Raw genomic sequence first — 115,015 nt, forward strand, 5'->3', positions numbered from 1 at the left:
GGGAAGGGCGGAGAAGCGGCTATCTGAACCCCACGTGTGCGACAATCATCTGTTCGTGGCGATCGACAGAATACCTTTCATTTTCTGTATAAATGGCTACGCTGTCCTTAAGAGGATGGCGTAGCCGTTTTCATTTCTGCAATGGGCTCTAACCTATGTACAATTCATTGGGTTCGTTAGCGATAGAAGTCCACCATATCTCCAAACAGCCGTTTAATAAATTCGAGCTCGCTTTCGTTATATCTTTCCAAAAATTCGTACATTCTTTGCTTTTCCTTCGCATGAAGCCCCTCATGAGCAGCAAATAGCTTTTTGCCGATAGGCGTTAGCCGAAAATACACTTCCTTTTTGTTGTCGTTGAACTGGGCTTTTCGCACCCAACCTGCCTTTAGTAATTTATTTGCGATCTTAGAGGTATTTCCTTTACTTAAATTGATTCTCTCCGAGATGGAAGTGAGATTGATCGGCTCCTGCTCTCCGATGCACGCAATGGTGTGCAGCTCCGTCATATTCAAGCTAAATTCTGATTCAATATGCTTCCGGATATCCTTCAGGTATGTGGCAGTTATTCGGGTTTCATATTGCTCTTTTTGCTCAAGAAACTGAACGAAAAATTCATGAATGGCAGTTTTGTTTTTACTGGCAGTATCCATCATTATGCTGGCTCCTCGACTTATTTGTTTTATTATATCATAGATTGTTCTCTGAGAAACATACGGGCATACCCAGATTGGGATTGGGGTTGACATGGTAAACAGTAACCAAGTAAAATTATATTGTTTCGTATGAAACTAAAATTTTATATAATTTTCAGCACACTTGTTTTAACAGGCGATAAAAAAGGTTCTAACGAAACAATAATTGATGAAGGAGGTTTGCCGGAAATACTTGTCCACTTTTCAAGAGGGAATTTATAAATATGGAAATGGAGCATACCTGCCTATGGAAGCCGTAAATCCGAAGACCTTGACAGATAAGGTTACATCTGTAATTTCTCATGTCGTGGTAACTACTGCCTCCAAATTGGCCTTCATCTCAGGTCAGGTTTCTGTAGATGAAACAGGATCATTGGTCGGTTCAGGGGACTATTACGCGCAAGCGATTCAAGTGTTCACCAACCTTAAGTATGCATTGGAAGCCGTGCAAGCGGATCCCTTGTACATTGTAAAAATGAATATTTTTGTTGTAAACCACAACCCGGAATTGATTTCGAATATTTTTGAGGCAGGATTTCATGTGTTTGGCCCTAACTGGCCGAAGACAGCAAGTACCTATATAGGCGTTCAAGCACTAGCCGATCCTGAATGGCTTATCGAAATAGACGCTATCGTGATCTTCCCATAATGTTTAAGAAAAGAGGGGTTTGATATGAAATATGAAGTCATCCTGATCGGCGGCGGACCTGTCGGCATGATGCTGGCCGGGGAATTGGCATTAGCCGGTGTAAAGGTCTGCGTCATTGAGCGATTAAAAGAGACAACCCCTTATTCACGTGCGCTTACGGTACATCCTCGAACTCTTGAAATATTAGATATGCGTGGAGTGAAATCACAATTAATCAGTCAAGGCCGCTTACTTTCGAGAGGACATTTCGCCGGATTAGAAACTCCTTTGGATTTCACGGTGTTGGATTCTTCTTCCAATCACACTCTCTTTTTACCGCAGAGTGAGACGGAGAAGGTGTTGGAGGAATGGGCGCTTAGCCTTGGCGCAGAGGTCTGGAGAGAGGTTGAGGCTCTATCTGTACACCAGGATGAGGATGGGGTTGACGTTAAGATCGCAGGACCTCATGGAGAAAGAACGTTAAGATCAGCTTATGTGGTAGGTACGGATGGAGCCAGAAGTTTGGTTCGCAAGCATGCAAATATATCATATGAAGGTACAGATGCGACCTTCACGGCGATTCTGGGGGATGCCGTTCTATCTGATTTGGCTCCTATGAGTGTCATATCCCGGATTACAGAAAAAGGATTGGTCAGTATCATGCCGATCAATGATCATATGTATCGGGTCTTGATGATCGATATGGAGAGACGTAACATCTCTAAGGATGAGCCCGTTACATTGGAAGAATTTCGTTCATCGCTCATCCGTACGACCGGAAGCGATCTGGGATTGAACGATGTGAAATGGATGTCCCGTTTCGGAAATGCGACGCGGCAAGCTGGACGCTATCGGAAGGGTCGATTGTTCTTGGCGGGAGATTCGGCGCACATTCATTTTCCCGCTGGTGGACAGGGAATGAACGTCGGCTTACAAGAAGCGATGAACTTAGGCTGGAAGCTTGCAGGAGCAATCAAAGGCTGGGCTCCGGACTGGCTATTGGACAGTTATCATGCCGAACGCTTTCCATGGAATACGGCCTTGCTCCGGAATACCGAGGTCCAAACCCTGCTTCTGGACGTGACTCCCCCTATCACGGAACTTCGAAGCATGTTAGCTGAACTGATTCAAATACCGGAGGCTAATTATCAAATCGCCGCACAAGTTTCTGCAATGGATGTACATTATGATCCAGACGCCGAAGCGCCTCCCCATCCTTTAAATGGGAAACGTTTCAAGGATCTAAGCTTAAAGCTGAAAGACGGGCCATTGATTAACGCCTATCCGTTACTACACAAAGGTACTTTTCTGCTGCTGCATTTCCATTCTAATGAACAGAATAGCAGTCAATGGGAAACATATAGCAACCTTCAAGTTGTACATGCCTCTTTGGCTGAGGCTGACGCGGATTGGAACGACGTCCACACGGCGCTTATTCGCCCGGATGGACATATTGCCTGGGCGATTCCTCTATCCGTTCCAAATCCAATGCAAACCATAAATGAAGGAATCACTCGCTGGTGCGGAGACAGTACCGTGTAGTAATTCGTTCGAGGTGAGTAACTGATTCGCTGCCACGTTCAAGGATCTAATGAATTAGGGCTTGCAATTAAAAACAAGCGACCCTCCAGAGGCCGACAGCCCCGGTGGATCGCTTGTTTGTGTTAACGGTATTATTTGGCCCGTAATACTTAGCCTTTGACCCCGCCGACAACCATCCCTTTGACGAAATACTTCTGCAGGAACGGATAGACGATGATAATCGGTACACTGGCCACAATGGTCATCGTGGCACGGATAGAGGTCGGTGTAACGGTCGCTTTGTTGCCCTGCGCGTTCGCAAAGGCATCGGCTGCCGAAGAACTGGACATCGCGGTGTTGGACGTAGACAGCATCTTCATTAGCTCATACTGGAGCGTACTCAGGTTCGGCATGGATGAGTTATACAGGAAGACGTCGAACCAGGAGTTCCACTGATAGACCGCTACGAACAAGGAGACAGTAGCCAGAGCCGGAACCGTCAGCGGGAGTACAATACGCGAGAACGTAATGAAGTCTCCGGCGCCGTCGATTTTGGCCGATTCCATCAGCCCCTCAGGCAGTGCCTCGATGAAGGAACGAATGACAATCATATTAAATACGCCGATGATACCCGGGATAATATAGACCCAGAAGGTATTAAGCATATTCAGCTCTTTGATCAGCAGGTAGCCCGGGATCAGACCGCCGCTGAAGTACATGGTGAAGATGAACGTGACAGACACAAACTTCTTAAGCTTATATTCCGGACGGCTGACCGTATAGGCAAGCATCGCTGTACAGAATACGGAGACCACAGTTCCGACAATCGTCCGTGCTGCGGAGATGAAAGTCGAATAGAAAATGTTGGATTCACTGAACACATACTCAAAGTTCCGCAGTGTCCATTCCCGCGGCCAGATATAGATATCCCCACGGACGGAGTCATTCGCTTCATTGAATGATAGAGCAAACATATTCAGGAACGGGTAGAGGGTGACAGTCACCAAGAGAATCATGAAGACCGTATTACAGATATCAAAGATCCGGTCACCTAATGAAGAATTCCGGTATGAATTAGCTTTGGATTTAGCCATAACTTGTGTCCTCCTTTCTAGTACAATCTGCTTTCGCCCATACGTTTGGCGATATTATTGGCTGCGATCAAGAAGATGAAGCTGACCAGCGTTTTGAACATACCCGCTGCGGTGGCAAGCCCGAAGTTATTCATCTGCATCCCGTACTTCAGTACGAAAATATCCAGATTCTCCGAGTAGTCGAGGTTCATCCCGTTACCTAACAAGTACTGCGCCTCGAAGCCGGACTCCAGAATATGGCCCAGGTTCATGATCAGAATCAGCACGATAACCGGCTTGATACCCGGCAGGGTAATATAGAACATTCTTTGCAGACGGGAAGCCCCGTCAATCTCAGCCGCTTCATATTGAGAAGGGTCGATGGAGGTGATGGCTGCCAGATAGATGATGGTGTTCCAGCCGACATTCTTCCAGACCTCCGTAACCCCGAGTATTCCCCAGAAGTACTTGCCTTCGCCCAGCCACAGAATTGGATGATCAATAAGCTGCATTTTGACCAGCAGCACATTGATGATCCCTTCCGGTGCCAGTGCCATCTGCACGATATTAGCCGCTACGACCCAGGAAATAAAGTAAGGCAGGTAACTGATCGTCTGCACGGTGCGCTTGAAGAATATATTACGCAGCTCATTCAGCAGAAGGGCCAGCACAATGGCCGTTACAAAACCCAGTACCAGGTTAATGGAGCTCATAACCAGAGTGTTACGAAGTACGCGGTAGAACTGCGGTTCCTGGAATAGGAACTTGAAATTATCCCAGCCGACCCACTTCTGGTCGAACAGATCCTTGGCTGGCTTGAATTTCTGAAAAGCAATCGTCCATCCCCATAGCGGGAGGTATTTGAATACAATCACCCATAACAGAAAGGGCAGTGACATCAGCATCAGCATTTTTTGTTTAGATAGCTCTTTAAAAAAAGATTTGAAGCGCGAAGTGCCGGTGTTATTCGATTTTGCCAACTGCACAGCGGTTTTCCCCACCTGTACCGTCCCCTTTCCTAGCTCCATATTCTCTATTTGCTAACCAGTGTAAGTGTAGAAGGGAAAAGTGAAGGCGAGCTTCACTTTTCCCGGTTCATCATGCTTGCGGTTAGCGGTCAGCTTACCACTTGCCCTCAACGCGGGCTTTTACCTTGTTAGTCATGAATTCTTCGTAGCCCTTGGCGTCCAGCTTGTTATACTCTGCCAGGTATTCATTCCAGACCTTTTCAAATTGGCCAGGGGCTGCCAGCACCATGCGAGGATAGTACTTCTGCTGCAGATCGCCGGCTCTCTGGCTGAATAGCTGTTCAGGGGAGCCCGGTTCTTTCTCGATACTCCAGGCAGGGTACCATGGGCGTTCTACCGGCTCAGCATAGAAGTCGGAGAAGGTCTTCAGGTTGTAGGCCTTCAGCAGTGTTTTGTCGCCTTCGGTGTAGTTGATGGCTGCAACTTCCGGCTGGTTGAACGGAACATGGGCATTTCCGTCATCATACACGGAGTTGTCGCCATAACGCGGCCATTCATAATCGAAATAAGCGAAGCCAAATTTACGTTTGAAATCATTGTCGTTGCGGTTTGTCAGCTGTTCTTCGTTCATCACCATACGGCCTTCAGCGTTCTTAGTGTAAGTTTCGCCTTCAATGCCCCACTCTACAAGCTTCTGGTTCTCATCGGTCAGCAGGTTGTCAAAATACTTGATGATGCGGACCGGGTCCTTCGCGCTGACAGAGATGCCCAGCCCGCGGTTGTTCACGAAGGAAGGAGGATCAACATAAGCGTCTTTAATGCCTTCGTCAAATACGATAGGAAGGGCAACGTAACGCAGGTCGTCATTACCGGCGGATCTCAGGTTGTTAGTGGCGTCGTTGATCTGCCAGGAATAGTTGACATATCCAAGTACACGGCCGGAGGTCAGCTTCGCCAGATACTGGTCTTTGTTCGCTGTGAACGTCTCAGGGTCAACCAGACCCTTGCCGTTCATTTCGTTCAATTTGGCCAGCCAGCGCTTCTCATCTTCGGTTCCTTGATACAGCTTGGCTTCATGAGACTCCATGTCCACCAGGACGCCGCCTTCATTCGGATAACCGGCCAGATGCATTGGCTGGTTGGTGATGGTGAAGAATTCACCGGCTGTACCGGCGAAGGTGGCGAAGCCGATGGTGTCTTTGCCATCCACCTTAGGGTACTTAGCTTGGTATTTCTCAATCAGGTCAAAGTACTGGTCAAGCGTTTTCACTTCCGGGTAACCGAATTCCTTAAGGACGCGTCTCTGCATCCAGAAGGTGCTGCTAGGGTCCGGAGGCGACAAGTATCCGTTTACATTTGCAGTGAAGGGAAGGATATAGATATTGCCGTCTTCATTGGTGATCTTGTTCATGTAGTCGCCGTAGACGCGCTTGATGTTAGGGCCATACTTCTCAATCAGATCATTAAGCGGAATGTATGCACCGGCATCGAGCAGCTTGGCCAGCTCGCCGACTGGAGAGATGACATCAGGATAGTCGCCTCCGGCAATCATAACACCGGACTTGGTGCTTCCATCGCCAACTACGTATTCCATTTTCCAGTCTACACCTGTCTGTTCCTGAAGCTTCTTACCGATGGTGGTATCACTGGCCATGGTATCCTTGTTGGCCCCGAAGCCGAAGTAAGTGAATGTTACCGGTTCTGTGCTGACTTCGCTGTTTTCTCCGCCGGACTCACTGTTCTTTCCTCCTGCATTGTTGCCGTTCGAACAGCCGACAATGAGGAGTGCCGAAGCCATAACAACAGCCAGTCCGGTTTGCAACCATTTCTTTGTACGCATTTCATATCCCCTTTCTTTACCTTGTGCTATTGAACATCCTCATTATAAAAGAAAGCGTTTAACTTTGTTACAGGGCAAACCTTAGATCAGTCTTTGAATAATTAAGAAACAGGCTTTATTTATTATGGAGCGGCAGCCTGAGCATGATGCGTGTTCCCGCTCCAGGCTCGCTGGTGATAGTGAAGGTGAAGGATTCGCCGTAGTATATTCTCAGCCGTGTAATCACATTTTTCATACCGATGGAGTCCCCCATAGCCGAAGTGTCCTCGAAGTAATGCTGAAGCTCCCGGATCTTCTCCTGATCCATTCCCACGCCATTATCCGCAATAACGAACACGATCTGACCGTTCTCCTGGGCGATCTGAATGTTGATATAGCCGATCCCGGCTATATTCTCAATGCCATGAATACTGGCGTTCTCCACATAAGGCAGGAAGGCCATCTTCGGAATCTCGATGCCCAGCAAGGACTGGTCCACCTCGATGTGATATTCAAGCTTGTTGTCGAACCGGTATTTCTGAATCTCCAGGAAGCTCTCGATTAATTCAAGCTCCTCGCGGATCGTCACGAAGCTGCTCTTCCACATGATTGATTTGCGGAAGATCTTCGCCATGTTCTGGATCGTCCGGGCCGTCTGGGTCTCGCCCTTCATCATGCTCCGCATCCGGATGGTCTCCAGTGCATTGAACAGGAAGTGGGGATTAATCTGGCTGTGCAGCGCATGAAGCTGTGCCTGCCGCTGCCGCAGCTCCAGCTCCTTCTTCTGTATCTCAGCCACATATACATCATTGATCAGATTCTCGATCCGTTTGCTCATCCGGTTGAATTCTACCGTAAGCTCACCGATCTCATCCCGCTCCAGGTGATAGGGAATCAGACCGAAATTTTTGTCCTTCACGGACTTCATGTGCTTCAGGATGTTTTTGATACGTGTGTGGATCGAACGGGACATGATCACGATCACTAGGGTAGGCACAAGGAAGTTAATCCCGGCAAACCACAGGATAAATTGGCCCGATTGTCTCACATCCGACAGAATGAGCGCTTCATCCAGCACGCCATAGATGGACCATCCGCTTAAGTAACGGTTATTCTGATAGGTTTTGTCGATCACGATGGCCTGCTTCGGCTTGGGAATCTCATTCGGAGTAAGGACCTGTCCTGACGTAACCAGCTTGCTGGGTGTACCGCTGGAGAGACGGCCGAAGCGCGCTTGACCGGAAGGGTCGAGAATGTAGAAATCCCCGCTGAAGCTGGATAAGTCCAGAATTTGCCGGATATAGTTCATATTCAGATCAATTTTGAACACATGCTCATAGGTCTCAAGCCGGCGGTCGGTGAGTCTTTGGATGACACTGATACTGTCAGGCGTAACATAGAGATGGGGATGTGTATTGCTGAATTGACTGATCTGTTTATACCAGTCCTGATTCCGCATTTCATCCTCGAATTTTATGATATGGCCCGAGGCGAGAACGGTTGGATTGTCCGTCATGATGACAGAGGAGCTCATGATTTTATTCTCCTTGTCGGTGCGGTTGAACAGATTCGAGATGGCATTCAGCGATTCCACATAACGGTCTGTGGACGCATAGGTGGTGTTCAGATGTTGAATGAGCTGCCGGTCAATGGAGTAGAGGTAGGAGATGCCTGCGGCATCCTCAATAACCGTCCTCAGCTCGGCTTGTAACAGGGTCATTGCCTGCTCGGCATCCGCGGTCTTCTGATTCTTGATATTGGCAGTGGTTACCCGGTAGAACATCACATTGGTCAGGATGATTGGAATGAACACGCATACAATGTAGATGACGATCAGCTTGCTTCTAAGCTTCATATGATTCAGACGAAAGTTGAACACGGAAGGGAGCCTCCTTATTTATTGCCCGATCATCATATTGCGGTAATCGGTAGGGGTCATATTCTCAAGCTTTTCGAACTGGGTGGCGAAATAATCAGCATTCTGGAAGCCGACCAGCTCAGCAATTTCGTACATCCGTTTCTTGGTCTGGCGCAGCAGGCGTTTCGCTTCCTCAATCCGCAGCGTCAGCAGGTATTCATTGAAATACACTCCGTAGGTTTTGCGGAATAACTGCCCGAGGTAGACCGGATTCATGTCGAAATCGGAAGCAATCCCCTTCAGGTAGATGTTTTCCCGGTAATGACCGTCGATGTATTTCTTTATTTTTTCAATATTGCCTTCGCTTTTGCCGCCGCGTTTCTCTGCGATATATTCAGCGGCCTCACGGATAAAATGCTGAAAAACCTGCTTCAGCTGATGCAGATTACGGTACTTAAGCGGCCAGTGGAGCAGCTCCGTCATCCATTGCAGCGTGTTCTCATCGCCTTCAAGCTGGCGGATAATGTTGATGATGGCAATCATACTGCGCCGGATTGTGTTCGTGACAGCCCCCGGTGCGAAGTGGCGTTCCTGAAACAGGGTGAATATCGCGTCAACCACCGTGCTGTAGCCTACGGCGTTATTGGCTTCCACCTCATAGATGAGCTTGCTGTGCAGCCCTTCATCAATATCAAAATAATATAAAGGCAGCTCAAGCAGCTCGTCCGCCATATAAATGCCTTGGAAACCGGCGGCAAACCGGTAATTCAGGCATTTCTCGGCACTGGCGCCGGACACAACAATCTGCTTCAGATGACTTACATTATGGCCTATAAAGAAAGCCAGGGTGGTTCCAAGCTCCCGCTCCAGTGTATCCAGCAGGTTGCTATAGCTGCTCCGTTCCCCGCGATTCCGCTCATCCATCCACAGCTCAGGCACGATAATGCCGTATTGGTTATTCGTGCGCACATGAAGGAGCAGCGTCTGTACCTCCTGCCGGAAATAATGCTGCAGCGAGGTCTTCAGAGCAGGCATATAATCCATTTCGCCGGGTGGAAGCTGGTCCTGGACTTCAGCAATGACATAAGTATAGGAAGAGGAGAGCGGTAGCTCCAGCGCATAGGCAATCCGTTCCATGACCTGATCATCGGGCTGCGTCTGCAGCAGGCTTTCGATGACCGTCTCGACCAGGGGCTTTTCCTTAGTGATGGAGAGGAGCTGCTTCTGATTAAGCGTACGGGTGATCTTGTTCAGGGCGGCGGTAAGCTCCTGTTCGTCAACCGGCTTGAGGATGTAGTCGGAGACATTGTAACGGAAGGCTTGCTGGGCATACGAGAAATCAGCGTATCCGCTTAGAATAATAAATATCGGCTGCTGCTTAAGCTCCGTCTTCACCTTCTGGATCAGACCCAGACCATCCAGCACAGGCATGCGGATATCGGCGATGACCAGCTCCGGGTTCAATTGTTCAATCAGGGTAAGCGCTTGCTCCCCGTTCTCGGCTTCCCCGCAAATTTCGAATTGCAGCGAGCTCTCATTCAATATCTTGATTAAGCCCTTCCGCACAAAGATTTCATCATCTACAATCAGCACTTTATACAATATATTTCCTCCTTCGGGTTATTCTGGCTGAAAGTGAGCTATACCAAGGTTAAGCTGTAGTGAAATCATTATAAGCAATGTTTAGTCAGAAGTTAACTGCTGATGTTAAAATCTCCAACGAAAGACAAGATACTTCAGATTGTATAGGGCTGTAAATGGGAGCATATGACCGTACTTTTACGAACCGGCAGGCTGAGTCCGGGTCTTCTGCGCTCAGCACTGCTCACTCTGTCTGAGGCATGATGCTCCCCGTTGGGGTCTACGCAGCTTTGCCGTATAATAGTAAACATTACGCCGGAGGTAATCATCAGCGCTTCACCACCCGGCATCTGAAATCAAGCATCAGGAAGGGAATGAAGATTGTTGACTTATACGAAACTGTTGGAACGAAAAGGCGAAATTCTCAAGAAAACCATGGAAACCTGGATTATGAAAGAGAATCGTGACGGCTTGGACCGTCAAGAAGCCCATATCTACAGGAATATGGTCAAGGAGCTTCATCAGAATGAGCAGGAGCTGAATGTGGCACGTGTGGAGGAACTGGATCAAACAACGGATTCCGAAACGGATGGAGCAGGCTCCACTCCGCGCGAGCTCATATCGCAGAGTGTGTGAGCTAAGCAGCCTATGAGACTGCCCTGATAACTAATGAAATTGAAAAAGCCGCCCGGCTTCGCTTGATGCGAAGGAAGGGCGGCTTTTGGACGTCTTAGTAAGGACGTCTCATTAACTATTAGTTCTACAGCCTGATCACCCGCCGGTACACCAGGCAATCCATCAGCTCCGGCCAATCCAGCTCGCTCTCATAAGGATCGCGGAAAGCGGTCGCAGTTGGGAGATACCCGGCGGCAACGCCAAGTCCGCCGTGCAGATTGCAGCCACCATCGCCGCCTTTGCCAGTTATACCGTCCGGTGTCAGGACCAGCTCTTTCTTATAAGGGTCGCCGGGGAAGCAGAGGCCAAGCGCGTTCGGCAGCTCTAGCGAATACGGGTCCTCAGCATTAGCCTCCCCTGAACCGCACACATGCCTGAGGCGCATGGATTCGTCAATCTCCTCGCCCCACGGAAATAACGTCCGGGCACCCGTGCTGTACAGATATTCCCATTCGTCCTCGCTTGGCAGGCTGAACTCCTCTGGCAGCTCCGACTCCACCCATTCTTCGAACGTCTCACTATCGTCGAACAGATAGAGGATGATCTGTCCGCCGTCCCGTTCAAGACGGAAATACTGGGAGTATTCATAGCTGGTGTGCGGAGCCTGACGGAACTCCTCTATGGCTTCGAGAATATCCCCGTCTTCTTCAGGGTCCAGCCCTTCAACCGCATACTCATACCAGCCTGCCGGGATGGGGTGACGCTGCACCAGCATCGGAGGGATCACGGCTTCGCGAAGCGGGGACATCGGGGCATGGGGATGAGCCTCTGCCCGGCCCAGGGTCACCGAGTCGCCCGGCACGAACACATATTCACTGCCCTTATACAAGAAGACCCCAGTTTCCAAGGATTGTCCGTAACGTTCGAACTTTTCTAACCGCAGCCACTCGAAGCAAGCGGGTAGCTGGTTAAGCACTTCCTGCATCGCATGCCTTTTCTCTTCAACCGTTAATTGTCCCCATGCGGCACGGTCCCATGCTACCATGTCATCCTCTCCTCCCGGGAATCGGCATTGTCAGCCTGTTTACTGTCATTGTAATGGACAGCCCGGGAGATTGGCAAACCGGCCGGGTATGCTGCTATTTCGTTCCCAGCAAGCTGTCTACAACAAATTGGAGCTGGGCTTCCAGTGAGATCGGGTCACTGAACACGAAGCCGCGGCTATTCTCGCGGTAGACATGATTATTCTTAACAGCGGGGAGGCTGTCCCAGATGTTGCCCTCGAAGATCCACGAGGCATTCTCCTCGCCTGTCCATCCGCTGATAAAAATATAATCCCCGGCATATTGCGGCAACAGCTCAAGGGATAGCTTGGCCCAGCCCTGGCCGCTGTCTATAGCTTCCTTCTGAATAATTGGCGGTGCCTTCAGTCCGAACTCGCCATAGATAATGTCGCCGCCCCGGCCAAAGCTGCCGTAAGCATAGAACTCCTTGGCACTTCCTGCATCAAAAATCGATACCGTGCGCTCACCTACAGCCTGCTTCACAAGCGGCTTGTATTCGGCAATTTGGGCGTCCCACGCTTCAATCCAGGCTTTGGCCTGCTCTTCCCGGCCAGTCATTGTCCCGAATTCCATTAATTGCTCCCGGAAAGGAACTCCGTAATCTACAGCGACGGTCGGTGCAATCTGGGACAGCTTCTCAATTGCAGCCGGGTCATTCCACACCACAATTAAATCCGGTTGCAGCTCAATAATCTGCTCGTAAGGGATGTCATTGCCGAGATTGACAACGTTGTCCAGTTTACCTTCTGTGTAGTTGTTAAAAGACTCATCCCCGGCTGCAATCGGCCTTAGTCCCAGTGCCAGCAGATGCCCGGTGAAGGCTCCTGCGACCATAACGATTTTTTGCGGATTCTTGGGGATTTGTATTTCACCGTTCACAGCTTTGAAGGTGACGGTCTCGGTACTGACATTTGTCTTCCCGTACTCTGCATTGCCGGTATTGCTGCCCGTGGTTACAGTTGTGCCTGCTCCAGCATAATTGCTTGCTCCGCCATTTGTATTCGCTGGTCTTGCGCAGGCGCTTAGCAGGAGTGTCAGGCACAGCAATAAAGTCACTCCTACAGGTAATTTGCTCATGTACATCGGTAAATCTCCTTTTCCACTGTATTGATAATGATTATCATCTCTGTTACCAATATAGTGACGAAGTCTGCGCGGAGCAATGGACGATTGAAGCCTAATGATAGGACGATAGGAATTGTTCGCTTGGCGCAACGAAGCGTTTCTGAACTCTCCGGGGGTGACGCCGGCCGTCTTTTTGAACAATCGGATGAAATAGGATACATCGGTGTACCCGATGCTGCGTGCAATTTCCTGCATAGACAGGTCGGTCTTCTGCAGCAAGTCTCCCGCCTGATTCATTCGGATGCGGATCAAATAATCAATGATGCTTGTTCCGGTCTCGCGCCGGAAATACTTGGACAGGTAAGGTACACTATAGTTGAAAATACGTGCCAGCGAATCCCGCGTGATCGGTTCGGCATAATGCTGCTCTATGTAACGGATGATCTGGGAGTTCAGATCCGGCCTTACGGGGCTGACCTGCTGCTCATCCATTTGCTGAAGCAACTCGTAGATAAACTGGTAGAATAAAGTTTTGGCATGCAGCCGTTCCAGCCGTTCCTGCACAAGCCATTCGTCCAGCATCTGCTCAGCCAGCTGATAGAGAATTGCCGGATGGAGCGGAATGAATCCGTACTGCAAGGAAAAGGGGAGATCTGCGTCCGTCCGCGCCGGTGAATATCGCCTCCCGGACAGCGGTAAGCTGGCCTTATATAGAATAAGATAGTACTGGAAGGAATGGTCAGTAAGACGGATATCGAGAGAAGCGCCCTTGCCCCCATGAAGCAGATAGTAAGGCTTGGCAGCATGCCCAGCTCCGTCCAAAATTACAGATGCTTGACCTTGTGTAACGTAAAGATAGGCGCTGGAAGGAAGCAGATACGGCCTGACGTCATCACCGTTCTGTATGTGTATATGCCTGACATCCATAATTTGAAATACTGCGTGATTCCAGATCCGGATGTGCTCATGTATATTTATAATCTCGTCCAATGAAGATTCCCTCCTTTCCACGGGCGATGAATTTAGCTTTACAGGTAGTACAGCTCCGCCTGTTTAGATAGCTATCCATTTATTACCCTGTCCTTATGGTCTGCGTGATCATATAATAATTCAGATTGGAACATTAATACATAGCAAAAGAGGGATAGGAGTATGTTACCAAAACGATTCAAGTTTCTCACCACGGCATTTGCGCTGCTATTGGCTGCACAGGTGCTGCTGCCCGGGCATTCATCGGCTGCCGGGAAGGTCATTGAACAGTTGCCTACGCCGGAATGGAGCTATATGCTGCCGGATGGTCTTAGCTTCTGGGGCACTATAGACACCCTACAGAGCAATAAGCGGATGTTCATTCCGCTGCTTAAGACCGTAACCGTCTCTCCTTCCAAGAAGAAGACTTCCGGCATGTTGTACGCATCCATTGACCGCGTACAAGGTTCTGCCAACTGGGTATATGACTATTCGGACATGGCCAACGACCAGCCGTTTACTGCTCATGGTTTGTATTCTGTCAGTAACGGCTACACCTATGTCTACAAAAAGAAAGGCGGTATTCCCTACGATCTCACCGCTGTCGATCCGAACGGCAAACGGAAATGGACCAAAACGATAACGGATTCCTACTCGCCGCTGTTGCTGGATAACGGAAATATTAGTATTCGGTCCGGACTAAGTGTCAACACAAAAACTATTGCTTTTACCGAATACAATCAGGACGGGAAGCAGGTAAGCAAGCTTAAGCTGACCGGCAAATGGGCCACAGGGATACTGGAGCTGCTTCCGAACGGGTACGTCGTGCATACACTGCTGGATAAACAAAACAAGGTCCTTGGGATCAACGTATACCGCAGTCTAACTGCGTTGACAACACCGCTGGCTACCTACATTGCTCCCAAAACGGTGAAAGACCCCTATTTCCAGGTGCATCCGCTTCGCGGCGGGTCGTTCCTGATTCAGATGAGCAGTACGGATACCCGGCTGTTACTCGGCTATGACGCAAACGGCGCCAAGAAGTGGGTGCGTACCTTGAACAAAGCGGATCAAATCAATACGACAGGCAACAACTACCTGATTAAGAGCGACAACGTCTACAGACTGTACAGCAAAGACAACCAATTGCTTGGTAAGCAGCAGATCGGTGAAGCCGGGGACCGCGAATGGTACTACAGGATAACGCCATCGGGCGAGATTACGGTCGAGAAGCAGTACCAATGGCAGGAGCGTCCGGCTGTGATTGATCCTGAGACCTTTGAGGGAGATATAGCGAAGGAAGATTTCTATGTGCTTGACCCGGCGAACCTGCAGATCAAATATCATCTCGCCACAAGCTGGCATGACTACGAAACCGGGCATAATTACATTTATGCAGGAGGCGGGGAGCTGTACATTACGAGGAGCTATGCGCCTAAGACCATAACCAAATATATGTTAAAGTAGCACCGAACCGGGCTTAAGCCTCCGAATGACAAAAACATCGCCAAGTGAGCATCTCTACTTGGCGATGTTTTTGCGTATCCTTTTATTCCAGCTTGAACTGTCGCAGCTCTTCCTCCAGCTTCTGTGAGATTTGGCTCAGCTCTCTGGACAGTTCAGCTACCTGCTCAATACTGCCGAGCTGCTCCTGTGTATTGGCACTGACCTCTTCAGTGGAGGCAGAATTCTCCTCAGTCGTCGAAGAGATGATCTCGATCGCCTGCAGAATCTCATCCTTATGCTTGTGGACAATAGAAGTGTTATTGCTGATTTGCAGCATCCGTACCTTCAGTTCCTCGAGGTCACTGTTCAGGCTAAAGAAGACCTGTTTGGCATTCTCTACGGATTTGGCATTCTCCTCAGCAATCGTAAGGCCAAGAGTAGTGTGTTCTACGGATAGGCTTGTTTTTTCCTCAATGGCGCTGACCTTCTTGTGAATTTCCTCGGTAGCCCGAGCTGTCTGCTCGGCAAGCTTACGCACCTCACCGGCCACCACGGCAAAACCTCTGCCATGTTCACCTGCCCGGGCAGCTTCAATGGAAGCATTGAGAGCGAGCAAATTGGTCTGGGTGGCAATTTGATTCACTGTGCCTACGATGCCCGAAATCTCATGACGGCTCAGATCAATATCCTCAATGAGCGATGACATCGCCTGTGTGGATGTGTGATTGTCTTCTGCGGCTTTGGAGAGCTGCTCCACCAAGTCCAGACCCGAACTGCTGAGCTGGGCTGAGGTCTGTACCATAGTTCCTACAGCTTGGGCATCACTGGTGATTTCGTCGATTTGATCCGATAATGCACTGGTTTTGTGAAGGATGCTCTCTGATTCAGCCGACTGGTAGTTGGTGGCATTCGCAATTTCATTGATGGCCGTGGCCGTTTCATTCATGGTTATGGCTGTTTTCGTAGAAATGGCTTGCAGGTTGTGGGAGGACTGGGTAAGCACCTGAGTAGTGGTATGAATGACCCGGATCATGCCCTGAATCTTCTGGACCATGTTAGCCATACCCTGTGCAATTTGCCCGATCTCGTTGCCCGAGCGTTCATCGAATTGAACCGTCAGATCCCCGTCTTCCATCCGCTTGATCTTGGCGAGCAGCTTGGGGATGGAGCGTAACAGGTAACGGAGGGTAATGTAAGAGATGATCACGAGCAGAAGGGCAGCAGCGGCGAAACCGCAGATAGTGATCCAGGTGAAGGATTGCAGCGGGCTAAGCGCCTCTTGCTGCGTAATGGTCAGACCTACGGACCACCCTGTATCCTTACTGGTGTCATAACCGATATACCGTTGTTCACCGTTATAATGAATTAACTCTACGCCGGCTTCCCCGTTAATCATTTTTTTGCCGATGGCTCCGAGATCTCCTGAGCTGTCCGTGATTTTTTCCTTCAGCACTTTGGCTTCATCCGGGTGGTACAGAATATCGCCTGACCGGGTGGCCAGAAGGGAGAAGCCGGTGCTTCCCAGAGAATAGCTCTGCATGATGGCCGGGATGTCATTGAAGGCAATATCTGCGGCAATGAAGCCAATCAGCTCATTACTCTCACTCCTAATCGGATAGAATATCCCCATAAGCATGGTGCCATTGTTGACATCGGCATAAGGTTCTGAATAATACAGACCCTCGGATTCAGAGAGCGGCTTGAAGTAAGGGCGGGAGCGGATATCGAAGTCAGACTTGGAGGCCGCCCCATCATTTTGGAGAAAATAACCCTTCCCGGAGAGACCGGCAACCCAGGCATCGGCGAAGGAGGGCTCCGACTTTACAATGGCTGCCAGAGTAGCTAGTGTTTCTGCTGCATGAGGCGAGGTGGTCAAGTTGTCTGGTGTGGTGCTTTCAATATATTTTTTGAAAATCGTGTTTGTGGACATTTGCCGGACCAGTGATCCTTTTTCTTTAAATAACGCATCAAATTGGTTGACAATGCCTTGCGTTTTGGTCCTAAGGATAGACTCCTGCTGATCGACCAGAATAGTTCTGGTGCTGGAATAGAAGAAGGTACCCAGAATAGAGAAGACGACAAGAATAATGACTAGCAGTACAATGGCCAATGTGTTGGCGATGCTGGAGGAGCGGAGTGGCCGCTTTTTAATTAAATGTGACATAGGTCATCTCCCAGATGCGTATTAGAGCAAATGCTCTTAGGTAATATGTCGGAATTTTGTCGATATTTCTGTAGAGGAACGACAAAAACTCTCCACCTTGTATTAAGATGGAGAGCTTAGGCTTTATCTTGGTTACTCTGCCGGCAGTATAGGACAACTGCTACAGTAGAATTGATCCGCTCTTAGCTGGTAGGCCAGACAGCAGGTCGCCTTAATGGATATCGTGTGGTGGGGAGGACTGGGGTCCGTTCTGAATCTGGGTATTATGCGGAACGGATTGCTGCGAAGTCCGAAGTCCTCCGGCTTCAGCGCCCAGGTCACAGTCTTGAATTGTTCGGCAATCTGAGCGCGGCGGCATTCACTTGCTGCATCTTGGGCTTCCTCTTCCATGAAGGTATACAACTGACTGTATAACTGCTTCCATAGCATCACTGCTTTGGTCTGAGAAGCCTCGGCAAGCGCAGCAATCACAGGACTGACTTCATTCTTATAGAACAGTCCAAGCTCGTCTATGAATTCATTTCCCTTACCAGTCCGTGCATAGATACCCTCCCGCTGATCATGGATGGGGAAGGCGAATTCGGGGTACCCCTCCGTACGGAGGAGCTGCACAGACATATTGCTCCGGCACAAGGCAGAAGCCATCGGGTGTCCAGCCGTGAGCAGTGCGGCTTTGGCTCCGCAGATTCCGGCAATCCAGGTGCACAAGATGGCCGCCGCGAGTCGTTTGTTCTCCGTTCCAAGCATAGAAGCATAAGTGCCGAGCAGGTGCTCTGCTGCGGCAGGCTGGCATAATTCAGTAAGTGATAAAGTAATTACTGCATTCTCTACAGCTTCGGGAAAGATGAAGAATCGTTCTGCCCACTGCATGTTTACAGTTTCGCACATCCTGATATCCCCTTTACTTCGAGCTGCCGCCGAAGGCCTCTAGAACCGCATCAATTGCATAGCGGTTCGCCAGCGGAGACATGCCCAGGTTAAACCAATCCTTGCCCGCCATCATGTACACCTGGTTATTCTTGACCGCCTTCATGTTCTTCCACAGAGGGCTGTTCAGCATATCCTCATAGGTTTGCTTCACCTCCGGGCTGTCCTCATTATTCAATTGGAGAATGAGATGGTCGGGATTGTACTCCGGCAACTTCTCCAGGGATATGGATAGTGACGGATCTTTAGCAGGGAAGTTTGGAATCATCTCCAGTCCCAGGGTGGTATGAATAAACTTGCCGCGGTCGATCTGATCCCCATAGAGAACGAAGCTGCCCGGCATAACCATCATATACATCACGGTTTCGTTGCCAACCAGGGCATCTAACTTCAGCTTGGCTTCCGCTTCCTGAGCCTCCAGCTCCTGGATAACCTTCTCTGCAGCTTCCTTCTTGTCCAGCACCTCGGCGATATCCTTCAGTTCATCACGCCAGTCCTGACGTTCGGGCAGCAGAACCGTCGGTGCGATCCCGGATAACTGGTCATAATCCTTGCCTGCCCACCATGCAGGAGCAAGAATAATATCTGGATTGGAGGACAGTATCATTTCAAAATTCGGGGTTTTGGCAATGCCCATTTTCAGCGTATCCTTGAAAGGCTCTTGCAGATAGGTAGGGAATTCTTCCTGGTAATTCTGCACAGCGACGGGCGTAATGCCTAAGGCTTGCAGAAACTCCGGGTAGACTACCGATAGGCCAACGACTCTGGCGGGATGGGCTGGGATCTTAATCTCGCCATTCTCACTATTGACCAGACGAAAGTCCGTTTCTGTTGAAGCTTCTACCTTGGCCTGTCCGGCGTTATTAGAGCAAGCTGCCATTACCAATACGAGCAGAGCGGCCGTGCAGAATGATATTCCTGTTCTTAGCTGTCGCATGAATTCTATAACCTCCTGAGTGTCGATACCTTACCTCTCACATGAGAGTGAGAATCAATATCACTGTTAGGAGTATAAAACAATCCCTTGGATTCGACTATAGATAATCACGCCAATATTTCATGTCCGATTACGCCACAGTAAGGGCGCCAGGTCCAGAATCATCTCCTGGGTGAACGAGGTATACTCTGTCCAGGGGTAGGGAGGGAGAAGCTCAACACGCGAATATCCGGCGGGATCAGGCCGCTTCAACGACTCCAGATGCTGGATCTCTGACCAAATAGCCTGAGACTCAGTATCCTCGTCTACGATCAACAACAGCTTGTCCGTATCCGCAGACTTCAGCTCCGCAAGCGTCAAGGTCTGACGGCTTAGCTTGCGGTTAACGAGCGGAGCGGGGATGAACTGCAGATCATCGTAGAACACTTCGCCCAAGCTCCGGTTAGACAACACCGTGAGGGTCTGAGCGGATAGGCGGGCGATAAGAAGCCTGCCCTTGGCAAGTGGATGATCGAGGCTCGCCCGGACGGTCTCGGCTTTGCGCTCATAGGCGGCTAACCAGGCCGCAGCTTCCTGTGACTTGCCGAGGCTGTGCCCGATGAATTCTAATTGCGCGCGCCAATCCATTTGGAGCCGGGGGAGAAGCGGAGCGGGGGCAAGCTCTTGAAGCTGCTGCTGCATGGCGGGACTTAGTGCTTGCTCCAGCCCCAGAATATAATCGGGACGAAGGGAGACAAGCTGCTGTAACCTGTCATTGTCCTCTTGGAGGAGCGGAAGGACCGTACCGGTTCCATATTTACGGCGGTAATATTCTGTCCAGGGATGGTCAGCCGGAGCTGCGCAGGGAATGACATTCAGTGTGAGCAGCGTTCCGATCAGGCTGCCATGGTAAGCAACGATCTTCAGCTTGGTATTCCGCATGAAGGCGGCCGGAGCTACACCCGTAACTTGCTTGAACTTGCGCCGGAAATAAGCAAGATCCTTGTAACCGACATATGCGGCGATATCCTTCAACTCGTAATTCGTATGGGGCAGCATTAGATTTCTTGCTTGTCTGATCCGGCATTCGGTCAGGTATTCAATTGCGCTGAGCCCATATTTCTGCTTGAACAGCCGGATGAAATGCCTTACGCTAATGCCTGCTTCGCCCGCCAGCAGGGTGATTGATAGCTCTTCACGGTAGTGCTGCTCTATGTACAGCTTGACCCGTTCCATAATCGTATCGGTATCGTCAGGCTCAGACTGCCGGGTATCGCTGAGCAGACTGTACAGCAGCTCATAGAATCTGCTCTGTGCAAGCAGCTGCTGTAAGGGGTCCGTGCTGCCCATGGAAGCGGTGATGGCCTCGCAGTGTTTGCTGTATGTAACGGTTGAAGCCACCGCTGCTTCTCCTTCCAGGGGGAAGGGAAGACGGGACTGCGTTGAGCTTAGCTGGTCCGGTTGTTCAGGCAGGTGGCGCTGGGCGAATACATCAAACCGCAGAATGTACACACTCTGTTCGCCTGAACCTTCCAGGCTGGCTTCGATTAACTGCCCCGGCAGGCAGACAAAAGCAGCTCCCGCTCTGAGTTCGCCATACTTGCCGTCCACAGTGATCCAGCCCCGGCCCGAAACTGGAATCAGGAGCAGATGCGATTCAAGGAATTGCAGACGGAGCGAACACTCTCCCGTGAGACTGTTGTTCTGCTCGATGCTGCGAAGCCTGAACCACATCTGATTAAGCTGTCCGAAGGTTCCTCCGGGCAGGACGCCGTCCTGATCGTTCAATCCTTGCACCACCCTTTCTTACGCTAGTCGCAGACTCTTGATCCTTGTATGGCCCGGAAGCCGGACTCCGGTTAAGCGTTCATATCCGTGATAGCCGGAATATTGATTTCCTTCACGCAGGCTGCGCTGGACAGGCTGACGATACATTTTACGATAGAAACAATATCCTGAAGAGGAATACGCGTGCCGTTATATTCGGCAAGAGCGCGGTCCATGCCCTCTGCATACGGAATTTCGGCTGCAAGCTCGCCGGGGTTAATACATGTCACAGCAATCCTGTCTTGCCGCGTATGTTCTCTCAAGGCCTCTGTAATCCCCCGGATGGCAAACTTAGAGGCGACAAAAGAAACCTGTGTGCTATTCGCGTTGCTTAGACCCGCAGTCGAGCCAATCAGAATGATTTTGCCTGCTGCTGATTTCCGGAGAGGTTCGAGCAGGGCCTGAATGCCCACAATAGCGGATGTTATATTCACATGAATCAGACGGCTGATGTCGGCAGGATCGTCCTGATCGAAGGTGTAGTGGTCCTCGAACCCTTCTTTTTCCCAAATTCCCACGTTGTAAATGAGCACATCCAGGGTTTCGTTCTGAAGGGCATCGCCGACCCGCTGGGCGGCTTGGAGATCTGCCAGATCTGCCTGTATCCAAATACGTTCCACACCATCGTTCAACTGCAGGTTATCAGGTTTTGTGCGTGAGACTACCCAGACCTTATCCCCCTGCTCAGGCAATCCTCTGACAAAAGCATCTCCTAATCCTTTGCTGGCACCAAATACGAGATAGTTTTTCATTGTAAGTCTCCATTTCTATGATTCTCCTCATAACTAATCCAGTCACTCCAGCTCCCCGCATACAGCCGCACGTTCTTGAATCCCGCCTTCTCCAGCGCCAGCACATTCGGACAGGCGGTTACGCCGGAGCCGCAATAGACGATGATCTCACGATCCTTAGGAAGTCCGGCAAAATGCTCCACAAGCTCGTCGGCGCTCTTGAAGCTGCCGTCTGCGTTCTGCGTGTCTTTCCAGAAGAAGTTGACCGCACCAGGGATATGCCCCCCGACCGGGTCCAGGGTCTCATTCTGGCCGAGATAACGGTCATTGGACCGGGAATCAACCAGAACGGGAAGAGCAGAGGGAGAATCCGCTGCAGAAGGGTTAGCTTCATCCTCAAGCGTTCTCTGCGAAACACTCCGCACCTCTTCATACCCGGCCAGCATCTGCGGCTGCACATTTGGTACAAAGGTACTAGGCACCCGCACGGGCTGATGATCTGTCACCGGATATTTCTCAGCCTTCCACGCACTGAAGCCGCCCTCCAGAATGAATACCTGTTCATGCCCGAGGTAACGCAGCAGCCACCACAGCCGGGCCGCGTTCATGCCGTTCTCATCGTCATAAGCAACAATCCGTGAATCATTGCCGATTCCGAGCTTGCTGAGCCGTGCAGCCAGCACCTCAGGGTCAGGTAAGGGGTGACGTCCACCATGCTCGCGTTCCGGGGAGGACAGATCCAGCTTCAGATCCAGATAGACGGCGCCCGGAATATGCTCTTCTTCATAGCTGTCTCTACCGGCTTCAGGCTGGCCCAGTGTGAAGCGGCAGTCCACGATCGTCTGCTCCGGCTCATAGAGTCTGGCGAGCAGCCAGCGTTTGCTTACAGTAGCATCCATATTTATCCCATCCTTTGTAAGTATGATAAGGAGTATTATAGCTGATAATCCCCGTTCCGCATAACCGCTCTGCTAGTCTGCTAATTTGACACAGCTGCGTTCCGGATTCTACAATGGCTTGAAACCTATCTTACTTCGAGAGGGGCCAATGCCTATGGAAGCCATAATTAGCCGGTTCTGGCCGGAATGGAAGGGTACGCTGCGCAAACGGAGCGGGGGCTGGAATAATACCACCTATTTCGTGGAGAGCGGCGAACGCCGTGCTGTGCTGCGCGTCTATGATACGCATAGAGACCGCAATAAAATAGAGTTCGAGCATACTGTACTTCTGAAGCTGAACGGACAGGATTTGCCGTTTGCAGTCCCTGCTCCGATCCTTAGCATTACAGGGGAAACCATGGTTCAACTGGAAGAAGGCGAAGGGAAATTCGCCTGCCTGTTCGGTTATATTGAAGGAAAATCTCCCTCCGGGCAGGATTCCGGCTTCTATGAATCGTTCGGAGAGTCGGCAGGAGCTTTATCCGCTGTGCTGAGTGAGATGAAGCTGGAGATTCCGGCTGTATACCGGCCTTACTATGAGCTGGAGCGGTCTTATCCGCTGTGTACCCGGGAAGCGCTTCGCGATTGGTTGACCCAGTTACCGGAACCTCTTCAGAAGCTTACACCGGAGTTGAAAGTTCTGGTTGAAGCCTATGAGAGTGTGGCAGACTCACGGGAACAGCTGGAGAACCTGCCCCATCAGCTGGTCCATGGCGATCTGAATCCCTCTAACCTGCTGGTGGATGGAGAGAACGGGGAACAGGTGATTGCGCTGCTGGATTTTGAATTCTGCACACGGGATGTCCGGGTTATGGAAGCTGCGGTTATCCTGTCCGGTATGCTCTGTCATGAGGATGAGGAACGGATTATCCGTGATTTCTGGCGGGGTTACAGCCGCAAGATTATGCTTAGCGCGGAGGAATTCAAGGCGATTCCAACGCTGATGCTCTTGCGCAAGGTTGATGTGTTCCTGCATTTCGTCACGAGGTACTGGCAAGGAACCGACGAAGTACATGTATTACAGGAACAGATCGCAGTGCTTGCGGCAGAGATCCAGCAGATGTCCGGCGGGAAGCTGTAAGGGTAAGCACCAGGACCAGGACCAGGATTAGACCAGCAGCAAAGGCGCTGCGGATAAAGGGCTTGGCTGCTGGTTTGTACTTAATAGCTCGGAAACACTGCGAAGTAAGTCTTGGCAAAACGCGGCGGATGATCTAAGTGGAATTAGTACATCTAATTTATGGCCTCGGGTAGACTTCCTGAAAACAGTTGGATAAACAACACTTAATCAGTCCGATATCTGCTAAAATCCATAGGGTTCGGTGGATTAGTTGTACTTTTTCCAACTGCTGTCCCATAGAGCACTGTTTCGGCAGAATTAAGTGCCTTTTATCCAACTCCGTTAGCGCTCTCTCCCGCTACTCTTTAGAGGAGGGGGACTGTTACTATTTGTGGTGAAGTCAGTCGAGACAGAGGACCTTCGTTATGTAAGTGAAGCTGAAATCCGGTTCATCAGTTCTCCTGCGGAAAGCTTTCAGGCGGACGCTATCGCTCCTACAATTCCAAAATTCTCCTCCGCCACTTTTCCCTGTTTATGCACTATCAAGTTCAATCTATATAGATCTGTTTTCTCCATGATTCCCCCTATTTGGATGCATTTGAACATGCCAAACAGGGCACCTCCGGCTGGGTGGGACCGGAGTGTGCCCTGTTTAACTTGCAGCTGCTGCTAGATCAACCGGTAACCGGCAGGAAGATTCCCGCTGCTGCGGATATTGCGGATTTGTGCCAGCGTCAGTCTTTGGTTGGTAGAGATAATAGATTCTACATCATTGCCGGAAATAAAGTCGTCCAGATCACGAAGGCTATGGTTCCCGCGAAGTACGCGGAAGCTGCCTCTGAAGCGGGTTCTGCTGAACAGGACGAGTGTGGCATTGCTGCTGGTGGAGAAGAAGCGGAGGCTTTCGATTCCATCCAGGATATTGTCGGTATTACGGATACCCAGATTGCCCCGGTATATTCTGCTTCTTCCCCGGAAGTTCTCTTCGCTATACACAGTCAGCCGCGGATAAGTCTGCGAGATATGGACCTCTTTGTTCATGAATACTCCTCCTCAGTGCTGGATTGGCAAATGCAGTACGAAACTGTCAGCTGCAATATATTCTATGTATGCGGTGCAAGAATGGTATGGTCGAAACCCCTGATTCGGTAGCCCTGTTTGCAGGGTTCAGGAAAATTTTCACAAACCCTATTTACAGACTTCATATCCTAGTGTACTATTTAACTAACACACCGACACAAGGAGGGCGTCATGAATTCATTCACCCGCAGTAATCAAGGGCTGCCAGGTCCTGGGACAGAACCAGCCGTACTCGAAATGCAAGGCGTCAGTAAAGTAATTAAAGGGAAGGCGATTGTAGATAATCTGAGCTTCGAGATTCGAAGAGGGGAGATTATCGGCCTGCTGGGGCCGAACGGTGCCGGCAAAACGACCACCATCCGTATGATGACCGGCCTTATCCGCATGAGCAGTGGGGATGTCCTGGTCCATGGGCAGAGCATACAGAAGAATTTCAAGCAGGCTATCTCGCAGATTGGGGCGATTATTGAGAATCCCGAGTTCTATCCGCATATGACTGGCTATGACAATCTGCGGCAGTATTTACGGATGAGCGACGGAGCCGGAGCCTCGCGGATTGATGAGGTCGTGGAGCTGGTTGGACTGCAGGAGGCGATGAACAAGAAGGTTCGGGCGTATTCGCTGGGTATGCGCCAGCGTCTGGGTATCGCTCAGGCCTTGCTGCATTCGCCGAAGCTGCTGATTCTGGATGAGCCGACCAACGGGCTGGACCCCGCCGGAATCCGGGAGATGCGTGATTATATGCGCAAGATCGCCGAGGTCGAGGGCATTGCCATTCTGATCTCCAGTCATATGCTGGCCGAGATTGAACAGATCTGCCACCGCGCGGTGGTCATTCAGAACGGTAAGCTCGTAACGGTTACCCAGCTTGCTGAAGCGCCGGAAGCCCGCAGTGAAGTATCGCTTGCGATCAGGGTAGATAGGCTGGAAGCTGCTCAGACTGTAGCCGAAGCAGTGCAAGGCGTGAAGGTGACCGGAATGGATGAAGCCCGTTCGGAGCTGCATGTGCATCTGCCGGATGGAACCGTGCCGGAGCTTGTGGCGGCGCTCAGTGAGGCCAAGGTCGGGGTATACCGGATCACAGAGAATCGACATAGTCTGGAAGAAGATTTCCTGAAATGGACAGGGGGCAACCGCATTGCGTAATTTCAATCTGCTCGTTCTGAATGAATGGCTCAAAATATCTAAGAAACGCAGCCATGTGATTCCATATGTTATCCTGCTGGTGCTCTCGCTGGTAGTCGGCTATATCTCCCATACGTTTGGTACAGATATGTATGCTTCAGCAGCAGAATTCACTTCCGATATGCTGCGCCCCACAGGGATTGGCCAGGTTCTGACCATTCTGGTGATCATCGGGACGGCAGGGATCGTATCCAGGGAATACAGCCAGGGAACGATCAAATTTCTGCTAATTCGTGCACGCAGCCGTACAGCGATTCTGGCTTCCAAATATGTAACCGTGCTGCTCTATACATTGAGTATGCTGCTGGTTGCGGTAGCGGCACTGTTCCTCTCGGGAGCGGTCTTCTATGGCCTCAGTGGAGGCGAAGCGGGAATAAGTACCATTCTTACTTCACTTCTGTACTCTATGGTGTATTGCGCTGTGTACGCAACTATTGGCTTCATGCTGGGCATTCTGACAAAAACAACCGGCGTAACGATTGGTGCGACTATATTTGCCACTATGATAGACAAAGTGGTTATTCCCCGCGAATTCTACAAATATGTACTGTTTCCGAATCTTGATCTCTCAGCCTATCAGAATGGCGGTGCGCCAATGCAGGGAATGACCCTGAGCTTCTCGATCGTACTGCTATGCGGTTATACCGCGCTGTTCCTGCTTGCGGGCTTTGCGGTATTCAGACGCAGGGATGTTGCTTGATGGGGATCGAATTCGATAACAACCAGCCGATTTATCTCCAGATCATGAATTACATCAAAGGAGAGATTATCACCGGCAAGCTGAAGCCCGGAGACAAAATCCCCTCTGTCCGAGAATTGGCGGCTGAACTGCAGATCAACCCGAATACAGTGCAAAGAACCTTTCAGGAACTGGAGCGTGAGACAATCGTGGAAACCCGCCGCGGGATGGGCAGATATGTGACCGGAAATGAAGAGACGATTCTGACCATTAAGAAGGATATGGCGCAGGATGTGCTGGACCGCTTCATTCGCGGAATGCAGGAGCTGGGCTTCCAGGGTGAAGATATTATAGCTGCCGTAGCGGAGAACGTACATCAGCGGGATCAAGGACAGGGGGATTAAGAAGAGTGGATGAGTTACTCGAAATACAGAATGTGACCAAGCGGTTCGGCTCCCGGCAAGCGCTGAACGAGGTGTCCTTCAGGCTGGGCGCCGGTACCATTACCGGTCTGCTCGGAAGCAACGGCAGCGGAAAAAGCACGCTGATGAAGCTGATCGCCGGACTCTCTCGGCCAAGCTCAGGGCGGATCTCCGTTATCGGAGTACCGGTAGGCATGGACAGCAAGTCACTGGTATCCTTCATGCCGGATGTGCCGGTCACAGAGTCCTGGATGAAGGTGGGGGATGCGCTAAGATTCCAGCAGGATTTCTATCCGGACTTCGATCAGGCCAAGGCGCTGCGTATGCTGGAGTTCATGAAGCTGCGCACTGAAGACAAGGTGCGGACGTTATCCAAAGGAATGAACGAGCGATTACAGCTGACACTGGCGCTCTCACGCCGGGCCAGATTATACCTGCTGGATGAGCCGATTGGCGGCGTAGATCCCGTGGCAAGGACCAAGATTCTGAATGCCCTGATGGAGTTCTATGAAGAAGACAGCAGTATTCTGCTCTCCACACATCTGGTGACTGATATAGAGCGGATCTTTGATGAGGTGATTTTCCTGAAGGACGGGGAGATTGTACTGCATCATTCCGTAGAGGCACTGAGACAAGAACGCGGGAAGAGTATAGATGAGCTGTTCAGAGAGGTGTTTGCCGAATGCTGAAGCTGTTGGAATATGATCTTAGACGCAGAAGAGAACGCATTCTCGTCTTCATCGTGATCGCGTTATTGATTCAGGCCGGAATGTGGATATCTAGTGCAACGGTGGATATAGGGCTGTTGTCACTGAATCTGGCCGGTTACTACGTGCTGGCCATAGCCCTTGTATTTGTTGCCGTAGCCGGGTATTTCCGCAATCTCAAGTCGTATCAGCGGCAGCTGCTGCCGGTTACTGCGCTGCAGACGGTCTTGTCTCCCATGCTGTTAGCCCTGCTGCTAATTGGGGGAGTCATTATCCTAGGGCTGGTGCATCTGGGGATATACCGGCTGCTGTACCCGCTTGATTTTTTGCCCGGTAATCTGTTAACGGTTGGCTTCCAAGTGATACTGCGATCCATCTGGTCCACCGGATTTCTAATGGTTATGGTGATGTTCTCTATTACGGTAGCTTTGAGTCTGCGCATGAAGTGGAGAATCTGGATTGGGGTAGTTATTCTGTTCCTGCTGGAGAACGGGATTGGATATCTGGAGAGGGCGCTGTTCGGCACCTATTTTATTGCTCTGGATAAGGTTTTTAACTTTGAAATCTACCCGGGGAACCTGCAGTCCGGTAGCGGATTCACCATTGAGTATGCTGCGGCCAATCCAGGGGCGCTGCTGTTCGAGCTGGCGGCTGTCTGCCTGATGATCTATGGAATGGCGGTTCTGGTGAAGAAGAGAATCGAAGTGTAATAGAGGATATAGCATTCTTCATATGTCACGCAAGCAAGGCTCCGAATCAGCCTTGCTTGCGTTTGTGTGCACAATTATACGAATAATCCGTTACAAGCCTTGAGCGCTTCTGCCGCTTGTCCAGATCTCCAGCTCCCGCAGCAGCTGTTCTTCCTCGTCTTCCTGCAGATCAAGCCTTACCCCGTACTGGTATTGCCCAAGGCCATACATCCAGCCCCAGCGGACACTGCCTTCATACTGAAGTTTCTCTTCCGCCAACTGGAAATGTATAATCAGCTTCGTATCACCTGCAGTGAAGCGGAGGTTCAGAGAGGTACGCACCTTACAGCCGGAACGGCTAAGGTCAAGCAGGATACCTTCAGTCAATTTTCCCGCCCCCGGCCCGGAATTGCTGGCAGGGATTTCAAGCCAGCAATCAATTGGCTGGTTCATTACATAACGGAATGGTTCTTTTCTGCTGGAGTCATCCATCATTTACCTCCGCGATTTTATTTGCTATTATATCGGAACGGCCACATTTGGACAATCTCCTAAAGTAGTATTTTTAAAATAACATAAACTCCGGCAAGACGGAAGCTTTGCTCTAATACCCATATGAAGAGGTGTTCAAACCATGTATCAATACCAGAATGAAACTTTTCAAGACCATAATTTCGATTACGCAGCGCTGCAGGACGGAGAAATAAACGGCTGTACCTTTGAACACTGCTCCTTCAGAGGAGCTTCTATGGAAGAAATGACGTCCAGCGGCTGCCGGTTTGTGGATTGTGATTTCACTGGTGCCCTTCTGAATGCCTCGCAGCACATAGATGGTGCGTTCACCAACTGCAAATTTACCGGAGCGAATCTGTTTGTGGCGAAGTTCGAGAATTGTAAGATGGTCGGTTCGGACTTCGCTAATGCCTATATGGACGGGATTACACTGAGCGGAGGGGACTGGGCTTATACGAATCTGCGCCATTTGAATCTGAGCAGGCAGGATCTGCGGGGCATCCGGTTCGCTGAGGCGGACATGCAGGGCTGCAATTTGCAGAAAGCCGATCTGCGCGGAGCGGATTTAAGCCGGGTCCAGCTTGCCCAGTGCAAGCTTACAGGAGCGGACCTTCGGGGGGCCAAGCTGGAAGGCATTGATCTGAAGAGCCTTGATCTGAAGGGGGTACACCTGGATGTAGAGCAAGCGGTGCTGCTGGCCCGCTCTATGGGAGCTAAGGTAGGGTGAAGCGCAACATATCCATTCTGAATTTTAAGAAAAACCGGCAGTGTGCCGGAAGCTATATTATAATTCCGCCGGACTCTTCCGATAAATAAATATCGCCCTTATTCGACACGTGGCAGCAAGACATCTTAGGGGGAGAATTTTGAAGCAGGTCTTCTGAAGAGGAGAATGGAAATGTCATTGAGTCTTCGCACATTATTTTCCACAGCATTCGCGGTTATTATTATTCTGTTGACTGCTCTGCTTAGCTATGTAATCGGCAACCGGGCCACGGACTCCGCCCAAACCGCCATCGGAAGCTCCCTGGCTGCAGAGGCCAGCCGGATGTCCGAGAAGCTCGATCATTTCATGTGGTCGCGTTCCGGTGAAATAGAGGTGCTGAGTAAGCTGAATGCTTTTCAGGAACCGGTGGAGCCGGCAGAAGTGAACGGATTGCTTAATCAGCTGAAGACAAGTCTGCCTGTATTCACCTGGGTGGGGTTTCTTGATCGTACAGGGAATGTTCTGGCTTCCACCGATCACATCCTGCAGGGGACGAACATTAGCCAGAGGCCGGTCTTTCAGGAAGCGCTTAAGGGAACCTTCATCGGGGATGTCCATGATGCGGTGCTGCTCTCCAAGCTGCTGCAGAGTTCTACAGGCGAAGTCCTGCAGTTCGTTGATGTGAGTGTACCGGTCATGGACAAGCAGGGCCGGACAAGCGGCGTACTGGCGGCGCACCTTAGCTGGGAATGGTCGCGTGAAGTCGAGGCCTCCATCGTGAAGCCGCTCAAGGAACGGCTCAAAGGGGTGGAAGTGTTCGTAGTCAGCAAGAAGGATGATACGATCCTGCTCGGCCCTGAAGCACTTGTCGGCAAAAGAATGACGGATGCAGCCTTGCAGGAAGCCCGCAGCGGCAAGAGCTCATGGATGATTGAACAGGAGCACCGCCGGGACTCCTATTTGACCGGATATGCCTACGGTGACGGCTATCTGAATTATCCGGGCCTGGGCTGGACGGTCATCATCCGCCAGCCGGCTGAGATTGCTTTTGCCCCGGTCTATCAGCTTGAACGCTTTATTCTGATCAGCGGGCTGCTCATGGCAGCTGTCTTCGCGGGGATCGGCTGGCTGCTAGCCGGATGGATCAGCCGTCCGCTAAGGAATATTACCCGGACCGCCGATCTGCTCAGCTCCGGTGCCGATGTGGAGATCCCGTCCTCCACCCGGTTCAAGGATGTGGAGATTCTGTCGGCATCCCTGCGGAGCCTCGTGAGTAACCTGACCAAGACGGAGACCAAGCTGAGCTATATGTCGGATATGGCGCTGCATGATAAGCTGACAGGCCTGCCTAACCGCGCAGCGCTGGATGAATTTCTGGCACATGCGGTCAGTAAGGCCAAGCAGAAGCGGACGACGCTCAGTTTTCTATACATGGATCTCGACGGCTTCAAAAAAGTCAATGATTCCTTCGGCCATACGATTGGAGATGCGCTGCTCCAGGAGGTGGCCTTCCGGCTGATGGACTGTACACGGGACAATGAAATTGTTGCCCGGCTGGGCGGGGATGAATTTGTGATTGTTCTCCATACCTCGGCGGGCAAGCCGATGCAGGAAGCGGAGATCGTGGCTTCGCGTATAATCAGCAAGATCAATCAGCCAATTCTGATTATAGGGGAAGAGCTTCGCGTGGGCTGCAGTGTAGGTGCGGCTGTGTGGACTCCTGATGGCGACGATACGACCCAGACGATGCGGCTGGCCGATGAAGCGCTGTATATCTCCAAGCGGAGCGGGAAGAACCGGATCACGTTCGAGGCTGCTTCCTAGCCGTTAGCTTCTGCGTAATCGCTTGCGTGGCTTGGACCACCATTTAATCCACAGAAATCCGTCATCGTCCCGGAAAAATTTAATGCCGGCCCAGCTCAGTGGTGTCCAGAACTCCTTGAAATAATACGCTGGCATAGTAAAATAGTCCCTCCAATATAGTTAATTATTACTAGTTTACGTCAGGATGGAAGATTTAACAATACTCTGCGTGCTTATAATTACCAAATTTCTGTGTTAGCCCAGTTTTTTTGGGACTATAGGCATATGATGTAGAGGAAAGACAAAGCGGGCCAGGTGCTTATAAGGAGGGATTACCATGGGAGTGAATGTCGGCGGTTACGGCCGCTTCGGGACGTCTGCTGCTACAATACTGGTGCTGTTTATTTTGCTGATTATTATCCTCAGTGTATTTTAAAATATAAGAATTTATATGTTGCACACGATAACTTATTCTTATATTTCTCGCTGAAACGAATACCGTCCTTATAAAAGGACGGCAAAGCCGTTTCCACTTGGCCTGAGGAGACATAAAGGATATAGAAGAAGCGCCGGGGCAGATGCTCCGGCGCTTCTTCTATATAGCAAGGTAACCTGTAGCGAGTCAGCTGTATTTACGGACTTCGCGATAATACACCGTTTGCTGAATAAGGAGTATAAGCGCAAGGACAATGAGAGGCATCGGGACAAAGCCGAATAAGAGGGAATACAGGGCGAAGAAGAGCATCCCGATGACCAGACAAACCGTAGTTGCTTTATAGCTGGAATAGGAGGAGCGGTATACAATCCAGCGCTCGCCTTCATCCATTTTGGCAAACAGCTCCCGCTGTGCATTCTGTGAATTGCCCAGACTGAGATCCAATTGGCGGTCCGGATAATTCTTGTTGTACAGCGCAAACGTGCGGTTCAGCAAGTAAAAAGAAAACAGCATGAACACCAGAGCTGTGATCATATTGGCCAGCATGAAGGCGGCATCCTCAGACTCCTTGCCACCGGGACCGAGTGCATGTGCAAAGCTCATGAGCAGCCAGGATAGTGTAATAATCATTGTGTAATAGCTGAACTGCATCACTCTGCTAAGCGCCTTATCTTTAAAATTATCAATTTCTCCGTCAGTCTTCGGCTCATCCTTCATCCGGCGGGTCTGAGCCAGGCCCAGCACAGTAAAGGCGGCCAGCAGCAGGGAGAGCAGGGCTATACATCCGAACATGACATCATACTCATAATAAATAGAAGGATTCAAATTGAAATTCTCAGGTACAGTAACTGCTCCGGAAGAAAATACATACCCGATAAACCCTCCGACAGTCATACTTCCAATCAGTAAGATAAGCCCGCGCATATTCGTTCTCTTCCTTTTCTCATTCATCCTGTTCACTCTCCTTCTCTTTGTTAATCCAGAATACCGACTCCACAGCTACCGCAAACACCTCTGCGATCTTGAGGGCCAGTACTACGGAAGGCGAATAGTCTCCGCGTTCTATAAGGGCAATGGTCTGCCGGGAAGCCCCGATTCGCTGGGCAAGCTCACTCTGGGACAGCCTGTCCCGGGCTCTGTATTCCCTGACACGATTATTCAGTTCGTTCAAGTGCTACACCTCCTATTCTGAATTGTATATTAATATTGTCACAATGTAAACTATAATATACAAAAAGACAATGATCATAGTCAAAATATTAGAATATCGTACTAGATTCTTCAGGTTTCCATATACATCATAGCAGGGATAAGCACAGGCATCCGCGGGTGAAAACGCATTTAATATAGCAGGAAAGGAAGTGATGCAATGAGGGAATCTGAATTCATCTCCAAAATGGTCACCTTCGCGGTATCCGATATGCAGCGCAGCCGTATCCCGGCATCGCTGACGATTGCCCAGGCAGCGCAGGAATCGGGCTGGGGAACCAGCGGCCTGACCGTTAAGGCTAACAATTTGTTTGGAATCAAGGGCAGCGGACCTGCGGGCAGCCTGCCGTTCCGGACAACCGAATACAGGAACGGCCAAGCTGTTCAGGTGTCTGCCCTGTTCCGGGCCTATAACAACTGGGGAGAATCTGTGGCGGATCATTCGGCACTGATTACAGAAGGAGTCTCCTGGAACCGTAAGCTGTACAGTAAGGCAATCGGTGTAGACGGCCATACTGCCGCCCGTGAGATGGCTGCTGCAGGTTATGCAACCGATCCGGACTATGCTGCCAAGCTGATACAGATTATGAATTCATATAACTTAACTCAATATGATGAAGTGAAGGAGGATGAAGAGATGTCGGCTGAAGACAAACAAAGAATTGCAAAGCTGGAAACGGAGCTTCGCGAGCTGCGGGAGCTGCTGACGGGTCTGTCTGTCAGCAGAGATACGCTAAAGACTGGAGTTCAAGAGCAAGGCCAGTCTATTAAAGCGGTGGCGGAACGGCTGGCTGTCCTCGAGGGCCGTGCAGTAATGGAAGTGCCTGCCTGGGCATTGCCTGCGGTACAAGCAGCGGCAGCAGCCGGGCTGCTGGATACGCCTTCGGGCGGCAGCTATGACTTCTACCGGATACTGACTGTGTTGAACCGTGCAGGCCTGCTCGTCACCAGTAAGGGGGCGTAGCGGATATGTACTACGATGCGCTCAACGATGTACTCGGATTTGCATCGGTATTGGCAGTATTCGTGATGGCGCTGGTGCAGCTGGTGAAGAACAGCGTCAACCTTCCGCGCAACGTAGTTCCTGCGGTGGGGCTGGCCATAGGCCTGCTGGTCGGAGCTAGCGCTTACCCTTTTACAGATATGAATCTCATTCTTCGTCTCTGGGCCGGAGGTCTGGCGGGATTGTCGGCTACAGGGCTGTTTGAGCTGGCGTTCAACAAGCGGAGCGGAACTACCAAAGAAGGTTAGGCGGATACAACCTCCAGGGAAGGAATCTACTAATATGGGGGTTATGCATTGGTGATTGATCCAAGCGATTGAGAGAATCTGGAAATATACTAAATATGAAGAAAGGAGGTGCTTCAAATGGGAACTTATGTTGATGGAAGAACATCGCAGAATGCCAGTACTGCCAACTCAATTGCCATACCGATTCTGGTGATCAATACTCCCCAGCTGTTCGGGCAAATTGGTCTGATCACTGCAGGCGTAGGCGCAAACCCGAGAGTACTTCTAAAAGGAACGGTATCGGTGCAGCTTCCGCTTGCGCTGATAGGCATCACTGTCACTATCGTCAGAGGGACGGTGCCTTCGGACCCGGTGGTGTATTCTGCCACATCCACGTTCAGCCTTAGTGTACTGGCACCACAGGTTATTACCTTCTCGGCGGATGATTTCCTTCCGGCGATTACTCCTCAGTTAACGTATACTGCATTTATCAGCTCCAACCTGCTCGGTACGGTTCGGGTAGGCCCTGAGAGCTTTGACGGAATACTGGTTTCTGATTAATCTGCTGTAGTAGGCATCCTGTCCTGCTCTGAAGTACGGGCGGGCAGGATGCCCTTATACATACGTCTAAAATTTTGTGCGTTTCGCCCAATCTGTTGAGGTCTTCCGCTCATATTCTGTTCTGTAGTCATTATTATGAAGGAGGTAATCTCATGGGTGCAGATTGCGGATACGTTGGAAATGCAGGCTGTGGTAATGTGGGTTCGGTAAGTCCTTGGACTTCAACAGGGGCGATTCTGGTGCTTTATATCCTGCTCGTTATTATACTGAGTGCCTGCTTCTACTAGTCATTGGATCAGTCAGCGCAGTCCCGGCGGAAACCGGGACTGCGCTTGTTGTCTGTGGCACAATGGACAAGTCTCACTTGCCAGGCGGGAGAATATAAATTCGCTATGCCCGGAAAGGATGTGCGATAATAGAAGTCATTGTCTTATAGGGCAATCAGTGCTGGTAAGAAAGAGGTGTATCATGGAAGAGAAGGAACAGATATATGCGATACTTAAGCGGATTGAAGCGGGTCAGCCGGTTAATCAGGAGGTAATGGGGCTGGAAGCCGAAGCATTCGCTGATATTATGGAGGAGCTTGTAGACAGCCGGATGGTGGAGAACGTTTCGGTCTCCAGATCAGGCAGCGGCGTGGTGACGGTGAAGAACGCGGCCATAAAGCTGACCCGGCGGGGTCTTGATTTTATTTTATTGAAAGAGTCTGGCCGGATTTGAAGCTGGAAAGGCTATGGACAACAGGAAAGGAGGTAGCCGATGCCTACGATACTGGTTGCTGATGATGATGCGAACATTCGCGAGCTTGTCTGTTTATTTCTGCGGAACGACGGATTCGAAACGCTCGAAGCCGCGGACGGCAAGGAAGCTCTGGCCGTGTACGGATCAGCGCAGGTTGATCTTGTCGTACTTGATATTATGATGCCGGTTATGGACGGCTGGACGTTATGCAAAGAACTGCGTAAAGCGAATCCTGACCTCCCGCTGCTTATGCTGACTGCAAGAGGAGAGACATGGGAGAAGGTGAAAGGGTTCGAGCTCGGGACAGACGATTATTTGACGAAGCCGTTTGACCCGCTCGAACTAACGGTTCGTGTCAGGGCGTTACTGAAGCGGTACAAGATTGGCTCCACACAAACGGTCCAGTTCGGTAATGTTGTCCTGGATCGCCAGACGTATAAGGTGATGAGCGGCACCGAGTCGCTTACACTGCCGCTTAAGGAGTTTGAACTGTTGTACAAGCTGGCCGGAACGCCAGGACAAGTCTATACCCGGGAGCAGTTGATAGATCAGATCTGGGGGATTGATTACGCCGGAGATGACCGGACCGTGGACGTACATATCAAGCGCCTGCGTGAGCGGTTTGCGGCTACGCCTGATTTTCGGATTGAAACCGTGCGTGGACTGGGGTACCGGCTTGAGGTTTATCCATGATCAAATCTTTATATATTCGTGTGGTGCTTACCTTTCTGGTCTCCGTCATCGCGGGTACGATCATTTCTTTTTTCATGTCCACCTGGATATTCGAAGAACAATTGAACGAGAATGCCCGAATTAACATACGCAACTTCGGGCAGGATGTGGTGCAGATCTATAAGACACTGCCTGAGGAGGAAGCAGAATCCTTCGTTAGCAGAATGAAACAGCTTGATATATATCATATTCGAATGTATGATGCAACAGGTGATTTCCAGTCTTATGGGCACCTTAACGGGCACAAATCAGCCGCCGTATCGGCAGACCAGCTCAAGAAGGTTTTAAGCGGAGGGGTTGTCCAAGACACGGCGAATGGTATCGCTACTGTTCTCTTGGGGCTGCCGGTTAAGACGGAGACAGGGACCAGAGCGATGTTTCTTGAATCACTCGCCCCGCCTTCCGCCTCCTTTGTAGTCAAGTGGGGAATGATCTTTGCAATCTGTTCATTGATTGTGGGCAGTATTCTGATTCTGGTAGCTTCTATATTCCTCGTGAGCCCGATCAAAAAGTTAACCAAAGCAACAAAACGGATCGCAGCGGGAGACTTTAACGTCAAGCTGAATATTAAGCAGTCGGGGGAGCTGGGGACGCTGGCCCGCAGCTTCGAAGATATGACCCATGATCTTCAGCAGCTGGAGCAGTTGCGCAGAGAGTTCGTTACGAATGTCTCCCACGAGGTCCAATCCCCGCTCACCTCGATCTCCGGTTATGCTCAAGCGCTTAAGCAAGTGAATCTCGCTGAACAGGAACGAAGCCGGTATCTGGATATTATCATCGCTGAAGCGAAACGGATGTCCAAAATGAGTGATAGCCTGCTCAAACTGAGCCTGCTTGAATCCCAGTCACAGCAGCTAAAGCTGACCACCTTAAATCTTGATGAACAGATCAGGAGGGTCATCGTGGCACTCCAGCCGCAATGGTCAGCCCGCAACATTCATTTCGAGCTTGATTTGCAGACCCTTAGAGTTACCGCCGATCATGACCAGTTGAATCAGGTATGGACAAATATCCTTAGCAATGCCATCAAGTTTACCGGGGATGGCGGTGTCATTAACGTCAGTATCACAGAGGATATCAAAAATGTGATGGTCCGGATATCCGACACAGGCATTGGGATTCCCTTAGAAGATCAAAAACGTATATTCGAGCGCTTTTTCAAGGCAGATCGTTCCCATAGCCGTAAATATGACGGGAGCGGGATGGGACTTGCTATCGTTAAACAGATCGTTTCGCTTCATCAGGGTGACATTGAGGTGGAAAGCGAGCCTGGTCAAGGCACAACCTTTATAGTCACGTTGCCAATCCATACACCGACGGATAGTTAATGTTTATAAACAGGCTACGGTCACAATACAAGTACGCTTGTATGTGACCGTAGCCTGTTTTGTTCATGCTGGGTTCATATTGCCGTCATGAGGAAGACATCTTCATTGGTTAAACTTTCTTTAACGGCAATGAAGCAAGCCTAACTATAGTTCGGGACAGGAGAAGATGACAGTGACACAGCCAGTGGACAAGAAGTCGGGAAAGAAAATGAAATTCAAGAAAGTGCGTAACCTTCTAGTTAAAGTGTTAGGAGCAATTGTAAGCGTTATTGTTCTTTTGGTGGGGATTGTGTATATCACCAATGTTATCAGCAGTCATTCTGAAGCGAAGAAGATAATGCCTTACGGCCAGCACGTATCCGTAGACGGGAGGAATATGAATGTGTTCATTCAAGGTGACGGCCCAGAAACGATCGTGCTGATTCCAGGCTTCGGAGCAGCTGCACCCGCGCTTGACTTCAAGCTGCTGATCGACGAGCTATCTCAAGATTACAAGGTTGTGGCGGTTGAGCCTTTCGGCTACGGCTTAAGTGATCCCACAGAAAAAGAACGAACCACAGAGAATATCGTAAGTGAATTCCATGAAGCGTTGCAGGGTCTTAATATTAATCGTTATATCCTAATGGGCCATTCCATTTCAGGGATATATGCTCTGGATTATGTGAACAAATATGCAGATGAAGTAAGTGCATTTGTCGGACTGGATAGCAGTGTACCCTCGCTGAGTGAGCAAAAGATTGATTCGTCAGAGACACGGATGGTTAAATGGTTCCGCAACTTAGGGTTCGCCCGCTTACAATTGAAGCTGAGCGCTGACCCTTATGAAGGACTGCCTTATGATGAAGCAACCAAACAACAATTGAACCTTCTGATCCGCAAAAACATGTACAATACCACTCAATTAAATGAGGCGGAGAGCATGTATTCCAACTTCCAAAGAGCTGAGCAGCAAAAGCAGACGTTCCCCCGGAATCTCCCTGTCCTGTTCTTTGTCCAGGCGAATCATCCGGGGAGTGATCAATGGGTTCCCGAGCATGCGAAGCAGATCAAGGATTCAGTACGTGGAGAGATGGTGCTGCTTGAAGCGAATCATTATCTGTACCGCTCCCATTCCCAAGAAATCGCTGACAGGGTAAGAGCGTTTATTTCTTTTTGATCTCAGACAATACCTTGTCCATCTGGGCTTCATTCGATTGTACTGCGTCACTATCAACGGTCTCTGCACCGCGGAAGGTGTACTTGGTGTTCTGGTAAAAGTCAAAGGCGAACTCTTTAATGGCTTCACCTTCCGTGTGGTTCTGCTCCACGACTCTGGATTTGAACAGGTTCGTCAGCATGTATTCGGCATCCTCGATATGAGCCAGATAATTCCCGGCAGTGTATTCCTCTACGATCTGGGACTCAAAATCACTGAGTTCTTCAGAGGCTGGAGTATAGGATTTCGCCAAAACCTCCGCAGCAGTGGCCTTTTGAGAAGCAGGTGTATCGGTTTGGGAGATTTGTTTAATAGCCGATTCCCAGTTCATGGATGAATTACTGGCCGTTGGTTCAGCGGACGGTTGGGTAGTTGGCGCGGCTGCTGTCGGCTGCGCTATCTCTGTGGGAGCTGGCGCGGCCTCATTCGCCGAATCATTACACCCTGCGGTCAGTCCAATGACGCCGCCGGCTACCATAATGATGGCCAGGGACGACCATTTTTTATAAAAAGGCTTGTTCATAGCGGTTCCTCCTAAATCAATTGATGTCAGAGTCTCATTCTACCAGATGAAAAGATGGATTTCTAATTTGGTCATGTAGAATAATTTACTGAGACTATAGAACTAAGTCATTTGACCTGATATAATTGGTAAAAATAGTATAAAGGAGAGTCGTGCAATGACATGGAAACGGACAAGTCTCTTTTTGATTTTGGTGTTTGCTCTCATTATAAGTGCACAGCCAATATCGGCAGCAGGAAAGACTCAAAAAGTCAAAGTTACATTTGTGAGTGCCAGCTTAGCAGAAAACAACCATGTTGGGAATGAGTGGTGGTCAGGTGGGTTTGTAAATGGAGAGGAACTTGGAGAAGGGGATTCAGTAACGATAAGTGCCAGTTCAACAGGAACCATTAAGCTTCGTGCTGAAGCGCAGGAACAAGACAAGATCCCCGAGGAAGGATCGGCCAGCGCCTCAATTAAGGTGTCTTCCCTGAAAGAAACCCAGAACAAATCGTTGACAGTTAAGGTTGTGGAAAACCGGGGACGATATTCAGGCAATTCAGCCACATGGAAGTTTGTTTTTAAGCTCGAAAAAGTAAAATAATTGCCGCTATCTATAAATTTCTGGTACAATCTATACATCAAGTTCCAAAGGAGCGGAGCGCATGGATAATGATTTGGTGCAGTTATTGCGGACTGTTATAAAAGAAGAATTGAGCCCTATTCGAGAAGAATTAGCTTCTGTCAATGAGCGATTGGATCGGTTAGAAACAGAACAGACGCTTATTAAACAAGCAGTTCTGGATACTAACGAGAGAGTGAAGAGAATAGAAGAAATTCAAGAATCCCAGCATGAAATTATTGAGCTGCTCTCAGCGCGTTCGATTGAACAGGAAGCCAAGCTGAAGCGAATTAATTAGTTACCTTGATCCGGTGCTCCCAGGCATCGGATTTTTGTGTGCGCGAGTGTCGCGATATATGATGAATATACAAAAAATCGAGGCTCCCTTTCGGGAGCCTCTTTCATGGGAGAGGAGAAACCGGACGAAGAGCTTATGGGGAAACGTAAGCTTGCTCCGCGGTTGTCTACGACATTTTGCGATGTCGATAGTTACAGGATGACCCGGTTGCGGGACTTTTATACATCTGCACACTAAATATTCTCAAGCTCCGCATTGTGACAAACTCGGACAATCTTTTTATTTCAAGGAACAATTGTGGTACTATAGCCTTGGACTTATGCCCTGTAACGGCATGGTAAATAGAGATATAAAAAGCTAAAAAGCAGGTGGATGATCGGTGAGAGTCATATCGGGAAGTGCAAAGGGCAGGCCGCTAAAAAGTGTTCCGGGCAATGGGACAAGGCCTACCACCGATAAAGTGAAGGAAGCATTATTCAGTATGATCGGGCCTTATTTTGAAGGGGGTACGGTGCTTGATCTGTATGCCGGCACCGGAGGTCTGGGGATTGAAGCCCTGAGCAGAGGGATGGAAGCTGCGGTTTTTGTGGATATGGAGCAGAAGGCCATCGACACGGTGCGCGCGAATCTGAAGGCGGCCAGACTGGAACCGCAGGCTGAGGTCTACCGCAACGATGCCGGCCGGGCGCTTGGGGCCTTGGAGAAGCGGGGAAGATCGTTTGATCTTGTGTTTCTGGACCCGCCTTACCGTATGAAGCATGGGGATGAACTCATGGTAACGATGGCGGACAAACATCTGCTGAACCCTGAAGCGGTGGTCGTACTGGAGCATGTATCAGGGTATTCCTATCCCGAGGATATTCCGGGGTTCCGCAGGACGAGGTTGTCCGTATACGGAGAGGTTACGATCTCAATATATCAGTATGAAGCTGCCCTTCCAGAGAGTGCCGTTAGCAGCAAGGAGGTTAATGATGAGTCTGCAAATTAGAAAAGAGCGTGTCGCCATCTACCCGGGAACGTTCGATCCGGTAACGCTGGGACATATGGATATTATCCACCGGGCAGCCAAGCAGTTCGACAGGCTGATTGTGGCTGTCCTGAACAACTTAAGCAAGAATCCATTGTTTACAGTCGAAGAGCGCACGGAGCTTCTGCGCCAGGCTACTGCGGATATTCCGAATGTTGAGGTTGACAGCTTCCGTGATCTGCTCGTGAATTATGTCCGGCAAAAGGATGCCCAGGTCATTGTCCGGGGCATCCGTACTGTCACGGACTTCGAGTATGAATTACAGAATGCTTCCATTAATCATAATCTGGACCCCGAGGCGGAAACCATATTTATGATGACCAATCCGAGATACTCCTATCTTAGCTCCAGTGTGGTGAAGGAGATTGCCCACTTTGGCGGGAAAGTCTCGGATTTCGTGACCCCTGAAGTGGAGCAGGCCATGAAGCTTAAATTCAGCCGGATGGACGGCGGTTCCGAGTAAACAGCTTGACGGCGGCCGATAACAGCAGCAGGAATATAACGAGCAGAGCTTGGAGCTGCAAGGTTTGCGGGAAAAACCCCCAGATTCGATGAACAAAGCCCAGTTCGAGCGGCGCAGCTGCGGGAGTGGAGACGGCAATAACCGGCAGTACGGCAGCCTGGAGGTTCATCAGCGGCGTCCATAGCAGATAGGTCAGTGCAAAGGCTATTAGCCCATGCAGCAGTCTGACGGCGGCGAACGGAAGGAACCTTACATTCGCTGCTTTCAGCAAGGTCAGTGCCTGAAGCTGGGCACAGATTCCGCTCCAGGCCAATCCGGCGGACAGCAGTGCCGGGCCGAGAAGTCCGCCTGCGATGAAGCCTCCCTGGCCTGCTGCAGCGGAGGTCATCGCACGGGCTCCGAGATGAATCTCCAGCAGACCTGCTGCCATGAGCTGCGGGATCTGCGGGAGCAGTGTGGTGATAATGTTGATGACTACTGCGAACATAATCATATAGCCGCCTACGATCATCAGGTTCTGTACGGCTGCGGATACGGATTCACCGAGCACCTTGCCGAATCCCCGCCCGTCCCTTGAACGGGCATCTGCTGCTGCCCGGTGAATACGCCGGGGCAAGGATGCCTTATAGGCGGGCTGGCGGCTGCCGGGAAGTCTGGGCGCAGCGCCTGGAGGTATGGATAAGGATACCTTCCGGGAGCTGTTGAAGCAGGCCGAGGTCCCTCCTGCGGTTAAGCCTGACAGCCAGTGGATGGCAAGCAGGGTATAACCGGCTGCGGGACTATGCAGGAATGCCGTGCCAATCACAATCAGCAGCGTGACCGGGCTGGCGTAATGCACAATAGATGCCAGCCGCCCTGCCTCCTTGTCCGTAATGTCTCCTTGCCTGTGCAGCTGCATCACGCCTCCGGCGCCGGCCGGGAAGCCGGCGGTGATGCCGAGCACAAGGGTCCAGCCGGCTGCTCCGGGGAGCTTGAACAACCGCTTCATCAGCGGCCCGAGTAGTACGCCGATGCCATGCACGAAGCCCGATGCGCTCAACATCTCTGACAAGATCAGGAAGGGCAGGAGCGCCGGGAAGACAAGGGTCCACCAGAGCTTCAGGCCCGTGAGGGAAGCCTCGAAGGAGGATTCCGGTGCCAGGACAATGGCTATAGCGAGCAGAATGGCTGCGGCCCCGGGTACAAAAGGGGCTGAACCTGTGAGGAACCGCCGCAGCTTAAAGTTTATCATTAGAAGCAACACCTCTTCATAGCTTAGGACATGGGTAGATCTTATTATCAATTTATGCAGGGGAGACAACCATCATGCCACAGCCGGAGTGAAGCTCCAGGCTTCTGGTATCATATTCCAATGCCGGGGCTTCATGCGTCGGGAAAGAAGGGGAAGAGACTTGAGGCAGCATAAAAGCCGGGTAGGCCTCCGCGCTACAGCCTATTTATTTTCATTCGTGGTCATTCTCTATGTGGTCGTCTTTATGAACACTCCTTATATTGTGTATCAGCCGGGAAGCGCCTCCGAGGTAGCTCCGATGATCAAGGTAGAGAATGCCGATCCGCAGGAGCAGGGGACCTTCATGATGACCACGGTCTCTGCCAGTTATGCGAATGTGGCCCTTCTGATCGCTTCCGTGTTCAATTCCAATGCAGAGGTGGTATTGAAAGAGACCCGCCTCCAGGATAAGACAGAGCAGGAATACGCGGCGGAGCAGGTCTTCTATATGAACAGTTCACAGTCGTACGCCGTGCAGGCTGCTTATCATGCTGCAGGTGTACCCTATGAGGATATCGTGGATTATCTGTATGTATTCTCCGTACCGGAGGCGGCAAGTCAGGGCCAGTTCAAGCCGGGGGACAAAATCATCAGTGTCGGTGAGCAAAAAGCAGCCGATCCGGCCGCTCTGTCCAAGCTGCTGTCGGTTCACCAAATAGGTGATACCGTTGAGGTAGTGCTGCAGCGTGACGGCAAGGACATTAAAGAGCAGGTCAAGCTGGTCGGAGTCAAGGATAAAGAAACCTCGGCTGCACGGCCGGGCTTCGGGGTCGTTATCGGCGCCGTCCAAAAGGTGGAGCCTAAGCAAGAGGGCAGAGCCGTCAGTTTTGTTGATACAAACGTGGGGGGACCTTCGGCAGGACTGATGTTCACCATGGAAATCTATAACCGGCTTACGCCGGGAGATCTGACCAAGGGCCACCGGGTAGCAGGGACGGGCACGATTGATGCTGAGGGAAATGTGGGGGCGATCGGCGGGGTGAAGCATAAGATTGTGGCTGCCGACCGCAAAGGGGCGGAAGTCTTCTTCGTTCCGCTCAAGAACTATGATGAAGCCAAGGCGAAGGCGGATCAGATCGGCACCAAGATGAAGCTGGTTCCTGTATCTACGCTACCCGACGCCCTGAAATATATGGAGGAGCTGCCGGTACTCAGATCCTGACCGGCGGCTCCAGATAATCGCTGTACAGATCGCTGCGCAGCGGGTCGGAATAGGCTCCGGCGAATACAGCCGCTGCCTGGAGGTCCCGCTCCAGCATGGGATGGTCAAAGCGGGCGGGGCTGGTGACCACCGGAAGCGTTGCCCGCTGCTTCATTTGCTTCAGCAGCTCCCGGCCGTTCTCGCGGAAGCCGAGAACCCTGATATAACCCGGACCCCGGGAGAGAACCGACGGGGTCATTTCTGCTTGGCTGTGGTTCAGCAGAGTGTGAAGCAGCAGACGCTGGAGCCTTGTATGGGTGTAGCGTTTGGTCTTAAGCTCCTCAAGAAGTCCGCTGACGGTGAACTTGTCCAGCCGGGGCAGGATGCGGAGCAGCCGGTTCTCCAGGCCTTCGTTCATGTCCTGGATCATACGCAGCTCCGCAGCAGAGCGGGTGGAGAGCACATGGCGCAGCGCGATGCTGAAGTCTTCCAGCTTCACCGGACCCCGGCCGGCCGCCAGCTCCCGCTCCAGGATGGACAGGCTGTACTCCGGCATGTATGCCGCCGGTGAACCGCCCTCCAGCAGCAGCCTGCGGATCGCTGTTGCACTGGCAATGGACGACCCGCCCTGCAGCGGGTCGTGGAAGCCCGCGCCGGTACGCGGCACGGTCAAGGGCCTGATCGCGCTGCCGAGCCGCTGCAGCGCGATCAGGTAGTGCAAGCCGAGGCTGTTGTTCGGCTGCCGCAGCAGCGCCTCGGCATCAAGCGGACTCCCGCTTCCGCCGGGAGTCTCCCTCCAGGCCGCCGCCGCCGCTGCGCTGTACGCGGCGGGGAATCCCGCGCCCTGCGCCAGGCGCGCGCGGATCTCGTCCTTAAGCGCGCTGCTCTCCTCGGCCAGGAAGCCGGCCAGGGGCAGCAGCGCGCCCAAAGTGCCCGCTTCGGAGCCGAAGCACAGGCTGTCGACGACGCCGGTCGCCTCCAGCAGGAAAACCGCTCCGAAGGCGAACCATTCCGCCGGCTGGACGGCATAGGCCACCGGCAGCTCAATCACCAGATCGGCGCCCATATGCAGCGCCATCTCGGTACGGGCGCGCTTGCTGACCGCCCCCGGCTCACCGCGCTGGGTGAACGGCCCGCTCATAATGACGATGGAGCGGTCCGCGCCCGAGATTCTTTTGGCCTCCTGGAAATGGTGGACATGCCCGTTATGTAAAGGGTTATATTCGGCTATAATACCTACAGTTGTCACCGTTGCTTCACGCCCTATTCGTAGGATATCTGACGATTCAGATTCCGGATTCAGTGCTTAACTTAGGTATATCATAAATTGTCTCCGCCTTTGAAACAATATAAAGGGAAAATGGTTGACAAACTCAGGTAATAATAGGTATAATAAATTTTGTTTGTTTGGAGTGATAACTATGAACATTCACTTTCGCAAATTAGCGAATGCCGACGAGCCTCTGGTCCTCCACGATACCGTGGATGTCAGTGAGGTTGTCACAGGGCGCAAGGATATACTTGCTGTTGCACCACTCTCAGTAGACCTTAAAGCGCTGCCCGCGGGAGCCGATAGTGTGAACGTGGTGGGAACACTGAACGGAGAAGTGGACATGTTATGTTCACGTTGTCTTAGTGAGGTCAAGAGTAAGCTGAACATTCCTTTCGCTGAGACTTTCAAGTGGCTGAAACAGCCAATTCTTCCGGAAGATGAAGATGAGGAACTCATTTACATCAAGGATGAGATTGTGGATCTTATCCCGTATGTGGAAGAAAATTTCGTACTGCACTTACCGGATTCGGTATTGTGCAAGGCAGACTGTCTTGGTCTTTGTCAGAAATGCGGACAGAACTTGAACGAAGGCACCTGCAGTTGCGACAACACAGTGATCGATCCAAGACTCGCTGGGTTGAAAGGATTCTTTACCAAGCAAGATGATTAAGAACTAATCCCAAGTGTAATTGGGTTACAACACAATCAGGAGGTGTATCACAATGGCAGTACCACAACGCAGAACGTCCAAGACTCGTCGTGACAAGCGTCGTACTCACTTCAAACTGGTTGTTCCAGGTATGGTGAAATGCGAACAATGCGGCGAACTTAAGCTTGCTCACCATGTATGCAAAGTTTGCGGAACATACAAAGCAAGAGAGATCATCAAACAATAGTTTGCACATTAAGAGTAGCACTTCATCTGCCGGTGAAGTGCTATTTTTATGAAATTATAAGCATGTATAAACTTCGCTCCACAGTCCTTGGAAAAAACAGGTAGCCGTTTCCGCTAGAAAATAGCGCTTTTCAAGCCAAAGCTTTATTTTTGCGGCGGCATGCTTTATACTACATATTAGTACCTGGTTCTAATTGATAAGGTAGAACTGATAGATATGACTACAGCGGCCACTCTTGCTGGCCGGATGCTTCACATCAGGCCTGTGCCGGGAGGTGAGCCGCTATCGAGCGGATGTCCAAGAAAGAACGCCAGCAGCAGCTGCTGGCTATAATAGAAGGCAACCCTTTTGTAACCGACCGGGAATTAACCCGCCAGCTTAAGGTAAGTATCCAGACGATCCGGCTGGACCGGATGGAGCTGGGGATTCCGGAGCTGCGTGAGCGGATGAAGCAAATGGCGGAGCATTCCTACGATCAGGTGCGTTCCCTGCCAGCCGATGAAGTGGTCGGAGATATTGTGGATTTGCAGCTGGACCGGAGCGGGATATCCATCTTTGAGATCCGGGATGAGCATGTATTCTCCAGAAACGGAATCGCCCGCGGCCACTATGTCTTTGGTCAGGCGAATTCGCTTGCCGTTGCCATTATTAATGATGAGATTGCCTTAACAGCTTCGGCGGATATCCGGTTTGTCCGCATGGTCCGGCTGGGTGAGAAGTGCATTGCCAAAGCGCAGGTGCGTTCACTGGCAGGCCGGAACGGCAAAGCTGAAGTGGATGTGTTTACATATGTCGGAGAAGAACTCGTATTTCAAGGCCATTTTATAGTGTATCGTTCAGCCATTGAAGAGTACAGCGAAGGGGGAAACCGGAGTGCGGATCGCCATTGATGCCATGGGCGGGGATAATGCTCCTGAATGTAATGTGGAAGGTGCGTTGTCTGCGGCTGCGGAATGGAGTGATATACAGATCATACTGGTCGGTGATGAAGCCCGGCTTGAGCCGCTGCTGAAGACCAGGCCATCCAATCTTACGGTACGGCATGCGGGGGATGTGATCGGTTCGGATGAGGAGCCGGTGAAGGCGGTCCGCCGGAAAAAAGATTCGTCCATGGTCGTTGCCGGACGTATGGTCCGTGAAGGCGAGGCGGATGCCATGATCTCCTCGGGTAATACCGGAGCGCTTATGACTACCGGGCTTCTGGTTGTCGGTAGAATGGAAGGAATCGAACGGCCTGCACTGGCCCCGATGATTCCTACTCTCGATGATGTGGGGGTGCTGGCCCTGGATCTTGGGGCCAACATGGACGCCAAGCCGCAGCATCTGGCCCAATATGCCCTGATAGGCAGCATATACCGCAATAAGGTGCATGGTATTGCGAAACCCCGGGTAGGCCTGCTGAATGTAGGGACTGAGCCGGGGAAGGGAAATGAATTGACCAAGGAAGCATACCCGCTCCTGGAAGCTCTGCCGGGCATTCATTTTGTCGGCAATGTAGAGGCGCGGGATGTCCTCACCGGAAGCTGCGATGTGCTGGTCTGTGACGGCTTCGCCGGTAATATACTTCTGAAGACGCTGGAAGGAACAGCCGGCGCTATGTTCTCTTTGCTGAAGGAGCAGTTCAGTAAGTCCCTGAAGACGAAGCTGGGGGCAGCTATCCTTATGCCGGAGCTCAGAAGCCTGAAGGGCAAGATGGATTATAAGGAACACGGCGGAGCCCCGCTACTAGGTCTTAGCGGCCTTGTAGTGAAGGGACATGGCTCGTCCGACGGCAATGCGGTGAAGAATGCGGTAAGACAGGCACGGATTGCGCTGAAGGCGGATCTGGTGTCCAGTATATCCAAGGAAATTAGCGGGAAGTGAGTGACGACATGAGACAATTACGTCCGGTAGGAATCATTGGGACAGGAAAATATGTACCTGAGAGAATATTAACCAACAGCGATCTGGAGAAGATCGTCGAAACAAACGATGAATGGATCGTCAGCCGTACAGGCATCCGGGAACGGCATATTGCGGCCCCGGAGCAAGCGACTTCTGACCTGGCTTATGAAGCGGCACTGAAGGCACTGGAATCTGCCGGCATGAAGGCGGAGGAGCTGGATCTGATCATTGTAGCTACGGTTACGCCGGATAGCGCCTTCCCGTCCACAGCCTGCATTCTGCAGGACAAGCTGGGAGCCAAGAACGCGGCCGCCTTCGATCTGTCAGCAGCCTGCTCCGGGTTCGTCTACAGTCTGGCTACAGCAACCGGCTTTATCCAGAACGGCATGTATAACAATGCGCTCGTGATCGGCGCGGACACCCTGTCGCGTATCACGGATTATACAGACCGCAATACCTGTGTATTGTTCGGAGACGGTGCCGGTGCGGTAATCGTCGGTGAAGTTCCGGAAGGACGGGGCTTCCAGTCCTTTGATCTTGGAGCGGAGGGCTCAGGCGGCAGCCTGCTTAATCTGGAAGCAGGCGGTTCGCGTCTTCCGGCTTCCCAGCAGACCGTAGAAGATAAGAAGCACTTCATTTATATGAATGGCCGTGAGGTCTTCAAGTTCGCGGTTCGCGTTATGGGATCGGCTACGGAACGTGTGCTGACCAAGGCGGGATTGACCAAGGAGAATATCGACTTGTTCGTGCCGCATCAGGCCAATATCCGGATTATTCAATCCGCGATGCAGCGCCTGGAGCTGCCGCCCGAGAAGGTTATAGTCAACGTTGATAAATATGCGAATACCTCTGCCGCTTCCATTCCGCTGGCCCTGGTAGAAGCAGCAGAAGAAGGCCGGATGAAGGCGGGCGACACAGTGCTTATGGTCGGCTTCGGCGGTGGACTTACCTGGGGCGCTTCTGTGCTGATCTGGTAAGTAACAGGGCATTAATAATAGTAACGGGAAGGAGCTTCAACCCTCATGAGTAAAATCGCATTTGTCTTTCCCGGTCAGGGTGCACAGACAGTTGGTATGGGTAAAGATGTATATGAAGCTGTGCCTCAGAGCCGTGCGGTCTTTGAGAAGGGCGACGAGGTGCTTGGTTTTCCGCTGAGCAGGCTTGTATTTGAAGGCCCGGACAGTGAATTGAAGCAGACGGTGAATACACAGCCGGCACTGGTTACAGCCAGTGTGGCTTATCTGGAAGCGCTCCGTGGGCTTAACATTACACCGGATTATGTGGCAGGCCACAGTCTTGGTGAATACAGCGCTCTTGTAGCCGCCGGAGTGCTGTCTTACGAAGATGCTGTACGGCTGGTCCGCCAGCGCGGACAGTTCATGGAAGAGGCTGTGCCTGGAGGACAAGGGGCTATGGCAGCTGTGCTGGGTGCCGAGCGCGGCGCCCTCACGGAATTATGCCGCAGCATTTCAGAGTCCGGGAATTCCGTGGAGCTGGCGAATGTCAATTGTCCGGGGCAGATCGTGGTCTCCGGTTCGGTAGCAGGTGTCGGTGAAGTGGTGCAGCGTGTGAAGGAAGCGGGAGGCAAGCGGGCCATTCCGCTGGAGGTAAGCGGACCGTTCCACTCTTCTTTGATGAAGGGGGCGGCTGAGCGGCTGGCGGCTGAACTGCAGAAGGTAACCTTCAATGCCCCGGCTATGCCTGTAGTGGTCAATGTGACTGCTGCTCCGGTAACAGACCCGGAAGAAATCCGTAATCTGCTGGTAGCCCAGGTATTCTCTCCTGTTCTCTGGCAGGATAGCGTGGAATGGCTGATAGCGGCCGGAGTGGATACCTTTGTAGAGATCGGTTCCGGCAGCGTGCTGGCTGGGCTGATCCGCAAGATTGACAAGAATGTCAAGGTCGTGAATATCAACAGTCTGGAGAGTGCCGGGGCTGGCTGGTAATCCGCCGGACATGGCAATAGTTGCATGATTATTGAAGGGGGACAACCTAGCATGTTTGCAGCACTAAAAGGTCAGACCGCCCTGGTCACCGGTGGTTCCCGGGGAATCGGCCGCAGTATTGCCCTGGCACTCGCTGCGCAGGGTGTCAAGGTGGCGGTGAACTATTCCGGCAGCCTTCAGGCAGCCGAGGAGACCGTAGCCCGGATTCAAGAGCTTGGCTCGGAAGGAATTGCTCTGCAAGGGAATGTCGGCAACAGCATTGAGGCAGAGAACCTGGTCAAAGAGGTGATCGGCGCCTGGGGGAAAATTGATATCCTGGTGAACAATGCGGGGATTACCCGGGACAATCTGATCATGCGTATGAAAGAGGAAGAATTCGACCAGGTCATCGAAACGAATCTGAAGGGTGTGTTCAACTGCCTGAAGGCAGCAACCCGCCCGATGATGAAGCAGCGTTACGGCCGGATCATCAATATTTCCTCTGTCGTAGGGGTGACGGGGAATCCCGGCCAGGTGAACTATACCGCTGCCAAGGCGGGGGTAATCGGAATGACGAAGTCTGCGGCCCGCGAGCTGTCGGCGCGTGGAATCACCGTGAACTGCATCGCGCCCGGCTTCATTGATACCGACATGACCCGTGAGCTGTCCGATGAAGTCCGCAGTGAGCTGATCAAGGGGATTCCTCTTGCCAAGCTTGGGCGGGCGGAGGACATTGCTAACGCGGCGGTATTCCTGGCCTCGGAAGGGGCAGCCTATATGACAGGCCAGACACTTCATGTGGATGGCGGAATGTACATGTAAGGCTTTGCTAAGCGTCTGATCAGTACGGGGGAAGAGAGCAGAGGCGGCCAGAAAGCGTTTTTTATGCTCTATGGTATTTTGACTTCATATCTCGTATAATACCAAAAGAGGAGGTGAACCGGATGTCCGATGTATTGGAGCGTGTAAAACGCATTGTCATCGACCGCTTAGGTGCCGATGAAGCAGAGGTAACATTAGAAGCGTCTTTCAAAGATGATTTAGGTGCTGATTCTCTTGACGTAGTAGAATTGGTAATGGAATTGGAAGATGAATTCGATATGGAAATCTCTGATGAAGATGCAGAGAGTATTACGACCGTGGGTGAAGTTGTGAAGTACATACAATCTCATACCTAGAGTCATATGATTGAGGGTCCCGTTCCTGCCAGGGCGGGACTTCTCCTCATTTTACGGTCCTTTAAGAGTGAGCAGGAGTGTATCAGCATCTTAATGAAAGATAATAAGTGAACCGCAGATTGGATAATCCTGCGGCGACTGCAGTTTATATAGACTTCAGGCGTGTTCTCCTCTACGAAGCTACAGAGGTACACAGCCTACAGACGGGGTGATTGTGTTTGAATCATAGAGTGGTTGTAACAGGTATGGGTGTAATGACTTCGCTGGGTAAGGATCTGGAGACGTTCTGGGATAACCTCATGAGCGGCAAGTCCGGAGTATCCCTGGTTGAAGCTTTTGATGTCAGTGATTATACAACGCGTATCGCTTCTTCGGTCAAAGACTTCGATCCGGAGGCCCGGTTCGGCCGCAAGGAAGCCCGCAAGATGGACAGGTTCGTGCAATTTGCGGTGGCTGCCGGTGAAGATGCGCTGAAGGACAGCGGACTTACCATTGGTGAAGATATTGATGCAGAGCGGATCGGCGTGTCTGTCGGCTCTGGCATCGGCGGCCTGGGCACATGGGAAGATAACCACAACCTGCTGCTCGAAAAAGGCCCGAAGCGGGTTAGCCCGTTCTTCATTCCGATGATGATTGCCAACATGGGCTCCGGCCAGCTGTCCATTAATCTCGGTGCCAAAGGACCGAATACAACAACAGTGACCGCTTGTGCCACAGGCAGCCATTCCATTGGCGAATCCTTCCGCCTGATCCAGCGCGGGGATGCGGATGCGATGATCTGCGGCGGTTCAGAAGCAACCATTCGTCCTACGGGTATGGCAGGCTTTTGTGCAATGAGAGCTATGTCCACCCGCAATGACGAGCCTCAGAAGGCCAGCCGCCCGTTTGATGTGGACCGTGACGGGTTCGTGATGGGCGAGGGTGCAGGAATCCTGATTCTCGAGTCTCTCGAACATGCGGAGAAGCGCGGCGCGAAGATTTATGCCGAAGTTATTGGCTATGGCCTAAGTGCCGATGCCCATCATATGACGGAGCCTGATCCTGACGGCGCAGCACGCTGCATGAAGATGGCGATTCGTGATGCCGGAATCTCTCCGGAGGACATCGACTACATTAATGCACACGGCACCTCTACACCGGTAGGTGACAAATCAGAGACAGCGGCTGTGAAGAAAGCGCTTGGAGAGCATGCGTACAAGGTAGCGATCAGCTCGACCAAGTCGATGACAGGCCACTTGCTCGGCGCAGCCGGCGGTGTGGAAGCGATCATCTGCGGACTATCGCTGCAGAAGGGCATGATTGCCCCTACGATCAATTTGGACAACCCTGACCCGGAATGCGATCTGGACTATGTTCCGAATGTGCCGCGTAAGGCTGAGCTTAACATCGCAATGTCGAATTCCTTCGGCTTCGGAGGGCATAACGCGACCGTTATTCTCAAAAAATATAATAAGTAAGGGGAGACAGTGCAGTGAAAGGAGACCTGAAGCAGTTACAAAGCCAACTTCAAATCCAATTTCACGATCCTGTACTTCTGAAGCAGGCCTTTACCCATGCATCCTATGTGAACGAACACCGGTTCAATCAGCATCAGGACAACGAGCGCCTGGAGTTCCTGGGTGATGCGGTGCTTGAGCTGACGGTGTCCGAATATCTGTACAATCTGCTCCCGGACAGACCCGAGGGTGAACTGACCAAGCTGCGTGCGGCGATTGTGTGTGAGCCGTCGCTGGTCCGTTTTGCCGAAACCTTGGGCTTCGGGCGATTCGTACTGCTGGGAAAAGGGGAAGAGCTGACGGGCGGGCGTACCCGCCCGGCTCTGCTGGCCGATGTGTTCGAAGCCTTCGTGGGAGCGCTCTATCTCGATCAAGGCCTGGAAACGGCCCGGAGATTTCTGGATAATCACGTATTCCCGCTGGTTGAGACCGACGGTAAGCTGCAAATGCAGATGAGCGATTTCAAGACAGAGCTTCAGGAACTGATACAGCATCATGGCATGGGTACGCTGGAATACCGGATTATTGAAGAACGCGGTCCGGCGCACGAGCGTGAGTTCGTCTCTGAAGTCTATATGGCCAGCCGTTCACTCGGCAGCGGCAGCGGCCGCTCCAAGAAGGAAGCGGAGCAGCAGGCAGCGGCAGCGGCGTTATTGCTTCTGAAGGAAGACGGCGCTTGAAGGCATATTTGAACGAGTAGAAGCGGAGTAGAGCAGCAATGGTCTGAATGCCGGCGATATCGGCGGAAGTCAGACTTTTGCTGCTCTTTTTCGAAATATCAGAAGTTATGTGTTTTGGGGTCCCCACAGAGAACTTGAGTAAACATCGAAGCAGGCGCACCACTTTGTGGGGTTGTTTTGGCAAGGAAACACTATGGTATAATAGGTCAGAGGTGATAGGCGAGATATGTTTCTGAAACGGATTGAATTAGCGGGCTTCAAATCATTTGCCGACAAAACGGAAATGGAATTTGTGCGCGGCATTACGGCCGTAGTCGGCCCGAACGGCAGCGGCAAAAGCAATATATCCGATGGCATACGCTGGGTGCTTGGAGAGCAAAGTGCCAAATCACTGCGCGGCGGCAAGATGGAGGACATTATTTTTGCCGGAAGTGATGCCCGTAAGGCAGTTAATTACGGCGAGGTCTCGCTGACGCTGGATAATGAGGATCATGTGCTGCCGCTGGATTTCAGCGAGGTTACCGTGACCCGGCGTGTTCACCGCAGCGGAGATAGTGAATATCTGATTAATAAGCAGGCCTGCAGGCTGAAGGATATCACGGAGCTGTTCATGGATACCGGCATTGGCCGTGAAGCCTATTCGATTATTGGACAAGGCCGGATTGAAGAGATTCTCAGTACCCGTTCAGAAGACCGGAGGGGTATTTTTGAAGAGGCTTCAGGTATTGTTAAATATAAGTCACGCAAAAAGGATGCCGGTCGCAAGCTTGATGAGACCGAGCAGAATTTGCTGCGGATTCATGACCTGATCAGTGAGCTTGAGGATCAGGTGGGACCGCTTAAAGACCAGTCTGAGAAGGCTATACGTTATAAGGAACTGCGTGAGCAGCTTAAAGTTCTGGAGATTTCGGTATATGTGCATCAGATCGAAGGCATACATACGGCCTGGCAGGAGGGCAATGCCCGCCTGGAGCTGCTCAAGACAGAACAACTGGAGCTGTCTACTGTTGTCTCCGCCCATGATGCCAAGCTGGAGAGCGGCCGGGCCGAGCTTCGGAGCCTGGAGCAGGAAGTGGAGAAGCTGCAGGGACAACTGCTGCATTACAGCGAAGCGAATGAGAAGAGCGAAGGCTACGGCGAACTGCTGAAGGAACGCCGCAGGAATCTGGAGAAGAACCGGGAACAGCTCATGCAGACTCTGGGGTCTGTAGGAGAACGTTCCGAGGGGCGGCAGCGTGAGCTTGCAGAGCTGGAGCATAAGCTGAAGCAGTCCAGACAAGCTCTGGAGGATCTGCGGGCCGAGCTTAGCGATGAGGAATCGAAGCTGCAGGGTGTGGCCGGAGGCATCAGCCAGAGCAAGGAAGAGAAGCTGAAGAGCGCGCTGCTGGAGCTGATGAACCTGATGGCTCAGGCCCGCAATGAGATCCGCTATGCGGATCAGCAGAAGGAGAGCCTGGAGCGGCGGATGAGCCGCAGCCAGGAGGAGAGCGGCAAATGGACAGCCCGGCTGGAGGAGCTTGTCTCCGCCCAGGCAGGGCTGAAGGATAAGATTACCACACTCGGCAAGGAAATCGGCCAGCTGCGCGGTGCGTATATTACGGAGAGCGAGCAGACCGGCAAGCGGCAGAAGCTGCTGGAAGAAACGCAAAGCGGCCTGCGCAAATGGGAGCAGAAGCGCGAGGCCCAAGTCTCCCGGCATGAGACGATGAAGGAAATGCAGGATGATTTTGACGGATTCATGCTTGGGGTCAAAGAGGTGCTGAAGGGTGCGCGCAAAGGACAGTTGAACGGTGTGCACGGTGCAGTGGCTGAACTGATATCCGTTCCGGAGAAGCTGGAAATGGCGGTGGAGACGGCCATGGGCGCTTCACTGCAGCATGTTGTCATGGAGAATGAGGCGGTGTCCCGGCAGGCGATTGCTTTCCTGAAGCAGCGTCAGCTTGGGCGGGCAACCTTCCTCCCGCTGGATGTCATCCGGCCCCGGCAGATTACCGGCAGTGACCGGAGTATGGTGGAAGGCGCCGAAGGGTTCGTCGGAATCGGTTCGGAGCTGGTCGGCTATGAAGATAAGTATGCGAGCATTATCGGCAGCCTGCTGGGGAATGTGGTGATCGCCGAGCGTCTGGAGCAGGCGAACCGCATTGCCGCCAAATGCCAATACCGCTACAGAGTGGTTACACTTGAAGGCGATGTTGTGAATGCCGGCGGTTCGATGACGGGCGGCAGCCAGCATAAGAAGAACAACAGCCTGCTTAGCCGCAAGCGTCAGCTCGACCAGCTCTCCGGCGAGATTGAAGAGAGCGAGCAGCAGATTGCCAAGCTGAAGCAGGGCATCAGCCGCTTGCGTGCAGAGCAGGACAAGGCGGCACAGAAGCTGGAGGAGCTGCGGCATGACGGTGACGAGAAGCGCCTGGAGGAGCAGCGGGTATCCGGTGATCTGAAGCAGCTGGAGCAGGAGCTGCGGCATGTGCAGGAGCAAGTTGAGGGTGCGGGCGCAGAGCGCAGCGGCTTCGAGAGTGAGGTGCGCGGGCTCGAAGAGGCCCGCAAGCAGGCCGAGGCTGAGCTGGCCCGTCTGGAGAAGGAAGAGCAGGAAGCACATGCGGCGATCCGCAGTGCCGAATCGGACCGCAAGGCGAATGAGACCGCCAAGGAAGAGCTGCAAGGCAAGCTGACGGGCATGAAGGTCACGGAGGGCAAGCTGGATCAGGAGATTTTCTCCCTGGAGGAGCAGCTCCGGCGCATGAGGCAGGATGCCGGTTCGCAGGAGAAGGAGCTGCGTCAGAGCCGCAGCCTGCTGATGACCATCGAGCAGGATCTGGAGGAGAATACACGCGAAGCAGTGAAGCAGAAGGAAGAGGTCAACAGCCTGCGGCTGAACAAGGAAGATACCTCCGCGAAGCTCGACCTGGCGCGTGCCGACCGCGCGGCTATCTCGCGCAAGCTGGAGCTGGCCGAAGGCGAGACCAAAGACCAGCGGCAGGCGCTCCGGGCAGTTGAAGACAAGCTCCGTTCCACCGAGGTTGCCGTAGGGCGGCTGGATGTGGAGCTGGATAATATACTCCGCAAGCTGAGCGATGACTATGAGCTCAGCTATGAGCTGGCGAAGCAGCGTTATCCGGTGCCAGAGGATGTTCCTGCGGCGCAGATGGAAGTGCAGCGTCTGAAGCGCAGCATCTCGGCTCTGGGCGAGGTTAACCTGGGGGCGATTGAAGAATACCAGCGGGTGCATGAACGTTATACCTTCCTCAGCGGGCAGAAGGATGATCTGGTGGAAGCCAAAACAACGCTCTACCATGTGATCCACGAGATGGAAGAGGAGATGTCGAAGCGCTTCAAGCAGACCTTCGATGCGATCCGCCGGGAATTCGGCACGGTGTTCACGAAGCTGTTCGGCGGCGGACGGGCAGATCTGCAGCTGCTGGACCCTGAGCATATGCTGGATACGGGGATTGATATTGTCGCGCAGCCTCCGGGCAAAAAGCTGCAAAACCTGCAGCTTCTCTCCGGCGGGGAACGCGCCTTGACCGCAATGGCTCTGCTGTTCGCCATTCTGCAGGTGAAGCCGGTGCCGTTCTGTGTGCTGGATGAGGTGGAAGCGGCACTGGATGAAGCGAATGTCGTGCGTTTCGCCCAGTATCTGCGGGAGTTCTCGGAGCAGACGCAGTTTATCGTAGTCACCCACCGCAAAGGAACGATGGAGGAGGCCGATGTTCTCTATGGCGTAACCATGGAGGAAGGCGGCGTGTCCAAGCTTGTATCGGTGCGGCTGGAGGATGAAGAGGCGGAGATTGCCTGATAGGCAGATGCTTACGAAGTTAGTTTTATTGCTGAGTAATTCCAACCAGTATCGCTCCATAAAACTTAAGCGTATGCTTACGAAGCCAGTTTTGTACGAAGTGAATCAATGAAGCCTAGACTCACAAAACTTTTAGGAGGAACAATATGAGCTTTTTTAAGAAACTGAAAGAAAGCATCTCCGGTAAAACGGAAAGTGTAACCAAACAGTTCCGTGACGGCCTGGAGAAGACACGCAAGGGCTTCGTGGAGAAGGTCTCGGATCTGATTATCCGCCGCAAAAAAATAGATGAAGAATTCTATGAGGAGCTGGAAGAGATTCTGATCGGCGCCGATGTGGGCGTTAATACGGTCATGAAGCTGGTCGAGGAGCTGCGCGCTGAAGTGAAGCAGAAGCGGATTGAGGATGCTGCGGAGCTGCAGCCGATTCTCTCCCGCAAGCTGATGGAGCTGCTGCGCGGCGACGACGACAACAGTCTGAAGGAGAATCCGGACGGGATTACCGTCATTCTGTTTGTCGGCGTTAACGGAGTCGGGAAGACAACAACCATCGGCAAGCTGGCGCACCGCTACAAACAGGAGGGCAAGAAGGTTCTGCTGGCGGCAGGGGATACCTTCCGTGCAGGAGCGATTGAGCAGCTTGAGGTCTGGGGCAAGCGCGCCGATGTCGATGTCATCAAGCAGCAGGCGGGCTCTGACCCGGCGGCGGTGATGTTCGATGCCGTACAGGCTGCCAAGCAGCGTGGTGTAGATGTACTGATCTGCGATACTGCGGGCAGACTGCAGAACAAGAGCAATCTGATGGAAGAGCTGAACAAGATCTTCCGTGTCATTCAGCGTGAGATTCCTAGCGCCCCGCATGAGGTACTGATGGTGCTGGATGCCACTACCGGGCAGAATGCGCTGAGTCAGGCCAAGCTGTTCGGCGAGAAAAGCGGCGTGACCGGTCTGGTACTGACGAAGCTGGACGGTACGGCGAAGGGCGGCATCGTAGTAGCGATCCGTCAGGAGATGAATTTGCCGGTGAAGCTGGTGGGGCTGGGTGAGAAGATGGAAGATCTCCAGCCGTTTGACTCCGACCAGTTCGTGCATGCCCTGTTCGCAGGCATGATCGCTGAAGAAGCGGGCACCGAAGAATAAGCACTCTAGGCAAGAGCGGAAATGGTAGTCGGAGACCTTTAACAACAATAGATAGCTGCGCTGCAACCTCCCTTTGGAATGAAATATTCCACGGGGAGGTTTTTTTGTTGAACGGACTGGGTCCAGCACAAGGGGGAGGGAAATCGGAAATCTGGAACCGGAACCGGAAATAGGGAACCGGAACTAGTTGGATTTTCTCCACTTGCTGAGGAAAGAACGGCCTCTGTTAGAGCAGTAGCTGGAAAAACAACACTTAAATGAGCGTATTGCAGCCAATGTGGCTGATACTAACACTAGCAGTTGTAGTTTTTCCACTTGCTTCCCCTCATCCCTCAGAAATCGAAGAATTAAGATACGTTTGTCCACCTGCTATTGCGGGGCTGCCGCTTCTTGGCTTCCCGCGCAGAATCCCCCTCCACGGACATAGCCTCCTCTGCCGAAAGCAGCCTCCACCAGTGCATGATTATCCTTCGGCTTACTCCCCTTTTTGCCTTTTAAAGGATATGCCGAAATCATGTTAAAAAAACAATATATGAAAAATTCTCAATAGCACTACTTGCCATAGTACTGCTTGTCAGCGCTCCAGCATACAATTGGAGGTGGAATTCACTCTGTACGTCCCTGAGAGCAGTGAAAAGAAAAAGGGAGCGATTCCAATAAGGCAGAATGGTTCAGAAACTCCATTTTGCTGTTATATATATTGACATGAATAATATCATTTACGTATTATGAAGGTAGTAATTAATATTTTCATGATGAATTACTGAAATTTAGATTCAATTGTCAACATACTTAACACATTATACTGATCCGAGAGGAGTCGGGCTCATGTCCAAACTAGATCCTTTGCCCGGTCTGTCTCCGTATCCGTTGCAGCATTTCTATGATGAGATGTATGCGGATGAACGGAGTGTCCGGCCTCATTACAAGCATGTGAACCGCATGTTTTCCGGGATGAGCCCCGAAGAGCTGCAAGGCAAGCAGAAGCTGATGCAGCGTCGGATGATGGAAGAGGGCATTACTTTTACACTGTACAACCCGGCACAGGATCAGCCTATGGAGCGGACGATTCCTTTTGACATGATTCCGCGCATTATCCCGAAGGGGGAATGGGAACGGCTGGAGGCGGGCATTGTGCAGCGGATTACAGCACTGAATCTGTTCATACATGATATTTACCATGAACAGTATATTGTGAAGGATGGAATTGTACCGCGGCGGATGATTATCTCCAACTGTTACTTCCGGCCGGAAATGACCGGACTCCGTGTACCAGGAGGGGCTTATATCACCACATCAGGCATTGACCTGATCCGGCATCATGACGGCGAATATTATGTGCTTGAAGACAATCTGCGCACACCTTCCGGCTTCTCGTATCTGTTCAAAGGCAGATCGCTCATGAACCAGCTCTTTCCTGAATTATCGTTTGCCAGCTCGATCCGCGATGTGGATCACAGCCTGAACCGTTTCCTGTCCGTTCTGCGCAGCCTGTCTCCGTCCCGGACCAAAGATCCGGTCATTGCCCTGCTGACACCGGGAGAATACAATTCGGCTTATTATGAACATGCTTTTCTGGCGCAGCAGATGGGGATTCATCTGGTTGAAGGCCGTGATCTGGTTGCACAGGACCATAAGATTTACCTGAAAATGATGAACGGTCTGCGCAGGGTTGATGTGCTGTACCGCCGCCTGGATGATGATTTCATTGATCCGCTGGCTTTTCAGCCCGGCTCGCTGCTTGGGGTCGCAGGTCTGATGAATGCCTACCGGGCAGGCAATATCGCTATTGCCAATGCACCCGGGACGGGTGTCGCCGACGACAAAGCCATGTATGTATATGTGCCGGATATGATCCGCTATTATCTTAATGAAGAACCGATTCTGGGCAATGTGCCGACCTACCTGCTGTCACGGCCTCAGGAGCGCCAGTATGTGCTGGATCATCTCTCTGAAATGGTGGTGAAGGAGACCTCACTCTCCGGCGGCTACGGGATGCTGATCGGGAGTGAAGCGACGAAGCAGGATCTGGTGGATTTCCGGCTCAAAATCCTGGCAGAACCGGAGCGTTATGTCGCCCAGCCTATCATGTCATTGTCCCGTGCGCCGGTGCTGTCAGACGGCAGTATGGCCCCGCGGCATATTGATCTCAGAGCATTCGTGCTGATGGGGGTCGACCGCAAGGCTCATGTTATTCCGGGAGGCTTGACCCGGGTGGCCATGCGCGAGGGTTCGCTGGTCGTGAATTCTTCCCAGGGCGGGGGAGTAAAGGATACCTGGGTGATGGCCTGAACGGACCTGTACAAGGACAAATTAGGAAGGAGCGGGTAGGATGCTGAATCGCAATGCGGAGGCTTTATTCTGGATCGGCCGTTATATTGAACGGGCTGAGAATCACGCCAGGCTGATCGACGTTCATTACCATATTCAGCAGGAAGAGGATTTCCAGGAGGAGGGCCACAAGTGGTCCCGGCTGATTGATGCGCTCGGAGTACGGAATGAATATATGCGGCAATTTGACAGCTTCAGCGAGCAGGATGTGTTGTCTTTCATTACGCTGGACCTCGGCAATACAAATTCTTTGTTCTCCTGTGTGCATCAGGCCAGGAATAATCTGCGCACGCTGCGCCAGCATTTGCCGAGCGAGCTGTGGGATATTGCGAACGGCTTCAACCTGTGGCTCGGAGAACAGTCCGTAGCGGATATTATGAGCGGCCCCCACCAGTTCTATCAGCAGGTTAAGGAACGTGCGGCCATGTTCCTCGGCGCGGAGCAATCGGTGATGCTCCGGGGCAACGAATGGCATTTCATTGAGAGCGGCCGGTTCTTGGAACGGGCGGAGAATACGACACGTATCCTGCAGGCCGTCACCGTATCCTGCAAGTCGAAGGATATTAATTCGATCTATACCCAGCTTCAGGCCGTACTGAAATCGGTGAGCGGTTATCAGTCCTTCCGCCGGTATTTTGCCGATGATATGTCCCCGGAATGCATTCTTGAATTTCTGATTGTGAACCCGTATTTCCCCCGCTCGATCCGCTTCTCCTTCCACAAGCTGGAGGAGCATCTGGCCAAGCTGGAGCTGGATTCTTCCGAGAAGGGCTCAGGGCATGAGAAGGTGATGCGTCAAGCCGGCAAGATCAAAGCGGAGCTGGATTATATGGAGAAGGAAGAGATGTCCGGTGATCTGACGCTGGATGTGCTGGAGGCGTTGATGTTATCCTGCCAGAAGCTCGGCAGAACGATGGACGGTGCTTTTTTTCGCCGTGAAGGAGTCTCGGTATGAAGATTCAGATCCATCACACAACGACCTACAGCTACGCAGAGCCGGTGACGGACAGTGTCAATGAAATCAGGCTGACACCGCGGACGAATTACCGCCAGTCCTGTTATCATCATGAGGTAGAGGTGCATCCGCCGGCCAATCTGCTGACCTATGAGGATTTCTTCGGGAACCGTGTCCATGCCTATTCGGTCAACAAGCCGCATACGGAGATGGTGATTCATACCAAAGCGACCGTGGTTACTCTCGACAAAGCACAAGGCGCCGACCTGCCGCATATCCCGCTGGAAGAGCAGGTGAAGCTGCTGAATGACGAGAAGTTTCAGAACCGCTATATCGAGTTTATTTTGCCCACCAGATATACCGAGGTGACGCAGGAGCTGGTTGAGTTTGCTTCGCAGCATCCTTTCGATGAAGCCGAGGATATGTATGAATGGACGAAGAAGCTGTCTTCCACCATCTACGAGCAGTTTACGTATGACCCCGACGCGACGAGCGTCAACACTACGGTCAAAAGAGCGCTGATGCTCAAACGCGGAGTCTGCCAGGATTATGCGCATCTGATGATTGCCGTCTGCCGCAGTGTCGGTCTGCCCTCGCGTTATGTGAGCGGGTACCACTTTGTCGGTGATCTGCAGGGAGGCAACGCCGACTTTGAACAGGCCTCCCATGCCTGGGTGGAGACGCATATTCCCGGAACAGGCTGGCTGGGCTTCGATCCTACCAATAATGTTGAAGTGAACTGGCGGTATATCAAGCTTGGGCATGGACGGGATTATAAGGATATAGTGCCGGTCAAAGGCGTATACCGCGGGGTAGCGGGCACGCTTACGGTCAAGGTGGATGTACGGAAGCTGGATAGTTAATGGAAAGTGGTTATATAGCCCCCGCTGGCAGCGGGGGCTTTCCTTTTACGGCTGTGCATGTTGCACAAGGTTTGCGCAATTTTTTGCATAAAATGATTATAATCAAGGATCAATTGGGTAATCTTGAAACAGAGCCATTCCAAGCAGAATGGTAATCATGGAGGGAGAGTGTACATATGAGCCCAAATATAGCGAAAAAGCATCGTTTTGAGGGGAAAACAGCCATAATCACAGGTGCGGGCTCGGGAATCGGCAGAGCGGCAGCCATCCAGTTCGCACGGGAAGGTGCCAATGTCGCCTTATTCGATCTGGTGAACGAACGTACCTCAATCCTGGAACAGAAGCTGAATAAGCTGCGCAAGGACTGTGCGTTGGCTATTGATGTGGACACTTCGGATGCCGGCCGGATGGAGGAAGCGGTACGCAAGACGGTGGAGCATTTCGGAGGGCTTGATATTGTGTTTGCCAATGCAGGGATTAACGGAGTTGTCGGGCCGATTGAGGAGCTGAGCGTTAGTGATTGGGAGAAGACCTTATCCGTCAACCTGACAGGCACCTTCCTGACGCTGAAATACAGCATTCCCCATCTGAAGGAGCGGGGCAAAGGCAGCATTATTATTACCAGCTCGATCAACGGCAACAGCAGATTTACCAGCTTCGGCTGGTCACCATACAGTACTACGAAGGCCGGGCAGGTGGCTTTTGCCAAGATGGCTGCGCTGGAGCTGGCCAAGTTCAAAATCCGTGTAAATGTCATTTGTCCAGGAGCCATAGCGACGAATATTGATGAGAGTACGGAGTTCAATGAAGAGGTGGAGTCGATTGTCATTCCCATTGAATTCCCTGAAGGTGCGCAGCCGCTTGCAGACGGACCTGGTAAACCGGAGAATGTGGCTGATCTGGTTGCGTTCCTGGCCTCGGATGAATCCAGCCATATTACCGGTTCGCAGATTGTGATCGACGGTGCGGAGTCTCTGCTGTCTTAGGCCGTAATGCGTATTGTTGACCTGGACAAGCTGTAAGAAACTGCACCACATTCCCCCAGGAAAAGGTGATTCTATGAACCAAGAGGTTACAGATTTCATTGCCCAGATCAAACTGCCCTGGCAAGTGGAGATATGCTCCAGGCTGCGTGAAGTCATTCATGAAGCGATCCCGGACGTTACGGAGCGAATCCAGTACGGTAAACCGCATTTTCTCAAAAACGGGAAATATGCAGCGGTAATCTCGACCGCCAAAGGCTGGGTGAGCTTCTCCATATTCAATGCGGCAGCGCTGGAAGTGCCTGAAGGCCAGTTCGAAGCGGGCAGCGGTGAGCGTCTCACAACCAAGCTGGCGGAGGGCAAGGCTGTTGATTATGAACTGCTGTCTTCCTTGCTGAAGCAAGCTTCGGCTGCGCTCTAAGAATTAACCCAATACCTGTCCCCCGGGACACTGAGGCACTGCCAGAATTGGCGGTGTCTTTTTGTCTTCGCGCAATCTAATTAGATACTTGTAAAATAACAAACATAATGATAATATGTCTATATTAAAGCAAACAAAGGGTGTGGTGATCCAGTTGACAGAAGGAAATGAAGCAGTCCGAATATCGGAAAAGTTCTGGAATGCCCCGGTTGCCGAGTTGAAGCAGGGCTATTCCTGCGAAGCAGACGGGCATATCACTGTATACCATTGTCTGGTCTGTGGGGAACGATTCGAGAAAGGCATTATTTATACTGATGGGGACACCCTGTATGAGGCGGAGCGGTTCGCAGCTCTGCATGTGGACAGCGTACATGGCGGAATGTTCAACTGGCTGCTGACGCTGGACAAGAAGCTGACCGGATTAACCGATCTGCAAAAAGGGCTGCTGCAAGCCTTCCGCCAAAGTCTTAGCGATGCAGAGGCCGCCAAGGAGCTGGGAATCGGCAGCACCTCTACCGTGCGTAATCACCGGTTCACCCTGCGGGAGAAGGTGAAGCAGGCCAGGCTCTTCCTGGCGGTCATGGAGCTGGCCGAGGAGAAGCCGGGACCTTCTTCGCCTTTTGTCAGCATTCCGCGGACTGCAGAGATGGTTGATGAACGGTTTGCGATTACAGAGCAAGAGAATGAGGATATTCTGGGGACCTATTTCAAACAGGGTCTGGATGGCCCGTTATCAGAGTTCCCGAAGAAGCAGAAACGTAAAGCGGCGATTCTGCGCCACCTGATTCAGCGGTTCGAGACGGGACGCAAATATAGCGAGCAAGAGATTAATGCTGTGCTGGAATCGGCTTATCCCGATTATGTGACGCTGCGGCGTTACCTGATTGATTACGGGCTGCTGGACCGCGAGGATGACGGCAGCAGATATTGGGTGAAATTATAGTAAGAAGGAGAGACAACAAACGATGGATAAAGCCAGACGCAAGGAACTGGGATATAATTACGCGCACTCGCACAGGCCGATGGGGGTCTACAGGATTGTAAATACCGGCAATGAGAAAATGTATATTGGCAGCAGCCTGAATCTCGATGGGGTCTGGAACAAGCATAAATTCATGCTGGACATCAAAGCCCATGATAACAAGGAGCTGCAGAGCGACTGGAATGAACGCGGGGAAGCGGGATTCCGCTTCGAGGTGCTGGAGCAGATTAAGCCGGAAGAGGATTTCGTGGCAGATGTGCAGGAGCTGAAGAAATACAGCAAAAGGCTCCCGGACATGGAAAGCAAGTGGTTGGAGCAGCTGTCTCCTTACGGGGAACGCGGTTATCACAAGCAGAAGTAGCAAATAGCACTCTGCCTGGTGCTAAGAAGCGATAAATCACAGGCAGCGGGGAATGAATAATAAATTACAGGCAAACCGAAAATGAATAATATATTACAGGCAAACCGGGAATGAATTTCAGCAGCACCCGTGCTAAAATAAGGACAAAGCTGTAGAAGAATGTGCCGTTTGGAATGTGAAAAGGCACCCGGGTGCTGATGAAAGGAACGGTGTGGATGGCTATATTATCCTGGCTTGCAGAACAAAGGATTCAGGAAGCTATGCGCGGGGGAGAGTTTGCCAATCTGCCGGGGCACGGCAAGCCGCTGGAGCTGGAGGATCTCTCGGGGGTGCCCGAGGAGCTGCGGATGTCCTACAAGATCATGAAGAATGCCGGATTGCTGCCCGAGGAAGTCACGCTGCGGGCAGAATGTGTGACGCTCGAAGAGCTGCTGCTGGCTTGTCATACCAGCGGCAACAGCGATACTGGCGAACGTAAGGAGCTGGAAACCAAGCTCTCGCTCAAGCGTCTTCGTCTCCAGCGGCTTCTTCAGGAACGCGGGCTGGAGGGCAATGCTGCCTATTCGGATTACGGGGACATGATCCGGCAGCGGCTGACGGGAATAGAAGAGTAAGCAGGTAACCTCCGGTTCAATGAACCGGAGGTTTTGTGCTGGTGTAGGAATCATAATAGAAGTATTTTCACACAAAAACCGAATACAATGTGCTGCTTCGAAGGCCGGATGCTCCGGAAATGAGCAACTGGTAAGGTGGAGGTAGCAAAATGAATTGTCTAAACCGCAGAGGTTCAGACATTATCCAGCCGCAGGGTGATTTTGTTCTGGGGAGGGGATTGGGGGAAGCTTTTGGCAGCGCCGTGGGAGTAGTTTTTGTGCAAGGCCGAAGGCTATGGGGAGCGGAGCAAGTGGATTTTGTCCACCTGCTGATAACCAATGAACCGCAGCTATAACAGTAGTTGGAAAAACAGCACTTAAATGACTGCACTTCACCCAAAGTAGCTAAAACCACCGCCAGTAGATGCTGTTTTTCCACTTGTTTGCCCACAATCCGCCGAAACCCACAAATTAAGGTACATAATTCCACTTGAAGATACATAATTCCACTTGCTTACAGTGGGGTATTTCGGTGAAGGCAGAAGTTGGAATCGCGTGCTACAACAGCCGGAAGCCCGAAATGTCCACCGTAATGACGATTAAGCTTCTACTTGATATCCGGGGCGGTTTGACCCATGATAATGAAATGGAATGATACTTAACTTAGCTTTTAGCGGATGATGGAGAGATGAAATGAATCAGCTTCCAATTATGCAGGTGCTTCCTGACCTGAAGAGGATTTTAACTGACCGTACAGCGGCTATTCTGATCGCCGAGCCTGGAGCGGGGAAGACCACGGCTACCACGCCTGCTCTGCTGGAGGAGCCCTGGCTGGCCGGTAAAACCATTCTCATGCTGGAGCCCAGACGTCTGGCAGCCCGTTCGGCCGCAGGCTATATGGCTTCCTGTATGGGGGAGAATGTCGGTCAGACCGTAGGATACCGTATGCGGATGGATACCCGGGTGGGTAAAAATACACGTATCGTTGTAGTAACTGAAGGCGTTCTGACCAGAATGCTGCAAAGCGACCCGTCGCTGGGGGATGTGGGTCTTATTATCTTCGATGAATTCCATGAGCGCAGCCTCCATGCGGATCTTGGATTGGCACTGGCGCTTGAAGCGCAGAGTGTACTCCGCGAGGATCTGCGCATTCTTGTGATGTCTGCGACACTGGACGGCGATCGCGTGTCTGCTCTACTGGGCGAAGCCCCGGTCGTACATTGTCCGGGCCGTACTTATCCGGTGGAGACCCTCTATGTGCCGGATGCTGGCACAGTCAACCCGGAGAAGTCTGCGGCGGCTGCCGTCCGCAGGGCACTGGCCGAGCAGCCGGGGGATGTTCTTGTTTTTCTGCCCGGTGAGCGGGAGATCCGCAGGACGGAACAGGAGTTGGCCGCGGCAAGCCTTCCTGCGGGAACAGTGTTGCGTCCGCTCTATGGCCAGCTGCCCCAGCAGCAGCAGGATGCGGCGGTAGCTCCTGCTGTGGCGGGTGAACGGAAGGTCGTTCTGGCGACATCTATCGCTGAGACGAGTCTGACGATTGAAGGGGTGCGGACGGTGATTGACACAGGTCTTCGCCGCACCCAGGTGTTCTCTCCGCGTACCGGTATGCCGCGGCTGACAACGGTGCCTGTCTCGAAGGCGTCGGCGGATCAGCGCCGCGGCCGGGCAGGCCGCACTTCGCCGGGCGTCTGCTACAGGCTGTGGAGCCGGGAGGCGCATGACCATCTTCCGGACGATAACGTGCCGGAGATCATGGAGACCGACCTGGCGCAGCTCGCCCTGGAGCTGGCGCTATGGGGCGTGCGCGAGCCTGCTGCGCTCGCCTGGCTTGACGCGCCGCCTGCCGCGCCTTATGCGCAGGCCACGGCGCTGCTGCGCCAGCTCGGCGCGCTTGACGCCGGCGGCGCCATTACGCCGCACGGCCGCAGCATGGCCGCGCTCGGCGCGCACCCGCGCATCGCGCACATGCTGCTGCGCGCGGCAGACCTTGCAGCCGCGCCGCTCGCCGCCAGGCTCGCAGCGCTGCTGCAGGAGCGGGACCTCTTCAAGGGTCCCGCAGCCCAGGACAGCGACCTCACGCTGCGCGTGGAGGCGCTGGTCGGGTTCGGGCGCTCCGCAGCCGGCGGCGGAGCGGACCCGGCGGTCTTGCGCGCGGTGCAGCGCGAGAGCCGGGTCTTCCTGGCGCAGCTGGGGGCAGCGCCGGACGAAGGGCCGGGCGACATCAGCCGCAGCGGCCTGCTGTTGTCGTTCGCCTATCCCGACCGCATCGGGCAGAAACGCGGCGACGGCGCGTTTCTGCTCTCAGGCGGCCGGGGGGCGGCCATGCGCGAAGGGCAGCCGCTGGCGCGCTCGCCCTACATTGTGGCACCCGGCGTGGATGACCGTGCCGGGCAGAGCCGGATCATGCTTGCCTCAGCGCTCTCCGAGCAGGACCTGCTGAAGCATCACGCGGATAGCCTTCTGGAAGAACGCGAAGTCTACTGGGACAGTGAGAGCGGGAGCGTTAAGGCACGGCGGGTGACCAGACTGGGGGCACTCGTGCTGAAGCAGACCACCCATGAACGGGCTACGGCAGAAGAGACGGAGAGCGTATTGCTGAAGGTGATCGCTGCGGAAGGGCTACAGCTGCTGCCTTGGGAGAAAGGGACCACCCAGTTGCGGCAGCGGATGGAATTCATGCACTCGCTGCGGGCCGACTGGCCGGAGATGTCGGATGAAGCGCTCACGGATACACTGGAGGAGTGGCTGGGACCCTACATTCACGGGATGCGGAATCTTAGGGATCTACAGCGGGTGAATCTGACGCAGGCGCTGGAGGGGAGGCTGGACTGGAACAGCCGCCAGATATTGAACAAGGAGGCGCCCACACATATTACGGTACCCAGCGGTTCACGTATTCCTTTGGATTACAGCAATCCGGGGGCGCCGGTGCTGGCGGTCAGGCTACAGGAGATGTTCGGACAGACGGATACCCCGCGGATAGGCGGAGGCAAGGTTCCGGTGCTGCTGCATCTGCTGTCCCCGGCTAGAAGGCCGATGCAGGTCACTTCGGACCTGTCGAGCTTTTGGCAGAACACCTACTTTGAGGTCAAAAAAGATCTGAAAGGCCGTTATCCCAAGCACTACTGGCCGGAGAACCCGCTGGAGGCGGCACCGACAAACCGAACGCGTCCTTCTAAATAGAAGGGGAACCTACAGATTTTTGCCCGGAGAATGGCATTCGCTGTTTGGACAGCCCATGATCGGGTAATACAATAGCGAACAACAATTACGAAGGAGGGCTTCAAGTGACAGAGAAAATTATTGGTGTATTCGATACGGAACAAGAAGCAACCAGAGCAATTGAAAGTTTGCAGAGTCAAGGGTTTACCAACGATGAAATTTCAGTAATTACGAAGGATCGGGATGATCTCAAGCATATCTCCGAAGATACAGGAACGATGGCACCGGAAGGTGTTGCTACAGGCGCGGCAACCGGCGGGGTAGTTGGAGGCGTGACCGGACTGCTGGCCGGGATCGGCGCACTCGCTATTCCGGGAATTGGTCCGATCCTCGCAGCGGGTCCAATCGTAGCTACGCTAACAGGAGCGGCCATTGGAGTAGGTGCTGGCGGACTGGTCGGCGGATTAATCGGGCTCGGTATTCCTGAGGATGAGGCGAGAGATTACGAAGGATATATTGACAGCGGCAAAATCCTCGTTCTGGTCGATGACAACGGCCGGGGGAGAGATATCCATACGGTATTCCGCGGCAACCGCTCACTGAACTCCAATCGTTACGACAGCCTCTACCCGGAGGATACCAGAGTCGGCAACTCTTTGGGCAACAGGGGCGCGATGAACGCAGACCGTGATCCGGACCTCTATAACCGCGACAAAATATAAAAATTACAGCAAGCTTATGCTTGCCCTTATAGCTTAACCAAGAACTGCCTGCGGCGAACATGCCCGGGCAGTTTTTGGTGCTGACGACCTTGTTCGACCTTGTTGGGCTAGCGGATGGTTCTGGTTAGGATCAGATCCGTCTGCTCCTCGTCACCCATATAGAAGGAGTGAGTGCCGGTTTGTACGAAATTCAATTGATTGTAAAAAGAAATCGCGTTCCCGTTTTTTTCCCAAACCCCCAGCCAGAGCTTCCTTTTATTTTTTTTGACCGCGATCTGGGCCGCCTTCTCCATAAGATGTTTTCCTAGCCCCAGCCTATGAAAAGGCCTTCTAATATAGATCCGTTCCACTTCAAGCGAGTCCTTGTCCATATTTTCAGATTGGGCATCATCGGTGTTAACCTTCAGATATCCGGCAATTTCTTCATTATAATAGATGAAGTAAAATTCAGAATGGCGGTTATCGTATTCTTTTTTTAATTGCTCTGGATGAAAGGCTCTTTTCAAATAAGCTTCTATAGCTTCCGGTGAATTCTGATTTTCGAAGGTATCCGTAAAGGTTTCAATACTAATTTTTTGCAGGATGTCCAGATCTGCGGGCGTGCATTTCTTTATCAATATAGTCATCAATAATTCTCCTTTAGTTTAATTTAGTAGTCACTTACTTGTACAATCAATAGTCCCGTTTGTTTCCCTTTTTTACATACTCCCAGTCTTTTTCCACATTGGATCTGACTCTTTGCAGCAGGTTCACCAGGGTTTCTGCCTCACTTTCGGAGAAGCCGGACAGCGCTACGCTATTGGAATAATCGTTTTCCCTTTTGATGAGAGGGTAGACGGCCTGCCCTTTCTCTGTAGGGATCAGCCGCTTGATTTTTTTGTTATGCTGATCATCATTTTTTTCAATAAAACCGTTAATCTCAAGCTTCTTAATAGCACGGGCAGCCGTTGTCCGGTCCACCTTAATCATTTCAGCCAGCTTCTCCTGGATCATCCCCGGATGCTCACAGATCCGCACCAGATACAAATATTGCCCCCTGGTAAGGTCGTACTGCTTAAATTCAATATTACTGATCGAGTCCAGGGACCGGGCAATCATGCCCACCTCGCGCAGAATTTCCTTCATAATCGCACCCCCATAATCATGTATTTTCTAAGCTTATAGTTTTTAAAATAATACCTGATTTTTGTTGTAATTACAACAAAAATCTAAGGAGAGAGAAGTGTTTTATTTTATTTCATCATATGAAAAATTCATAATAGAAAACCAAAAAATCCCCTCTATCTACAACACAGAAGCGGAGACGATTATAGTTTCTGATGTCCAAGCAGCACTGCTTGCAAAGAGAAAATGACAAGTATGGCGTTAGATTTAAAAGGGTGGAGTTAAATCGCCACTAAGCCGAAGATTCGGTGTAACGAACTGAGGAGCCTTAGTCCGGAAGAAAGTCCCCACTAGAGCAAGTAGTGGACCCCACGGCCCTTATTCCGGGAAATCCCGCTTCTAAACTTATATTAGCAGGACCATAAGGCCCACTCGGTCCGTTAACTCACAAAAAGTGTTGTTTTCTTACATATAACGCCTCTCCGGTCCGTTAGGGGCTTATCGGTTGCTGTGGTTCTATTTTCATCATATGAAAAATTCACAATAGTAAAACCAAATAAACAACTACACCTATCCACCACACCAAGCAACCAAACTACATCCGTACCTATCCCCTTAAAACAGGAAAAAGTGAATATTAACATCTTCACCCGTCAACGTAAACACCACAAATCCCCGAAATTCCACATTATCTGAACTCAAGCTCCATTACTAGCAGAGCTAGCAGACTATATTACTGTCGTTGAATTTTATTATCAAATTACTTGTTGTGAAGGCTGGGAAATAGAGTTTATACTAGAGACATAGTTTAAATTTGCAATTCTCAAATATCAAAACATATAACTTCTTATATTTTAAAATAAAACACCCCGGGAGGTGTCTTAATGGCGTTTATGATTGCCCAGCGGGCTTTTATCAAAGTATATCTGATTACAATGGTGGAACAGCACAAGGGGTACGGGTATCAGATGCTTGAGGATTTGCGGAGAGATTTCAAAGCGTATGGCTATTCTCCTCCCCAGAGTGAAATATACCGGGCCCTGCATGAGCTGGTGCAGCAAGGGATACTATACCGCACCAAGCAGCTGAAGGGGAATGATCCGAAGGTCGATTTCCAGGAGATTGTCCTGTATCATTTCACTTCAGACGGGGAGGACAAAGCCAAGCTGTACAAGAAGCAGGTGAAGACCGACCTGGACCGCTGTCTGGGTATCCTTAACAAGGCAGTAGCCGACAACTTCTGATCGGGGGGAATCCTGAGTGACGGGCATCCTGCCCAGGGTGTAGATTTCAGCTTAATTTTGCCGGCTCAGGAATCCTCTTCTTCAATATCCTGCCCCGGAGGGGTAACCGGTGAGCTGGCGCTGCCGTAATCCTGGACAGCTTCCCACGCACCGGCGTCATCGAATCTTCCGCTATGCTCTTGCCGTCCCTGGCCTGCACCGGATGGGGGCGGCGTGATGACCTCCTCTTCCACGGGCCGTTCACCAGAGTCACGGCGGGCTGGAGCATGTTCTACGGTATAGCGGGTGAAGGGGATGGCTTCAAGCCGTTCATAAGGAATCTCTTGTTTGCTGGCTTCGCAGATGCCGTACGTACCTTGTTCCATCCGCTCCAGAGCAGCTTCGATTTCCGATAATTCTTCTGATAGTGATGTGTTAATGGACAGGTCGCGGCTTCTTTCAAAAGTCTCCGTTCCTGTATCAGCAGGATGATTATCCACGGAAGAGAGTTCACCCGTAGAGAGTGTGAGGGAATCGCCCAGCAGGCTATCTTCCGCCCCATTGCTGGAGAAATGCTGTTCCAGTTCTGCCTTGCGTTCTTCAAGGGATTGCTTAAGCTTAGTCTTTTGGGCTTCTGTTAAGTGGCTCATACGGTCATCTTCCTTTCAGAGTCAATATGGTATTTAAGTAGTTATACTGTCGTAATCTTTCCTTACCCTATTGTTATAAAAGGCAATCAGTAGTCAATTCTATTGCTGAATTGTAACTTTAGTGATATTTTCAGGTTGCTTTCACCCTGTTATAATGAGTACTGCCGGATGAATGCAGCATACACTTGGAGGTTACTGAAATGGACGAACATATGAAACGGCGGCTGGACAAGCAAAGAAAGCTGTTCAGCCAGCTCGGTATTACCCTTGATGCACTTACCATTCATGAGAAGGAATTCAGTATGAAGCTTCGCGGTTATGATGCCGAAGAGGTAGATACCTTCCTGGACAGCGTAATTAAGGATTATGAACGGTTCTATGCTACCATAGCGGATCTGATGGATAAGTGGCAGGAGCAGCAGATTGAGATGAAAGAGCTCAAGGCTGAGTCGAGAGTGGCAGCAGCTCCAGCCCCGGCCCCGGTGATACGGGGAATTGATCCGCAGGATCTGGAGGACATTATTATTAAGCTGGAAGCCAATGTGCGTCAGCTCAAGGACAGATTGCCATTGTCCCGCAATGAAGGATATTTGTAATCGAGGATAACTCTAGATGGGGGTTGGAGCATTGCCGGAGAAGCATGCGTGGAGCTTGAAGATCCGTGGCAAAATCGCACTTGGATATGTCATAATATTATTGATGTTAGGTCTATTTCTAATTATAGTATCGGGCAGAATTAACAGTCTTGAGAAAGAAACCGTGTTCCTTAGCGATCATGATATAGAAGTTCATGAACTTACATATCAAATGGAGAAGAATGTGCTCGATATGGAAACCGGGCAAAGAGGTTATGTCCTTACAGGCGACGAGTCTTACCTCGCACCCTATAATGACGGGCTGGTAGAGTGGAGGATTAATGCCGCGAAGCTAAACGCATTGATCGCCGATAATCCCAGCCAGGTTCGTAACCTGGACGCGATTATGGACAATATCGAGAAGTGGGTGGATGTAGCCGGGCAGCATGTCGTAGAGCTGAAGAAGAACGGACAGAATGAGGCGGTCAGTGCTTTTTTTCGTAATGATGCAGGGAAAAGTGTGGTAGATACCATACGCTCCCAGGCCGATTACTTCCGTGACATTGAGCGCACGCTAACAAATGAGCGGATCGGCAATCTAAAGGCTAGCAATCATAAGCTGCTGATTACTATGTATATTTTGTGGGGACTGGTGGTTGTACTGGCGCTGCTGATTACTTATCTTCTTTCAGCCAGCATCGTAAATCCGCTGCACAGTGTCATCCGGGCCATCAACAGCATTGCCTCCGGCGGCGACCGGTCAGACCGCATCAAGGTGAAGACCCTGGATGAGATCTATGATCTGGGAGAAGCCACCAACGGTCTGCTGGACAACGTTCAGCGGGAGCAGTGGATGAGCGAACAGCTCACCTCCATGTCTGTTGCCCTTCAAGAGACGATAGATATGCCTTCGCTATGCCGGATTTTTGTCAGCCGGTTATCCGTGATGCTGGAAATGCAATATGCCGCTATATTCGTGCTGAATAAGGAAGAGCAGTTCGAGCGTATCTACTCCTACGCGGGAGCCGAGAATAAGGAAGCTCATCTAGGCCCGGAGGTGATTAAGCCGGGAGTGGGGCTGGTGGGTCAATGCGCACTGGATCAACGGATGAACATTATCGAACAGTTGCCCGAGGATTATATTCACATTACATCGGCTCTTGGCAGAACGGCGCCTAAGTTTGCCGTGATTGCCCCGATTGTTTTTGAGAATAGGACCGTTGCCGTCGTTGAGCTTGCTGCGCTTACCCGCTGGGCGCCATATCATTTCGAGCTGCTCCAGGAACTGCTGGATATGATGGGTGTAACCGTGAACTCCGTGAAGACCCGGATGGAGATCCAGAGACTCCTGCATGAATCTCAGGTCATGAACGAAGAACTCCAGGTTCAATCGGAAGAGCTGCAGACGCAGTCCGAGGAGATGCAGATGCAGACAGAAGAGCTTCAGAGTCAGACCAGCGAGCTGCTTACAGTGAACAAGGAGCTGGAGGACCAGAAGGCGGTAGCCGAGAATGCAGCCATAGAGCTGGAGCGGTACAATGAACAGCTGGAGCAAAGCTCACGTTATAAATCCGAGTTCCTGGCCAATATGTCGCATGAGCTGCGCACACCGCTGAATAGTATGCTGATTCTCTCGCAGCTGCTGACGGAGAACCGCAATCATACCTTAACGGAAGAAGAGCTGGGGTATGCGTCCGTTATCTACAATTCCGGCAATGATCTGCTTAGTATGATTAATGATATTCTGGATCTCTCCAAAGTGGAAGCCGGCAAAATGCTGGTGGAAATGGATGCCGTTAATCTGACGGAGCTGCCCTCGCTGCTGCAGGGTTATTTCGGCAAGCTGGCCGAAGCCCAGAATATTGAGTTTCAGGTGAGGCTGGACGCGAATGTGCCGGATCTGTTCTTCACGGATGAGATGCGGATGCATCAGATTCTGCGGAATCTGCTGTCCAATGCGTTCAAATTCACTGAACAGGGTTCTGTATCGGTGGAGATTGCCAAGCTGGATTCGTATGAAGACTCCAATTATACGATGCGTGAGCCCGTACTGGCCTTTGCTGTAAAAGATACCGGGATCGGCATTTCTGCGGAGAACCGTGAACTGATCTTTGAAGCCTTCCGCCAGGCCGACGGAACAACGGCCCGCAAGTTCGGCGGAACCGGACTCGGCTTATCCATCTCGCTGCAATTGGCCCGGCTCCTTGGCGGACATATCAGCCTGGAGAGCGAGGAGGGGACCGGCAGCACCTTCACGCTGTATCTTCCCTGCCGCGAACTGGATAGCGAGGAAGAACCCATCCATGTGGCGGAGTTACCGCAGACTGCCGCAGGGAGGGAACAAGCCATGCCCGCTGATACATATACGCAGCCTAGCAGCAGCCGGGATTCGCTGTTCGAGAAGGAATATGCGAAGCTTCAAGGCCGAACCGTACTGATCGTAGATGACGATATGCGCAATATTTATGCCCTGCAGAAAGGTCTGGAGCCGTACGGCATGATTATTATGACCGCTCAGACGGGGTATGAATGTCTGCAGGTGGTTAGAGAGCAGGCGGATGTGGACATTGTATTGCTGGATATTATGATGCCGATGCTGGATGGCTACGATACGCTGTCCATTATTCGTGAGGAAATGCACCTTACCGACCTTCCGATCCTGGCGATCTCAGCCAAGACGATGAAGGAAGACCGTGAACGGTGCCTGGCAGCCGGGGCGACAGATTTCCTGAGCAAGCCGGTAATGATGCAGGATGTGGTCACACGGATGTGCCGGTGGTTACCGGAACGGGCCTGAAACTTGACTTTTCCAAAAATCCATTGACGGAATGCAAGGTATGATTTATTATGAGAGCATAAATGATCATTTATGTGGTAGTGGCGTGTTACCTTAACAGGGCATGAGCCAAGATTCGTACTCAATTCTTTGAGTCCAGTCTTGGCTCTTTTTTGTGCGAAAATTCAGGCAATGAACGGAAAGGAGGGAGAACTTGGCGAGGGAAAGTGAACAATTTCAGGTTCTGCGGGTGATTGGGAATAATGTCGTAATGGTTCAAGGAGGCAAGAAAAGCAAGGAATATGTAATTATCGGCAAGGGCATCGGGTTTGCGCTTAAGGACACAGGTGTAATAGATGCGGATGATCCCCGCATTGAGAAGCTGTTCCGGCTGGAGGACCGCGAGGAATGGAGTCAATATCAGATTCTGCTGGAGGACATTGATCCCAAGGTCATGAGGATAACGGATGAGATTATTTCAGATATCGCCCGTGAGTTCCCCGGCAAGTTAAACGACAAGATCTATTTGGCGCTCCCCAGCCATATCCAGTTCACCATTTTCCGCTTGCGCAGCGGGATGGACATTGTTAATCCATTCCTGGAGGAGACCCGGATGACCTTCCCCAAGGAATTTGAGATCGCTTACAAGGCAGCGGAGAAGATCAGCGCAGGCTTCGAGGTGCAGATTCCCGAGGATGAGGTAGGATTCCTTACCTATCACGTATATTCTGCGGTCAGCAATGTGCCGGTTGGCCAGCTCGTGAAGGCCTCCAATATCGTCAGTGATCTGATGGATATGATCCGTAGCGAACGTAAGATTAGTTTCGAGCAGGGGAGTATGAATCATGTCCGGCTAATGGTTCATTTGCGGTTCTCGATTGAGCGGATTCTGCAGGGTTCGCTCATCGACAATCCCTTTGTGAAGCATATCAAGAAAGAATACAAGGATGAATACAAGCTCGCTCAGCGGATGGGAAAGGTCATGCAAGGCAAGCTCAGTGTAGTCGTACCGGAAGAGGAAATCTGCTTCCTCGCTATGCATCTGCACCGGTTGTTCCAGACTATAGAGAAAAACAAATAGCAGCAAGGAGTGAAATATATGTTTTCGAGATGGAAATCCAAACAAGAAGAGAAACATGCTGTAGTTAGCTTGAATATCGTTGCTCCGGTCAGCGGGCAAGCCGTTCCGTTATCTGAAGTGCCGGATGAGACGTTTGCCGGAGGGCATATGGGTAAGGGAATTGCCATAGAACCTACAGAGGGGAAATTAACCGCTCCGTTTGACGGAACGATCGCTCACGTAGTCAAGAGCCATCATGCACTGATCCTCGAGCACGCCTCTGGTCTGCAGCTTCTGATGCACATTGGAATTGATACCGTCAGCCTGAAGGGGAACGGGTTCATCAGCCATATCGCTTCTGGAGATGAAGTCAAAGCAGGCCAGACGCTGATCGAGTTCGACCTGGAGATGATCCGGAGCGCCGGTTACCGGACGATCACCCCGGTTATTGTAACCGGCAGCGGGGAGGATCTCCCCGAAGTGGACTGCTATTATGGGGCGGTTAGCGCCGGGCAGAGCAGTATTCTTACGGTGGCTTTACAGCAATAAAGCATACAGGTATTTAATATGAAACCAGGGGGATGATTTCATTATGTTGGCTTTTCTACAGAAGTTAGGTAAATCATTGATGCTTCCAGTTGCAACTTTACCGGCGGCCGCTATTCTGCAAGGGTTCGGGCTGCTCAATTATGAAAAGGACTTGCATCTGGGCAGCACGGTAGGGGGATTCCTGAACCAGTATGTGGCTCCATTTCTGAATGCGGGGGCCGGAGCGATCTTCGGGAATTTGGCCTTGATCTTCGCAATAGGGGTGGCGATCGGGTTCGCAGGTGATGCAGTTGCCGCTCTCTCCGCACTGATTGCATATCTGGTTCTCGGCAAAGTTCTGCTGATTGTTCCAGGAACCTTTGGGTTTATCAATGACGATGTAGTGCTGGATATGGGCGTGCTTGGCGGTATCTTTGCCGGAGCCTGGGCCGCTTTCCTGTACCAGAAATATCACAATGTCAAAATGCCGGATTGGTTGGGTTTCTTTGCCGGTAAGCGGTTTGTTCCGATTGTGACGGCAGCTTCTACGATGGTACTGGCTATCTTCATTGGGATGATCTGGAGTCCCGTGCAGGATGTGATCAGCGATTTCGGCAACTGGGTAGTCAGCCTTGGTGCAGTGGGCGCGTTCGTCTTTGGTACGGCGAACCGGCTGCTGGTTCCTATTGGTCTTCACCATGTTATCAATACGATTGCGTGGTTCCAGCTAGGAGACTTTACTAATGCAGCCGGCGAGGTAATCCATGGCGATGTATGGCGCTTCCTGGCTGGGGATAAAAGTGCAGGAATGTTCACCACCGGGTTCTTCCCGATCATGATGTTTGCGTTGCCGGGTGCGGCGCTGGCCTTCATTCATACCGCCAAGCCGGAAAAGAAAAAGCTGGTAGCCTCCATCTTCATTGGATCTGCGATTGCCTCTATCCTTACCGGGATTACCGAGCCGCTGGAATTCTCCTTCATGTTCTTGGCACCGGTGCTGTATCTCGTTCATGCCCTGCTGACCGGTGTATCTATGGCTCTGATGTATATTCTGGATGTAAGATTAGGCTTCAGCTTCTCTGCCGGGCTGATTGATTACCTGACCAACCTGAAGCTCTCAACGAATGCATGGGTATTATTCCCTGTGGGGCTGGCATTCTTCTTGCTGTATTATGTATTGTTCCGTTTTGTTATCGTCAAGTTCAACCTCAAAACCCCGGGCCGCGAGGATGACACAGAAGACGAAGTTATTGATCTGTCCAAAGGCGGAACTACCGTATCGGCCTCTTCCAGAGCCGCCAAGATCCTGGAGAACATCGGCGGTCCTGCGAACATCCGCAGCATTGATGCCTGCATCACCCGTCTGCGGCTTAATGTCAACGACGATAAGGCGGTTAAAGACTCCGCGCTTAAGCAGCTTGGCGCTTCCGGTGTGATGCGGCTCGGGCAAGGAGCCGTACAGATCGTATTCGGACCGCAGTCCGAACAGATTAAGGATGATATCGAGAAGCTGATGTAATTCAGAAGCATAGTAGTTTCATGCGAAGCGGGCATCTGAGGATGCCTGCTTTTTGCACATTTTCTCCTGCCCGCGGTCTATATCCATTTTTTCTGTTTGAACGCTTCTTTTAGCGGTAATAAATTTAAAAATCTGTTTGTTTAACTTTGTATAAAATAAAGGTTAGCGAAAGGATGAAGACAGGGGATGAAAAAAAGGCAAAGGACCGGACCTGTGATCCGGCGAATGTGGACTGCTGTAATATGGCTGGGGGTAGCCGTGGCGTTGTATCTGTTACCGGGGAAGGTCGAGGCTTCAACGGCAGCGGGCAAACCCATTGAGGTCAAACTGGATGACAAAACGTTGTCTTTTCAAAAGGCACCCGTACTAGATAACGGCACAACGCTGGTCCCTTTCCGCCCTCTGTTCGAGGCCATGGGCCTTGAGGTAGGCTGGAATCCCTCACAGCAGACAGTAACGGGCCAGAAGGAAGGCCTGACTATTGTGATGACCATAGGCAGTAAGACGGCTAACGTCAATGGTACCAGCGTTCAACTGCTGCAAGTGCCAAAGATCATCGACAGCTATACGATGGTGCCGCTCCGCTTTGTCGGCGAGTCATCGAAGGCATTGGTAGCATGGAACCCCTATAAGCCGCAAATCCTCGTGTACACCGACCCTTATCTAACTGCAAACGGACTGACCCAAGCAACCGCGAAGGCTGAGATCGACAAGCAAATTGCTGAGTTCAAAAAGGTTAATGATGAGCAGATCGCAAAATCTCCTCAACAGCCGCAGCAGCAAACTCCGGTTGCCGTGCCGAAAGCGCCTGCCAGACTTACACCATTCAGAACGGCAAGCTGAAGTTAAGCAACGGAGATACGTACGATATTGCTGTCAAATCCGCTAAGTTGCATGTGAGCAATGTTGAACTGGAACGTGTCAAGGCGGTCCAAAGCGGGCTGACGCTAAGCGGCACTTTTGTCCATCGCGGCTTTCAGGGCCTGGCAGGGATATCTGCCGGATCGACCTCCTGGAAGCGTACGCTTACTCTTAATGCCAATGGAACCTTCAAGAGTGACAATATGATGCTTGGCACCGTTCAGGGCGGCGCACCTACGACGGGAGGTGCCGGAGGCTCTGACATCGGCTCTTACAAAATCAGCGGCAATACCATCGTATTCGCCTTGGGCAACGGTAAGGTGTCCAGCTCGTTGTTCTTCCGTCATGATGATGGCAGCATTCAGGTCGGAGACGAGAATTATAGCAAGGAATAGTAGGAATGGTATAGCAAGACGTAAACGGTCCCCGGGATTTAACCGGTGGACTGTTTTTTTTGGAAATTTTTTTTACTAATTCGTCCGCTTGCTCCTTATCGGCCGACGTTGATCACCTTGCGGGTCCAGGACGGCTCCCTGCCTGCCGCGCGTAGCAGGCAATCGGCACAGGCAGCATAAGGCAACGCCTGGAGCGGATGTATGCGGGCCGATGGGCCTGCCGTATAATTTGAAAAACTCTCTGCATATTTAAGCACGGATGCCCGTACGATCACCCAGTCCAATCCGCTGCGCATTACTGCTTGTTCAGCAGCTGCCTTATCCTCAATTGCGTTGCGGAAAATGCGGCGCATCATGCGGACAGCCCAGCGGTTGAGGAGTGACAACTCACTTCCGTCACTCAGATTAATCCCGCTCTGCATCACCAGCCGCTGAACTCCATGATGCCGACAGGCTGCAAGGATATTTGGAATTCCTTCTGACATGACGGTACCCGGTGAGAAGTTGGCCGCCATAACATTTTTACCTGCTTTAAGATTTACAAGGCTCTTCTTGCCGGCAGCATCCGGGGAGAAGTTGCTTGGAGGACCGATACAACTGATCACCGCTTCGCTTCCGGCGAGGGCTTGGATCAAGCTGGATTTGTCGAATACATCCCCTTGCCGGATAGTAAGCCCCGTTGTAGGGGAGAGCGCCTCCGGTCTGCGTACCACAGCTATAACCTCGTGGCCCGCTGCAAGTGCCAGCTCCATTGCTTTTCTTCCAGTTCCTCCAGTGGCTCCGATAATTGCAATTTTCATTATGATGTTCTCCTTTAAATACACAGTCGTGAATTAGTAAGCATGTATGTATAATAATAGGCAGAATAAGTAACGATACAAGTCTTAAAAAGCCTGATTCTGTGCATAAATTCACGACTTCAACGGAATTGTGCATTAATCTACAGCAAAGCTGGTGAGGATAGAGTGTTAAAGATCGACCGGAGAATACGCAAGTCCCAGGAAGCCTTAAAAAAGGCTGTTATTGAGCTGATGCTGGAGAAGGATTTTGATCAAATTACGATACAGGACATTTCCGATAGAGCGGATGTCAGCCGAAGAACCCTTTATCTTCACTACACAGACAAATTTGATCTTCTGGACAAGCTTATAGAAGAGCATATCGGCAATATAAGAGAAATCTGCGAACGATCTGACGATACTACCGGGTATACCGAGATGGGATTGGTGTGGTTTGAATATTTTGAGAAGCATTCCATGTTCTTCTCTGCTCTGTTGGAGAGCAAAGGCAGCGTGTTTTTCCGCGGGCGGTTTCTTGAATTCTTCCTCGGAGAGCTGGAGAAGGATAAAAGCCTGTCTGGAGGGAGCGACAAGGATTTAGCCAAAATCAGAAATGTGGACATCCAGTTCCTGGGGTCGGCAATCGTTGGGGTAGTGGAATGGTGGTTCAAGAATGGACAGCCGCTCCCTCCAGACGTAATGGCACAGCGGATCGGGAACTTGCTGGAGAGAAATCTTGAGGCAAGGTGATACAAATCCGCCCCAGCCTTCGTCTTACTTATAGCTGCAGCGGATAAGGAGGATTTACCTAATGAATATTCCGGAATCAGACCCATACAAATTAATCTTTTATGAGCATTACCCGATTGTGCGGCGCAAGCTGGCGGCACTTGTGAGGGACGAGAGTGCTGCCGATGATCTGGCGCAGGAGGTTTTTATCAGACTCTATAGAAACCCGCCGGATGATCCGGCGGCTCTGGGGGCGTGGCTGCATAGAGTGCTTACGCGGATCGGATATGATTATCTGAACCAGCGGGTGAGAGAGCGGCGTCTGATCAACAAGCAGGAGCTGATGTACGACACGGATGCTTCCGGCCCTGCCGGAGAAGAAGTCGTGCTCGGCAAACTGGATCAGGAAGATGTGCGGAGCTGGCTGGATAGTCTGCCTGAACGGGACCGGCAGGCCCTGCTGCTTAAATACTCCGGTTACAGCTATGCGGAGATCGCAGGAGAGCTGGGAGTGAATCCGCCGGTCGTGGGCACGCTTTTAAGCCGGGCTACCGCCAGATTGAAACAACATGCGGTGAAGTCACTTCCGCAAGAATAAGGATATCCGGGAGGAATGAAACCATGAATAGAGCAAACGGCCAGGTACAGCCTCAGAGCACAGATGAAGCTTGGGCTAAATTACAGGAGAAGCTGGGAGACGAGCCGGTCAATCCGGTGTGGGCTACATGGGGTAAGCAAGAGACCCCTCTAGAGGAACAGACTGTCAAGGCGGATAGATCAGATAGAACAGAACCGGAAGCAGATGTTGTGCTTCAGGCATCTCAGGCGGATGATCATGCAGCAGCGGAGCCAGTGCAAAATACAGGGCGGAAGTCACGCCGGCCTATGATGAGCCGCACCCGCAAGTGGGCAGCAGCGGCGGCAGGCGTAGCGATTTTCGCAGCAATACTAGCTACTCCGGTAGGAAATACAGCCATGGCAGCCTTGCTGAACCAGTTCAAGATGCAGGAGGCCACTGTTGTTGAAGAAGGCGATCTGCGGGATATGTTTTATCAGATAACAGAGAATGGAAATGGAAATATTGAGCAATCCCTTGAGGCCTTCGGTGACGTCTCAATCAGTAATGGTGAGATGAAGGAGAATGTTCCGCTCAAGGATATCCAAGGCTTACTGGGCTACGAGCCGCTGAAGGGGTCCATTATGGATTCGGTCAAATTTGTTCAGGTAAGCGGGTCTCATGATATCACACTGAACCTGAAGGTGGAGGAAGTGAACAAGGCACTGAAACGCCTGGGCTCGGACAATCTGCTGCCTCCATCTGTAGATGGCAAGCCGATTACGCTTCATATCCCTGAGCAAGTGAATTACGATCTGGGCAGCGATCAGCACTGGGGATCCTTGTCACAGATGAACACACCTGTCGTTACCGTAGACCCTTCTGTGGATCTGGACGAAGCGGTTGATGCCGTTGTGAACTTCCCGCTGATTCCAGATAATCTGAGAAACAGCCTGCAGAAGAGCCGGATCTTGTCCGGAGATCTGCCGATGCCGCTGATTAAGGGCAGTCATGATGAACAGATTACGGTGGCTGGTACGCCGGTGATTCTTACCGAAATGAAGTACAGTAACGGCAACAGCTATACGGCTGTCTGGGTGCAGAAGGGGCAGTTTCTGCAGCTTAGCGGCGGAGACCTCTATCCTGACCGCGAGCAGTTCATCCAGAAGGTACAGGAGTTGATCACACCATGAGCAGTATCCCTGCGATTGATGCGAACGCCTTGACCAAAGCTTATCCGAACGGGCGCGGTTGCCGGGACGTTACTCTGACTGTGGGGAAAGGGGAAGCCTTCGGCTTCCTCGGCCCCAACGGTGCCGGCAAGAGTACTTTTGTCAAAATGCTGGTCGGGCTCATCTCGCCAACGGACGGGCAGGCTTCTATCCTGGGCCATCCGCTCGGCTCTATAGAAGCCAAAATGAAGATTGGCTACCTGCCGGAGCTATACCGTTACCAGGATTGGCTGACTGGTGAAGAGGTGGTCAGGCTTCATGCCAAGCTGTGCCGGATTCCGAAATCCGTCATGGATCAGAGAATTCCTCAGCTACTGCAGGAGGTAGGCATCGGGCTGCGCGGAGGGGACCGGGTCAAGCATTATTCCAAGGGAATGCAGCAGCGGCTGGGTCTTGCGTGTGCGCTGGTGAATGATCCGGAGATTCTTTTCCTGGATGAACCCTCCTCAGCGCTTGATCCCATCGGGAGAATGGAAGTGCGTAAGATTCTGCAGCGGCTGAAGGAACGGGGGATTACTATTTTTCTCAACTCTCATTTACTTGAGGATGTTGAAGTGCTGTGCGACCGGATGGCTCTGCTGAGTAACGGAGCGGTCCTGCGGCACGGCAAAGTAGCGGAGATGCTGAACAAACGAACAAGCTGGCATTTCAAAGTGGGCGGATACACGCCTTTTTTGCTGTCCTGGCTTAATGAGCATACGGGGTTATCCATCCGGCAATCAGTGCCTCCGGCGGGTAAATCGGACTATGATCCGGTACAGGAGGAGTCAGATTCAAGCGTCGTGTGGCTTGCGGCGGAGCTGGATCATGAGGAACAAGCGGGCTGGCTGAACGGACTGATGACGCAGCAGGGGATGACGCTGTATCAGGTGATCCGCCAGACGGAGCGGCTGGAGGATTGGTTCATGGATGCGGTCGCCGGGCTCAGTCATAGGGGGGAGAAGGAATGAGAACCATACTTGCGATGACCTGGAAGGAAATGCTGCGTAAAAAAGTGATGCTGCTAACCTTGCTCCTGACTGTTGTGTTCCTGATTGCCTTCTGGTTTGTGGCGGATACTGTGGGGAGGAATGATCCGGGGGCCGGAACGCTGGGGAATGGTAGCGGGTTATTCATGCAGTTCATGAACGGCGCTTTTATTCTAAGTCTGGGCTTCTTCTTCGGCGCGTTCGTTATAGCCTTTCTGGCGATCTTCAGCTCTTTCTCAGTGATAGCAGGTGAAGCGGAGCAGGGGGTCATGCAGGCTCTGTTGCCCCGGCCGCTGCCGCGCTGGAAATGGTATCTTGGCCGCTGGCTGGGCTTCGTTACGCTGGGAACGATCTATGCCCTTATTCTGTTCACTGCGATTCTGCTGATTACAAGTGCCCACGCGAATGTTCCCAGAGATGCGGCCGTGCTTGTGAAGTCATTCCTATTGTTCGCATCTGTAGTTCCGTTGTTAATCTCCGTATCCATGCTGGGTTCAGGACTATTCTCGGCGCTAGGCAACGGTGTGTTCATGACGATGCTCTACGGGGCAGGATTTCTCGGCGGGATGGTGGATAAGCTTAGCGGATCGCTGAGTCTGGAGGAGGACGGACTGAAGGTGCTGAATAATCTGACCGGAATGATCTCGATGATTATGCCCGCAGATACCCTGCAGCGCCGAATGACTGTCGAGCTGTTCAGCTTGAAGGACATGAATGGTATGGTATCCATGAATAGCGGGGCGCTTAGTCTGATGAATTTCAATTCATTTCCGTCGAATACCTTTGTCGTATACGCTGTAATCTACACTGTGGTTATCTTTGGGCTGGGGCTACTGCGCTTTCAGCGCAAGGATCTGTAGGAGTCAACCATGCTTACTATAAAAACAAACAAAGCAGCGCCCTCAAAGTTTCCCTGTTCAGGAACTTTAAGGGCGCTGCTTCGTGTGCCGGATGGCAATCATTTGGTCACGCCAATCTCGATCCAATCCGTAGACCAGTTGCCGATCTCTCCAAGGATAGGAGCGAGCGCCGTACCTTTATCGGTTAACGAATACTCAATTCGCACAGGCATCTCAGGATATACAGTACGCTGTATGATCCCTTCATTCTCCATTTCCTTCAGCCGGTCGGATAAAACCTTGCCGCTTAGATTGGATAAGCAATGCTCGATTTCCCCGAACCGCCGCGGACCATCCATCAGGACGAATACGATTAGCGCGACCCAGCGTTTGCTAAGCACATCGACCGCCTTCTCGAAGCGCGGACACATCTCAAAATTATTCATAAGGATCACCTCAGCATTCATTATATCATAAACTTACAATTAGTAATCATTAATATTTAAATATATATTATAACTTGACGAAGTTATATTACAATGATAAACTAACTTACAAATAGTTACTATAGCAAATGTTGAATATCACAATTTTATAGATCAGGCAAAGGCTAATACGCAGTTTTCGGTGAAAAGTTGCTTAGCTTACGTAATCAAAACTAAGTGTATGCTTCCGAAGCTTATGCTATCAAAACTTTTAGGACGGTGCTCTCATGATCAACCCCGATATCCTTACTATATTACAGAATAAAATCAAACGCATCTCCATGGATAACTCCACGAATATACTGGTCGGACCCATTACATTACCTGTCAATCTGGACGGGGAGACCCTTACCTTCAAATGGTACAGCTGGCTCAAAGTAACGGATGAAGAGCTTCAGAGTGCTGAAGGCAGGCAAGCAACCGAGCTGCTCATCAGCCGCCTGTCTTCGATGAACCTTGCAGATGGACAACAGTCCAGTGTGCTGGTGTACGGGGATTTCGAGAATTCGGACGAAGCGCTGATCCGGATGCACAGCATTTGCCATACCGGCGATATCTTTGGCAGCAAACGCTGCGATTGCGGCTTCCAGCTGCATCAGTCGATGAAGATGATTGCCCAGCATGGTTCAGGGGCACTCTTTTATCTGGCCAATCATGAAGGAAGAGGAATCGGCCTGTTCAGCAAAGCAATGGCCTATATTCTTCAGGAAGAAGGGTATGATACTGTGGAGGCCAATCTGGAGCTTGGGTTCGCGGATGATTCCCGGGACTACAAGGATGCGATCAGTGTGCTTCAGCATCTGCGCAGCCATCCGGTTACCCTGATCACCAACAATCCGAAGAAGATGGAAGCCCTTCGTGCAGCCGGAATGAATACAGTCAAGCGGGTACCGCTCTGGGGCGATGTATCGGTGTTCAATGAGAAGTATCTGCGGACCAAAGTCGCCCGCTCCGGACATTTGGAGGCTGTGCCGAGCACGGATTTTTTTGAGGGCCGGGTGGCTAAGTAAACAGGCTGGACGGATATACATTCATTCTATTATAATGGGGTACTGAACCCAATACTTAGCTTAGTGAGGTAACCTATGAATGCTATTCAAGTGCAGGACTTGCGCAAGACCTTCAAAGTCCAAAAAAACCGCGAGGGCCTCAAAGGGGCCTTCGCTGATTTGTTTAAACGGCAGTATACCGAAGTAACGGCAGTGAAGGATATCTCGTTCAGTATTCCGCAAGGCGAAATCTGCGGATACATCGGGGAGAACGGGGCAGGCAAATCGACCACGATCAAGATGCTGACCGGGATTCTGGTTCCTACTGCCGGCAGTCTATCTGTGGGCGGATTCGTGCCTTATGAGGAACGGGAGAAGTTCGTGCAGAACATCGGCGTAGTCTTCGGCCAGCGCAGCCAGCTCTGGTGGGACATTGGGGTCATTGAGTCCTTCCAGCTTCTGCGCAAGGTATATCGTGTTCCTGAGCAGGACTTCAAAAAACGGCTGGATGAGCTTGTAGAGCGTCTGGAGCTGCAAGAGCTCCTGAATCGTCCAGTCCGCAAATTAAGCCTGGGCCAGCGGATGCGCTGCGAGCTTGTGGCGGCACTGCTGCATAATCCGTCCATTCTGTTCCTGGATGAACCGACGATCGGCCTCGATATTGTCGTGAAGTCGGAGATCCGCGAATTCCTGAAGGACATGAACCGCGAGCATGGGACGACCATTCTGCTGACGACTCATGATCTGCAGGATATTGAAGCCTTGTGTTCACGGGTGATCATGTTGGACGACGGGCGGATTATCTATGACGGAGGTCTGGAGGATCTGAAGCAGCGCTGGGGAACCGGGCGTGAAGTGCAGTTCCAGTTCGGAACGGCCACGAAGCTCCAGCAGCTCATTGCGTGGACTGAAGGCATGCCGGTCACCTGGACAGCCGAGAATGAGCTTGCAGCCAAGGTATGGATTCCGCTGGAGCTGAATGTATCGGATGTGCTGGGCCGGGTGGTCGGACAGGCGGATATCACCGATATCAAAATCATCGAAACCAATACGGATGACATCGTCCGCAGCATTTATCAGTCAGGCTCGGCGGAGAAGCCGGAAGAGCGGATCGCGGCGCTGAGTGATGAGAAAGAGGCACAACATGTCTAAGCAGCTGGCAACGGCAGCTTCCTCCTCCGGCGGCGGAACTCCGGGCGGCTCGCGGGAGAATGGACGGAGGCTGCTGCTTGGCGCTTATTTCGATTTCATCCGAATCCGGTTCCTGACGATGCTGGCTTACCGGGTGAATTATTACTCGGGAATTCTGATCTATACGCTCAATATCGGGGTCAATTATTTCACCTGGAAGGCTATTTATGGCGATGGTGAATCGCTGGGCGGCTTTACCGGAGCGCAGATGACGACGTATGTGGCGGTCTCGTGGATGGCGCGGGCCTTCTACTTCAATAATCTGGACCGCGAGATTTCAACCGACATCCGTGACGGGAGCATTGCCATACAGTTCATCCGTCCTTATAACTACGTACTGGTCAAAATGATGCAGGGACTGGGCGAAGGCCTGTTCCGCTTCATGATGCTGATGATCCCCGGCATGCTGATCGCCATTCTGCTGTTCCCGGTACAACTGCCGACAGAGCCTTCGGCTTGGGTTGGTTTCCTTGTCATGCTCTTCTTCAGCTTCCTGATCAGCTCGCAGATCAATATCATCACCGGCCTGTCCGCCTTCTTCGTGGAGAACAATGAAGGAATGATGCGGATGAAGCGCGTGGTCGTTGATCTGTTCTCAGGACTGATTGTGCCGATCACCTTGTTCCCGGACTGGTTGTCCTCTGTGCTTAAGGTTTTGCCCTTTCAAGCCATTACTTATCTGCCGGGCTCTGTATTTACAGGCCGTGTGCAGGGAGTAGGCATCTGGAATGTGCTGGGTATCCAGGTCATCTGGTTCCTGATCCTGCTCGTTCCGATTGTCTGGCTAAATCACGCAGCGCGTCAGCGGCTGTTCGTGCAGGGGGGTTAAGCTAAGCATGTACTACCTGGATTTATTGATTGAATATCTGAAGAACTATATGAAGACACGGTTGACCTACCGCGCGGATTTCTGGGTGGAGGTTATCTCCGACCTATTGTTCCAGGCCACGAACTTCATCTTCATTCTGGTCATCTTCATGCATACCGACAGCCTGGGGGGCTGGAATCAGAACGAAGTGGTGTTCGTCTACGGCTTCTTCATGGTCCCGTTCGGCGTGTTCAGCTGCTTCGTTAATATGTGGGGCTTCAGTGAACGTTATATCGTCAAAGGCGAGATGGACCGCATTCTGACCCGGCCGGCGCATAACCTGTTCCAGATCTTCCTGGAGAATGTGGACCCGCCTTCACTGGTGGGTTCCTTCATCGGGCTGATTGTCATGGCGATCAGCGGCAGCAATCTGGGCTTGCCGTTTGAATGGTGGACCCTTCCGATGCTGATTATCCTGACACTCAGCGCGGTGGCTATTTATACAGGCATTTACACGACATTGACCTCATTGTCGTTCTACTCGGATGCGCCAACCGGTATTCTGCCGCTGATGTACAATATTCAGACGTATGGCCGCTATCCGGTTACGATCTACAACCGGGCGATTCAGGTGCTGCTCACCTGGATCATTCCGTTTGCTTTTGTCGGGATCTATCCGGCAGCCTTGTTCCTGCACCGCGATGAGATGAGAGGCATGGCGCTGCTGACTCCAATCGTCGGCGTGGTCTTCCTCAGCATCGGCCTGATGGCCTGGAGCTTCGGCGTCAAGCGGTACAAAGGAGCCGGTTCGTAGAGGCTTGAAATTTTAGCGCTCAAAATAAGTTGACATCCAACAGGGTTGTCCCGCAGGTCAGATATGGCTGCCGGGACAGCCCTGTTTGTCATGAAATAGTATGTCAGGATTGGATGGATGCAGGTGGATGGACAATACTGGATGTGCTGGGAACACAGCGGCCGGAAGTCCAAATGTTCAGCGCAGTGACGATGAAGCTTCAAGTTCAACTCTTAAGTGCGTCTTATAAAGTTGGATTGATTAGTTCTATTGATTAGCAGTTGGATTTTATACACTTGCTGATGAAGAAATTGGCTTTGCTCAAACAGTAGTTGGATAAACAACACTTAATTTCTGGGGTTCCACCCCAAGTAGCCCAAAGGAACATTAATAGATGCTGTTTATCCACTTGCTTCCGTACATTCCTCAGAAATAGACAAATTAAGATACGTTATTCCACTTGCTTGTTACAGGAGGTGGTCCCTTCGGAGCGAAGATCATCGCTTGTTACACGAGTGGTCCCTTCGGAGCGAAGATCATCGCTTGCTACAGGAGTGAACCCTTCGAAGCGAAGACTATCGCTTGCAACAGGAGCTGATCCCTCGGGAGCGTAGATCATCTACACGGAGGGCTTCGGCTGGTGAAGCGAATTGTGTACGGGAGGGCTTCGGCTTAGAAGAGAATCGTGCTATTAAGATGCTCGGAAAATACTACCTGCCTAATGTCTGAAAGCGCATAATTAGAAGGGGAAAGGGTTCAGCCATTCATTCAGCGGGGAAGAAGGGGAGACAGTGACGGACAACAACTATATTATAGGCATTGATTTGGGTGGAACCAATATCAAAGTGGGATTGTTCCATGAGAATTTCACTGCGGCAGGGGAGCTGTCGATACCAACGGAGGCAGTTCAAGGTCCGGCACATGTGCTGGAGCGGATCAGGCTTGCTGTTTCGCAGCTATGTGCGGGGAGTGGAGTAGAGCTGCGGCAGATTGCCTGCATGGGTATGGGAATCCCGGGGCTCTTGGACCCGGAGGAGGGACTGTCCGTCTTTTCACCAAACTTTCCGGGATGGGAACAGGTTCATGTGGTGGATGAAATGAAGCCTTATTATGATTTTGCAGTCTACATAGATAATGATGTGCGGGTCAATCTATACGGGGAATGGCAGCAGGGTGCGGGGAAGGGGTGCCGGAATTTGGTCCTGCTTACACTCGGCACCGGACTCGGCTCAGGTATTGTTCATGACGGCAAGGTACTGTACGGTACGACCTTCAGCGCTGGCGAAATCGGACATATGAATATGTACCGGCAGGGGCGTCCCTGCCGCTGCGGAAGCTCTGGATGCCTGGGGCGGTATGTGTCTGCCGTGGGAATGGTCCATACATTCAAGGAGAAGCTGCAGGAAGGCCGCACCAGCCTGATTCAGACCTGGACGAAGCATGACCATGAGCAAATCACCGCGAAGATGATCTCAGAGGCGTATGATCTAGGAGATCCGCTCGCTATTGAAGTGATGCACGAGACCGGCGAACTGCTTGGATTCGGTCTGGCGAATGTAATCAACCTGCTGAACCCGGAGCTGATTATCATCGGGGGCGGCATGGCCGCAGCAGGAGACCGTCTCCTGAACACGGTCTGTAATACCGTAAATGCCCATGCTTTGAAGCTGCCCGGCAGCCATTGCCGGATTGTTCAGGCAGAGCTGGGCAGCCGGGCAGGTACGCTTGGTGCAGCCGTGTATGCGTATCAGAAGCAGAAGCATCCATTGCGGGAAGAATGGCTTTAAGCATAATTTTAATACCTGATGTACGCCCACAACCAGACGTCTCTTAATAGAGGATAGTCTGGTTTTTTGGTTTTTGGTTCAAATTGATCTATTTCATGCTATGTATGTTTACTGTGCTTAATTTAAACTGCGTTGCTGCGAAACTATTAGAATACAATAATTCACCATATGTACATATAAAAGCTCGGAAACGACAATAATCGTCAATTTATCCCAATGAAGACAACATATTGAAGGCGGTATACTTAGAACAGTTTGGTAGCGAAAAAGGAGGTCCTTCCCTCAATAGTAATAAAATTACTTATAGCTGAGACTGGTAGAGGTTGAGGTGGTTGGTAATTTAACAGTGTGGCTTGGCCTATATTACAGGGTACTGCGGCTCTCCCGGATGCAACGTCGAGCAGCCCGCTATACCCCCAAAGGAGAGTTCAAATTGAGCAGCATCGTCCATGAATTAAGAACCGTAGTGGATTTACTGGAAGAGCGAAACCGGTTAACCCCTGAACGCATTGCCTTCACTTACCGGGAGGGGGACCAGGAGACGGTCCTGACCTACCGTGAGCTTGCCATCCAATCCAAGAAACAGGCCGCTTCGCTTGCTGCCTTCACCCGCCCGGGGGACAAGGTGGCCCTTCTGCACAACTCGGGGATTCAGTTCATCATCTCGTTTTTTGCCTGCCTCTACAGCCGCACTGTTGTCGTTCCGCTTGAAATTCCCAAGCCCTCCGAGAATCTGTCCAGACTCCAATATGCTGTCCGTATGAGCGGGGCTGAAGCCGTCCTAACGACCCGGGCGGTTCTGAATCATATCTCCGCACTGCTGGATGACGAGGAGGAATTGTTAGCGCTGCAGTGGATTGCAGCAGATGAGCTGCCGGACATTCCTTTTCTGGGAGAGGAAGCGGACAGACATGAGGCTGCCTTCATCCAGTTCACCTCCGGGACCACTTCGACCTCCAAGGGTGTCATCCTCACACATGACAATCTTCTGCATAATGTTGGCAATGTAACCCGCAAATTCGGGCTTACCGAGCAGGATACGGCAGTAATCTGGCTTCCGCTCTACCACAATCTGGGGCTAATCGGAGGCGTGCTGGCTCCCTTGTATGCAGGATTCCCGGTGCATCTGGTCAGTCCACAGGAGATTCTCCGCAGACCGGCGCTTTGGCTGGAGCTGATTACGCAGAAGCAGGCAACGATCAGCGGCGGTCCGAATTTCGCCTTTGACCTATGTCTTGCCCATGTGGACCCGGAGGCAGGCTCTCCGCTTAACCTGTCCAGCTGGGAGATCGCATTCTGCGGAGCAGAACCTGTGCGCAGCCGGACCATTGAAGGATTCTCCCGCAAATTTGCCCCCTATGGCTTCAAACGCAGTGCCATGTATCCTTGTTACGGTCTGGCAGAATCGACGCTTATTGTCTCAGGCGGCAAAAGAGATGAAGAACCGCTTCTGCTCCATTGTGATCCGGCCGGACTTGAGCAGAATCTGGTGACTGAAGTCCCGCCATCGGCAGATTCGCGCACCTTGGTCAGCTGCGGCGCTCCGGTGGAGGATCAGGATCTTGTTATTGTTGAGCCGGGTACGCGGACAGAGCTGCCGGAGAATGCTATCGGTGAGATCTGGCTGCGCAGCCGCTCGATTGCCATGGGCTATCTGAATGACAGGCTGCGGACAGCGGAGACCTTCGAGCATGTACTGGATAATGGGGACGGAGGGTATCTGCGGACAGGGGATACAGGCTTTTTGCGGAATGGAGAGTTATACATTGTTGGCCGGATTAAGAACCTGCTTATCGTCCGGGGCAAGAACTTCTATTCCAATGATCTGGAGGCATTCGTCCAGTCGTTCCATCCCGGGTTCCAAGCAGGTGCTGTATTCTCTGTAGATATGGAGGATGAGGAGCAGGTAGTGGTACTCCAGGAGGTTGAGGGTGAGCTCGCCGAAGCCGGACAGGAAATGCTCGTGAAGCAGATCGGGCATGAGCTGGCCCGCGCTTACGGCTTCACCCCGTTCGAGGTGGTACTGCTCGCAAGCGGCTCCCTTCCCAAGACGGTGAGCGGTAAAGTGAAGCATTATGAGTGCAAGCAGGCCTATCTTGGGAGCAGTCTGTCGCTGTACTATGCGGAATCCGCAGCTGCAGGAGGAGAAGCCGAATGAATCTGGCGGAGCTCGAAATATGGCTGACGGAGCAAATTGCTGCGGCCGTTAACGTGGACAAGGAACAGATTACGAAGGAGGAGCCGTTTCTTCAGCTCGGTCTGGACTCTGTCAGTGCAGTGATGCTGACCGGTACGATTGAAGAAAAGCTTGGCCGGACCTGCTCGCCAACGTTGTTCTATGATTACCCTACCATCAGACAACTGGCAGCCTATCTGATTCAGGAATCCCCTGCTGAAGTGCAGAACACGGAAGAGAGACCTGCCCTGGAATATGCCCCTGAAGAGGACATTGCCATTGTGGGCTTATCCTGCCGCTTTCCGGGAGCTGAATCGCCGGAACAGTTCTGGGAGAACCTGCTGGAGGGCAAGCAGTCGATCACGGAGATTCCATCCTCCCGCTGGAATGCTGACGATTATTACAGCGGGAATCCAGAGGAGAAGGGCACCATGTATACCCGCTGGGGCGGATTTCTGGAGAGAATCCGGGAGTTCGACGCCGGATTCTTCGGAATCTCCCCGCTGGAGGCGGAGGTTATGGACCCGCAGCAGCGGCTGCTGATGGAGCAGAGCTGGCTGGCTTTTGAGGATGCCGGAGTGAAGCCCTCGGAGCTGGAGAACAAGGATGTCGGAGTGTTCATCGGCATCAGCACGAATGATTACTCTAAGCTGCAGCATCAGCCGCAGCGGATTACCGCCTATCATGGAACCGGGAATGCTTCCAGCATTGCCGCGAACCGGCTGTCGTACTTCTATAATCTTACCGGGCCCAGTCTCGCGCTGGATACCGCCTGCTCTTCCTCGCTTGTGGCACTGCATCAGGCCTGCCGCAGTATAAAGGAAGGCGAGAGCAGCATGGCACTGGTCGGAGGAGTCAATCTGATGCTTCATCCCGGTCTGTACATTAATTTCTCCAGAGCCCGGATGATGTCGGAGAGCGGGCGCTGCCATACCTTTGACAGCCGGGCTGACGGATATGTGCGCGGGGAAGGGTGCGGGATGGTTGTGCTGCGCAAATTAAGTGATGCCAGAGAACGCGGGGACCGGATCTACGCAGTGATTAAGGGCTCAGCGGTTAACCAGGACGGACGCAGCAACGGGCTTACCGCACCGCGCGGCACCTCACAGCAGAAGGTAGTGGAGCGGGCCTTGGCGGCGGCGGGTCTGAAGGTGGATGATATCGGCTACATAGAAGCGCATGGTACGGGAACGAAGCTGGGTGATCCGATCGAAGTGAACGCCCTGAAGGAAGTTTTTGCCGGTAAGCAGGAAGGAATCTGCCATCTAGGCGCGGTCAAAGCCAATATCGGACACCTGGAGGCCGCAGCAGGGATAGCCGGGCTGATCAAAATCTGCCTGATGTTCCAGAATGGAAGGATTGTGCCGCATCCGGACCTTCAGACGGTCAACGAGCATATAGATCTGACTGGAACGCCGTTTCATATCCCGGTCAAATCGGTGGAATGGAAGGATAAAGTAAAGAATGCCGGGATCAGCTCCTTTGGCTTCGGGGGAACCAATGCCCATGTGATTGTGCAATCTTTCCGTGCACCCCGGACACTTGGAGTCCGCCCCAAGCGCTACAGCGGACATATTCTAACGGTATCGGCCAAAAGCGAAAGCTCGCTGCGGCTTATGCAGGAGGCTTATAGCGCAGCCATTGAGCAGGCTCCGGCTTCGGAGCTGGTCGATCTCTGCTACACCGCGCATTGCCGGCGTGAACTGCTGCCTTACAGGCTGACCGTCACCGGCCGCACGCGTGAGGAGTTATGCAGCAGACTGAAGGCAGGCGAAGGCACGCCGGTCAGCCGGATACCGGGCAAGATAGCCTTTGTATACGGGGGACAGGGCTCGCAGTATACGGGAATGGCCAGAGAGCTGCTGCAGACCTCTGAGGTATTCCAGCAGGCCTTCTCCCATGCCCTCTCTTATCTGGATCAGGAGACTGCCGGTCTGATGATGCAGATTCTCTACGGCAAGGATGAGTCGGTTAATGAACGGCTGCATCAGACGGAATTCACGCAGCTTAGCCTGTTCCTGATCCAGTATGCGCTCACGAAGCTGTGGAACAGCTTCGGAATCACGCCGGATTATGTGACAGGGCACAGCATCGGTGAATACGCAGCCGCTTGTCAGGCTGGAATGATGGAGCTTGGCGATGCGGTGAGACTGGTGCAGCTGAGGGGCCGGCTGATGGGCAATACCCCGGTGCAGGGCGGCATGGCAATGGTGCAGTGTCCGGAAGAGACGGTCCGGCAGCTGATTCAGGAACAGGGGCTGGAGTTGTCTATTGCAGCTGTGAATACGCCGGACCAGACCGTGGTCTCTGGAGTACCGGAGCAGCTCCAGAAGCTTGAAGCGATGATGACGGACCGGAGCGTGATGTTCAAGCAGCTGCTGGTCTCCAATGCGTTTCATTCCGCACTGATGGAGCCTATTCTGCAGGAATTCCATGAAGCAGCAGGCAGAATAACCTTCCGCACGGCACAGCTTCCGCTGATCAGTAATATCGACGGCAGACCAAGGCATGAGATATCTGCCGATTATCTGCGGGATCATCTGCGGGGGACCGTACGGTTCCATGACTGCCTGTCCTACTTCGCTGAAGAGAAGGTTGCCGTCATTGAAATCGGTCCCGGCGGACTGATCAAAATGGCGCGCAGACATATTCGCGGTGATCAGGTCTGGGGAGCCAGTCTCGGTAAAGAGGGGCAGGACTGGGAGGTGCTTCACCGGAGTCTGGCCTTGCTGGCCGACCGCGGAATCCCGCTGGACTGGAAGGGATATTATACGCCGCTTCAGCCTGCCTATGCGCCATTGCCGCCCTATAGCTTCAACCGCAGAGAGTACTGGATGGAAGAAGACAAGGTGCTGCCTGCCCAGGCGGATTCCGCAATCACGGAGACCGCTCTGTCTTCCGAAATTCTTGATATCATGAACCATCATCTGGAGACCATCAATAATCAGAGTGAATATATGTTGAAAAGGGGATGAACAGCTATGGAACAACGGTTATTGGATCAGCTGTTGGAGATTGTCAAAAAACAGTCAAGTGCTCTTGAGCTGCAAAGCCGGGTCATGCTGGCTAACGGGGCGGACAGCTCCGTGAAGACAGAGCACACAGGCGTTGTAAGTCAGAGCGGGCCGGTAAGTATTGCAATCAACGAGGGCAGCTTTACCGCGAATCTCCAGGCAGCTGCACATGGGCAAGCTGCACTGGAACAAGAGGTCATCCGGCTGGTCAGCACCATTGCCGCTTATCCTCCCGGAGATTTGAAGCTGACCGATTCGCTGAAAAGTGAGCTTGGATACGATTCGCTGATGATGATGGAGCTGCAAGCAGCACTGAAGAAACGTTATCCTGACCGGGAAGTGATTGTGCCGCTGGATATCACGGACCTGACGATCAGACAGCTGATCGCAATCGTTGCGGGTACCGGCGAAGAGGGGCACGGGTCTCCATCTGAACCCGGTACTCCACTGATCCAATCTGCTGACCGGCAGGAAGCAGAGCAAGGGATTGCCCCGTCCGTGCTGCCACAGTTCAAGGTGGAGCAGTTCGCTGAATATCAGGATCTATGCCAGCGCATTGCATCGGCGGGTGAAGTTAATCCCTATTTCAGACTTCGTCAGGGGATTAATACTGATACCGTGATGATGGGCGGGGAACCCTATATCAACTATTCCTCTTATAATTATCTTGGCTATGCCGGTGACCCGCAGATCATTGCCGCCGTCCAGGAGGCTGTAGCTGAATATGGAACCTCTGTATCCGCCAGCCGCCTGCTCTCCGGCGAGATTCCTTTGCATGGCCAGCTTGAAGCGGCGGTATCTTCTTTTATCGGGACAGAGGATGCACTGATCTACACGGCCGGACATGCAACGAATGTATCCACAATCGCCAAGCTGGTAGGCAAAGAGGATATCGTGCTTCATGATGAGCTGTCCCACAATAGTCTGATTCAGGGCTGTCTGCTATCGGGGGCACAGCGGGTATCCTTTCCTCATAATGACTGGGAGGCCTTGGACAGGATTCTGACCCGTACCCGCGGACACCGCCGCCGGGCGCTCATTGTTATAGAAGGCGTGTACAGTATGGATGGTGATATTCCCGACCTGCATAAGTTCATTGAGATCAAGAAGAAGCATCAGGCCATGCTCTACATTGACGAGGCGCATTCGATCGGCACTATCGGAGCCACCGGCCGGGGAATCTGTGAATATCACGGAGTGGACGCGCGTGAAGTGGATCTGCTTATGGGCACCCTCAGCAAGTCCTTCGCAAGCTGCGGCGGCTATGCGGCCGGCTCTGCCGCCATGATCCAATATCTGAAATATTTATCCGACGGCTTCATCTTCAGTGCAGGCATCACTCCTGCCAATGCCGCCGCCGCACTTGCAGTGATCCGTTCCCTGGAGAAGGACCCTTCACCTGTGAGCAAGCTACAGCAGAATTCCAGGCTGTTCCTGGAGCGCTGCCAGCAGCATGGGCTGAATACCGGACTCAGCGGCGACACGCCGATTATTCCGATTATTGTCGGAGGCTCCGAGCGGACACTTAAGCTTACAGAATATCTCTATCAGCAAGGAATCAATGTCTATCCTATTCTATATCCTGCGGTCCCTGAGGAAGCGGCATGCATCCGGTTCTTCATGACTGCGAATCATAATCACGAGCAGATTGAATGGACCGTTAAGCTGGTTGCCGAAGGTATTCATTCGTTCGATAAGGAGCCGGTCATGTTATGAATCTTGTAATTGGAGGCAATGGCGGTCTGGGCCTGTCCATCACTCAGGAATTACTGTCGCGCGGCAAGCTGGTGACGGCGTCATATCACCGTTCCAGTCAGGCTCTCAAGAGGCTGAAGGGTCCGCTGTTGAAGATTGCTGCACTGGATATACAGGACGAGAAGCGTCTTGCCGCTGCACTGGCGGGAGTCTCGACGGTCTATTTCTGTCTTAATGTGCCTTATCAGGACTGGTATACGGTAATGCCGCAAGCGCTGGAGCGGGTGACAAGCCAGCTTCAGTCCGGTCAGACGCTGGTTTTTCCCGGCAATGTCTACGGATACGGCAAATTTCAGTATCTTCCGGCAGATGAACGCCATCCCAAGGCCGCACTGACCCGCAAGGGCAAGCTTCGTAACGAGCTGGAGGAAAAGCTGAAGAATCAGGCCGCACTGCGCGGCTTCCGTTATGTTATTCCGCGATATCCGGACTATTACGGTCCCAATGTGACCAACAGGGTATTCGGACCGATCTTCAACGGAGCGCTGCAAGCCAAAACCATCTCATGGCCGGTCAAGCTGGATGTGCCCCATGATCTGGTCTATATCCAGGATGCGGCCAGAGCAGCGGTGCTGCTGGCAGAGAGCGGAGAAGCAGGGGAATGGCATATCTCAGGCTCAGGCGCGATCGAAGGAAGAGAGTTCCTGAATATCATCCAGGATGAAGCGGACAGTCCGAGGAAGTGCCGTGCCCTGCCGGGCTGGGCGGTGAGACTGGCCGGTATTTTTGACAAAGAAGCCAAGGAGTTCCACGAGCTGCTCTATGAATTCGAGTATCCGCTGCTGCTGAATGAGAACAAATTCATGAAACGGTTCCCCGAATATTCTCCAACCCCGTATAAGGAAGCCGTCAAAGAAACCCTGGGCTGGTTCCGGGAGCAACGGGAATAGCCGGGAGATTCAAGGAGGAGGCACGCCGTGTATGCTTATTGTTGCTGTATCACTCGGAACTGCTTTTTCAGTCTCTGAGCTGTTGCCTTATGTATCCCCGGAGCGGCGGATGAGGAGCAGCCGGCTGAAACGTGAAGACGATGTCCACCGGTCACTGGTAGGGGAAATGCTTGCGCGGATGTTCGCTATGGGGATAGAGGGCTTACGGAATGATGAAATCCGCTTCGAGCAGGGGGTATTCGGCAAACCCCGCCTGTCCGGGATACGCGAGCCTTGGGATTATAACATCTCCCATTCGGGCAAATGGGTGGCAGGTATCGTCAGCCGCAAAGGGCAGCGGGTCGGGATCGATATTCAGAAGATGGTTGCTGTGGATCTGCTGCAGGCCCGGTATAGTCTGTCTGCTGAAGAAATGGAGCATTACCATACCTTGCAGCCAGATGCACAATTGCATTATTTCTACGATCTTTGGACGCGTAAGGAGAGTTATCTGAAGATGGAGGGAATCGGTCTGAGTGTCCCGAACCGCGCCGTATTCTCTGAGCAGTACGCCTTGAAATATGAACAGTCGCTGCTGAGTGACCAGCTGCCGGATCATGGGTTCAGGCAATATCCGATTGATCCGGGTTATGTGTTGACGGCTTGTTCCACCGACTTCCGGTTTCCCGAGCAATCTCTAGTTGTCCGGGCGAAGGATCTCGCCGAGGTGTTTCTTCGCCGCTGCCGGGAGCAGGAGGAGACTGCCTGCAACCGGCGTGATGAGGTCACTGTACCTTAAGAAGCAGCAGCGGCAGCAGATGCTCATCTGCTGCGCTATAGCGGCGGGTTCCATCCATGCAGCGTTCAACATTTTGCAGATATTACAGCAGCGTTTGCCGATTCAGGCTCCGCTGCTTTTTTGTGCGGCATACCAGAATATCGGTCTACCCGGGAATTGTACGCGATCCCGGGTAGCATGATATGCTGTAGATAATGAAGACACAGGAGGGTAATGATGAAACGAGACATTCAGCATGTGCCTTATGGGTATGAACCGCCCGCTAACGAACGCAAAGGAACGCTGATCTTCTATGACTCCTTCGAGCATATATCGGACATGGATTTGCTTAAGGCTGCTGAGACAGCGATGGAGCGCAAATTCACGAAGCTGGTGCTCTACCCGCTGCATGAAGAAACTGTCCGGCGGATGACCAAAGAGCCCGTGAAGGCCTGGTATAAGCGGGAGGACCGGCTGCATGAGTGGAAAAGAGAGCAGGGACAGTCCTTCATTACCGTAGAGAGCCTCGAAGGAAAACGGAAGAAGTATACGCCGCTGGATTCAGCACTACGGCATATCAGCGACATCTATCCTGCCCCTTATTTTCTCTATATGACTCCGGAGATGGCTAATCTGATCGCCTCTTTCTCTTCCTTCGAGGAGTGGATCGTCAAGCTGCGCCTGCTGCTCTCCGAACCGCCGGTCCAGGTTCATCCGCGCCTGGAGAAGTTCCGTCACCGCTGGAATGTGGCAGGCGAAGACCGCTGAGACGGATAGGCCATAGACGGGTAATAAGATCTAGGGGAGGGGAAGCGCATGGGAGAGTCTTATCAATTGAATGTCAGATTGCAGCCTAATGAGACGCTTAGGCGGATCAAAGAGGGGATGACCCAGCAATCGGAGCTTTTGTATGAGGAACTCAATGATATCGGCGATGGCCGGATGATCGGGACACTGATCTATGAACGTTATTACTTCCGGTCCCGCAATCAGGCGGCGCTTGTAATCATTGTGGATAATTTGCAGGGGGTTAGCAACGTACGAATGATTCCGGCGGGAGCCTCCCAAGGGCTGATCCTTAAGATGGATTGGGGCGCAGGCCAGAGCTTTGCTTCCATTGTGGAACAGATCCTTGCGGATGAGGTGCTGAAGTAAGCACGGAGAATGTGAAGAAGAGCATATTCAGGCCAGCCATGCCTTAACAGCTTCGTTCTGCTGTAAGGTCCGGCTGGCCTGTTCTGTGGCAATGCGGGAACGGGAGCAGCATAACAACCGGATTATTTGTGGAGCGTCGCCTGTTTGCGTCTGTAGCTGTACATTCTCCACTGATAATGAATGAAGCAGCCGATGCAGAATCCGAGAATGGCAACCGTTGCCGCGACCGCGACCATGATGGTGAAGATGTATCCTGCTATCGTCCAGCCCGCAAGGAAGCTGATTAATCCGGCTGCCAGGCAGAAGACGGCAATCTTCTGGTTGAACTGCTGCTGGTGCGGATCTTCAAGTACATAAGCAGAGCGTTCCTTGGTCAGCAATGGACTTGCCAGCCTGATTACGGGATTGTAACCGAACAAGAGGCCTGACAGTCCGGCAGCGAGCGGGAAGGCAAGAATCCAGTAAATTCCTGTGAACAAGGCCACCAATACAGAAATTACGATAAAAGCCTGGTTGATCTTCACTAACGGTCTGGGAATTCCCTGCGCTGAAGACACCTTATTCATTAATATCATACCTTTCATATTGGAATAATACATTTAATTAAATTATAGCGCTTGAATTCATCCCTGGCAATTCATATCCCGTATGATTTTGTTTAAATTTGAAATTATTATCCATTGACAGCAAGAGCCGAATTGTGGTTTTATTATGTAGACCAATTGTTATAAAAGTACAATCGTCAGGATAAGGAAGTGTCCAGCTTGTCAAGCAAGCACAACGCACGCGAAGCTATTGTGGATACGGCTTCGAGGTTGTTTTTTACACAGGGTTATCATGCTACCGGACTTAATCAGATTATCAGGGACAGCGAATCGCCCAAGGGATCATTGTATTATTATTTTCCCCAAGGTAAAGAGGAGCTGGCACTGACCTGCATTAACCGGACCAGCGAAGAGGTAACCCATTTGTTGCGCCATTATATGGAGAGTGAGGACACACCGGCTCAGGCTGTGCAGAATTTCATTCTGTCCTTGGCTGCTGAAGCTGAAGAATCCTCATTCGAAGGACTGGTTCCGTTCAGCTTCTGGGTAGCTGTGGAGACCTCCTGTGTTAGTCATGAGCTGCGCACCGCGTGCCAATGTGTTTTCAGGGATTGGCAGGATGTGATCGCGCAGCGGCTGATCCAGGAGGGGGTAGAGGAAGAAGCCGCAGTACGCAAAGCTTCCGTAGTAGTCTCATTGTACGAAGGGGCTCTGCTGCAGGCGCTGACCTGCCGAAGTATCCAGCCGCTGATTGCGGCTGTAGAGAGCATTCCGGCAATACTGGCTTAACTGCAATACCGCAAGTAATAGAGAGAGATAACAGATAATCAGGAGGATACGAGAGTGAACGCAACTATGACTGGCAAGGGGCCAACTGAACCCCGACAATTCAAGACTTTACCTATTCTGATCTCCCTGCTGATTGCCGGCTTCATCGGCATGTTCAGTGAGACAGCCCTAAATGTAGCCTTAAGTGATCTTATGAATGTCCTGCAAATTACCCCGTCAACCGCACAATGGCTGACTACCGCTTATCTGCTTACGCTGGGCATTCTGGTTCCGATCTCCGGGCTGCTGCTGCAGTGGTTCACGACAAGACAGCTATTCATTGCTGCACTGTGCTTCTCCATTGCGGGAACCATCCTGGCCGGGATGGCGCCGAATTTCGAGTTTCTGCTGACCGCAAGAGTGGTTCAGGCTATGGGGACCGCACTTCTCCTGCCCCTGATGTTCAACACAATTCTGATCATTATTCCTGCGGAGCGGAGAGGAGCGGCGATGGGACTGATCGGACTGGTCATTATGGTGGCTCCCGCGATCGGCCCTACCATTGCCGGACTGCTGATTGAGAGTCTGAGCTGGCACTGGATCTTCTGGCTGGCCCTCCCCTTCCTGGTAATCGCTCTGATCAGCGGGATCCTCTTCATGCAGAATGTCACTGAAGTGACGAAGCCGAAGATTGATATCCTGTCGATTATTTTATCCTCGTTCGGCTTCGGCGGCATTGTGTATGGATTCAGCAGCGCCGGTGAGTCGGAAGGCTGGGGAAGCTCAAAGGTGATTATCGCCATTGCCATCGGTGTGATCGCACTTATTCTGTTCTGTATCCGCCAGTTGACGATGAAGCAGCCGATGATTAATCTGCGCGCCTTCAAATTCCCGATGTTCGTGGTCGGAGTCCTGATGGTCTTCATCTGTATGATGGTCATTCTGTCCTCGATGCTGATTCTTCCGATGTATCTGCAGCAGGGACAAGGGTATACAGCCTTTAAGGCAGGATTATTGCTGCTGCCGGGCGGGATTATCAACGGACTGATGTCACCGGTCATGGGGCGTCTCTTCGATAAATACGGTCCGAAATGGCTTGTTATTCCTGGACTTGTACTCGTAGCAGTCTCTCTGTGGTTCTTCTCCAGCATCACAGCTACTTCTACCGTGATCTTCGTGATCGTGCTTCACAGTGTGCTCATGATCGGAATCTCAATGATTATGATGCCTGCCCAGACCAACGGAATCAATCAGCTTCCCCTGGAATACTATCCGGACGGAACAGCTATTATGAACACGTTGCAGCAGGTTGCCGGAGCGATTGGTACCGCACTGGCTGTAAGCATTATGACCTCGGGCTCCAAAAGCTACATGAAAACGGTAGCCGATCCTGCTGATCCGCTGAATATGGGTGCGGCCTTTACCCACGGCGTGCAGAACGCCTTCATCTTCGGCATGGTCATGGCTATCGCAGGTCTGGTGATTGCCTTCTTCCTTAAGCGTGTTATTGTTTCTCATAAGTCTCAAGCTCCTATGCACTAAGCTTGAGTTTGAAGTGGAAGCACATCCGTATACCGGGTGTGCTTTTTTAGTGTGCCAATACTGGATTTATTATGGAAATTAAAGTATAGTAAGCATAGATTAACGAGGTATTGATGTGAGACTAAGGAAACGGGGGGCCAACCGATGAAAGTCAGCAAAGAAATGCTGAAGGGCAGCACAGGTACATTGATTCTCACCTTGCTGCTTGATAAGCCGCTGTACGGCTATGAGCTGATTAAGGAGCTGGAGCAGCGCTCTCAAGGGGTATTTTCCCTTAAGGAGGGTACGCTCTACCCGATTCTCCACGCGATGGAGAGCGAACGCTGGGTGGAGGCCTATTGGATGGAGGTAGACGGGCGCAAGCGCAAGTACTATCGTCTGCTGGAGGAAGGCAAGCACAAGCTCCAAGAGAAAAAAGCCGAATGGAAGCTGTTTAAAGGGGCCGTGGATACAGTTCTGGGGGAGGGAAACGCATGACGGAGCAAGGCAAGCAGAAGCTCGACAACTATTTGGACAAGGTATGTGCTGAGATCAGGGCGAAAGAGATGCACATTGAGATCCGGGATGAGTTAAGCGGGCATTATGCAGACCTGGTGGCGGAGCGGATGCAGCTTGGTGCTTCCGAGGCAGAAGCTCAGGAGTACGCTATCGCACAAATGGGCGACCCGCAGGTTATCGGAAAGGATCTGCATCACATTCACAAGCCGCGCATTCCCTGGGGGCTGCTTGCAGGCGTACTGTTGTTGTCAGCGGTGAGTCTGCTGGGGATGGGGTCTATTGAAGCAGGAGGTTACTTTGAACGCAATCAGTTCGTGCCTATGCAGCGCCAACTTATCATTATTATTATCGGGATGTGCCTTATGACAGGAGCATACTTCATTAACTTTAAGCGGCTGCAAAAAGCATCAACAAGTATTTATCTTGCTGCTCTAATGACTATCGCTCTCAGCGTCCTGCTCATGCCTGTAATGATAAATGGGTCGAGGCGCTTTGTTGGGGCTTTGGGATTTTATATAGACCTTATCGGGTATAGTCCGTATGTATTTGTTGTTGCTCTGGCCGGGATATTCACCCGTCCCGATTTCCTGCAAGGCTATAACATTCGCGTGAGAGAGCTATTGAAGTTATCGTTGCTGCTGTTGCCTGCAGTGATTTATGCTATGATCCGTTCTTTTCCGGAGCTGATTATCTATGGGGTCGTTTCGCTGACCATGTATGTGTGGGTATCCCGGCGCTGGGTGACAGGAATATTAATTGCCGCTGTATCTTTATTTTCAGGAAGAATCTATGTTTGGAGTGATCCCATTCTTCGGGAACGGCTGATCGGAGCCATTAATTATAATCTAAGACCGGACACAACCGGTTATATGAATCGTACGATTGTGAATGTCATCCATTCTGCAGGCTGGAGAGGACAGGGGTATGGTTATAATGGAGATGTAATTCCTTATGCGTATACAGACTTGTTCCCGGCGTATCTTATTCAATGCTTCGGCTGGGCGGGTGGTCTGCTGATTCTGGCTGTAGTCGGCTGGTTTGTTCTGAAAATGATCTCCTATGCCCGCGCGGTAAGCGATACTTATGGGCGGATGCTGATTATTGGACTGGCACTGATGATCTCCATCCGCTTAGTGTACGGCCTCTCCATTCTCAGCGGCAGAGTGCCGCTTACATCCATACCGTTCCCGTTCCTGAGCTACGGCCAGCATGTCTTGATTGAATTCGCCGCTGTCGGATTGCTGATGGCAGTATACCGCCGGAAGGATATGCTCCCTGCATCACAAGCCATGTCAAAACTCTGGACGCTTACTGTTTCGTACACGTATACTGAAGGGGTAAGACTACGGATAAAAACAGGGGAGGCGATCGACAAGTGAAGAAGCTGCACATGGCTGGCAGAAGGCTGGCTCTCATCTCATGTGCGCTGATCTTGGGCGGAACGGTGCTGTTTGCACCCAAAGCCGAAGCAAGAATTACGGCAGTACCACAGATTCAGAATACCTCAGCAGCCCCGGCACAGAGTCCGGTTGTGAAGAAGAATAACCTTCCCGGCGGATTTGTGTATCTGGATGAGGTGATTCCAACGGCACAGTATGAGATCCGCTATTATAGCGAGAATAATTTTATCGGGACACGGATTGACGGGTATAAGGCTCCGCTGGCGATTATGTCGAAGAAGGCAGCCAATGCGCTGAAGAAGGTCAGTGAAGATCTGGAGCGCCAAGGCTATATCCTGAGAATCTATGATGCCTACCGTCCGCAAAAAGCGGTCAATCACTTCGTACGCTGGTCGCAGGACGCATCGGATATCAAGATGAAGCAGCAATATTATCCCAAGCTGGACAAGCGCAACCTGTTCAAGCTGGGGTTCATCTCCAAGAAGTCAGGGCATTCGCGGGGCAGTACCATCGACCTGACCCTGGCTGACCAAACAACGGGGGCGCTGGTGGATATGGGCAGCCCGTATGATTTTTTCGGTGAAATTTCTTACTATAATACTACGCTCATCAGCAGCACCCAGCACGCCAACCGCAAAATTCTCAAGGATGCGATGACGAAGCAAGGCTTCAAGCCGTATGCCAAGGAGTGGTGGCATTTCACCCTGATCAAGGAGGCTTACCCGCAGCAATATTTTAACTTCAATGTGGAGTGAAACGTTTCCAAAGTGGTGTTGAACGGGTAATAGGTAAGGTAAGGTTAATCTCTGAAGTATGCGTGCATAATATTCTAATACAGGAAAGGTGGAATCGATTTGTTCAAAAAAATCGCAGCCGTATTCCTAAGTGTAATGTTATTTGCAGCAGGAACAGGTGTATTGACCAGCTATAACGTGAATGCCGCCAGCAGCATGAGGATCATCGTAAACGGACAAGAATTGCAGACGGTCGGAGCATCGGCTTATACCGATGGACCGGACGTCATGCTTCCGCTGCGGGAGACGGTGGAAGCCCTGAAGTATAAGGTTACCTTCACTGGAGCTACAGGGACGTTCCTGCTGGAACGGTTCCAGGAGAGCATCCAGTTCAGACTATCCGGGCAGGAGCTTGTGCTGAACGGCAAGAACAAAGTACCGTATACAGGCGGCTTTGAGCTAAAACAAAAACGGGCGTACGCGCCGCTGTCTTTTTTTGCAGCAATCGGGCTGGTGACGTCTTATCAATCGGCAACGGGCCAGGTTGAAGTCTACTCGCCGGAAGTGATGTCAGGTGCCGTATCGGGTCTGCTTGCTGCCGGTAACTATCAGGCGCTGCGTGAGCGGTATTTCGCCAAGGAGACGGAGTCGTTGTCACTTCCGGTACTTCAGCAGAGTTGGGCAGGAATCGACCTGCCTGCAGGCAGTTACCTTGGAGTGAAATCCACTGAAAGTACACAGCGGGACGGAGCTACAACTATAGTAAGTGTGTTGTCATTCAGCAAGACGGAAGCGGTACTGACACTGGAATTGGACACATCGGGTAAGATTACGAAGCTGACGCTCTCGCCGGTTCAGGCGGTTGAAGCAGCGGCTAACCCGGTGCAATCCTAGATAACGTTATAAAGGGAGGATCTTACAGCTTGCAATGGCTGTAGATACTCCCTTTAAATTTGTGTTGACAGAGCCCGGGAAAGAGAGTAATTTTAAATTCTGATTAAACGTTGTTTAAATCAATGATTAGGATTCTGTGACCGAGGAGGGCGACCCACTGCATTATGGTTAAAACGGACAATAAGGCCGATTCTTCAGATAAAGATACGAAGCAGATTATCCTCGATGCAACAGTAGCATTGATCCGGGAGGAGGGATTCCGCTGTATTACTCTGCGCAGCATCGCTGCACGTGCGGAGACCAATCTGGCACTGGTGAATTATTACTACGGCTCCAAGGATAAGCTGTTTGGCGATGCTGTGAAGCAGCTCGTGGCAACCTTTGATGATGCCTTCAAGGCTCTGGAGGATACGGGGCTACCGCCGAAGGAGCGCTTGAAGCTGTTTTTCACGCGATACATTATGAATCTCAGCCGCTATCCCGGAATGGCCCGGCAGATGCTTGATCAGAGACATCATATTATGGGCTCCCATGATGAATATGCCAAGTACTCCAAGCTGATGCGGATTGAACGGATGGTTGATGCACTCGCGGAGATCACCGGAGAACAGGACCGCGATAAGCTCATGATGATGGTGATGCAGATCTACGGGGCGATCGTATTTCCGGTCATTATGGTTACCAGCCTGCCGGAGGAGCGGGAGGATCTTCAGCAGATCTTCAAGCTTGCTCCGCTGGAGGTGCAGATTGACGGATTGTTTGAGCTTTATTTTCATAAGTACAACTAAATGATTACACAGAGAAAAGAGTGGTCAAGAGAATGTCAAAACCTATAAATCAAGGAAACAGCGCTGCGGTTGAAGCGCCGTTCTCACTGAAAGCTATACTGCCGCCGCTGATGGCCATTATTGTTGGCATGATTATGGTTATTCTGGACAGTACAGCGGTTAATGTGGCGGTTCCGAATCTGGTGCAATATTTCAATACGGATCTGAAGACGGTCCAATGGGCGATTACCGGCTATACGCTGGCACTCGCTGCAGTGATTCCGCTGGCCGGCTATATGACGGACCGGTTTGGTTCCAAGCAGGTATTCCTCACAACAATTGCTATGTTTGTGCTGGGTTCAGTGTTATGCTCTGTGGCCCAGACTTCAGCGCAGCTGGTTCTTTTCCGGGTCATTCAGGGCCTAGGCGGCGGGATGGTAGCTCCGATAGGGATGGCTATGGTCTTCAGACTCGCACCGGCAGAGCGCAGAGGTTCTATCATGGGGCTGCTAGGGATTCCTATGCTGCTGGCTCCGGCTCTTGGACCGATCCTCTCGGGCTGGCTGGTGGAGTATGTAAGCTGGCACTGGATTTTCCTCATTAACCTGCCAATTGGTATCGTAGGGATTATCATTGGGATCAAATACTTGCCGGTTACCGAGAAGAAGGGGAGAGCCCACCTGGATATCTTCGGGATTATTTTGGCCCCGGTGGCGTTCTCCATGCTGGCCTATGGTGTCAATCAGGGCGGCGGGGAGAGTTGGACTTCTACCGGAGCGATTGTCGGATTGTCGGTCGGCGGTGTGGCACTGGTGCTGTTTGTCATTGCTGAACTGCTGCAGAAGCATCCGCTGCTGGAGCTGCGGGTCTTCCGTTCCTCGGACTTCACACGCGGGATTATTCTATCCTGGGTCACACAGGCTGCCTTGTTCGGTTCCATGCTGTTCGTTCCTCTGTATCTTCAGCAGATCCGTAACTATACACCGCTGGAGACAGGACTTATCCTGCTTCCTCAGGCCCTCGCTTCCGGAGTAGGGATGCCGCTGGGCGGCCGGCTGTTTGACCGGATCGGCGCCCGCCCGCTGGTATTCGTAGGTCTCAGTATTATTTCGACTGCACTGTTCCTGCTGTCCGGGGTGACCGTAGACACCAGTCTTCCGGTTATTATGCTGTCGCTGGTCATGATGGGCCTGGGAATGGGTCTGTCGATGATGCCGGTCAATACCCATGTCTTGAACTCTGCGCCGCGTGAATGGGTAGGCCGGGTTACACCACTTACTGCCGCAGCCCAGCAGGTCGTCGTATCGTTCGCTGTTGCCGGCATGACCGGGTACCTGACCAGCCAGATTGCTGTGCATATGGGTGAGATGGCTGCCGGAAGCAATCCTCTTGCCGCTGCCGTGCAGGGCTTCGATGATGTGTTCTTCCTCTCCGCCTGCATCGCCGTGGCCGGAGTGGTCCTCAGCCTGATTCTGCGCCGTCCGAAGACGGCCGGTGCTGCGCCTTCCCCGGAAGAACCGCAGACGGATGCAGCTATGATGATGGGACATTAAGCCGTGACTCCAGAGAATGATTGGCCCTCCGGCGACAGCTGATGCTTCCGATGCGAGCTTTCCTACAGAAAGCTTTCAGGTGGACGCTACCGCTCCTATAGTGCCAAAATTCTCCTCCGTCACTTTTCCCTGTCTTTATATTTTTCAAGTTCAATAGTTAAAAAAGCAGCGATTCTCCCGTGATGGGAGTCGCTGTTTTTTTGTTGTATAGGAAATTATATTATCCGTCAGATGTAGATAAGGAGGCATAGGGTGAGGAGAAGTGCTCATTGAATGATTCTGAGGCCGCATGAGTAAATGGGGAGCCCAGAGTGTATGCGAAAACCGAATGCAATGTGCTGGTGCGAGGGTGCGTGACGGGATGTATGCGAAAACAAACATGTCTTTCAAGGCACAACTCCAGCATGAAAATGAGCAGCGTGGCTAAAAAACAGAACATCGTCTTTTCATTTATTTAACATATTTTAACGGAAAACCGAACACAATTGGACTGGATACGCCACGTAAGCCAAATGTAATCGGAAAACCGAATACATTTGGACTGGTAGCGCCGCGTAAGCCAAATGTAATCGGAAAACCGAATACATTTGGACTGGGTGCGCGGCTAAGCCGAATGTAATCGGAAAACCGAATACATTTGGACTGGGTGCGCGGCTTAAGCCGAATGTAATCGGAAAACCGAACACAATTGGACTGGGTACGCCACGTAAGCCAAATGTAATCGGAAAACCGAATACATTTGGACTGGTAGCGCCGCGTAAGCCAAATGTAATCGGAAAACCGAATACATTTGGACTGGGTGCGCGGCTTAAGCCGAATGTAATCGGAAAACCGAACACAATTGGATTGGGTACGCCACGTAAGCCAAATGTAATCGGAAAACCGAACACAATTGGACTGGGTACGCCGCGTAGGCCGTGCGTTTATCGCAGTGCCAGACGTATTTTCACAGAAAACCGAATACAATGTGCTAGTTCGTAGGCCGGATGCCCCGGAAATGGGCAGATGGGTACAGTGGAGGTAGCCATACGAGTTCTCTGGAACGCAGAGGTTCCTACATTATAAAAGGACGGCAATGCCATTTCCACTTGTTGCTCCTTGCTGCTTGCTTCTGCTTCTAGTCTAGCCGCCCAGCAGCGTCATCTGTTCTTTCATATAACGTGTGCCGTGAACGGCATTCTTGGGGCTGACCTGATCGATTCGTTCGAGGTCCTCCTTCGTGAGAAGGATATCCACCGCGGCCGCATTTTCCTCCAGGTACTGGATACGCTTCGTACCCGGGATAGGCAGCGCCCCGCCAGCAATCGTCCAGGCAATGGCCAATTGGGAGGGGGTACAGTTCTTCTCCATTGCGATCTCCTGAATCTTGTCAACAACTTCAATGTTCTTCCGGAAGTTGTCTCCTTGGAACCGCGGCATCCATCTGCGAAGATCGTCTGCGGCAAGATCCTCGAAAGTGCGAAGCTCGCCGGAGATAAAGCCCCTGCTCAGTGGACTGTAGGCCACATGAGTAATCCCCAGCTCTCTTACGGCCGGAAGGATCTCCTCTTCGATGTCACGGCTCCAGAGCGAATACTCGCTCTCTAGCACAGAGATCGGGTACACGGCATGAGCGCGGCGAATGGTGGAAGCGGAAGCCTCGGACAGGCCGAGCGCCCGGACTTTGCCTGCCTTAACCAAGTCTGCCATCGCTCCGACCGTCTCCTCTATCGGGATTTGTGGATCGACGCGGTGTTGGTAGTAAAGATCAATATAATCCGTATTCAAACGCCGAAGGCTATCCTCCACCGCTGTCTTCACGTAATCAGGATGGCCACTGATGCTCCCGTAATTGGGAGTGTACGAGAACTTGGTGGCGATAATGGCTTGCCCGCGGCGCCCTTGAAGAGCACGGCCGAGCAGCTGTTCGTTATGTCCGTTCCCGTACACATCTGCAGTATCGAACATCGCGACGCCTATGTCCAGAGCACGATGGATGGTTTGGATCGACTGGTCGTCGTTCGTCTCCCCGTAAACGCCTGGGGACATTCCCATAATTCCCAGTCCGATCGAAGAGACGAGGATATTGCTATTGCCCAAGGTTCTTTGCTGCATTTGTTAATCCCTCCTTCTGTGTTTGTTGCCGCTCTGACTCCTCCAGCTTGATTAACAACTGGCTCTCGGAAGGGATTCTCCCTTTCTCGATGTCTTCGTATATCGACAGCTTGTTATTGACGGCATCTAGCGCTTCGGCCAATTCGTTCTGGCGGCGGAATAGATCTTCCTTGTACTGGTTCAAGATCGCTTTGCGCTGTGGAATCGTAGAATCACCATCCAGCGCAAGATTCACCATCTCCTTCAGCAAGGACAGCTTCATCCCTGTCGCCCGGAAACATGTCATCAACTGTATCCAATCCAGGTGATCTTGTTCGAACAGCCGGTTCCCGTTCTTATCCCGCTTAATATAAGGGAGCAATCCCTCTTTCTCGTAAAAGCGAATCGTATGAGCCTGGCAACCCAGCCGCTCTGAAGCTTCTTTGATCGTGAATGCCATTGGCCGGATCACTCCTTATCGGTTATTTTCAGGGCGGAATCGGCTGGTTCTTCCTCATCCTAAACCTTAAAGTGCACTTTAAGGCAAATTTTATTTTGGGAGGCAGTTGGACGCAGCGTCCACCCAAGGGCTTAGGTCGATCTTACTCAAAAGCAAAGGGGCTGCCCCAAGCAGCCATTTCATGGCGTTTGGGACAGCCCTTTTTGCAAATAGGCGTGCCCAGAGGCACGCATTATCTAGTTGGTGAAAGTCCAACCAAAGGAGGGACCAAGCTACCTTTGTAGCTAGGATGCTTGCACATGGCGAAATCTGTGTGTAAAAGCGCATCGACAAAAGTACTGGTCAGAGACCGGGCGAGCAACAATTCAGGCCGCAACATCAAGTGAATCCTGCCGCGTCGTCAAAAAGGCCCTGCAAAGGGGAACAGAGGGAGCCGAGTCCCGCTATTATGGACGAAGGCCAAGGAAGCTGTGCAGAACTTGGAACAACAGTGAAGAACCCTCCGGCGTATAGGGAACGGCATGGATTGAAAGATAATGCAGTGAACTGGGGAGACCCTCCCCCACACGGAATTTTTTTTTTAGGAACCCGTAAAGAGGCGCTCTATAAGTCCAGAAGACGAAGTGAACCGTCTGTGGGAAGGGAGTCCGAGGGGCTCGTAGTACCGAAGAACCTAAGGACAACATAACCTTAGGGAGGGAAGGAGCCCTGCTTTGTTTACGCTTTTGGAGGAGGTACGAGTGAGTGAATGCCAAACGGCTAACGACACCCAAGGAAAAAGTTCAAGAACTCCAAGAAAAGCTAGGTCATGCGGCCAAGGAGAACAACAAGCGTAAATTCCACGCCTTGTACGACAAAGTCTACCGGTGGGATGTGCTATGCGAAGCCTGGAAACGGGTGAAAGCGAATAAGGGAGCTGCGGGAGTGGATGCCGTAACGCTCGCTGAAATCGAGAAACAAGGAGTGACGAGATTTCTCAAAAGCTGTGAGCAAGAATTGAAAGAAGGCAGCTACCATCCGCAGCCGGTTCGGCGGCACTATATCCCGAAGAAAGATGGGAAGCCAAGACCGCTAGGCATCCCTACCGTACGGGACCGTGTCTTACAAATGGCAACCAAACTGGTGATTGAACCCATCTTTGAAGCCGATTTTAAAGAAGTCTCCTTCGGATTTCGTCCAAAACGAAGTGCCAAAGGAGCGCTGGAGCGAATCCGGAAAGCCTGCAACCGCAAAGGAAATTGGGTAGTCGACGTCGATATCCAAGGTTACTTCGACCATATCAATCAAGAGAAACTCATGAAATTGGTACAGATGCGTATCAATGACAGACGGATTCTGAAGCTCATACGGAAGTGGCTTCATGCGGGAATAATGGAAGAAGGAAAGGTACGGCGCTCCGATCTAGGGACACCCCAAGGTGGTGTCATCTCGCCACTGCTGGCGAATATCTATTTGAACTACTTTGACCGGTTATGGGAAAAACACGGAAGTGGACTGGGAGAACTGACGAGGTATGCAGACGACTTCGTCGTGGTCTGTAAAACCAAAAAGGATGCAGAACATGCGTATGAACTCATCCGCACCATTATGGAACGTCTAGAACTCACGCTGCATCCGACCAAAACCCGCATTGTAGGTCTGTGGACAGGAGACGAAGGCTTCGACTTCTTAGGAATGCACCACCGAAAAACGAAAGCAGAAACTTCTCAAGGGAAGGTGTACTATACCACCCAGCAGTGGCTAACGAAGAAGGCAGAGGAACGTATCCGAGGCGTGGTCAAAGACCGATTAGCACCGCCCGGCATGCGCTGGAAATCGTTCGTGGAACACGTGGAATGGCTCAATCCAAAGATACAGGGATGGAGAAATTATTACTACACGAACTACAGCCAAAAGAGATTAGCCAAGCTGGATTGGTATATCCTGCAGCGATTTACGCGGTGGTATGCGAAGAAGAGACAACGGAGGAGATGGATGAGTTCATTCCCGGAGGTCAAGTATATGGTCAATAAGTGTGGACTAAAAACGCTATTGTAATCTGCATGCCCATGAATGACAAACATCGGAAAGCCGTATGAGGGAAAACCTCACGTACGGTTTGATGAGGAGGGGCTGGGTTGTACCAGCCCTTTACTCTAGA

Annotated in this window: 112 protein-coding genes; 83 read left to right on the plus strand and 29 right to left on the minus strand. The window is 51.8% G+C overall.

The window, feature by feature from the left end; genetic code table 11:
- Positions 1–176 precede the first annotated feature (176 nt).
- Positions 177–656 carry a MarR family transcriptional regulator gene (locus KDC22_RS15000; protein WP_246553584.1) on the minus strand — a complete coding sequence of 160 codons (480 nt, stop codon included), beginning with the start codon at positions 654–656 and terminating at the stop codon, positions 177–179.
- 232 nt (positions 657–888) lie between these two features.
- Between KDC22_RS15000 and KDC22_RS15005 the strand changes: the two genes are divergently transcribed.
- Entirely contained in the window at positions 889–1,344 is a 456-nt protein-coding gene (locus KDC22_RS15005) for a RidA family protein (RefSeq protein ID WP_246553586.1), read from the plus strand.
- A gap of 24 nt (positions 1,345–1,368) precedes the next feature.
- Positions 1,369–2,865, plus strand: a complete 1,497-nt coding sequence (locus KDC22_RS15010) for a monooxygenase (protein WP_211723635.1) — start codon at positions 1,369–1,371, stop codon at positions 2,863–2,865.
- A gap of 149 nt (positions 2,866–3,014) precedes the next feature.
- Here KDC22_RS15010 and KDC22_RS15015 read toward each other — a convergent pair whose 3' ends face one another.
- The 5 genes from KDC22_RS15015 to KDC22_RS15035 form a co-directional block, all read right to left on the minus strand.
- Positions 3,015–3,938: a carbohydrate ABC transporter permease gene (locus KDC22_RS15015; RefSeq protein WP_173126740.1), complete on the minus strand. Its 924-nt coding sequence runs from the start codon at positions 3,936–3,938 to the stop codon at positions 3,015–3,017.
- 17 nt (positions 3,939–3,955) lie between these two features.
- Positions 3,956–4,918, minus strand: a complete 963-nt coding sequence (locus tag KDC22_RS15020) for an ABC transporter permease (protein ID WP_246553588.1) — start codon at positions 4,916–4,918, stop codon at positions 3,956–3,958.
- Between the two features lie 121 nt (positions 4,919–5,039).
- A complete protein-coding gene (locus tag KDC22_RS15025; protein ID WP_211723636.1) occupies positions 5,040–6,725 on the minus strand; it encodes an ABC transporter substrate-binding protein in 1,686 nt (561 codons plus the stop codon).
- 115 nt (positions 6,726–6,840) lie between these two features.
- Positions 6,841–8,583, minus strand: a complete 1,743-nt coding sequence (locus KDC22_RS15030; RefSeq protein WP_211723637.1) for a sensor histidine kinase — start codon at positions 8,581–8,583, stop codon at positions 6,841–6,843.
- An 18-nt stretch (positions 8,584–8,601) separates the two neighbouring features.
- Positions 8,602–10,155 carry a response regulator gene (locus KDC22_RS15035; RefSeq protein ID WP_246553730.1) on the minus strand — a complete coding sequence of 518 codons (1,554 nt, stop codon included), beginning with the start codon at positions 10,153–10,155 and terminating at the stop codon, positions 8,602–8,604.
- 390 nt (positions 10,156–10,545) lie between these two features.
- Between KDC22_RS15035 and KDC22_RS15040 the strand changes: the two genes are divergently transcribed.
- Positions 10,546–10,779: a hypothetical protein gene (locus tag KDC22_RS15040; protein WP_246553590.1), complete on the plus strand. Its 234-nt coding sequence runs from the start codon at positions 10,546–10,548 to the stop codon at positions 10,777–10,779.
- A gap of 124 nt (positions 10,780–10,903) precedes the next feature.
- On the opposite strand, the gene KDC22_RS15045 is transcribed toward KDC22_RS15040, so the two are convergent.
- Together KDC22_RS15045 and KDC22_RS15050 are read right to left on the minus strand one after the other, a co-directional pair.
- On the minus strand, positions 10,904–11,803 hold the full coding sequence (locus KDC22_RS15045) for a formylglycine-generating enzyme family protein (RefSeq protein WP_211723640.1): 900 nt from the start codon (positions 11,801–11,803) through the stop codon (positions 10,904–10,906).
- A 94-nt stretch (positions 11,804–11,897) separates the two neighbouring features.
- The gene (locus KDC22_RS15050) at positions 11,898–13,877 is read right to left on the minus strand and encodes an AraC family transcriptional regulator (RefSeq protein WP_211723641.1); all 1,980 of its coding nucleotides are present in this window, start codon (positions 13,875–13,877) and stop codon (positions 11,898–11,900) included.
- 162 nt (positions 13,878–14,039) lie between these two features.
- Here KDC22_RS15050 and KDC22_RS15055 point away from each other — a divergent pair, with 162 nt between their 5' ends.
- A complete protein-coding gene (locus tag KDC22_RS15055; RefSeq protein ID WP_211723642.1) occupies positions 14,040–15,323 on the plus strand; it encodes a hypothetical protein in 1,284 nt (427 codons plus the stop codon).
- A gap of 82 nt (positions 15,324–15,405) precedes the next feature.
- Here KDC22_RS15055 and KDC22_RS15060 read toward each other — a convergent pair whose 3' ends face one another.
- From KDC22_RS15060 to KDC22_RS15085, 6 genes are all read right to left on the minus strand, one after another.
- A complete protein-coding gene (locus KDC22_RS15060) occupies positions 15,406–17,466 on the minus strand; it encodes a methyl-accepting chemotaxis protein (protein WP_211723643.1) in 2,061 nt (686 codons plus the stop codon).
- Positions 17,467–17,598: 132 nt separating this feature from the next.
- Entirely contained in the window at positions 17,599–18,354 is a 756-nt protein-coding gene (locus KDC22_RS15065; RefSeq protein ID WP_211723644.1) for a (2Fe-2S)-binding protein, read from the minus strand.
- Positions 18,355–18,367: 13 nt separating this feature from the next.
- Entirely contained in the window at positions 18,368–19,330 is a 963-nt protein-coding gene (locus KDC22_RS15070; protein WP_211723645.1) for an ABC transporter substrate-binding protein, read from the minus strand.
- Between the two features lie 120 nt (positions 19,331–19,450).
- Entirely contained in the window at positions 19,451–21,097 is a 1,647-nt protein-coding gene (locus tag KDC22_RS15075) for a helix-turn-helix domain-containing protein (protein WP_211723646.1), read from the minus strand.
- Between the two features lie 71 nt (positions 21,098–21,168).
- Positions 21,169–21,888, minus strand: a complete 720-nt coding sequence (locus KDC22_RS15080) for an SDR family NAD(P)-dependent oxidoreductase (RefSeq protein WP_211723647.1) — start codon at positions 21,886–21,888, stop codon at positions 21,169–21,171.
- Positions 21,885–22,766: a sulfurtransferase gene (locus tag KDC22_RS15085; RefSeq protein WP_211723648.1), complete on the minus strand. Its 882-nt coding sequence runs from the start codon at positions 22,764–22,766 to the stop codon at positions 21,885–21,887. Before KDC22_RS15085 ends, KDC22_RS15080 begins: the two co-directional genes overlap by 4 nt.
- Positions 22,767–22,920: 154 nt before the next feature.
- Here KDC22_RS15085 and KDC22_RS15090 point away from each other — a divergent pair, with 154 nt between their 5' ends.
- Positions 22,921–23,886, plus strand: coding sequence for a phosphotransferase enzyme family protein (locus KDC22_RS15090; protein WP_211723649.1), 966 nt, complete (start codon positions 22,921–22,923; stop codon positions 23,884–23,886).
- A gap of 648 nt (positions 23,887–24,534) precedes the next feature.
- Here the strand turns inward: KDC22_RS15090 and KDC22_RS15095 are convergent.
- On the minus strand, positions 24,535–24,906 hold the full coding sequence (locus tag KDC22_RS15095) for a hypothetical protein (protein WP_173126783.1): 372 nt from the start codon (positions 24,904–24,906) through the stop codon (positions 24,535–24,537).
- 210 nt (positions 24,907–25,116) lie between these two features.
- Between KDC22_RS15095 and KDC22_RS15100 the strand changes: the two genes are divergently transcribed.
- From KDC22_RS15100 to KDC22_RS15120, 5 genes are read left to right on the plus strand one after another with little or no spacing between them, the layout of a single operon-like run.
- A complete protein-coding gene (locus tag KDC22_RS15100) occupies positions 25,117–26,091 on the plus strand; it encodes an ABC transporter ATP-binding protein (protein WP_211723650.1) in 975 nt (324 codons plus the stop codon).
- Positions 26,084–26,830: an ABC transporter permease gene (locus tag KDC22_RS15105; protein ID WP_211723651.1), complete on the plus strand. Its 747-nt coding sequence runs from the start codon at positions 26,084–26,086 to the stop codon at positions 26,828–26,830. Before KDC22_RS15100 ends, KDC22_RS15105 begins: the two co-directional genes overlap by 8 nt.
- On the plus strand, positions 26,830–27,213 hold the full coding sequence (locus KDC22_RS15110) for a GntR family transcriptional regulator (RefSeq protein ID WP_173126793.1): 384 nt from the start codon (positions 26,830–26,832) through the stop codon (positions 27,211–27,213). The genes KDC22_RS15105 and KDC22_RS15110 overlap by 1 nt, the downstream gene beginning before the upstream one ends.
- A gap of 5 nt (positions 27,214–27,218) precedes the next feature.
- Positions 27,219–27,920 (plus strand): ABC transporter ATP-binding protein, encoded by a 702-nt coding sequence (locus KDC22_RS15115; protein WP_211723652.1) that lies wholly within the window; start codon positions 27,219–27,221, stop codon positions 27,918–27,920.
- Positions 27,914–28,648, plus strand: coding sequence for a hypothetical protein (locus KDC22_RS15120; RefSeq protein ID WP_211723653.1), 735 nt, complete (start codon positions 27,914–27,916; stop codon positions 28,646–28,648). The genes KDC22_RS15115 and KDC22_RS15120 overlap by 7 nt, the downstream gene beginning before the upstream one ends.
- A gap of 90 nt (positions 28,649–28,738) precedes the next feature.
- On the opposite strand, the gene KDC22_RS15125 is transcribed toward KDC22_RS15120, so the two are convergent.
- Positions 28,739–29,080 carry a PilZ domain-containing protein gene (locus KDC22_RS15125; protein ID WP_246553592.1) on the minus strand — a complete coding sequence of 114 codons (342 nt, stop codon included), beginning with the start codon at positions 29,078–29,080 and terminating at the stop codon, positions 28,739–28,741.
- Positions 29,081–29,261: 181 nt separating this feature from the next.
- Between KDC22_RS15125 and KDC22_RS15130 the strand changes: the two genes are divergently transcribed.
- The 3 genes from KDC22_RS15130 to KDC22_RS15140 all read left to right on the plus strand — a co-directional run bounded on the left by KDC22_RS15130 (position 29,262) and on the right by KDC22_RS15140 (position 32,085).
- The gene (locus tag KDC22_RS15130) at positions 29,262–29,867 is read left to right on the plus strand and encodes a pentapeptide repeat-containing protein (RefSeq protein WP_211723654.1); all 606 of its coding nucleotides are present in this window, start codon (positions 29,262–29,264) and stop codon (positions 29,865–29,867) included.
- A 171-nt stretch (positions 29,868–30,038) separates the two neighbouring features.
- Entirely contained in the window at positions 30,039–31,670 is a 1,632-nt protein-coding gene (locus KDC22_RS15135) for a diguanylate cyclase domain-containing protein (RefSeq protein WP_211723655.1), read from the plus strand.
- A 316-nt stretch (positions 31,671–31,986) separates the two neighbouring features.
- The gene (locus KDC22_RS15140) at positions 31,987–32,085 is read left to right on the plus strand and encodes a sporulation protein YjcZ (RefSeq protein ID WP_173126812.1); all 99 of its coding nucleotides are present in this window, start codon (positions 31,987–31,989) and stop codon (positions 32,083–32,085) included.
- 186 nt (positions 32,086–32,271) lie between these two features.
- Here the strand turns inward: KDC22_RS15140 and KDC22_RS15145 are convergent, their stop codons facing one another.
- Positions 32,272–33,036, minus strand: a complete 765-nt coding sequence (locus KDC22_RS15145; protein WP_211723656.1) for a DUF3169 family protein — start codon at positions 33,034–33,036, stop codon at positions 32,272–32,274.
- The gene (locus KDC22_RS15150; RefSeq protein ID WP_211723657.1) at positions 33,029–33,256 is read right to left on the minus strand and encodes a helix-turn-helix transcriptional regulator; all 228 of its coding nucleotides are present in this window, start codon (positions 33,254–33,256) and stop codon (positions 33,029–33,031) included. The genes KDC22_RS15145 and KDC22_RS15150 overlap by 8 nt, the downstream gene beginning before the upstream one ends.
- 198 nt (positions 33,257–33,454) lie before the next feature.
- On the opposite strand from KDC22_RS15150, the gene KDC22_RS15155 reads away from it, so the two are divergent.
- From KDC22_RS15155 to KDC22_RS15185, 8 genes are all read left to right on the plus strand, one after another.
- A complete protein-coding gene (locus KDC22_RS15155; RefSeq protein ID WP_211723658.1) occupies positions 33,455–34,258 on the plus strand; it encodes a glucosaminidase domain-containing protein in 804 nt (267 codons plus the stop codon).
- A 5-nt stretch (positions 34,259–34,263) separates the two neighbouring features.
- Positions 34,264–34,545, plus strand: a complete 282-nt coding sequence (locus KDC22_RS15160) for a holin (protein ID WP_211723659.1) — start codon at positions 34,264–34,266, stop codon at positions 34,543–34,545.
- A gap of 117 nt (positions 34,546–34,662) precedes the next feature.
- Positions 34,663–35,085: a hypothetical protein gene (locus KDC22_RS15165; protein WP_211723660.1), complete on the plus strand. Its 423-nt coding sequence runs from the start codon at positions 34,663–34,665 to the stop codon at positions 35,083–35,085.
- A 152-nt stretch (positions 35,086–35,237) separates the two neighbouring features.
- Positions 35,238–35,372 carry a YjcZ family sporulation protein gene (locus KDC22_RS34055; RefSeq protein WP_425517040.1) on the plus strand — a complete coding sequence of 45 codons (135 nt, stop codon included), beginning with the start codon at positions 35,238–35,240 and terminating at the stop codon, positions 35,370–35,372.
- A gap of 181 nt (positions 35,373–35,553) precedes the next feature.
- Positions 35,554–35,805 (plus strand): YjcQ family protein, encoded by a 252-nt coding sequence (locus KDC22_RS15170; RefSeq protein WP_211723661.1) that lies wholly within the window; start codon positions 35,554–35,556, stop codon positions 35,803–35,805.
- Between the two features lie 39 nt (positions 35,806–35,844).
- Positions 35,845–36,519, plus strand: coding sequence for a response regulator transcription factor (locus KDC22_RS15175; RefSeq protein ID WP_211723662.1), 675 nt, complete (start codon positions 35,845–35,847; stop codon positions 36,517–36,519).
- Positions 36,516–37,886, plus strand: a complete 1,371-nt coding sequence (locus tag KDC22_RS15180) for a sensor histidine kinase (protein ID WP_211723663.1) — start codon at positions 36,516–36,518, stop codon at positions 37,884–37,886. The genes KDC22_RS15175 and KDC22_RS15180 overlap by 4 nt, the downstream gene beginning before the upstream one ends.
- Before the next feature lie 166 nt (positions 37,887–38,052).
- The gene (locus KDC22_RS15185; protein ID WP_211723664.1) at positions 38,053–39,042 is read left to right on the plus strand and encodes an alpha/beta fold hydrolase; all 990 of its coding nucleotides are present in this window, start codon (positions 38,053–38,055) and stop codon (positions 39,040–39,042) included.
- Here KDC22_RS15185 and KDC22_RS15190 read toward each other — a convergent pair.
- Complete coding sequence (locus KDC22_RS15190; RefSeq protein WP_211723665.1) at positions 39,029–39,604, minus strand: superantigen-like protein SSL4; 576 nt, start codon at positions 39,602–39,604, stop codon at positions 39,029–39,031. The two genes, KDC22_RS15185 and KDC22_RS15190, sit on opposite strands and share 14 nt — an antisense overlap.
- 157 nt (positions 39,605–39,761) lie before the next feature.
- Here KDC22_RS15190 and KDC22_RS15195 point away from each other — a divergent pair, with 157 nt between their 5' ends.
- The 4 genes from KDC22_RS15195 (at position 39,762) to coaD (ending at position 41,993) form a co-directional block, all read left to right on the plus strand.
- Entirely contained in the window at positions 39,762–40,187 is a 426-nt protein-coding gene (locus KDC22_RS15195; protein ID WP_211723666.1) for a hypothetical protein, read from the plus strand.
- A 61-nt stretch (positions 40,188–40,248) separates the two neighbouring features.
- Positions 40,249–40,503 carry a hypothetical protein gene (locus KDC22_RS15200; protein ID WP_211723667.1) on the plus strand — a complete coding sequence of 85 codons (255 nt, stop codon included), beginning with the start codon at positions 40,249–40,251 and terminating at the stop codon, positions 40,501–40,503.
- Positions 40,504–40,882: 379 nt separating this feature from the next.
- The gene (gene rsmD / locus KDC22_RS15205; RefSeq protein WP_173126849.1) at positions 40,883–41,491 is read left to right on the plus strand and encodes a 16S rRNA (guanine(966)-N(2))-methyltransferase RsmD; all 609 of its coding nucleotides are present in this window, start codon (positions 40,883–40,885) and stop codon (positions 41,489–41,491) included.
- Entirely contained in the window at positions 41,475–41,993 is a 519-nt protein-coding gene (gene coaD, locus KDC22_RS15210; protein WP_173126852.1) for a pantetheine-phosphate adenylyltransferase, read from the plus strand. Before rsmD ends, coaD begins: the two co-directional genes overlap by 17 nt.
- Here the strand turns inward: coaD and KDC22_RS15215 are convergent.
- Complete coding sequence (locus tag KDC22_RS15215; RefSeq protein ID WP_211723668.1) at positions 41,965–43,224, minus strand: nucleoside recognition domain-containing protein; 1,260 nt, start codon at positions 43,222–43,224, stop codon at positions 41,965–41,967. The genes coaD and KDC22_RS15215 overlap by 29 nt on opposite strands.
- Positions 43,225–43,384: 160 nt before the next feature.
- On the opposite strand from KDC22_RS15215, the gene KDC22_RS15220 reads away from it, so the two are divergent.
- Positions 43,385–44,425: a YlbL family protein gene (locus tag KDC22_RS15220; RefSeq protein ID WP_246553593.1), complete on the plus strand. Its 1,041-nt coding sequence runs from the start codon at positions 43,385–43,387 to the stop codon at positions 44,423–44,425.
- On the opposite strand, the gene KDC22_RS15225 is transcribed toward KDC22_RS15220, so the two are convergent.
- The gene (locus KDC22_RS15225) at positions 44,415–45,653 is read right to left on the minus strand and encodes a nucleotidyltransferase (protein WP_211723670.1); all 1,239 of its coding nucleotides are present in this window, start codon (positions 45,651–45,653) and stop codon (positions 44,415–44,417) included. The genes KDC22_RS15220 and KDC22_RS15225 overlap by 11 nt on opposite strands.
- 172 nt (positions 45,654–45,825) lie before the next feature.
- Here KDC22_RS15225 and KDC22_RS15230 point away from each other — a divergent pair, with 172 nt between their 5' ends.
- From KDC22_RS15230 to KDC22_RS15340, 23 genes are all read left to right on the plus strand, one after another.
- The gene (locus KDC22_RS15230; RefSeq protein WP_173126863.1) at positions 45,826–46,347 is read left to right on the plus strand and encodes a YceD family protein; all 522 of its coding nucleotides are present in this window, start codon (positions 45,826–45,828) and stop codon (positions 46,345–46,347) included.
- 52 nt (positions 46,348–46,399) lie between these two features.
- The gene (rpmF, locus tag KDC22_RS15235; RefSeq protein WP_019911234.1) at positions 46,400–46,573 is read left to right on the plus strand and encodes a 50S ribosomal protein L32; all 174 of its coding nucleotides are present in this window, start codon (positions 46,400–46,402) and stop codon (positions 46,571–46,573) included.
- Positions 46,574–46,866: 293 nt separating this feature from the next.
- Positions 46,867–47,463: a transcription factor FapR gene (gene fapR / locus KDC22_RS15240; protein WP_173126867.1), complete on the plus strand. Its 597-nt coding sequence runs from the start codon at positions 46,867–46,869 to the stop codon at positions 47,461–47,463.
- Positions 47,447–48,436: a phosphate acyltransferase PlsX gene (plsX, locus tag KDC22_RS15245; RefSeq protein ID WP_211723671.1), complete on the plus strand. Its 990-nt coding sequence runs from the start codon at positions 47,447–47,449 to the stop codon at positions 48,434–48,436. Before fapR ends, plsX begins: the two co-directional genes overlap by 17 nt.
- 8 nt (positions 48,437–48,444) lie before the next feature.
- Entirely contained in the window at positions 48,445–49,434 is a 990-nt protein-coding gene (locus KDC22_RS15250) for a beta-ketoacyl-ACP synthase III (RefSeq protein WP_211723672.1), read from the plus strand.
- Positions 49,435–49,479: 45 nt separating this feature from the next.
- Positions 49,480–50,403, plus strand: coding sequence for an ACP S-malonyltransferase (gene fabD, locus KDC22_RS15255; protein ID WP_211723673.1), 924 nt, complete (start codon positions 49,480–49,482; stop codon positions 50,401–50,403).
- Positions 50,404–50,454: 51 nt separating this feature from the next.
- The gene (gene fabG, locus KDC22_RS15260; protein WP_211723674.1) at positions 50,455–51,204 is read left to right on the plus strand and encodes a 3-oxoacyl-[acyl-carrier-protein] reductase; all 750 of its coding nucleotides are present in this window, start codon (positions 50,455–50,457) and stop codon (positions 51,202–51,204) included.
- 122 nt (positions 51,205–51,326) lie between these two features.
- The gene (locus KDC22_RS15265) at positions 51,327–51,560 is read left to right on the plus strand and encodes an acyl carrier protein (RefSeq protein ID WP_039307421.1); all 234 of its coding nucleotides are present in this window, start codon (positions 51,327–51,329) and stop codon (positions 51,558–51,560) included.
- A gap of 218 nt (positions 51,561–51,778) precedes the next feature.
- Positions 51,779–53,017, plus strand: coding sequence for a beta-ketoacyl-ACP synthase II (fabF, locus tag KDC22_RS15270; RefSeq protein WP_173126883.1), 1,239 nt, complete (start codon positions 51,779–51,781; stop codon positions 53,015–53,017).
- Between the two features lie 14 nt (positions 53,018–53,031).
- Positions 53,032–53,736, plus strand: a complete 705-nt coding sequence (gene rnc, locus KDC22_RS15275) for a ribonuclease III (RefSeq protein ID WP_173126887.1) — start codon at positions 53,032–53,034, stop codon at positions 53,734–53,736.
- Between the two features lie 226 nt (positions 53,737–53,962).
- On the plus strand, positions 53,963–57,532 hold the full coding sequence (gene smc, locus KDC22_RS15280; protein ID WP_211723675.1) for a chromosome segregation protein SMC: 3,570 nt from the start codon (positions 53,963–53,965) through the stop codon (positions 57,530–57,532).
- A 146-nt stretch (positions 57,533–57,678) separates the two neighbouring features.
- Positions 57,679–58,671: a signal recognition particle-docking protein FtsY gene (gene ftsY, locus KDC22_RS15285; protein ID WP_211723676.1), complete on the plus strand. Its 993-nt coding sequence runs from the start codon at positions 57,679–57,681 to the stop codon at positions 58,669–58,671.
- 828 nt (positions 58,672–59,499) lie between these two features.
- Positions 59,500–60,963, plus strand: a complete 1,464-nt coding sequence (locus KDC22_RS15290; RefSeq protein ID WP_211723677.1) for a circularly permuted type 2 ATP-grasp protein — start codon at positions 59,500–59,502, stop codon at positions 60,961–60,963.
- A gap of 40 nt (positions 60,964–61,003) precedes the next feature.
- A complete protein-coding gene (locus tag KDC22_RS15295) occupies positions 61,004–61,957 on the plus strand; it encodes an alpha-E domain-containing protein (protein ID WP_211723678.1) in 954 nt (317 codons plus the stop codon).
- Positions 61,954–62,820 (plus strand): transglutaminase family protein, encoded by an 867-nt coding sequence (locus KDC22_RS15300; RefSeq protein WP_173126905.1) that lies wholly within the window; start codon positions 61,954–61,956, stop codon positions 62,818–62,820. The genes KDC22_RS15295 and KDC22_RS15300 overlap by 4 nt, the downstream gene beginning before the upstream one ends.
- Before the next feature lie 176 nt (positions 62,821–62,996).
- Positions 62,997–63,806, plus strand: a complete 810-nt coding sequence (locus KDC22_RS15305) for an SDR family oxidoreductase (RefSeq protein ID WP_173126908.1) — start codon at positions 62,997–62,999, stop codon at positions 63,804–63,806.
- A 73-nt stretch (positions 63,807–63,879) separates the two neighbouring features.
- A complete protein-coding gene (locus tag KDC22_RS15310; RefSeq protein ID WP_173126911.1) occupies positions 63,880–64,224 on the plus strand; it encodes a DUF1801 domain-containing protein in 345 nt (114 codons plus the stop codon).
- A 148-nt stretch (positions 64,225–64,372) separates the two neighbouring features.
- Complete coding sequence (locus tag KDC22_RS15315; RefSeq protein ID WP_246553732.1) at positions 64,373–65,167, plus strand: DUF2087 domain-containing protein; 795 nt, start codon at positions 64,373–64,375, stop codon at positions 65,165–65,167.
- 22 nt (positions 65,168–65,189) lie between these two features.
- Positions 65,190–65,567 carry a GIY-YIG nuclease family protein gene (locus KDC22_RS15320; protein ID WP_173126914.1) on the plus strand — a complete coding sequence of 126 codons (378 nt, stop codon included), beginning with the start codon at positions 65,190–65,192 and terminating at the stop codon, positions 65,565–65,567.
- 215 nt (positions 65,568–65,782) lie between these two features.
- Positions 65,783–66,181, plus strand: coding sequence for a DnaJ family domain-containing protein (locus tag KDC22_RS15325; RefSeq protein ID WP_211723680.1), 399 nt, complete (start codon positions 65,783–65,785; stop codon positions 66,179–66,181).
- A 149-nt stretch (positions 66,182–66,330) separates the two neighbouring features.
- Complete coding sequence (locus KDC22_RS15330) at positions 66,331–66,516, plus strand: hypothetical protein (protein WP_211723681.1); 186 nt, start codon at positions 66,331–66,333, stop codon at positions 66,514–66,516.
- Between the two features lie 337 nt (positions 66,517–66,853).
- The gene (gene hrpB, locus KDC22_RS15335; protein WP_211723682.1) at positions 66,854–69,346 is read left to right on the plus strand and encodes an ATP-dependent helicase HrpB; all 2,493 of its coding nucleotides are present in this window, start codon (positions 66,854–66,856) and stop codon (positions 69,344–69,346) included.
- A gap of 104 nt (positions 69,347–69,450) precedes the next feature.
- Positions 69,451–70,047 (plus strand): general stress protein, encoded by a 597-nt coding sequence (locus KDC22_RS15340; RefSeq protein ID WP_173126923.1) that lies wholly within the window; start codon positions 69,451–69,453, stop codon positions 70,045–70,047.
- A gap of 107 nt (positions 70,048–70,154) precedes the next feature.
- On the opposite strand, the gene paiA is transcribed toward KDC22_RS15340, so the two are convergent.
- Complete coding sequence (gene paiA, locus KDC22_RS15345; RefSeq protein WP_211723683.1) at positions 70,155–70,673, minus strand: spermidine/spermine N(1)-acetyltransferase; 519 nt, start codon at positions 70,671–70,673, stop codon at positions 70,155–70,157.
- A gap of 46 nt (positions 70,674–70,719) precedes the next feature.
- Positions 70,720–71,172: a MarR family winged helix-turn-helix transcriptional regulator gene (locus tag KDC22_RS15350; RefSeq protein ID WP_211723684.1), complete on the minus strand. Its 453-nt coding sequence runs from the start codon at positions 71,170–71,172 to the stop codon at positions 70,720–70,722.
- A gap of 863 nt (positions 71,173–72,035) precedes the next feature.
- Here KDC22_RS15350 and KDC22_RS15355 point away from each other — a divergent pair.
- Entirely contained in the window at positions 72,036–72,395 is a 360-nt protein-coding gene (locus KDC22_RS15355) for a replication termination protein (protein WP_173126937.1), read from the plus strand.
- 65 nt (positions 72,396–72,460) lie between these two features.
- Here KDC22_RS15355 and KDC22_RS15360 read toward each other — a convergent pair whose 3' ends face one another.
- A complete protein-coding gene (locus tag KDC22_RS15360) occupies positions 72,461–73,024 on the minus strand; it encodes a TraR/DksA C4-type zinc finger protein (RefSeq protein ID WP_173126940.1) in 564 nt (187 codons plus the stop codon).
- Positions 73,025–73,224: 200 nt separating this feature from the next.
- Here KDC22_RS15360 and KDC22_RS15365 point away from each other — a divergent pair, with 200 nt between their 5' ends.
- The 7 genes from KDC22_RS15365 (at position 73,225) to KDC22_RS15395 (ending at position 80,738) form a co-directional block, all read left to right on the plus strand.
- Positions 73,225–73,620 (plus strand): DivIVA domain-containing protein, encoded by a 396-nt coding sequence (locus KDC22_RS15365; protein WP_173126943.1) that lies wholly within the window; start codon positions 73,225–73,227, stop codon positions 73,618–73,620.
- 103 nt (positions 73,621–73,723) lie between these two features.
- Positions 73,724–76,396, plus strand: coding sequence for a CHASE3 domain-containing protein (locus KDC22_RS15370; protein ID WP_281425116.1), 2,673 nt, complete (start codon positions 73,724–73,726; stop codon positions 76,394–76,396).
- A 193-nt stretch (positions 76,397–76,589) separates the two neighbouring features.
- Positions 76,590–77,456, plus strand: a complete 867-nt coding sequence (locus tag KDC22_RS15375; protein WP_246553596.1) for a PRD domain-containing protein — start codon at positions 76,590–76,592, stop codon at positions 77,454–77,456.
- A gap of 18 nt (positions 77,457–77,474) precedes the next feature.
- The gene (locus tag KDC22_RS15380) at positions 77,475–77,984 is read left to right on the plus strand and encodes a PTS sugar transporter subunit IIA (protein ID WP_211723686.1); all 510 of its coding nucleotides are present in this window, start codon (positions 77,475–77,477) and stop codon (positions 77,982–77,984) included.
- A gap of 43 nt (positions 77,985–78,027) precedes the next feature.
- On the plus strand, positions 78,028–79,482 hold the full coding sequence (locus KDC22_RS15385; RefSeq protein ID WP_173126954.1) for a PTS transporter subunit EIIC: 1,455 nt from the start codon (positions 78,028–78,030) through the stop codon (positions 79,480–79,482).
- A gap of 186 nt (positions 79,483–79,668) precedes the next feature.
- Positions 79,669–80,325: a stalk domain-containing protein gene (locus KDC22_RS15390; protein ID WP_211723687.1), complete on the plus strand. Its 657-nt coding sequence runs from the start codon at positions 79,669–79,671 to the stop codon at positions 80,323–80,325.
- A 53-nt stretch (positions 80,326–80,378) separates the two neighbouring features.
- Positions 80,379–80,738 (plus strand): hypothetical protein, encoded by a 360-nt coding sequence (locus tag KDC22_RS15395; RefSeq protein WP_211723688.1) that lies wholly within the window; start codon positions 80,379–80,381, stop codon positions 80,736–80,738.
- A 95-nt stretch (positions 80,739–80,833) separates the two neighbouring features.
- Here the strand turns inward: KDC22_RS15395 and KDC22_RS15400 are convergent, their stop codons facing one another.
- Positions 80,834–81,538 (minus strand): NAD(P)-dependent oxidoreductase, encoded by a 705-nt coding sequence (locus KDC22_RS15400; RefSeq protein WP_211723689.1) that lies wholly within the window; start codon positions 81,536–81,538, stop codon positions 80,834–80,836.
- Between the two features lie 165 nt (positions 81,539–81,703).
- On the opposite strand from KDC22_RS15400, the gene KDC22_RS15405 reads away from it, so the two are divergent.
- The 5 genes from KDC22_RS15405 to KDC22_RS15425 all read left to right on the plus strand — a co-directional run bounded on the left by KDC22_RS15405 (position 81,704) and on the right by KDC22_RS15425 (position 85,862).
- On the plus strand, positions 81,704–82,267 hold the full coding sequence (locus KDC22_RS15405; protein ID WP_211723690.1) for a TetR/AcrR family transcriptional regulator: 564 nt from the start codon (positions 81,704–81,706) through the stop codon (positions 82,265–82,267).
- 61 nt (positions 82,268–82,328) lie between these two features.
- Entirely contained in the window at positions 82,329–82,844 is a 516-nt protein-coding gene (locus KDC22_RS15410) for a sigma-70 family RNA polymerase sigma factor (RefSeq protein WP_211723691.1), read from the plus strand.
- Between the two features lie 23 nt (positions 82,845–82,867).
- Entirely contained in the window at positions 82,868–83,995 is a 1,128-nt protein-coding gene (locus KDC22_RS15415) for a hypothetical protein (RefSeq protein ID WP_211723692.1), read from the plus strand.
- Positions 83,992–84,984: an ABC transporter ATP-binding protein gene (locus KDC22_RS15420; RefSeq protein ID WP_211723693.1), complete on the plus strand. Its 993-nt coding sequence runs from the start codon at positions 83,992–83,994 to the stop codon at positions 84,982–84,984. Before KDC22_RS15415 ends, KDC22_RS15420 begins: the two co-directional genes overlap by 4 nt.
- Positions 84,981–85,862: an ABC transporter permease gene (locus KDC22_RS15425; RefSeq protein ID WP_211723694.1), complete on the plus strand. Its 882-nt coding sequence runs from the start codon at positions 84,981–84,983 to the stop codon at positions 85,860–85,862. Before KDC22_RS15420 ends, KDC22_RS15425 begins: the two co-directional genes overlap by 4 nt.
- 98 nt (positions 85,863–85,960) lie before the next feature.
- On the opposite strand, the gene catR is transcribed toward KDC22_RS15425, so the two are convergent.
- A complete protein-coding gene (gene catR, locus KDC22_RS15430; RefSeq protein WP_039292833.1) occupies positions 85,961–86,287 on the minus strand; it encodes a catDE operon transcriptional regulator CatR in 327 nt (108 codons plus the stop codon).
- 266 nt (positions 86,288–86,553) lie between these two features.
- Between catR and KDC22_RS15435 the strand changes: the two genes are divergently transcribed.
- The 12 genes from KDC22_RS15435 (at position 86,554) to KDC22_RS15490 (ending at position 101,641) form a co-directional block, all read left to right on the plus strand.
- The gene (locus tag KDC22_RS15435; protein ID WP_211723695.1) at positions 86,554–87,336 is read left to right on the plus strand and encodes a GTP cyclohydrolase II; all 783 of its coding nucleotides are present in this window, start codon (positions 86,554–86,556) and stop codon (positions 87,334–87,336) included.
- 75 nt (positions 87,337–87,411) lie between these two features.
- Positions 87,412–88,467, plus strand: coding sequence for an ABC transporter ATP-binding protein (locus tag KDC22_RS15440; RefSeq protein WP_173126983.1), 1,056 nt, complete (start codon positions 87,412–87,414; stop codon positions 88,465–88,467).
- Positions 88,468–88,540: 73 nt separating this feature from the next.
- Positions 88,541–89,335, plus strand: a complete 795-nt coding sequence (locus KDC22_RS15445; RefSeq protein ID WP_211724054.1) for an ABC transporter permease — start codon at positions 88,541–88,543, stop codon at positions 89,333–89,335.
- A gap of 7 nt (positions 89,336–89,342) precedes the next feature.
- On the plus strand, positions 89,343–90,128 hold the full coding sequence (locus KDC22_RS15450; protein WP_173126987.1) for an ABC transporter permease: 786 nt from the start codon (positions 89,343–89,345) through the stop codon (positions 90,126–90,128).
- Between the two features lie 770 nt (positions 90,129–90,898).
- On the plus strand, positions 90,899–91,894 hold the full coding sequence (locus KDC22_RS15455) for an ROK family protein (protein WP_246553597.1): 996 nt from the start codon (positions 90,899–90,901) through the stop codon (positions 91,892–91,894).
- A gap of 433 nt (positions 91,895–92,327) precedes the next feature.
- On the plus strand, positions 92,328–94,052 hold the full coding sequence (locus KDC22_RS15460) for a fatty acyl-AMP ligase (protein ID WP_211723696.1): 1,725 nt from the start codon (positions 92,328–92,330) through the stop codon (positions 94,050–94,052).
- On the plus strand, positions 94,049–97,045 hold the full coding sequence (locus KDC22_RS15465; RefSeq protein WP_211723697.1) for a type I polyketide synthase: 2,997 nt from the start codon (positions 94,049–94,051) through the stop codon (positions 97,043–97,045). The genes KDC22_RS15460 and KDC22_RS15465 overlap by 4 nt, the downstream gene beginning before the upstream one ends.
- A 6-nt stretch (positions 97,046–97,051) precedes the next feature.
- Complete coding sequence (locus KDC22_RS15470) at positions 97,052–98,800, plus strand: aminotransferase class I/II-fold pyridoxal phosphate-dependent enzyme (RefSeq protein ID WP_211723698.1); 1,749 nt, start codon at positions 97,052–97,054, stop codon at positions 98,798–98,800.
- A complete protein-coding gene (locus tag KDC22_RS15475) occupies positions 98,797–99,729 on the plus strand; it encodes an NAD-dependent epimerase/dehydratase family protein (RefSeq protein ID WP_211723699.1) in 933 nt (310 codons plus the stop codon). The genes KDC22_RS15470 and KDC22_RS15475 overlap by 4 nt, the downstream gene beginning before the upstream one ends.
- A gap of 31 nt (positions 99,730–99,760) precedes the next feature.
- Entirely contained in the window at positions 99,761–100,507 is a 747-nt protein-coding gene (locus KDC22_RS15480; RefSeq protein ID WP_211723700.1) for a 4'-phosphopantetheinyl transferase family protein, read from the plus strand.
- Positions 100,508–100,723: 216 nt separating this feature from the next.
- Positions 100,724–101,254, plus strand: coding sequence for a hypothetical protein (locus KDC22_RS15485; RefSeq protein ID WP_211724056.1), 531 nt, complete (start codon positions 100,724–100,726; stop codon positions 101,252–101,254).
- Between the two features lie 48 nt (positions 101,255–101,302).
- Positions 101,303–101,641: a DUF6054 family protein gene (locus KDC22_RS15490; protein ID WP_173127015.1), complete on the plus strand. Its 339-nt coding sequence runs from the start codon at positions 101,303–101,305 to the stop codon at positions 101,639–101,641.
- Positions 101,642–101,763: 122 nt separating this feature from the next.
- Here KDC22_RS15490 and KDC22_RS15495 read toward each other — a convergent pair whose 3' ends face one another.
- The gene (locus tag KDC22_RS15495) at positions 101,764–102,207 is read right to left on the minus strand and encodes a DUF4395 domain-containing protein (RefSeq protein WP_211723701.1); all 444 of its coding nucleotides are present in this window, start codon (positions 102,205–102,207) and stop codon (positions 101,764–101,766) included.
- Between the two features lie 198 nt (positions 102,208–102,405).
- Between KDC22_RS15495 and KDC22_RS15500 the strand changes: the two genes are divergently transcribed.
- The 8 genes from KDC22_RS15500 (at position 102,406) to KDC22_RS15535 (ending at position 110,342) form a co-directional block, all read left to right on the plus strand.
- Entirely contained in the window at positions 102,406–102,975 is a 570-nt protein-coding gene (locus KDC22_RS15500) for a TetR/AcrR family transcriptional regulator (RefSeq protein ID WP_211723702.1), read from the plus strand.
- Positions 102,976–103,041: 66 nt separating this feature from the next.
- Entirely contained in the window at positions 103,042–104,496 is a 1,455-nt protein-coding gene (locus KDC22_RS15505; protein ID WP_173127668.1) for a DHA2 family efflux MFS transporter permease subunit, read from the plus strand.
- 144 nt (positions 104,497–104,640) lie between these two features.
- The gene (locus KDC22_RS15510; protein WP_173127023.1) at positions 104,641–104,973 is read left to right on the plus strand and encodes a PadR family transcriptional regulator; all 333 of its coding nucleotides are present in this window, start codon (positions 104,641–104,643) and stop codon (positions 104,971–104,973) included.
- Positions 104,970–106,373 carry an FtsW/RodA/SpoVE family cell cycle protein gene (locus KDC22_RS15515; RefSeq protein WP_211723703.1) on the plus strand — a complete coding sequence of 468 codons (1,404 nt, stop codon included), beginning with the start codon at positions 104,970–104,972 and terminating at the stop codon, positions 106,371–106,373. Before KDC22_RS15510 ends, KDC22_RS15515 begins: the two co-directional genes overlap by 4 nt.
- Complete coding sequence (locus KDC22_RS15520) at positions 106,370–107,149, plus strand: M15 family metallopeptidase (protein ID WP_211723704.1); 780 nt, start codon at positions 106,370–106,372, stop codon at positions 107,147–107,149. Before KDC22_RS15515 ends, KDC22_RS15520 begins: the two co-directional genes overlap by 4 nt.
- Positions 107,150–107,248: 99 nt before the next feature.
- The gene (locus KDC22_RS15525; RefSeq protein WP_211723705.1) at positions 107,249–108,022 is read left to right on the plus strand and encodes a stalk domain-containing protein; all 774 of its coding nucleotides are present in this window, start codon (positions 107,249–107,251) and stop codon (positions 108,020–108,022) included.
- A gap of 164 nt (positions 108,023–108,186) precedes the next feature.
- A complete protein-coding gene (locus tag KDC22_RS15530; RefSeq protein WP_211723706.1) occupies positions 108,187–108,810 on the plus strand; it encodes a TetR/AcrR family transcriptional regulator in 624 nt (207 codons plus the stop codon).
- Between the two features lie 32 nt (positions 108,811–108,842).
- Positions 108,843–110,342: an MDR family MFS transporter gene (locus KDC22_RS15535; protein ID WP_211723707.1), complete on the plus strand. Its 1,500-nt coding sequence runs from the start codon at positions 108,843–108,845 to the stop codon at positions 110,340–110,342.
- Between the two features lie 1,122 nt (positions 110,343–111,464).
- Here the strand turns inward: KDC22_RS15535 and KDC22_RS15540 are convergent.
- Both KDC22_RS15540 and KDC22_RS15545 read right to left on the minus strand, forming a co-directional pair.
- A complete protein-coding gene (locus tag KDC22_RS15540) occupies positions 111,465–112,436 on the minus strand; it encodes an aldo/keto reductase (protein WP_211723708.1) in 972 nt (323 codons plus the stop codon).
- A complete protein-coding gene (locus KDC22_RS15545; protein WP_211723709.1) occupies positions 112,411–112,875 on the minus strand; it encodes a MerR family transcriptional regulator in 465 nt (154 codons plus the stop codon). Before KDC22_RS15545 ends, KDC22_RS15540 begins: the two co-directional genes overlap by 26 nt.
- A gap of 744 nt (positions 112,876–113,619) precedes the next feature.
- Here KDC22_RS15545 and ltrA point away from each other — a divergent pair.
- Positions 113,620–114,912 carry a group II intron reverse transcriptase/maturase gene (gene ltrA, locus KDC22_RS15550; RefSeq protein WP_211720874.1) on the plus strand — a complete coding sequence of 431 codons (1,293 nt, stop codon included), beginning with the start codon at positions 113,620–113,622 and terminating at the stop codon, positions 114,910–114,912.
- Positions 114,913–115,015 lie beyond the last annotated feature (103 nt).

Source organism: Paenibacillus tritici, from assembly GCF_018207515.1.
GTDB classification, from domain to species: domain Bacteria; phylum Bacillota; class Bacilli; order Paenibacillales; family Paenibacillaceae; genus Paenibacillus_AQ; species Paenibacillus_AQ tritici.

Excerpts from the sequence above, each read along its gene's own strand:
- KDC22_RS15000 (WP_246553584.1), bottom strand. The coding sequence starts at position 656 with ATGATGGATACTGCCAGTAAAAACAAAACTGCCATTCATGAATTTTTC.
- KDC22_RS15010 (WP_211723635.1), top strand. The coding sequence starts at position 1,369 with ATGAAATATGAAGTCATCCTGATCGGCGGCGGACCTGTCGGCATGATG.
- KDC22_RS15015 (WP_173126740.1), bottom strand. The coding sequence starts at position 3,938 with ATGGCTAAATCCAAAGCTAATTCATACCGGAATTCTTCATTAGGTGAC.
- KDC22_RS15025 (WP_211723636.1), bottom strand. The coding sequence starts at position 6,725 with ATGCGTACAAAGAAATGGTTGCAAACCGGACTGGCTGTTGTTATGGCT.
- KDC22_RS15045 (WP_211723640.1), bottom strand. The coding sequence starts at position 11,803 with ATGGTAGCATGGGACCGTGCCGCATGGGGACAATTAACGGTTGAAGAG.
- KDC22_RS15055 (WP_211723642.1), top strand. The coding sequence starts at position 14,040 with ATGTTACCAAAACGATTCAAGTTTCTCACCACGGCATTTGCGCTGCTA.
- KDC22_RS15060 (WP_211723643.1), bottom strand. The coding sequence starts at position 17,466 with ATGTCACATTTAATTAAAAAGCGGCCACTCCGCTCCTCCAGCATCGCC.
- KDC22_RS15065 (WP_211723644.1), bottom strand. The coding sequence starts at position 18,354 with ATGTGCGAAACTGTAAACATGCAGTGGGCAGAACGATTCTTCATCTTT.
- KDC22_RS15070 (WP_211723645.1), bottom strand. The coding sequence starts at position 19,330 with ATGCGACAGCTAAGAACAGGAATATCATTCTGCACGGCCGCTCTGCTC.
- KDC22_RS15080 (WP_211723647.1), bottom strand. The coding sequence starts at position 21,888 with ATGAAAAACTATCTCGTATTTGGTGCCAGCAAAGGATTAGGAGATGCT.
- KDC22_RS15085 (WP_211723648.1), bottom strand. The coding sequence starts at position 22,766 with ATGGATGCTACTGTAAGCAAACGCTGGCTGCTCGCCAGACTCTATGAG.
- KDC22_RS15090 (WP_211723649.1), top strand. The coding sequence starts at position 22,921 with ATGGAAGCCATAATTAGCCGGTTCTGGCCGGAATGGAAGGGTACGCTG.
- KDC22_RS15095 (WP_173126783.1), bottom strand. The coding sequence starts at position 24,906 with ATGAACAAAGAGGTCCATATCTCGCAGACTTATCCGCGGCTGACTGTG.
- KDC22_RS15100 (WP_211723650.1), top strand. The coding sequence starts at position 25,117 with ATGAATTCATTCACCCGCAGTAATCAAGGGCTGCCAGGTCCTGGGACA.
- KDC22_RS15110 (WP_173126793.1), top strand. The coding sequence starts at position 26,830 with ATGGGGATCGAATTCGATAACAACCAGCCGATTTATCTCCAGATCATG.
- KDC22_RS15120 (WP_211723653.1), top strand. The coding sequence starts at position 27,914 with ATGCTGAAGCTGTTGGAATATGATCTTAGACGCAGAAGAGAACGCATT.
- KDC22_RS15125 (WP_246553592.1), bottom strand. The coding sequence starts at position 29,080 with ATGAACCAGCCAATTGATTGCTGGCTTGAAATCCCTGCCAGCAATTCC.
- KDC22_RS15130 (WP_211723654.1), top strand. The coding sequence starts at position 29,262 with ATGTATCAATACCAGAATGAAACTTTTCAAGACCATAATTTCGATTAC.
- KDC22_RS15135 (WP_211723655.1), top strand. The coding sequence starts at position 30,039 with ATGTCATTGAGTCTTCGCACATTATTTTCCACAGCATTCGCGGTTATT.
- KDC22_RS15140 (WP_173126812.1), top strand. The coding sequence starts at position 31,987 with ATGGGAGTGAATGTCGGCGGTTACGGCCGCTTCGGGACGTCTGCTGCT.
- KDC22_RS15145 (WP_211723656.1), bottom strand. The coding sequence starts at position 33,036 with ATGAATGAGAAAAGGAAGAGAACGAATATGCGCGGGCTTATCTTACTG.
- KDC22_RS15155 (WP_211723658.1), top strand. The coding sequence starts at position 33,455 with ATGAGGGAATCTGAATTCATCTCCAAAATGGTCACCTTCGCGGTATCC.
- KDC22_RS15160 (WP_211723659.1), top strand. The coding sequence starts at position 34,264 with ATGTACTACGATGCGCTCAACGATGTACTCGGATTTGCATCGGTATTG.
- KDC22_RS15165 (WP_211723660.1), top strand. The coding sequence starts at position 34,663 with ATGGGAACTTATGTTGATGGAAGAACATCGCAGAATGCCAGTACTGCC.
- KDC22_RS34055 (WP_425517040.1), top strand. The coding sequence starts at position 35,238 with ATGGGTGCAGATTGCGGATACGTTGGAAATGCAGGCTGTGGTAATGTG.
- KDC22_RS15170 (WP_211723661.1), top strand. The coding sequence starts at position 35,554 with ATGGAAGAGAAGGAACAGATATATGCGATACTTAAGCGGATTGAAGCG.
- KDC22_RS15175 (WP_211723662.1), top strand. The coding sequence starts at position 35,845 with ATGCCTACGATACTGGTTGCTGATGATGATGCGAACATTCGCGAGCTT.
- KDC22_RS15180 (WP_211723663.1), top strand. The coding sequence starts at position 36,516 with ATGATCAAATCTTTATATATTCGTGTGGTGCTTACCTTTCTGGTCTCC.
- KDC22_RS15185 (WP_211723664.1), top strand. The coding sequence starts at position 38,053 with ATGACAGTGACACAGCCAGTGGACAAGAAGTCGGGAAAGAAAATGAAA.
- KDC22_RS15190 (WP_211723665.1), bottom strand. The coding sequence starts at position 39,604 with ATGAACAAGCCTTTTTATAAAAAATGGTCGTCCCTGGCCATCATTATG.
- KDC22_RS15195 (WP_211723666.1), top strand. The coding sequence starts at position 39,762 with ATGACATGGAAACGGACAAGTCTCTTTTTGATTTTGGTGTTTGCTCTC.
- KDC22_RS15200 (WP_211723667.1), top strand. The coding sequence starts at position 40,249 with ATGGATAATGATTTGGTGCAGTTATTGCGGACTGTTATAAAAGAAGAA.
- coaD (WP_173126852.1), top strand. The coding sequence starts at position 41,475 with ATGAGTCTGCAAATTAGAAAAGAGCGTGTCGCCATCTACCCGGGAACG.
- KDC22_RS15215 (WP_211723668.1), bottom strand. The coding sequence starts at position 43,224 with ATGATAAACTTTAAGCTGCGGCGGTTCCTCACAGGTTCAGCCCCTTTT.
- KDC22_RS15230 (WP_173126863.1), top strand. The coding sequence starts at position 45,826 with ATGAACATTCACTTTCGCAAATTAGCGAATGCCGACGAGCCTCTGGTC.
- rpmF (WP_019911234.1), top strand. The coding sequence starts at position 46,400 with ATGGCAGTACCACAACGCAGAACGTCCAAGACTCGTCGTGACAAGCGT.
- fapR (WP_173126867.1), top strand. The coding sequence starts at position 46,867 with ATGTCCAAGAAAGAACGCCAGCAGCAGCTGCTGGCTATAATAGAAGGC.
- KDC22_RS15250 (WP_211723672.1), top strand. The coding sequence starts at position 48,445 with ATGAGACAATTACGTCCGGTAGGAATCATTGGGACAGGAAAATATGTA.
- fabD (WP_211723673.1), top strand. The coding sequence starts at position 49,480 with ATGAGTAAAATCGCATTTGTCTTTCCCGGTCAGGGTGCACAGACAGTT.
- fabG (WP_211723674.1), top strand. The coding sequence starts at position 50,455 with ATGTTTGCAGCACTAAAAGGTCAGACCGCCCTGGTCACCGGTGGTTCC.
- KDC22_RS15265 (WP_039307421.1), top strand. The coding sequence starts at position 51,327 with ATGTCCGATGTATTGGAGCGTGTAAAACGCATTGTCATCGACCGCTTA.
- smc (WP_211723675.1), top strand. The coding sequence starts at position 53,963 with ATGTTTCTGAAACGGATTGAATTAGCGGGCTTCAAATCATTTGCCGAC.
- ftsY (WP_211723676.1), top strand. The coding sequence starts at position 57,679 with ATGAGCTTTTTTAAGAAACTGAAAGAAAGCATCTCCGGTAAAACGGAA.
- KDC22_RS15290 (WP_211723677.1), top strand. The coding sequence starts at position 59,500 with ATGTCCAAACTAGATCCTTTGCCCGGTCTGTCTCCGTATCCGTTGCAG.
- KDC22_RS15295 (WP_211723678.1), top strand. The coding sequence starts at position 61,004 with ATGCTGAATCGCAATGCGGAGGCTTTATTCTGGATCGGCCGTTATATT.
- KDC22_RS15300 (WP_173126905.1), top strand. The coding sequence starts at position 61,954 with ATGAAGATTCAGATCCATCACACAACGACCTACAGCTACGCAGAGCCG.
- KDC22_RS15305 (WP_173126908.1), top strand. The coding sequence starts at position 62,997 with ATGAGCCCAAATATAGCGAAAAAGCATCGTTTTGAGGGGAAAACAGCC.
- KDC22_RS15310 (WP_173126911.1), top strand. The coding sequence starts at position 63,880 with ATGAACCAAGAGGTTACAGATTTCATTGCCCAGATCAAACTGCCCTGG.
- KDC22_RS15320 (WP_173126914.1), top strand. The coding sequence starts at position 65,190 with ATGGATAAAGCCAGACGCAAGGAACTGGGATATAATTACGCGCACTCG.
- KDC22_RS15325 (WP_211723680.1), top strand. The coding sequence starts at position 65,783 with ATGGCTATATTATCCTGGCTTGCAGAACAAAGGATTCAGGAAGCTATG.
- KDC22_RS15330 (WP_211723681.1), top strand. The coding sequence starts at position 66,331 with ATGAATTGTCTAAACCGCAGAGGTTCAGACATTATCCAGCCGCAGGGT.
- hrpB (WP_211723682.1), top strand. The coding sequence starts at position 66,854 with ATGAATCAGCTTCCAATTATGCAGGTGCTTCCTGACCTGAAGAGGATT.
- paiA (WP_211723683.1), bottom strand. The coding sequence starts at position 70,673 with ATGACTATATTGATAAAGAAATGCACGCCCGCAGATCTGGACATCCTG.
- KDC22_RS15350 (WP_211723684.1), bottom strand. The coding sequence starts at position 71,172 with ATGAAGGAAATTCTGCGCGAGGTGGGCATGATTGCCCGGTCCCTGGAC.
- KDC22_RS15355 (WP_173126937.1), top strand. The coding sequence starts at position 72,036 with ATGGCGTTTATGATTGCCCAGCGGGCTTTTATCAAAGTATATCTGATT.
- KDC22_RS15360 (WP_173126940.1), bottom strand. The coding sequence starts at position 73,024 with ATGAGCCACTTAACAGAAGCCCAAAAGACTAAGCTTAAGCAATCCCTT.
- KDC22_RS15365 (WP_173126943.1), top strand. The coding sequence starts at position 73,225 with ATGGACGAACATATGAAACGGCGGCTGGACAAGCAAAGAAAGCTGTTC.
- KDC22_RS15370 (WP_281425116.1), top strand. The coding sequence starts at position 73,724 with ATGTTAGGTCTATTTCTAATTATAGTATCGGGCAGAATTAACAGTCTT.
- KDC22_RS15380 (WP_211723686.1), top strand. The coding sequence starts at position 77,475 with ATGTTTTCGAGATGGAAATCCAAACAAGAAGAGAAACATGCTGTAGTT.
- KDC22_RS15385 (WP_173126954.1), top strand. The coding sequence starts at position 78,028 with ATGTTGGCTTTTCTACAGAAGTTAGGTAAATCATTGATGCTTCCAGTT.
- KDC22_RS15390 (WP_211723687.1), top strand. The coding sequence starts at position 79,669 with ATGAAAAAAAGGCAAAGGACCGGACCTGTGATCCGGCGAATGTGGACT.
- KDC22_RS15400 (WP_211723689.1), bottom strand. The coding sequence starts at position 81,538 with ATGAAAATTGCAATTATCGGAGCCACTGGAGGAACTGGAAGAAAAGCA.
- KDC22_RS15410 (WP_211723691.1), top strand. The coding sequence starts at position 82,329 with ATGAATATTCCGGAATCAGACCCATACAAATTAATCTTTTATGAGCAT.
- KDC22_RS15415 (WP_211723692.1), top strand. The coding sequence starts at position 82,868 with ATGAATAGAGCAAACGGCCAGGTACAGCCTCAGAGCACAGATGAAGCT.
- KDC22_RS15420 (WP_211723693.1), top strand. The coding sequence starts at position 83,992 with ATGAGCAGTATCCCTGCGATTGATGCGAACGCCTTGACCAAAGCTTAT.
- KDC22_RS15425 (WP_211723694.1), top strand. The coding sequence starts at position 84,981 with ATGAGAACCATACTTGCGATGACCTGGAAGGAAATGCTGCGTAAAAAA.
- catR (WP_039292833.1), bottom strand. The coding sequence starts at position 86,287 with ATGAATAATTTTGAGATGTGTCCGCGCTTCGAGAAGGCGGTCGATGTG.
- KDC22_RS15435 (WP_211723695.1), top strand. The coding sequence starts at position 86,554 with ATGATCAACCCCGATATCCTTACTATATTACAGAATAAAATCAAACGC.
- KDC22_RS15440 (WP_173126983.1), top strand. The coding sequence starts at position 87,412 with ATGAATGCTATTCAAGTGCAGGACTTGCGCAAGACCTTCAAAGTCCAA.
- KDC22_RS15450 (WP_173126987.1), top strand. The coding sequence starts at position 89,343 with ATGTACTACCTGGATTTATTGATTGAATATCTGAAGAACTATATGAAG.
- KDC22_RS15465 (WP_211723697.1), top strand. The coding sequence starts at position 94,049 with ATGAATCTGGCGGAGCTCGAAATATGGCTGACGGAGCAAATTGCTGCG.
- KDC22_RS15470 (WP_211723698.1), top strand. The coding sequence starts at position 97,052 with ATGGAACAACGGTTATTGGATCAGCTGTTGGAGATTGTCAAAAAACAG.
- KDC22_RS15475 (WP_211723699.1), top strand. The coding sequence starts at position 98,797 with ATGAATCTTGTAATTGGAGGCAATGGCGGTCTGGGCCTGTCCATCACT.
- KDC22_RS15480 (WP_211723700.1), top strand. The coding sequence starts at position 99,761 with ATGCTTATTGTTGCTGTATCACTCGGAACTGCTTTTTCAGTCTCTGAG.
- KDC22_RS15485 (WP_211724056.1), top strand. The coding sequence starts at position 100,724 with ATGAAACGAGACATTCAGCATGTGCCTTATGGGTATGAACCGCCCGCT.
- KDC22_RS15490 (WP_173127015.1), top strand. The coding sequence starts at position 101,303 with ATGGGAGAGTCTTATCAATTGAATGTCAGATTGCAGCCTAATGAGACG.
- KDC22_RS15495 (WP_211723701.1), bottom strand. The coding sequence starts at position 102,207 with ATGAATAAGGTGTCTTCAGCGCAGGGAATTCCCAGACCGTTAGTGAAG.
- KDC22_RS15505 (WP_173127668.1), top strand. The coding sequence starts at position 103,042 with ATGACTGGCAAGGGGCCAACTGAACCCCGACAATTCAAGACTTTACCT.
- KDC22_RS15510 (WP_173127023.1), top strand. The coding sequence starts at position 104,641 with ATGAAAGTCAGCAAAGAAATGCTGAAGGGCAGCACAGGTACATTGATT.
- KDC22_RS15515 (WP_211723703.1), top strand. The coding sequence starts at position 104,970 with ATGACGGAGCAAGGCAAGCAGAAGCTCGACAACTATTTGGACAAGGTA.
- KDC22_RS15530 (WP_211723706.1), top strand. The coding sequence starts at position 108,187 with ATGGTTAAAACGGACAATAAGGCCGATTCTTCAGATAAAGATACGAAG.
- KDC22_RS15535 (WP_211723707.1), top strand. The coding sequence starts at position 108,843 with ATGTCAAAACCTATAAATCAAGGAAACAGCGCTGCGGTTGAAGCGCCG.
- KDC22_RS15540 (WP_211723708.1), bottom strand. The coding sequence starts at position 112,436 with ATGCAGCAAAGAACCTTGGGCAATAGCAATATCCTCGTCTCTTCGATC.
- KDC22_RS15545 (WP_211723709.1), bottom strand. The coding sequence starts at position 112,875 with ATGGCATTCACGATCAAAGAAGCTTCAGAGCGGCTGGGTTGCCAGGCT.